Genomic DNA, 115,343 nt, shown 5'->3' on the forward strand with positions numbered 1-115,343 from the left:
CATTTAAGCGCACCATGGATAAGAACCAGGCCTTCTTTCGTCAATTCCCACAAGCGCAAGCGATGTGCCAGACGATTGCCAATCATTTGCTCGATCATGACGAGTACCTGCCCAATGGACAGTGTTTTACCGTAGAACAATTCCAACTAATTGGCATTAACTTTGGCATGAGCGACAGTTTCATTGCCACTTATTACCAGCTCGAAAATGCCTTTGTCGAAATCAATGGCCAACCACAACTGCGCTACGAATTTCTTAATGCCATGCTCACAGAACAAGGCTTTCAAACCAATCCCATCTACGCCATTTTGCATGAATCGATCTACTGCCAAGGTGAAGCGTCAAATTGGAGTGCCCAGCGCGTACGTAGTGAATTGAGCCAATTTAATTACCAAAAAGGCCAACCGTTCTACTTTACTGGTGAAATGGTATTCCCATGGATGTTTGAGCAATACGCCAATCTCAAACCACTGCAACACGCGGCAGAATTATTAGCCGTAAAAAATGATTGGCCTGCGCTGTATGACGCTAAACAACTGGCAAACAATACCGTGCCAGTGAGCTGCGCGGTGTACGCGGATGATATGTTTGTTGAAATGGACTATAGCCGTGAAACCTTAGCCCTTCTGGGTAATGCTAGTGCATGGATCACCAATGAATATGAACACAATGGCCTGCGAGCCGATGGTGAACGAATTCTTGATAAACTGATTGCTATGGGTGATCAAACCGCCGCTATGCTACAGTAACCGCTAATGAATTAAAGATTCGCACTTAATATCCATACCACCACGCCGCCATCTCGCGGCGGAGAATTATGTTAACAATATCCAACACTGTCACACTACAAGCTTGGGAAATACAAATGACCGCCATCCGTGCCCAAGGTGCGGGTGGTCAAAACGTCAATAAAGTATCTTCTGCCATTCACTTACAGTTTGATATCAACCACTCTTCTTTACCTGCTTTCTATAAAGAGCGCTTGCTGGCACTTAAGGATTCACGCATTTCTAAAGATGGCGTGATCACTATTAAGGCTCAGCAATTTCGCACCCAAGAGCAAAATAAAGAAGATGCGCTTAACCGATTAGCAGAATTGATCCGCGCAGCGACGGTGGTGCAAAAGCATCGTCGAGCCACCAAACCAACTCGAGGCTCAAAAGAGCGTCGTCTCAAAGCTAAAGGCATTAAAAGCCAAACCAAATCACTCCGAGGTCGCTTACGCGATTAAGGCGACCGGCAATAAGCCTAAGCTCACACAATGAGCTTTAGCCATTTATTTTCAATGACATAGTTAAGATCTCGTTTTATGCTAAACATCTATATGCATTTGCCGTAAGTATGCTTAACTATGTCTGTCTCTAACACTTCTGAACTTGAAACTCCAACAGCAATCACCGTCTCCCCTTTCAAGGTAACTTTTAACCCTCAATCGATTGATTCACTGCGAGCAGGCCTCACCGTCTACCGCCATTTTCTCGAACAGGAAGAGGCCTTTGACGATTTTTATTGTCGTATTCGTTTTTGCTTAGAAACAGGCAGTAGCGATGTATTAGGTGAGCTATTCGATAAACCGCTAGTCACGTTATTGATGCGCTATGCTGGTCATGACGATAAAGATATTCAACCTGAGCTATCACTAGCTCGAAGCTACTTACCGATGGAGAGTGTTTTTTTCCTCTTCGCTTGCCAACATCCTCAACTTGAGGCAGATATTGAGGCGACAGCTAAAGTGATGTGTCAAACTTCACGTCGCATCAATAACTCCTCCAATATGTGGATTTCAGATGCGGACGTCTTCGGCCTTCAAGCTCTGTTGATGATTGCGATGCATTACCCTCGACTCACGTATTTATTAGCAGGTTACATCGTACCTAACTGGGACACAGAGCATGCTCCATACGGAGAAGAAGTACTTGGTGTTGTCGCAAGCCATTTAGGCTACAACGAGCATACACTCAAAGCGTTTTGCTACTGTGATAATGCCAACGCTCAAGCCCAAATGTTCAACTTGAAATACACTGCATATGATGAGCAAAAACACGCACTAGGTGAACATTCTGCCTCGTTGCTGCAAATATTCCGCGAAGACCCACTAGAATTTGAACGCTTTAGAGCCGCATTAAAAGAGCGCTTTGTCGAACAAGACTTTTTACAGACCAATAATAATGAACGCGAATATTGCGAAAAACCGATCGAACGGATCATGCTATCTATCGTTTCCCCCATCTCTTGGCATCGCGACAGCGATAATAATTTAGAAACACTAAGCCAAACCTTTATTGATAGTCCGACGGATGATGTTGCAGCCGATCTTACCCTAGAGATCGAGCAATACTTAGGCCGCCCAATCGTCGCACCAAAAGTGATTGAAGAAGAACCACTCGGAGACCTATATTACACTTGGGGAACCGGTGAAGAAGAGTGGAAAGCCTTCGTATGTGAAGGCGTCGATAACGGTAAAGCGCTATGGCATTACATCGTTAGTGGGGAAAACCCACAAGTGCTCGATACCATTACACCATGTGATATAGAAACGGTAGCTAAAACGGGCAACTTTAAAATTAATCACCACATTCAGTATTTCACTGGTCCTTATGAATGCCTAGCCAGCCAATTAGAACATATTCTATATAACCTGATCGCTGATTGGACGATGCGAAATCAAAGTGGTGAACCAAACGAAGCTGAAGGCCGATTCAAGCTATTTCGCATGTTAGATGTCATTCATCGTTGGAATGACAAACACCCCTTTCACCCTGACTTTGTTTCTAAGATGGTGGAAGAATATCAGTTCTTTACCGATGCTGATTTCATCGCTCGTTTTAATGGTGATTGGCGCATTCTTTTTAACCGCTATGTGGAAAGTTTTTCCAGCTACAGCGGCAGTGTCGACCATAGTGACGCGATCGCTGTTTATCGTTTAATTGCTGATCATCGTGAGCAAGTATTTGAACTTATCATGCAGGCGGATTTTGCTGATCATTATCATCTTGAAGTGCAGTTGACCGCTTGTGCTGTCATCCTCAATTTCGATCTAGAACAAGGTCTCTGTGATCAGCTTACTGGTAAAGTATCAGAGTTTTTATCCGCCCACTTGCCTGCCGCCGCTCTTGCTGCCATTGATCATTATAGTCATTACGATAAGCACCCGGGATACGACGATGAGTTAACCGATGAGCAGAAAGCGAGCAGTCAGCAACAACGTACTGCCATCGTTAGCTACCTTGATGGCACACATCAGGATCAACAACTTGCCACCACCAGTCTTGCCGCTTATCAGCGATGCGACAGTTTCAAATATCAAGTCAACCCTGTGCAGCCCTACTACTTATTTATCTCCCATTTCCACAAAAGTGGGCAGAAATTACTGGTCTGTGCCGATGTTTATGCGCGATATTTAACGGCAACAACCCCAAATTCAACCAATGTATTCAGTCGTAGATTCCTCGATCTTTGGTTGCTCATCGCGCCACTAAAAACCGCTTACCTGTTGTCCAAATTCTATGTCGACGAAGCATTAGAAACTCAAGTTCAATATGAGCAGTTAGCCTCTCGCCTTGAGGTTCTATCACCTGTCACTCAGCAAGCTATCATAATAGAAAGACGCATCGACGACCTTTCATACTGGGAGGATAAGCAAGCGCTGCTCGCTTCACTCTTTGATGCCTATATTGCCCAATCTGAAGAACAAAATGGCGCCATTGAGCAAGCTTTAGCTCTGATACTGCCACGTCATAAACAAACCTTTATGCTCGAGCTGAAAAAATATGCTCCGCAGCTCACCCTCCATTATTTTGACCAAGAAATCATCACGGTGATTTTGGCGCAATTTAAACGCTACATCACGCGTCATAATTCACAAGCTCACGAACTCACTCTAGAACAACAGCAACATTTTGAGTTGTTCAACCACTATCTACGCTTAGATCGCCTAGCCGATGAAACCGAAATTTCTCAGTTGACCTCCGTTTTGCAAACTGAACACGTATCCACTTTAAAAGGTGAGTATGGTGAGGCTCAATTAGCGACTCTATTCTGGTTTATCCAACCGGAGCGCCAAGCCAATATTATGAGTTTATTCGCTCATACTCCTCAACTGGCGCTTAGCGAACTCTACAACGAACGAGAGGATGATAATCAAGAGAGCAAAGCACTGTGGTTATGTCAGCAAGCATTGCAGTTGGGCGCTAAGCAGAGTCATCTGTTAACCCTAATGGTCAAAAATAAATGGTTGATAACTCTTAAACACTTCGCCCAACAAGACGATATAATTGAACATCTAAATCAGCTCACGCTGGAAGATTTAGAAGCAACGTTAATCAAGTTAGCACAACAGGGCAAATTTGAACCGATCATCAACCACTATCACGATCATCGTTCACGCCATATTCGCGATCTCATTGCAGAGATTCAACTCGGCCGTTATGCACCTAAACCCAATCCTGGCATTGAAATTATGGATTACGGTATTTATGTTGACGGTCATGAAGGTGATGAGGTGGAAGGCACTCAACAAGAGGAAATTGAGCAGAGCGAATTCAAGACAATAGCGCAACTTGAGCATCGTCAGCAAAGTCACTTAGTTGAAATTGAGCTCAACCGAACCTTTGGTGTTCGTTTAGAATATTTTTCGAATGACGATAATGACGATGGTGAAGAGGAGTCCCCACAACAAGTCGCATTAACAATCCACCTACACCATCCTTATATTGCTCAGCAGCAAGGCTATGTCTCGGAATGGCAAAGCACTATTGAAGTCGATTGCAGTGCCTTTATTGGCTGGAGCATGTCGCATAAAAGTTTATGTATCCCGGGGGTTTATCGTTTTGATATCTTTGATGATGCCGAAAATCTTATTGTGACAAAAACATTTCACGTAATGGAAAGCCGCCCAATACGTGTTAAACCGATCATTGATCTTTACCAATCCAACCAATTAGATAAGCAATCAATCGGTAGTGTAAATCTCAATAGAGAAAGCTTGGCGATTGTCGCACCGTGTCACGTTAACAGTGCCTTAAACTTAAGTAATCGACTTACGACCAATATTGCTCAAGTCTATTGCTATCAACAAAATAAAAGATTGGCCTTATGCGAGATTGAACTTAGCCATGATGCGGCTCAACATTGGTACCCGGCTGCGAACCAACTCGTCCCATCCATTGAGACACGTTTAAAGGGCAAACATTTATTACTAGGAACCACGGCTGCCGTTGAGAAAGCACTCGCTCAACCCAAATTATGGAAAAAGCTGCTAAGCAAGGCGACGCCAGCTGCGGTGTTCCAACCGGATCCTTTGCAGGCCGAGAATGTGATTGGTTTACATCTCAATCAAAAAGGCGTGCAGGTGCTGTTTGGCTACTCAACCGAAGGGGAACTATGCCGCGTTCTTATCGTACATTGCAAACATGGCTTATTACGCCGATTCTATCTGCATATGATGGAAAAACTCGCGATGAAAACCCTCACTGAGGTAGGACCAAATCCGATGATATAAACGAAAAAAGCCGCTTAACGATTAATTTAAGCGGCTTTTTAAATTCAATTTCTACGATGTTTATTGATTAGAAACGATGGTCGATCGAGAGGAAGGCACTTTTACGATCGCCTAAACCCACTTCACCCAGTAAGTACCAACTGTCTGTCACTTGATATTGCATCCCAAGCAGCGGATTCCACTTGGTGACTAAGCTTTGTTCTACACGGAAGCTAGCATCATCAGGCACAAGGCCGTCTGGGATTCCTATATCAATATCTTTAACTTTACCTTCTAGCACCTGTTCAACATCTTGGTACATCGCGCCGGCCCATAATCGAAGAGGAACACCATGTTTTGTAAAATCATAGCCGATACGAGGAGATACCACGATAGCGTCAATTTCTCCTTCGATGACCGTAAGACGAGTTTGAGTGTAACTCAGATCCACGAGAGCAAATGCATTCCCATAACCACCCGCGATGACCGTACCGATACCGTACATATAGCCATCTAAAGCGAGTTCGAAATTCGGGATATCACCTTTGTGCTTAATTGGGCCCAAAAACGGTATATCAAGCGTGACATTATATTCGACACTCGCGCGCGAGTAGCCCTCAAGCATTCCGGCAATGGCATAGACATTAAGAAAAGGAAATAGCCATGCATCAGCACGAATGCTCATCACATCCGTTTTTTGCATACCACCATTAGCCTTCATGTCTAACCCAATTCGATCTGGCAAATTTAGACCACTTAGGGCAATCGAATTAACGTTGATATCTTGCTCTAACGTCATATAACTCAGACTAACACCCACTGCTTTTGGCAGTTCATAACCCAACGCTTCTGCCTTATCCTTCCAAATAGGCAGCGAAAAAGATTCAGCCTGCGCAGAAAAGGAAAACAGCGAGGTCAATAAAGTGGTCAGTAAGCTACGTTTAATCAAAGTTATGGCACATCAGCAAAATAATTAGCGCGCATCATACTATTACCGCACAAAAAGTAAACCTTGTGGTTTACTTAATTATCACCTTAATAAGTCACTCTGATTGACCACGATAACTACACCGCCGCAACCATTTTTTGTAATAGAGCGATCATTTGCTGTTGCTCTTTATCATTTAAACTACTCAACATCGTCTGATTTACCACCACTGGAATCGGCAATAATTGTTCTTTCAAAGACCGGCCTTGTTCTGTTAAGTAGATACGATATGAGCGGCGGCTATGTGGATCGGCTCGACGCTCAACCAAACCGAGATTTTCTAGCTTATCGAGTGTACGAGTGGTGGTGGAGTTTTCCACTTTGGATTTCGCAGCGATGTCTCGCTGAGTCACCCCTTCCTCTTCCCACAGACACATCATGGTTGGCCATAGTGCGACACTTAAACCATGTTTTTTTAGCTCCGCATCAAACATTTTTTCCGCTTTGCCAGCCACCACGTTGATCATCCAACCAAAGCTCGACTGTCTATCAAAATTATCACTCATTGTTCAGACCGTTGTTTAAATCATTGATAAAGCAATTATTGCCATGGTAACCAATGTCGCGACAACTAGCATCAAAAATGCATAACCTTGCGAGACAAAAGCCACTGGCTGAACAGCTTCAACATGGCTTTGTACTCCGGTAATCATCGCCTTTACTAATCCTTTGCCACGCAATTTATAGATTAAAATCGCCGCAAGATGCACACCGACCAGTACGGGTAAAATATCCGCTAGCATCACATGTGCCTGCGCCAATAACTCAAAAATAGTATCCGTTAACCATAGGTGAGCCAGTGGAAGCCCATCCAATAAACCCGCAAGGGCTAAACCAGAGAGACATTGAATTAATAAGGCTGAGAGTAGGCTAAGTACCATCCATGCACCGAGTGGATTATGCCCCACTTTCGCGGTAACTCGGCCAGCGGCGTATTTTAAACTGGTGATCGGCGAAGAGACAAAGTAGCGGAAACGGCTGGTTTCACTGCCGACAAAACCCCAAATCAATCGCCATAAAATTAGCGTTAACAGTGCAAGCCCCAACTGTACATGCGGACCATTGCCAGAGTTACCACTCACGAGTAAAGCGATAAACAGCAGTGCTTGTAACCAGTGATATAGGCGTGTTGCTAAATCCCAAACTTTCATATTAAACCTCAATTACTCTTCTATTCAGATACTTAGTTGCCCGCTCAATTTGCACCCAAGCTGCAATGGCATTTAATTTACACAACAATAGTTGCAAGCGCAACTATTGTTGTGTAAATTAAATGCCTCCCTGTTAACAACTTCACTGAATCACGAGAATGAGATCATGAAAATCCAACTAATACTCATCGCACTAATGACCCCTTGTATTGCTCTAGCAAGTAACAATTCCCAACTGATAAAAGATCGTCAAGAAGCGTTTACTCATATCGAACAACAGCTTAAAGAAGCGTCTGAACATTTAGATAGCCTTGAAACGGACTGGCTAACGGTTGAGATTAGCGCAATACAACTACAAGAAATGAGTGAGAGCTTGCAGCACAGCTTTCCCCAAGGGAGCCAAGAAGGTAGTAAAGCGAGTGACAAGATTTGGCAACAACCAAACGAATTTAATCAATTGATGCAGCAAATGGATCAAGGCTTTGAAACGCTCTACAGAGCAACAAAAGAGCACAATGTGGATCTTGCTGAGCAAGGTATTGAAGCTGCGCAACAGACATGTAGAGCTTGTCATCGCACCTATCGCTCTCGTTGGTAAATGCAAACGCAGAATCACATTACACTCATAGTACTACGCCAATAACGCAACACCATCTAACAAGATGAGAGGACCTATCGATGAAACAATCATTGGTTACACTACACAAAACCTGCGCAGTTTTAGCCTTTATTATGATCGCCAGTTTTTTCAGCAGTTCTTTAATTAGCGAACTTTTTGCCGATCATGCTACCGTGGCGAGCGTCAAATATTACATTTCTTGGGCGGTCTGGGGGTTGATCCCACTAATGGCTATGACAGGGATCACTGGATCGAAAATGGCACAAAAGGTTGAAAGTGGTGTCGGCCCAATTGGTCGTAAAAAGAAGCGCATGCCGATTATTGCCGTTAATGGCTTGCTCATCTTGCTACCGTGCGCAATTTACCTCAACGTATTGGCGAGCCAAGGACTATTTAATCAACATTTTTACCTTATACAGGGAATAGAATTGATTGCTGGTTCGATAAATTTAACCTTAATGGCACTCAATATTCGTGACGGGTTAACGATCAAAAAAACTAAGATCAGAAAATAAAACAGAACATCAATAAGCTTATCGATGTCCAGCAGCGCTACTCATCCGGTTTTTCCGCAAGCAGGTATACCGCTTTCACTCGTTTGCCTAATAAGTCCGTGATGACATTTTGGAAGCCAGCAGTCGCCGCAAGTTCATGAGCCAGAACAGGGGTCATCACAGTATTATTCGCTGACTTGATGCCATATTTACGTAAATATCGATATTTCAGTGCCCATTTATTGCAAAAGGTCATGCCGTGCAGAGTAAAACTTATGAGGATAATTCTGCCACCAGGTTTGAGTACCCGCATACACTCTTGCAGCGCATGCACTGGATTGGGGATAACATGAAGTAAGTTGGCCATAAAGACGGTATCAAAGGATTGATCTTTATAGCGCAGCGCAAAGCAATCAGCTTGCTCGACAATCACTTTAGCTTGGTGCTCAAAGCGAATTTTACTCACTTCAAGCATTGGCAAAGATAAGTCAGTGGCAACGATGCTATCACTGGCGTCGATAAGACTTTCAGTATAGGTTCCATTACCACAGCCGAGCTCTAATACCGCGCCTAAATCATGGTGCTGACGCAAGCGTGTTTTGATCGTTTGGATCTCTTTTAGGCCAACCACGTAGTTGTTGCTCGCCTCAAAATTTCTGGCAAATTCTTCCCATTTGTTTTCCACTCTTTCACTCCTTGGAATCGCAAATTACAAAATGCCACATTGCTTAAAAAATATTCTAATTTTTATTTTTTCACCACAATACAAATAGATAACGTTCGAATCAGCGAGTAAGTTAAAAAATGAGACCAAGCCCCAAATTTGTAGCACCGGAATGACGATTTACAGATGAGCAGCCTAGAGGTGCACTTAACAAGGTAGGTAAAAGAAAGGTATAAAAATTACTTAGGATTGAAATAGCTGGCAAGTAATGAATGAGCTAATAAGTCTTATCTCCAGCCACATAGCGGGGTATAAGACTTATATTCATGACCACACTTTATTGATTGCTTCTAGGGTTATTTTTGTGCTCGCTGCCATTGCACCAACCACTTATCGAGTTGGTTGGCAAACTGCTGACGATCCGCTTGGCTCATTGGCGCTGGACCGCCACTTTGAATACCACTACTGCGCATGGTTTCCATAAAATCACGTATATTTAAACGCGACTTAATGTTGTCTTTTGTAAACAGCTCACCACGAGAACTGAGGGCATGCCCTCCTTTAGTAATCACTTCATCAGCCAACGGAATATCACCGGTAATGATTAAATCCCCTGCTTCTGTGCGTTTCACAATTTCGTTATCCGCGACATCGAAGCCTGCCTCTACTTGCAAGCTGGTGATGTTTGCTGCCGCTGGCGTACGAATATACTGATTCGCTACAAAAGTGATTTCAACTCCGGTACGTTGCGCAGCACGAAACAATACCTCTTTAATCACGACCGGACACGCGTCGGCATCAACCCAGATTTTCATAGTCATTCCACTTTTTTTATTTGGCTAAATTGTAACGGTTCGATAGCGATTTGTCTCACGGTTGTTGGCTCCAATCAGTGCCCATTCAGCTCTGCATAGGACGATAGTATTCATTGGCAATAAAGCTGTAACAAGGGAGTAATTTCATAAACTTAGCAAGGTTACGTTACTTTTTCTGGCATTTAACGGCGCATTTTTACTTTTTGGTGAACAATTTTTGCTACTTTAAAGTTTAATTTGATAGTTTTGTATTTATAAATCGATCGATTTTTGTTAATTATCACACTTTTATAGTGATAAAGATCACATCTGCAACCCTAAACCAACCTTTTTGCTTTTTAATTTACCAACTCCACTGCTAACCTCCCGCACCTCCCCATTGGAGGGGAAATAACGATAAGGAGTGTTCTAAATGAATACCAAGAAACCGATGTCCCTAACCGGCCGCGTGATTCTAGGCATGGTTGCGGGTATCTTGACGGGCTTCGCCATTCGCGCCCTATTTGCTGATAATGGATTTATCGACGAGTACATCGTAAACGGATTATTTGAAGTCGGCGGACAAATTTTTGTCGCCAGTTTGAAAATGCTCGTGGTCCCGCTGGTGTTTGTATCGCTTGTTTGCGGTACCAGTTCTCTTAAAGATCTTTCGACTCTTGGCCGCATGGGTGGCAAAACCCTCGCTTTCTACATCGCCACTACCGCGATAGCCATTACGCTTGCCTTGACGATGGGTTCGCTATTCCAACCGGGTGCTGGTGCAGACCTGACCGCCGTTGGTACGTTTAAGTCTGCCGATGCGCCATCGCTTGGTCAGGTTATCATCGATATGTTCCCTACCAATCCAATCAGTGCCATGGCAGAAGGCAAAACCCTACAAGTCATCGTCTTTGCCGTATTATTTGGTATTGCGATTAGCGCTGCAGGTAAACCCGGTGAGCGTATTGCCGCATTCTTTAATGATCTCAACGAAGTGATCATGAAGCTGGTTGCGATCTTGATGAACCTTGCACCCTTTGGTGTGTTCTTCCTCATGGCCAAGCTCTTTACCGATATCGGTCTCAGCGCCATTGTTAACCTCGCTGAGTACTTCCTAGTACTGGCAGGCACCCTACTGCTACATGGTTTGGTCACTTACAGTGTGATGCTAAAGAGCTTTACCGGCCTTAGTCCGATCACCTTCCTACGTAAAATGGAAGATGCCATCATGTTTGCCTTCTCAACGGCATCATCGAACGCAACTATTCCGGTGACAATGGAAACCGCGAAACATCGCATGGGTGTGGATAACCGCGTATCGTCGTTTACCATTCCACTCGGCGCCACCGTCAACATGGATGGCACGGCAATCATGCAAGGTGTCGCAACCGCATTTATCGCCCAAGCGTTTAATATCGATCTGACCATGACCGATTACCTAATGGTGATTCTAACGGCGACATTGGCATCGGTGGGCACCGCAGGTGTTCCGGGGGTCGGTCTGGTGATGCTGGCGATGGTATTGAACCAAGTAGGTCTGCCTCTGGAGGGTATTGCACTGATTATGGGTGTTGACCGTCTGCTGGATATGATCCGTACCGCCGTGAATATTACCGGAGATAGCGCAGTAACCATCATCGTCGCAAAATCGGAAGGTGCATTGAACGAAGAACGTTTTAATGACCCGTTAGCGGGTGCTTCAGAAGAAGAAGTCCACCTCGCCAAACGAGAAGCGTAAAACAACCACGCGCTAAAGAGCGGTGCGTTAAAAACGACTCGTCACAGAACATGGTTATCGCACATGGCGATGCCCCAACAAAAAAATCCACCTTACTCTAAGGTGGATTTTCATTTTAACGCCGCACTATTCAGCTTTGACTGACGGTTCATGCAACGAATGCCACTTATCACGCGCCGCTTGTTCATGTTGGTCAGTAATCGCCGTACCCACTGAGTTGGCTGCCAGTGTCATTGCGGCCATATCATCCGTAAAACCAACACCAGCCAGTACATCAGGCACCATATCCGTCGGCAAGACAAAGTAAGCCAGAGCGCCGCCGAGTATCGCCTTATGGCGTACCGAAGTTTGAGAATCCGTCATTGCTAGCCATGATTTAATCCCTGTCACCGCAATCTCTTCTCCCAACTTTTTTGCCGATCCTTTCACTTTACGCCAAAACGTTCGTTCATCAGGAGTCGCCTGCCGAGCGTTGGGCTTTGCCTGTACCGATTCTTTATTGATGTTTATCTGTGTACCGATACCGTCATTGAGTGGCTCTATGGTGGAGTTCATTGTTACCTCCTACTAAATAACAATCATTATAACATTGGCCATATTAGCCACAGTGTACCTGCTGTTAGATGAACGCCAGATTAATGATAAAAAAAATCCCTCAACCGAAGTTGAGGGATTGAATTAAAGGGAACGGCTATGACTAAATTATTTTGCTAACTTCTCAAGTACACGCATCAACATGCGGATACGAGGCTCGATAGATTCCAACAACAAGTATTCTTGATCGCTGTGGAAGCCTGCGCCTACAGGGCCGAAGCCATCTAGCGTTGGAACACCAAGGATCGCAGTGTTGTTGGCATCTGAACCGCCGCCAACTTCTTTCCAGTTGATTGCAATTGCAAGCTCGTCTGCAGATTCTTCTACCAATGCCATTAGCGCTTCAGTTAGTGGGCTTGCCACCATTGATGGCTTGTAAGACTCACGTTCCATTGTGATAGAGACACCATCTACATATGGCGTATCTAGCATTGCACGTAGCTTAGTATCAACGTCGTCGTACTCTTCGTTACTCCAGAAACGAACATCAATCACGGCTTGGGCATGCTCAGGAACGATGTTCGCGCCAGCACCACCCGATACCACACCAACGTTTAACGTTGTGCCTGACTCAAAGTTAGTCATCGCATTGATAGCAAGAATCCAGTTTGCCATCTCAGTGATTGCACTACGGCCATTTTCAGGTTCGTTACCCGCATGCGCTGCAACACCTTTAAAGGTGATCTTGTAACCTGCCATGCCTTTACGCGCTTTTACCAAACCACCATCCGCACGTGCCGCTTCCGCAACCAGTACGTTTTTCGCATCTTTAGCAACAGATTGAATCCACTCAACTGAATCCAGTGAGCCGGTCTCTTCATCTGGGTTCATACAGATGCAGATAGACAGTTTGTCTAATACCGCTTGGTCTAGATTGCGCATTGCATAAACGATGTTTAGCAGGCCAGATTTCATATCTGAAACGCCAGGGCCGTACGCTTTTTCAGCATCGTTCGTCATTGGGCGAGCCGCCGCTGTACCTACAGGGAAAACCGTATCCATGTGACCAATCATCATCACATCGATAACGTCTGCTTCCGGCTTGTTGCGGATTTCTAGACCAAGGCCAGCTTTACCACAATCAACACGTTTTACGCTCCAACCCGTCATTTCAGCAAATTTTGCTTCAAACTGAGTAGCAATAAATTCGATGCCTTCAACAGTATAAGTACCACAGTCCACATCAATTAGCGGGCGAAGCTCTTCTAGGTATTCATTCAGAGAAAAATTCATAATCAATCCTTACACAAAAAGATTCATTACTAGCATTGCGCCAAATGCGTTTAGCACAGAGATAGCAATCATAACTGGGATGTAACGACCTTCTGTACCGATAGGACCCATGATGCGGCCCATGTACTGAACTTGTGAACCCATTAGGTAGATAGCCGGAGCTAGAATCGCAATGTGTGCACCGTTTAGGATACCTTGGTCAAATAGAGTGATTACTACGCCCACAGCGCCGCCCATCGACATCCACGCACCAATTAGAACAGCAGCTGCTTCACCAGGAAGACCAAAGATCGCCATGATCGGAGAGAAAACCGTACCCATTAGATCCAAAGCACCGGTAATTTGTAGCGCTTTAATGATAACGAAAGCCATCAACACGTTTGGTACAGTAGAAGTGGTTGCAATAACCCAACCTTTCTTAGCACCTTCAACAAAAATATCGGTAACCATTGGTTTTTTAGCTTTAACTTCGCTCATTATGCTTTCTCCTCTTGTAGACGTGCTTCTTCGTTCTTATCTTCTTTGCCTTCTGTGATGTTTAGGTAAATGCGGAACAAGTTAGCGCCCACAAACTTGAATACAAACATCACAGCAACAGCAAGACCAATTGAAGATGTTACTGCCATAGAGCCATCTGCTAGAGTGAGCGTGAATAACACAGCACCTGATGAGAAGAAGTTAACGATCGCCGCACCTGCGGTGAACTGGAACATAGTAAATACGTCAGTTTCACGCTTAGTTAAACGACCTTCGTCTTTTAGTTGACGTGTCATTGCCGCACCCGCATCAGTACTTTGTAGTGATGCAATTAGCGCTAGGCCCGAACTACCAGGAATGCCCATAAGAGGACGAAGTAGAGGAGTAAGCAGTTTACGAGCTGCATCTAGTGCACCGTAATGCTCAAGTACATTGATGACACCTAATGCAAACATAACCGTTGGGATTAGCGTTAATGCGAAGATGAAACCATCACGAGCACCGCTGCCGCCTTTACCACGAAATGATGTCATGGTCGCTTGCACGCCATCAGCCGTTTCTTGCACGCCGTATGCCACGCTACCGAATGCGCCGTTCAGCGTAGTAAAGTCGAAAACACCGTACCATTCGTTTGACTGCATAGCACCTGAGAAAAATACAACAGCGAAAGCTAGTGCGACATAGCATCCCCATGTCACCTTGCGATCTATATTGGGAGTGGACATTTTTACACCTCAAAAATTTTTAGGAACAGACCTCGCGATTTTGGGGTAATTGCTGTGCTAGAAATCTGATCCGTATCAATGCCTCATTCGTTCTGTTTACAAACTGCAATTTAGTGTCATATTTTGTGATATCACGCATAAATAGGGTATTTGCGTGACGATGAATCATAACAATGCATATCATTTATATTCATAAAATTGCTGCTATCTATTAAATATTTTACTGCCAATGGCCTTATCCCACCTATCTCACAGACAATGTCTGTAAAATTTTCTAGTATAAGGTGTTGTTTATTTTCGCGCCGAGGCCGCTAAATCGCCCCTCTATAATGATTCAAATAACGTAATAACTATGTAACTGACAGAACGATAAGTGCTTACCTTTGGCCATACTTTTTTCATTTCACCATTGCCAACGGATAACACTGATTCTGTACATCTATAGATATTGCTTATGCAGCAAGCAGTGAGACTGCATCAATAATCTTTGATTCGAGCGCAAGGAAGTGTCTACCTATCGAATTCTCAAGGAGTTGAGTAATGAAAAGCTTGTGGCTTATCTTTATCCCCTTACTGCTCGTATCGAGCCGTGTTTTTGCCTCCGGCAGCGATGCCGAACCCCTCGCCCTAACTCAGTCAGGTATTGGCTATATTGCCCTGCTCATTTTTACCATTGCCTACGCTTTGGTAATGCTCGAAGAGTATCTACAACTGCGCAAATCCAAACCCGTCTTGTTGGCTGCAGGTTTGATTTGGGCGATGTTAGGTTATGTTTATTCACAGCACGACCAAATCGAGGTCGCTAAAGCCGCACTTGAACATAACTTGCTTGAGTATGCTGAATTGCTGCTGTTCTTACTGGTGGCGATGACCTACATCAATGCAATGGAAGAGCGCAAACTGTTTGACGCGTTGCAAGCTTGGATGGTCGGTAAAGGATTTGATTTTCGTACGCTATTTTGGCTGACCGGTATTTTGGCCTTTTTCATTTCCCCCATCGCCGACAACCTAACCACTGCATTACTGATGTGTGCAGTGGTGATGAAAGTCGGCGGTGATAACACACGCTTTATCAATTTAGCCTGCATTAACATTGTTGTGGCCGCGAACGCTGGCGGTGCATTCAGTCCTTTTGGTGACATTACCACCTTAATGGTCTGGCAAGCCGGCCACGTCTCTTTTTCCGAATTTATGCCACTCTTTGTCCCATCCGTAGTGAGCTATCTTATCCCCGCCCTGATCATGTCGCGTTTCATTCCGCAAACCAAACCGGATGTGGCTCATGTGCATGTAGAGTTAAAACGTGGCGCTCGCCGAATTGTTGGCTTGTTCATTTTAACCATTGCCACCGCTGTTGCTTTCCATGCTGTGCTGCACTTCCCACCTGTCATCGGCATGATGATGGGGTTAGCATATTTGCAGTTCTTTGGATTTTTCTTACGCCGCACCCTCGCTCGTTCATTGAAACGCAAAGCCTTAATGGCGATTGCCAATCGAGATGATTACGCCTTAAAACGCTTAGGGTCGGTAGTACCCTTTGATGTATTTCGCCGAGTCTCCCATGCAGAGTGGGACACACTGCTGTTTTTCTATGGGGTGGTGATGTGCGTGGGTGGTTTGAGTTTAATCGGCTATCTCAACTTAGTCTCTGAAGTGATGTACCTCGAATGGAACCCAATTTGGGCCAATGTGATGGTGGGAATCCTGTCGGCTATCGTCGATAACATTCCGGTCATGTTTGCGGTGCTCACCATGGAGCCGGCAATGTCGATGGGGAACTGGTTATTGGTCACTTTGACCGCAGGTGTCGGTGGTAGTTTGCTTTCCATCGGTTCAGCTGCGGGCGTGGCATTAATGGGGGCAGCACATGGTAAATATACCTTCTTTGGTCATCTCAAATGGATGCCCGTTATCGCCCTTGGCTACGCCGCAAGTATCATGACCCACTTGTGGATGAACAGCACACTATTCTAAGCCGCTGCCTTGCAAAACCTCAGTTCGAACTCACCTTAGTAAAGCTCAATAAAATTAGCCAGTTAGTACTAACTAACTGGCTAACTTCTACTATTCTTCCGCTAACAAGGGAAAAACCGCCAATTTAGACAATACTCAATAAGAGATTTTTGAATCTACTTCACTTAACAACCATCGACATATTTCAACACGAAGAGGCCTGCTATGACTCATACTCCTACGCTCGTTGCTCTTATTACTGCGCTATTTTTCACTCCCACGACTCTAGCTTCTCACCATGGTGAGACTAGCGACATGAGCCTTGAAGCATCCAAACAACAAATGAAGGACAAAGGTGATAAAGCCATGTCCGATACAATGAGCAAACATGAAGGCAAGATGAAAGAGAAAGCTGCAAACATGGAGAAAGAAATAAGGTGTTCAGACGACAAGGCACATGATAAGTGCGATGAAATGCAAAAGAAAATCGACGAACACAAGCACGATAAAGACAAAGCAATGAAAGAGATAAAATCCAACGAGAATATGTTTTGAGTAAGCTCGGCACTCACTACGCTTAAACTTCGATCGACTGTTACGTCATATATCTCGTAACATCTCGTGAAGCTTCATGCTAAACTCGGCCCGTTAATAAGGGGCACAAGCCCCTTTCCACCTTTTTGATGCAGAGTTCAATCATGCCATTCTCAAAACTTGGTTTAAGCCAACCAATCACAGACGCACTAACGAAGCTTGGCTATAACAAGCCAACATCGATTCAAATCAAAGCGATTCCTGAGATTTTAAAAGGCCAAGACCTACTTGCCGCAGCGCAAACCGGTACCGGTAAAACAGCCGGCTTCGTATTGCCTATCTTGGAAAAACTGAGCAAAGGCGAAACTCAGCGTAAAAAACGCATCCGCGCACTGATTCTAACACCAACTCGTGAGCTTGCTTGCCAAGTGGAAGAGAAAGTCCGTGATTACGGCCAAAACCTTCCACTTACCTCGCTGGCAATGTACGGTGGCGTGGATGAAAAATTACAAAAACAAGCGTTGATCGAAGGGGTCGATGTTCTGGTTGCGACACCAGGTCGCCTACTTGATCTCTATGGTCAACACGCGGTCCATTTTGATGAAGTTGAGGTTTTGGTTCTTGATGAAGCAGACCGTATGTTAGACATGGGCTTTATCGAAGACATCAACAAGATCCTTGACCGTTTACCGACCGACATTCAGCACCTACTGTTCTCGGCAACCTTGTCAAACAAAGTTCGTGAACTCGCCAAGACCGCCGTTTACAACCCGTTTGAAATTTCAATCGCCGCTAACCAAGCGTCAAAGAAAAGCATTGAGCAATGGTTGATTGCAGTTGATAAAGACAAAAAATCAGCGCTACTTAGCCACCTAATTAAAGAGAATGATTGGGATCAAACGCTGATCTTCATCGAAACTAAACACGGGGCGGCTAAATTAGCGCAGCAACTGGAAAAGCGCGGTATCGAAGCGGAAGCATTCCACAGTGGTCGCAGCCAAGCGGTACGTTCACAGCTACTGCAAGATTTCAAAGCAGGCAAAATTAAGTACATGATCGCAACAGGTGTCGGTGCTCGTGGTATCGATATTGAAGGCTTAACGCGAGTCATCAACTACGACTTGCCATTCCCTGCAGATGAATACGTGCACCGTATTGGCCGTACTGGCCGTGCGGATGCGAGTGGTGAAGCGATCTCATTTGTATCACGCGATAATTTTAAAAACCTATGTATGATTGAAAGCCGTTTAGGCCATCTGCTTGAACGTCGTGAAATTGAAGGCTTTGTGCCAAATAAACCGCTACCAATTTCGATTCTAAACTACGTGCCTAAACACAAACGCGAAGCCAAAGAGAATAAATAGTCGGTTGATTTCATCGAAAATAGTCACTGAGATCAAAGGCTAGAACTCGTACTGGTTTTACACTGTCTGCACTTAAATTTATCTCGATTGAAAGGAATCAATCATGTTTAAATGCGGACAGTGTCGCCAATTCACCCGAACTCGCGACAACCGAAAAGATCTGTGTGGCGCATGGGAACAACCCACACTAGCAACACGTCAGGCTTGCGACTATTTTAGCCCTAAAAAGCCACTGTTCGATCCTGCCAATTATCCGATACCACCCACTCACCCAAAATCATAACCAGCCAATTTCACTGGACTACTAGCCCTGCTCCAACTTGAGCAGTGCCGCTTTTCGCTCAACACCGCCTGCATAGCCGGTCAACTTCCCGTTTTTACCAATCACACGATGACATGGCACAATCACCGAAATCGGATTTTTACCATTAGCGAGCCCCACTGCACGTACGGCTTTTGGATTGCCAATCGCATTTGCCAAATCCTGATAGCTCCAAGTTTCACCAAATGGGATCGTGGTTAGCGCCTGCCAAATTTGCATTTGAAACGGAGTGCCAACCGCAGCCAGTGGCAAATCAAATTGATTTCGAATACCAAGAAAATACTCATCCAATTGTGTTTTCGCAGTCAACAATAGTGCATCACTATCATCACGCTCACCCAACTCGCTCGGTAAGGTGGTGTTCACTTCAAACCACACTCCGGTTAAGCCAAGCTGATTCGACTGAAGTGTTATTTTCCCTAATGGGCTATCGATTATGGTGTAGCGTTTCATCCTGCATGACTCCATAAATGAAAAGTTGCGTAACTACCAAATGGGGCAACGGCAGTCGCATTGATGGAGGGAAATTGTTGTAGTGATTTTTTCACCACTAAATCCCCATCAAGAAAACAGTCCGGTTGAGATAACCCTCTCAGCGCAGCGTAGTTCACCGTCCAAGGCCCAATCCCTTTCACCGCCAACCATTGAGAAAAGTCAGCGTCGGGAGCAACCACCATTAACTCGGCGAAACGTTTCAACGTCTCTTTACGGCTTTGCGGCATACGCAAAAAGCTCAAATCGGCCTCAGCGATCTCTTTAGCATTGGGGAAATGAGTGACCCCTTGTGGCTGTATGGTTCGCACCAATAGATTGAGTTGATTGATTGCCGCTTTGATCGAGACTTGCTGACCAAGAATGGCTCGAACACCGGCTTCCCAGGCACTCCATACTCCTGGAATACGTAGCCCCGAATAACGAACAAGATGAGGATCTAAAGCGTGAAAGTGTTGTTCAATCGCATTGGTGTCTGCATCCAAATCCAGCATACGGCGAACTTGATTGACCAAAGCTTTTAGCTGGCTGATATCCGATAATTCAAACTCTAACTGCACCGTATTGGCTTTGCGAGCAAAATGAGCAGTCAACATTCCCGATGCTTCACCAAGTTGGAAGCGGCGCTGGTAGTCACTTTCCCCGACCCACTCCAAACCTTCTATGGCACGTAGGCGGTAAAAATTCAGCGCATATTGCCAATCAAAAGCGCCACGATAACTGAGTTCAATAGTGTGCGTTTCAACGGGCAAATGCGAAGCTCGACGCAGTGCACTTGGCGTTAGGTTGAGCGCCTTACGAAAAGCATCATTAAAGCGGCGCGTACTATTAAAACCACTGGCAAAACCGATATCTGTGATACTCATATTGCTGTTGTGGAGTAGTTGCTTAGCGAACATCAATTGATGATACAAAGCGTATTCTTTCGGTGACATACCCAACCGCTGCTGGAACAATTGCCTTAAATATCGGTCGGTAATGCCAAGCCTCTCAGCCAGTTTATCCAAAGTGGTGTGTTGTAACTCCCCCAACTCAATCAGCTTTAATGCGCGTTCAAATGATGTTGCTGTTCCTTGCCAAGCCCACGAATTAGGCGCACTGTCAGGGCGACAACGTAAACAAGGTCGATAACCCGCATGTAATGCCTGAGCTGCGTCATCAAAATACTCAACGTTTTCTTCTTTGGGTAAATTAGCCGGACAAATGGGACGGCAAAATATTTTGGTGGTTTTCACGGCAACAAAAAACCGACCATCAAAACGAGCATCTCGCGCTTGTCGTGCCCGCTGATATTGGCGATGCAGTTGGCCTTGCGAATGGGTCATTGAATCAATATCTGGCATGGTTATTTACCCTCTGGCTACACCGTTTCTATCCATTAGTTTACCCCTAACCACCGATTTTTATAGCCACATTCGGAACTCAATAGTCCATAATCAAGGGCTTAACTGATAATTTAAACATCTAGTTGCCTATCTCACATTCCTTAACTAACTTTAGTGAAGGAACTTGTTTCAAGAGCCGTAACGAGACAAGCGTTGCAAGGATAAGCAATAGGAAGTTGGCTATGAACTTACACTCATGCACCATCGTGCTTCGCGATCACTCAAAACATATCTGTAAAACTGTCGAACAATCACTCGGAGTCATCGACTCTCATGGTGTGACGAATATTGATGCAATCGAAATCCAAACGTTAGAAGGTCCGACGATTCACTATTATCAAACTCTCTCAATTGAAGAATCGATTGAAAGTTTGATGAATCTTTGATTTGGAATTATTTAAACAGACTTTCTGATCTAAAGAATAGATTCGCTAAAACAAAAAAACCTCGTTCAATGACGAGGTTTTTTTAAAGGTTAACGCTCTCAGCTCTCAGCTCTCAGCTCTCAGCTCTCAGCAGCGTTTTGCAAACTGTAGGCAGTGATTGGGTCGATGTTTTTTACTAACTCTTCGACTTGCTTAATCGCATCAACCGATGAGCTGGCTTTACGATAGCTCAAATAGATTGGGCGACACCACTCTTCTACCCCTTCCACTTTATGCAGTTGACCACTCGCTAAGAAAGGCTCTACCAATGAAGCGGGTAGATATGCGCTACCACCTTTTTCCAAAATAAAATCTAAGGCAATACGAGCAGTCGAGGTTCTCAAATATGGCGCAGGTACTTTTGCATGACGCTCAGCGTGTTCAGAGGCAAATTTAGTGCCCCAATCGACGTAAACGTATTTATCACTAAATACCGTATTGAATGCATGAGAGTCGGTGGAAACCAAAAGAAGAACAACGTCAGCGACTTTCTTGCAATTCAATTCATCTGCTTTGATTTGATCAAAAGCAAAGGCCATATCGAGCGTGCGTTCTTGTAAGCTACGAACCAGCGATTCGCGCCCCATCACTTCCGCCATAAATCCATACCCATCAAACGCTTCGGTGGTCGCACTCAAGCAGTTTTGTAGGTAAGCATCCCAAACATTGGGTGTTCCACCCATGGTAAGTTGCAATTTTTTGCCACTTTCTAGAGACAGCTCTAACTTTGCTTGTTGCAAGGTTGTCACCATCACCTCGGCATAGCTAACCAAACGTTCCCCTGCAGATGTTAGCTTAATGTTATTACGGTCACGAATAAAAAGCTGAGTATCAAAATAACCTTCGAGCTGTTTAATACGTGCACTTACGGCAGCTTGTGTAATGTATAAGTTTTCAGCAGCACGTCCAAAATGACGTACTTTTGCCAACTCTAAAAATGTTCTAAAGACTTTTACGTCCATTGTTATACCTCAGAAAATGACGCAGCAAGATTAACAGGGAAATCCTAAATTAATAAAGCAAGAAAGTGTAAAGTGTTACATGTATTTAACGATATAAATTAATGGATATGATAAAAATATTTTGTTTTTCTTTTGCTTACTTTACGCCTAATTTTCGCCATATACCAATGCTGATTAGGCCGCACTGATATCAAGGCTCAATGGCACTGGTCTTTAGTCCATTCCATACCATTTGAGGTTTATCGAAATGTCTGACACTGAATTTCGTCATGGCAAGAAACGTTTTTACGACAACACGAAATTTCCACGTGGTTTTGCCAAATCCGGTGATTTTACACTTGCCGAAGAAGAAATCCTAACGCTCTACGGCGACACCATGTTTGGCTTAGAAACGGGGGAGCTCTCTCCGCAGAATGCAGAAGAGAAGCACTTTGTTAAAGTCATTGAGAACCCAGGTAAAGCGAAAACGAAACTTGAGCGTATTTGGCTGAAGTACATTCAACTTGCCCGAGGTCGTAAACGCTTCCACACCTTAAATGGTCGCACTAAACCAGATGCATCTGAAGACTACTCAGAAGATAGCAGCCTAGTTGAAGAAGATTAATAAAGTAACGCTCCAATTGATGGGGCGTTTTTTTATTGCTAAACAAGTTGAATTTAGAGCATTTTAGACATATTTTTTACTCAACACTCCGTTGTCGAATCGATAATTTTAATTTGTTTTACTCCGTCTGCCATTTATCCGTTAATGCGCGCGACACGTAAGCCCTACAACGCCGTGTCAGGTGTGATATCAGCGTAATCTGATTCATGTTCTTCTCTCTATTTTCGTGAGAATAGATGTGGAAAAAACATCCCAATTAGACCGCGTGCGCGCGGATTACAACGTACATTACTGGAGCCAAGGTTTCTATGGCATTGATAACCAAGGTGAAGTGTACGTATCTCCTACCACCGACAAAGCGCACCAAATTCCATTAAGTAAGATTGTTACTCAATTAGAGCAAAAGCAGCTTAATTTACCTGTGTTGGTTCGCTTCCCACAAATTCTGCACCAACGAGTGCATGGTATTTGTCAGGCTTTCAACCAAGCGATTGAAGAGTATCAATACCCGAACAACTATCTTTTGGTTTACCCAATTAAGGTCAACCAACAAAAAGAAGTGGTTGATGAAATACTTGCCAGCCAAGCGAGCTTGGAAACCAAACAATTGGGTCTCGAAGCGGGCAGTAAGCCTGAGCTTCTTGCCGTGTTAGGTTTGGCGCAAAAAGCCAGCTCTGTGATTGTGTGTAACGGCTATAAAGACCGTGAATACATTCGTCTTGCCCTGATAGGCGAGAAGCTAGGTCACAAAGTTTTCATCGTACTTGAGAAATTGTCAGAACTTGATCTAGTGCTAACTGAAGCGAAAAGCTTAGGCGTTAAACCACGCTTAGGTATCCGCATTCGCCTTGCCTCACAAGGAGCAGGTAAATGGCAGGCCAGTGGTGGTGAGAAATCGAAATTCGGTTTGTCTGCCTCTCAAGTATTGACGGTTATCGAGCGTCTAAAGAAAGAAGATCAACTTGATGCGATGCAACTGGTTCACTTCCACCTTGGCTCACAAATGGCCAACATTCGCGATATTCGCAATGGGGTGAATGAATCTGCACGCTTCTACTGTGAACTGCGTGAAATGGGCGCAAAAATCGATTTCTTTGATATCGGTGGCGGCCTCGCAGTGGATTACGATGGTACACGCAGCCAATCTTCAAGCTCAATGAACTATGGGCTGATTGAGTACGCTCGCAATATCGTCTCAACCGTTGGTGATGTATGTCAAGATTACGGTCAGCCAATGCCAGTAATTATTTCTGAATCTGGCCGTTCATTGACTGCACACCACGCTGTTTTGATCACCAACGTAATCGGCACTGAAACGTATCAGCCTGAGCATATCGAAGCCCCGCAAGATGACGCCCCTACGCTACTGCAAAATATGTGGCGTAATTTGCAAGCATTGCAAGAAGGCAGCGACGCTCGTGCATTGATTGAAATTTACAACGACACACAAAGTGACTTATCTGAAGTGCACTCACAATTTGCGATGGGTCTACTCAATCTGCCGCAACGCGCTTGGTCTGAACAAGTTTCGCTGCGTATCTACTTTGAACTAACACGTGCATTGAGCACCAAGAACCGCTTCCATCGCCCTATTCTCGATGAGCTTCATGAGCGCTTAGCGGATAAGTTCTTTGTTAACTTCTCGTTGTTCCAATCATTGCCAGATGCATGGGGTATCGACCAAGTCTTCCCTGTGCTTCCTCTGTCAGGTTTGGAAGAGTTAGAAGACCGCCGTGCCGTAATGCTAGATATCACCTGTGACTCCGATGGCGCCATCGAACAGTATGTTGAAGGGCAAGGTATTGAGACAACGTTACCAGTACCAGCATGGAGCACAGACAAGCCTTATTTGATGGGGTTCTTCCTCGTCGGCGCTTACCAAGAAATTTTAGGTGACATGCATAACTTGTTTGGTGACACTCACAGCGCAGTGGTTACCGTCAACGATCATGGTGAAGCAATCATTGAACGAATCGATGAAGGTGACACCGTTGAAGACATGCTTCGTTACGTTCACATTGACGTAGAGGACATTCGCGAGCATTATCGCGAGCTCGTTAACCAGCGAGTTAACCAACAAGAACAACAACAGGTACTGCAAGAGCTAGAACAAGGCCTATGTGGTTACACCTATTTAGAGGATTTTTAAATGAATGATTTGTTTAGCAAAACCGATTATTCACTCTACTCGAATTCGATGAGCTTTATGCGCCGTCCTTACCTACGTAACCCTATCGGCAGCGATGCAGATTTGGTGGTGCTAGGTGTGCCTCTGGATATGGCAACATCGGGTCGTCCTGGAGCACGTATGGGCCCAGACGCAATTCGTAGAGCATCAGTAAATCTTGCATGGGAAGGTAAAAAATTCCCTTGGGATTTCAATGTATTTGATCGCGCTAAAGTTATTGATGCTGGTGATCTAGTATTCGATTGTGGCGATGCTGAAGACTTCACTTACCGCTTAGAAAAAGCAACCAGTGAAATTTTGAAAAATGGCAAAACCATGCTGGCGTTGGGTGGTGATCACTTCATCACACTACCAATTCTGCGTGCGTACGCGAAGCACCACGGTGAGATGGCATTGATTCACTTCGATGCCCACACTGACACCTATGCAAATGGCAGCGCTTACGACCACGGCACCATGTTCTACCATGCGCCGAAAGAAGGTCTGATCTCGCCTAAGCACTCTGTGCAAATCGGTATTCGTACTGAGTATGAACAGCAAGATCACGCTTTCAATGTGATTAACGCGATGCAAGCGAATGACATGACGGCAACAGAAATCGTTGAGAAAGTACGTGGCATCGTTGGCGACAAGCCAGTTTACGTTACCTTCGATATCGATTGTCTTGATCCTGCTTTTGCTCCAGGTACAGGTACGCCAGTGTGTGGTGGCTTGAACTCAGACAAAGTGCTGAAAATTCTACGTGGCTTTGCTGGTATGAATATCGTCGGTATGGATGTGGTTGAAGTATCACCGCCATACGACCACAGCGATGTAACGGCACTTGCAGGCGCAACTGTCGCGCTTGAGTTAATGTACGCTTGGGCATCAAACAAGAAAGCGGCTGAGTAATCACGCCAAATTCAACGCTTGATCAAAAAGAGCCTGTCATTCGACAGGCTCTTTTTTTATATTCGCTTCAATTCGGTTGAAACAACGTCCAACCACTCTCTTTTTTCACAAAGGTGATCGTGTTGGTCATTTTCTTCACGTCACCCTGTTTAAAATCCCCAAACTCAGTGCGGATCTGCATCAAATAAACAGGAGCAAAAAAGCCAGCACTTTCGTTGATATAGTGGCTAAATTGGTCGAAATCCATCAAAAACCTAATTTCATGGCTCATGTCAGCAATATAGAGCGTTTCCGATTGCTCATAGCCATCAAGCTTCTTATGCTTACTCGCTTCATACAATGCCGGCATATCATGATTAAACTGGGTATAGTCGACATACTGTTGCAGCATTTGCTTTTCTGATGGACCACCACAGCCTACTAAGAACAGCGCGAGCGCATAACGTAAAATGTGCTTTTTCATATCCCTGCATAAACGATAAAAATAACCCAATGCAAAAAACTTTAGCAATAAATGCCATGGATGAATCGTATTGCGCATCGATTTTGGGGCAATCCTCCGCAACAATGATTCGGATTTGTGATGAACTCGTGTTATTCACTCGATTGCGTTTATCATTTATCAAACTTACGTTTTCTGACCATTTTTTTGCACATAAAAAACGCCAAGCAAGCTTAGCGTTTTTACTCTTGATGGTTCGAGTGGTACGTAGCGTTACGACCAGAACAGCATCGCTATCACTGTCAGGGCCACGATACAGACGATATTAAGCACGATCCCCACCCTCATCATCTCGCTTTGCTGTATATGACCTGAACCAAACACAATCGCATTAGGCGGTGTGGCTACGGGCAGCATAAAGGCACACGAGGCAGAAACAGCAATTAACACCGACAAGATAACTGGCGATAAACCGAACGCTTCCGCAACACTGGCAAAAACAGGGATCAGCAAGGCCGCACTGGCAGTATTACTAGCAAATTCAGTCAAGAACACCACAAAAGCGGCAATAACGACGACGATAACAAACAATCCAAGATGAGAGATCATTTCGCTCAAGCCATTAGCTAAGAATACACTAGCCCCTGTTGCTTTTAAGACGTTACTCAAACAGATACCACCACCAAACAGCAGTAATACGCCCCAATCGGCGGTCTTTTCGATATCTTTCCAATGCACCACTCGCGCAAAGTTGACCGCGACAATCGCACTCAGAGCCACAATGGTGTCAAATTTAGCGTAACCACCAATCATGGCATTAATTGGTTTACTAAAAATCCAGAAGAAAACGGTCGCAGCAAAAATCGCCAAGGTAACAACCTTGCCTTTATCCCAATTCACTGGTTCGTGGTTCAGTTCAAACTCACCATTTAATTCCGGTTTTAAAGTGCTATACAACACCGCAATGGCGACAGGTAACAGTACCGCCGCCGTTGGTAAGCCAAAAGCCATCCATTCGGTAAAGGTTAAACCAACTTCAGCGGCAGCAATCGCATTCGGAGGGCTGCCGACGATGGTCGCTATACCACCAATACTGGCACTGTATGCAATACCCAATAACACAAATACGTAGGTTTTATGGCCGCTCTCTTCATTCACCTTACTCAACACGCCCAACACCAAAGGCAGCATCATTGCGGTCGTAGCGGTATTACTGATCCACATGGAGAGTAAAGCGGTAGCACCGAACAACATGAAAACTGCAGTACTCATCTTACCTTTGGCAATAATCAATACTTTATCGGCAATCACTTTATCTAAACCTTGACGGTGCATCGCTGCAGCTAAGGCAAAGCCGCCTAAGAATAGGAAAATAATCGAGTTAGCAAAGTTGTTCAGTGCCGTCTGAGTATTAAATACGCCGAATAGCACCGCCATGATGGGAACGAGAATTGCGGTAACCGTGACATGAAGCGCTTCGGTTAACCAAAGAATCGCAACAAAGATCAACATGCTTAGGCCAAGTACTACATCTGGCTCAAATGGTAGATTGAAGTAGAGCACAGCAAACAAAGCAATATCAGCCAAAATAATCAGACTATTGCGGTTGATTAACCATTCTCGGGTATTACTCGGTAGAGGGACACTATCATTTTTATTCATTATTATTTTCCTTGTGAGGGCCAGTAGGCATTTAAAATGATCCCACATAACCCTCTAAGGAAATATTTTGCTTTGCGAATTTGTTAACCACATCAAGAATATGGTTATAAATGTTAAGGTTTTGATTTTAAATTAAGTTATCAAAGCTCTCCATCACCTGTTTGCACATCATCACGCGACCATGCCCTTGTCCTTGTGTCGCCACCAGCACAACATTGCTCATCTCATTTGCGGCACGCTGTGACACCGAGAACTTAGTAAACTTATCGCCTTCATCATGCACAATAATGGTGGATGATTGGCGCTGAGCCAACTTTTGGTAAGGATCAATTGATTGGATTGGATAACGATATTGCGCTTCAACTTCTTGCACGACATCATTAAATAAGCGCATTGAGTAGCCTGACCGCGCCACGCTACCAAACAGGTTATCAAGATAATCCAACACTGGAGCAATAAGTAACAGCGGCTTATCAACCAACTTAGCATGATGGCACTCTATCGCAGAAGCGGTACCCATACTGTGACCGACAAGGCCCGCCACATCATGGACGCTATCAAGTACTGCCTCCAACCCAGCGACAAACGCCGGGATATGGCCATACACGCCTTCACTTTCACCGTGCCCCGGATGATCATACGCCAATGCGGTATAGCCGCGGCTAGCAATATGTTCCATCAAAGGGAAATACTGGCTTGCGGTGCCAGACCAACCATGCGTGAGTACCCAAACAGGGCCACTGCCCAATGAATATGTGCTTAGTACGCCCTCTTTTGACGTGACTTGCCCTTTCACCAACCCTTGCGGCGCGCTGTTCTTTGGTTTGGTACGCAGCGGTGTTAGCAACAGTTTTCGCGCGGTATTACGCGCATGATGTGGCGCCAAACGATGATGCAAGCGAGTGGATACGTTGACTAAGCTGCGCTTAACACTGAACTTATTGGACGTATTGAAGTAGATTTTTTCACTCATTGTCGTGATTCCCTAAATAATTTGTTCCGTTGCAACTCATCGCTCCTCAACATCGATAAACACAAAAGCGAACGACCGTGCTATTTATCAGCACAGCTTTGCTGTGCTTGCATCTCTTAGTCTGGTGAACGGCTAATTTTGCTCAGATAAGCTTCATACTCGCCAATGATTGATGAGACGCTCAATACCTTGCCAAAAATGAGTTTGGCTCTCCTCTTCCCCACGAATGGAATAGAACAAATGAGCGCTCAAATAAAGCCCATACAGCTCAAAGGTGGCTTGTTTAGCATCCAAGTCTGAGCGAAATTGTCCTTGTTCAACCCCTTTGGCAACCTGAATTTCAAGGTAACCAATCCACATAGCAACGGTCTTTTTTAACACCACTTGCAATGGCGTACTGGCGCTTGAATTCTCTTTCCAAGCATCTAAAAACATACAACTGCCCTGAAAGGAATGATTCCAGCCTAGCCAATTATCCAGCAAGGCTTTGAGCTTATCGGTGATATCGTGATCACCAAGCGTGCGAGCTGGCGCAATGACGCGTTGAATAAACACTTGATTGGCGTGCTCTATCACCGCTATTTGTAAATTCTCTTTCGAATTGAAATGGGCAAACAAACCGCTCTTAGACATCGAACACTGCTTTGCCAGCTCACCTATGGTTAAGCTTTCCAATCCGTTCTTACTTGCCAGCTCAAAAGCCGTCGCCAAAATGGCTTCGCGGGTTAATCGACCTTTACTCATCACTTGACCATATTACCTTGATATCTCTATTTTTAGCACGACCGTACTTATTTGCAAGCTTGATCGCCAAGTTTAAAGGCCTACACAAACTTGATTTGCATCTCGAAATAGGAATTTTTAATCCAAAATTACGATTGAAACTGATTGATATCCATTGCACGCAAGCGTTTTCCTGATAGCGTTAGCGCGTTTTCAATGAACCAGAAAAGAACTATGGAATCCAAAAAAATCACCAGTATCGAGCTTGGTCGCTTAATTGCGATCTTCGTCGTTGTGGCTATGCATTGTCAGATGTTTCTGAGCTACTTTCTCTATCAAGACACACCGTGGTTCGGTTACATTTTTAACCAATCCACCCGATTTGCCGTACCGCTGTTTTTCTTGATTTCAGGCTATCTGATCCAACCAAAACTCACCGCAACCCCAATCGATACAGCAAAACGCTACTGCGCTCCGCTGCTACGTGTCTTCATCGTTTGGAGTGTGATTTGTCTTGCGATGCCATTTAACCTATACAAGTTCATGACCGAAGGCTACATCGCTGAACGCAGCGGTTACTGGGGCTTTCTTGCACAATCTCCGCTAAATACCCTATTGGAAGGCGGCTTGGTGCACCTATGGTTTATTCCCGCACTGATGATTGCTGCGCTTATCACTGCCCTATTTGCAAAAGCCGACAAGCTCAACTGGCTGATTCCGTTCGCCGCGGTATTGTACATTTATGGCGTACTGGCCGGCAGTTACCAGAACATTACCGAATTATGGACACCATTTTTCACCCGTAATGGCCCATTCTTTAGTACCTTAATGTTTGCGATTGGCTTTGTGATCCGACAAAAGGATATTCAAGTAACAGCCCCAAAAGCGATGGTGCTTGCATTGGTGGGAATGGCGATTCACTTCGCCGAAGCGTATTGGCTCGTCGCTTACCAACAGCCATTCAATGGCAATGACTTCCTCTTTGGCACCATGTTGTGGGGAACAGGAATCTTTTTATTCCTATTAGCAAAGCCAAATTTGGGTAACACTCCATGGGTGCTTAACTTGTCGAAATCGGTACTGCCGATTTACGTCGCCCACTTGCCTGTGATCATCTTTATGATGAATGTAAGTGGCTTACTGGAAGTCACTGGACCTGCAAAAGACGCATTGGTCTTCTCAGGCACAATCGTGATTACATTGGCATTAGTGAAAGGTATTGAGCGCACACCACTCAGTAAGTGGTTATTTCGCTAGAATCGAGAGCCTTACAACGTCATCTAACCGCAGCCTCGGCTGCGGTTTTTTATTTACGCGCTAAATCACGGGCAAGGATCAGCGCCAAACCAAACACTTGAAGAAACAAACTGATGTTACGATACCAAGCAATACGCTCTTGCAGTTGAGCCATTTGCTCACTTAGCGTGATATTGTTTAAGTAGAAGCCATCAATTTGATCGCGATACTCCCGCTGTGCATCATCAATTAATTCCATCAGTTGCATCACATTGTGCTTAACTAACGGTGGAATAGGCGTATTTAACCAATCATTCAGATCCATTCTTATTGCATGCGCCACCTCCGCTATAGGCTGAGGCTGCGCCATATAAAGCAATAAAGACTCACGTTTACGCTCTAAGGTTTCAACACTATTCCACGCTAATTGAATTGAATACAGATGATCTTGTTTTTGTTGCGATAAGTGCGCCACCTCTCCACCAAGATCTTCGAGGACAATACTCGACATTAAAATCGCCAAGATATTTAACACCAACCCCACCAGCACCAATAACCATGCTGGAGGCAAAGACAATTTCATAGGTTATCCTATTCACAATCAGTATCAGTGACACACTTTGCTCGGCGCAGTCGCAATACGACTACCACAGCTTATCAAATGGCAGATAGACCACATTGAGTATCACCAAGGTAAACATGGTTGCGAATGTCAGTTTCATTCCCATGATTCGGCCTTTAAGATCTTGAGCTAATATCGCCCGTGCGTGCACAATCCGCGCAACGAGAAACAAAATCCCTATACCGTGAATCAGTAATACATTCGCGCCGTTCATCTCTAGTAATGCCAGCAAAATAACCGTAATCGGAATCGAATCGACCGCATTCCCCTGCGCACTGCGCGCGATTTGCAGTCCTTCAATACTGCCATCTGCATACGCCACTTTATTTTTACGACGCTGCTTAATCACTTGTACCGCCAACCACATCATTAACAATGCCAGCAAAGCGGCATAAAGCGCTGTAATCATACAATTTCTCCTTTTATACCAATCAGTGTAGGAGATATTCATCAGCTTGCTAATGGAAGCCTCAGACGAAAAAGCCCCTCATCAGAGGGGCTTGTCATCGGTTAGCTTGTCGTGACTAAATCAACTTATAAAACAGCGTCGATAACGGTGGTAGGCTAATCAATAACGATTGCGCTTGGCCTTCACTCTCAATCGCTTCCGTTTTGATTGTTGTATGTACTGTATAACCACTACCGTCATACTCTTTTGCATCGGTATTGAGTAGCAATTGATAATCACCTGCCAGAGGTACGCCCAAGCGGAACTCATCGTGTGGCACTGGCGTAAAGTTGGTCACAACCAATACTCGTTCACCCTGCTCGCTGATACGTTCATGAGCCAAGATGCTGGCATCTTCGGCATCTTGTAAGCGCCACTCAAAACCCTTCGGCTCACAATCTAACTCAAACAACGCTGGTTGCTGACGATAAAGCAGGTTCAAATCACGAGTCAGATTTTGCACCCCTTGGTGACGCTCAAACTGCAACAGGAACCATTGCAGTTGGCCATCATGATTCCATTCGCCCGTTTGACCAAACTCAGCCCCCATGAAGTTAAGCTTCTTACCCGGTTGGCCATACATGTATCCCATGTAAGCGCGCAGGTTAGCCGTTTGCTGCCATTCATCACCTGGCATCTTGTTATGGATCGACCCTTTGCCGTACACGACTTCGTCATGCGAAAGCGACAATACATAATTCTCACTGTGCGCGTAGATCAACGGGAAAGTAATCGTGTTGTGGTGATATTTACGATGGACGGGATCTTGTTGGATATACGATAAACTGTCGTGCATCCAACCCATGTTCCATTTAAAACCAAAACCTAAGCCACCCATAAACGTAGGGGCAGAAACGCCCGGAAACGCCGTCGATTCTTCGGCAATGGTCATCGCATTCGGGAAGTGTTTATACACTTCTTCATTCATCCATTTTAGAGTCGCAATGGCATCGTAGTTTTCGTTACCACCATCAATATTCGGTAGCCATTGATCATGACTGCGCGAGTAATCTAGATAAAGCATCGAAGCCACGGCATCAACTCGAATACCATCAATATGGAATTGTTCAAACCAGTACAGAGCATTGGACACTAAGAAACGACGAACATTCTCTCGGCCCATATCATAGATAAATGAATTCCAATCCTGGTGCCAACCGCGACGCGGATCGGGATCGTGATAAAGCGGTGTACCATCAAAATTAGCTAAGCCATGATCATCGGATGGGAAGTGTGCTGGCACCCAATCGAGTATCACGCCTAATCCCGCTTGGTGGCAGGCATCAACAAAGAACTTAAAATCATCTGGCGAGCCAAAACGGCTGGTTGGTGCAAATAATCCAACCGGTTGATAACCCCACGAACCATAAAATGGATGCTCAGAAACCGGCATCAGTTCCACATGGGTATACCCCATATCAACCAAATACGGTACGAGTTGCTCGGCTAATTGGCGGTAGTTGAGGAACTGATTGTTTTCATCTCGGCGCCATGAGCCCGGGTGCAACTCGTAAAATGACAACGCTTGCTTGCGCTTTTCCGTCACCGGACGTTGCTGCCACTGGCTATCTTGCCATTGGTAACGAGAGTGATCGTAGGTCACCGATGAAAACGACGGATGTTGCTCTGCAAAGAATCCCCATGGATCAGCCTTATGCGGCAACCCTTCTCCCTGCGGTCCTTTCATCTCAAATTTGTAACGCGTCCCTTCCGGTAAGTTAGGAATAAAGATCCCCCAAATACCGTAATCTAAACGTTGTAGTGGGGTTCGACGGCCATCCCAATGGTTAAAATCGGCCACCACGCTACATGCACTGGCATGCGGTGCATACACTAAAAATCGCGTACCACTAATCGCTTTTCCATCACGCTCCAGCGTAACAAACTGCGCACCCATATGGTGATACATCGCTTTAGGTGTGTGTAAATCATCATATTCCGCGTAGATGCCATGATATTGGTAAGGGTCATCTATAATTTGTTCTGCACCATTCCAATCGACAGCCAATTGGTAGTGGGTAAAACGCAGATCGCGAGACTGAGTGAGTACAAAACCCGAATCATCTTCACGGATTAAATCAACGCGAGGTTCACCGTCAATCAGCAGAGCAACGTTATTAGCTCCCGGCATCCAGACTCGAAGTGAGCCCTCACTTAACGGTAGGTAAGGCCCCAAAAAAGCAAAAGGGTCGGCCATTGAGGCCTGTGAAAGTTGCTGATAAGCCTGTGTTATTTTGTCCACGGTCTTGGTGTTCAAGTTATTCTCTCCCTAGCGTAACTTTCGGCTTAGCAGTGACTAACAATTTGGTTTAGCCACTAAACAAGCAAAAGCCTGCTTAACATCAATAATCCCGTTAAGCAGGCGAATCAACCTAATCAATTAGGTGTAATATTTCATATAATGTCGCTCTATAGTACCCAAAACTGGGTTGCAATGGAGTGACCCATGCAGAAGTTTCGAGTGCAACTATACACATCAATAACTTAAGTGCGGCTTACCTTGGCACGCGCCTGTGTGAGCTGTTCAGCTACTCGATTAACCCGAGGATCAGAAAACAGATCATCAAGGTTCATCGATAGTTTACGACGCCAGTTAGGGTATTCGTCGACCGTACCGGGAATATTGACTGGATTGTCCATTTGTAGCCAATCTTCAAGTTGAACGCTAAACAGAGTCGATGAGCCATATCCAAGGTGCATTTGCAACGCTTCCGCCAAATATTCATCCATCGGAACAAACTGAGCATCACGCCCCACTCCTTCCGGTAAAAGGCCGTGCCACGCCACTGAATCTAAAATACCCTGTTTACTTTTCAAACGCTGCTCAAACAAGATATCCAGCTGCTGTTGATCTGGGTACAAACCCAACTCTTGACCCATTTTGAGATCATCACAATGCCAGAACCCTCGCAGAGTGGGCATGTCATGAGTACACAATGCCGACATAGATTGCGGCGCATAATGCTCAGGTGAAAGGTAGCCGCCATCTTGTTTAGAGGTTTCAAAAAAGAACACTTTATAAGAGTGCACACCAGCATCACGTAAAATATCCACGATCTCTTCTGGCACAGTACCTAAATCTTCACCAATCACACTGCATTGATGACGATGAGATTCAAGAGCCAAAATAGCCAACATCTCTTCCACTGGATAATAGACATAGGCCCCTTTCGTCGCATTCTCCCCTTTTGGTATCCACTACAAACGCAGCAATCCTAATACGTGATCAATACGCAAAGCACCACAGTGCTGCATATTAGCCCGTAACAATTGGATATAGGCCTCGTATCCACTTGCTTGCAACGCCTGCGGATTCAACGGTGGAAGCCCCCAATTTTGTCCCAATGGCCCCAAGATATCTGGCGGAGCACCGATGCTGGCATCTAAGGCTAGAATGCCGTTATCTGCCCAAGTTTCAGCCCCAGAGTCCGCCACACCGACTGCCAAATCTCGATAGATCCCAACCGCCATCCCTTTTTGCTCAGCCAACGTTTGAGCTTCGTTTACTTGGCTATCTGCCACCCACTGTAGATACATATACAGATGAACGAGATCTTGTTGCTCACGAACAAATTGTTGTACCGCTTTACTCTCAAAACGGCGATACTTTTCAGGAAAAACAGGCCAGCCCCAAACACTATTGTCTTGCGCGTGCAATACGCTGTGCAAAGCATCAAACGTCGCTTGATGACGTAAGCTTTCACCTCCTAATTCGACAAAATCGAGGAACGCTGAAGCGCGCTCGCTATTCGTATCAAGGTGACGCTTTTTGAATTCAGCAAACAACAACGGCAGTACCGCCAATTTTAGGCTCGCCACTTCACTGTAATTGACCCAGTGCGCATCACGTGCATTTTGTAGACGCTGTTGAAACTCTGCGCTGCCAACCAGTTGTTGAGCTTCTGAACACAAAGAAAACTCTGCCACAGAGCTGACATCGATATAGAGAATATTCAACCAACGACGCGATGAAGGGCTATAAGGACTTGCACCTTCAGGGTTGGCAGGAAACAGCGAGTGAATAGGATTAAGACCAACAAAGTCGCCTCCTCGCTGGGCAATTTCTCCCACCAGTTGCTTCAAATCGCCAAAATCACCCATTCCCCAGTTGTGGGAGGTACGTAATGTGTAGAGTTGAACACTTGGCCCCCACATCTTTTTGCCATTCTCCATCTCAGCTTGTTTATAACAAGTATCAGGAGTGCGGATTAACGTCATGGTATAGGGGGATTTTCTACGCTTACGTTCCAGCGTTAACTGGTGATATCCCCAAGGCAGATCATTCGGCAGTGAAAAAACTAGCGGCCCACCCTCTGCCCGTTCATCACGTACAATTTGTGATTGTAAGTAACCACCATAGACTTCACCGGCTTCGGTGACTAAACGCCAACTAAAGTCACTTTCACGTGCGCTCACTCCAAGATGCAATGGAATCTCTACCGCTTGTTGATCACGAAAGACCATCGCAGATTGAAGTAGCTCTGGTTTATGCTTTTTCTTGGCTGAACTGAGTAGCTGCGCATCACTACTGGTGTCATAACCTAATGCCGCTAATAGACGTTCAATGGTTTGTGCTTCCACGAGAGTATCTTCCCCCCATGCACTGACGTAATGATCGGCGATTCTCGCCATCTCAGCGACTTGCTTTAAGGTATTCGAATTTATCATCGCTTTCTCCAAAGGAACTTGATTTAAGCGTATGCCCACCGGTTCCCTCATACTCCTTTTAATCGCAAGAGCCTCCCGCATGACACGGCATTTAGGAGACTCTTAAACGAGTAATTATTAACAATTTACCAATTACAAAAGCGATTAACGTTGCACGCTTTGCAGCTGCCAAATGTTATTCACGTAGTCACGAATACTTCGATCTGAGCTAAATTTCCCCACCAGCGCAGTGTTGAGGATCGCTTTTTTCGCCCAACCCGCTTGGTCACGATATTGCTTATCCATATCTTCATGCGCTTGAATATAAGAAGCAAAATCTGCCAATACCAAATACGGGTCGCCACCATCCAATAAGCTATCGAACGTCGCGCGTAATTTACCTGGCTCACCCGGCGTAAATTCCTCACCCACCAGCAAATCTAAAGACGCTTTCAATAATGGATCGGCGTTGTAATAGTCGTACGGGTTGTAACCACCATTACGTACCTGTTCAACCTCATCAATATCAAGACCAAAAATGTAGATATTGTCGTCACCCACTTCTTCGCGAATTTCAACGTTCGCCCCATCCATGGTGCCGATGGTTAACGCGCCATTCAGCGCCATTTTCATGTTACCCGTACCTGAGGCTTCTTTACCTGCGGTCGAAATTTGCTCCGAAACGTCCGCCGCTGGAATAATGATCTCTGCTAAGCTCACGCGATAGTCGGGCATGAACACCACTTTGAGCTTATTGCCGATACGTGGGTCGTTATTGATTTTTTCGGCAATCATATTCAAGGCATAGATGATCTGTTTCGCGAGGTGATAACCTGGCGCCGCTTTAGCCGCGAAGATCACCACTCGTGGTGCCATATCAAAATCCGCATCATTAAGCAGACGATGATAAAGCGACAGAATATGCAGCATATTGAGATGTTGACGCTTATATTCATGTAAGCGTTTTATCTGAACATCAAAAATGGCATTGGTATCCAGTTCGATATCCATATTGCGTTTCACCCAATCAGCCAAACGTTGCTTGTTAGCCTTTTTCACTGCCATAAACTGCTGTTGGAACTCCGCATCATTGGCATATTGAGAAATCGCTTCTAACTGATCCAACTTGGCCGGCCATTCATCACCAATTTTCTCGCTGATCAATTGGCTCAAGCCCGGATTACAGAACTTCAACCAACGACGTGGCGTAATGCCATTGGTGACATTTTGTAAACGCCCCGGATAAAGCTCATTAAACTCAGGGAATAAGTCGCGCTTGACCAATTGTGAGTGCAATGCCGCCACGCCATTAACGGCATAAGCACCGACCACACACAAGTTAGCCATGCGTACCATACGATGGAAACCTTCTTGAATAATCGATAGTTTCTGCTGCTTAGCCACATCACCCGGCCACTTAGCACGCACTTCTTGTAAGAACAGGTGATTGATTTGATAAATGATTTCCATATGGCGCGGCAATAAGCGTTGAATCAAAGATTCGCTCCACGTTTCGAGCGCTTCAGGCAGTAGCGTGTGGTTGGTATAAGCAAAGGTCTTAGAGCAAATCGCCCATGCATCCGCCCATTCCAAGCCCTTCTCATCCATAAAGATACGCATCAATTCAGGAATGGCGATGGTTGGGTGGGTATCATTCAATTGAATGGTTTCGTATTGAGGCAGAGAAGCTAGATCATGCCCTGCCTCTTCATGGCGGCGCAAAATATCACGAACCGAGGCAGCACTATGGAAATACTGCTGCATCAAGCGTAGCGTTTTGCCTTTTTCATGGTTGTCATTTGGATAGAGAACTTTGGTGATATTACCAGCATCAATCAAGGCATGTTGCGCTTCAAAGTAGTTACCATTATTGAAGCTCTCCAAAGAGAATGGTGCAATAGCGCGACATTCCCACAAACGCAGTGGGTAAACGGTTTCACTTTGATAGCCGACAATCGGAATATCCCAAGGCATCGCTTTCACTGACATGCCTGGCACCCAACGGCGACGCTCACGTCCTTGATCTTGGTACACTTCTACATGACCATAGAAACCAATTTCCTGAGCTAATTCAGGACGAGCAATTTCCCATGGATATCCCTCAACCCCACACCATGCATCAGGAGCTTCTTGTTGGTGCCCTTCAACAAAAGACTGTTTAAACAGACCATATTCATAATGCAGACCATAGCCCACTGTTGGGTATTCTTGCGCGGCCAATGAATCCATATAGCAAGCCGCAAGGCGACCTAAACCACCATTGCCTAATGACGGGTCTCGCTCTTCTTCAAGCAAATCGGTCAGGTTTTGTCCTAACTCATTCATGGCTTCCGTTATCTGTTCGTATAGGCCCATGCTGATCAGGTTGTTACCGGTTAGACGACCAATCAAAAATTCCAACGACAAATAGTTCACGCTCTTGGCATTGCGAATGCGCTCATCTTGCTCTGTTTCTAGCAGATCGAACGTCGTCAGCTCTGCTAGTGCACGTCCCATAGCCAAATACCAAGCACGGCTTGAAGCTTGTTCGATAGTTGTCGCGTAAGTCGCACTGAGGTGCTTTTTTACACTATTTTGAAATGACGTTTTATCAAATTGAGTCTGTTGTAATGGTTTCATTGGCGAAATCCTTGCTGTTTTACTACCACTATCGTGCATGGCGGTACTCAGCAAAACATCCTCCTCCCCCTGCGAGTAATGAGGAGGAGTAGTGAGGGCGTAGATGAAATGAAGAAGAGGAGATACTCATATCCAGTGGTGAAGATCACAGAAATAGCCTGTATAGGCTCATTTAAGCGTTCCATGTCACACTATCTCGCAAATGAAACTCGTATCACTAACTAACAAGCTAGGTGAATCCTAATAAGCGATTGCACAAAGTGTTAATTTGATCACGTATTTTAAGTTCATCACATTCATTGACTGTATGAAAATCAAACACCACTGCGGCATTTATCGTGGTAAAAACAGCCTCTCAGCAGTAAGAAATTGATCAAGTTCACAAATGTAGGGCGTAGACGCTCACAAAAGGTGAATTCAGCATAACTCTGACTCGTCGGCTACTCGCGTTGAAATAATTGTTCGGTACTATTAGTCAATAAATGCGATCGCCAGAGAGAAATGGCGATAACGATTGGTAACCCAAAGGAAAGGGTGCCCAACCGCTAACATGACAAGGATAGAAATCAGATGTGGATTCCTTCAAAGCTAACCAGTCCAGGGCGATTACATAACGCTATTTTACGACCTCGCGTGCTGGAATTGCTGCAAAATGCCACAGAGTACAAACTGATTTTATTTCGCTCTCCCGCAGGTTATGGCAAAACCACCATGGCCGCTCAATGGCTAGCAAAACAGCAACATGTTGGTTGGTACAATATTGATGAAAGCGATAACGATGCCTTTCGCTTTATCAACTATTTGCTGCAAGCACTGAATAGAGCCAGTGATAATGCTTGCCTTAATGCACTCAAATTAGCAGAGAAACGGCAATATGCCTCGTTAGAAAACCTGATCGGTGACGCGTTCACTGAAATAGACACGCTAGATAAACCCTGCTTTGTTGTGTTGGATGACTACCATTTGATTGAGGATGAATCGATCCATCAAGCAATGCGCTTTTTCATCAAACATATGCCCGATAAAATAACGCTGATCGTCACCAGCCGCACCACGCCATCTTTTGGTATTGCCAACCTGCGCGTCCGCGATCTGATGATAGAAATCGACAGCCACTTGCTGGCCTTTGACCGCGAAGAAACCAGTCGATTTTTCCAACAGCGTATAAACCATGAGCTCGATAGCACAACGACAGACTACCTGTGTGAATACGTCGAGGGTTGGGCTTCGGCACTGCAATTAATTGCGCTACAAACAACACAGCAAAGCCAGTCATTACTGCATTCAGCGCACACTCTTTCACACTCTTTGCCACAAGCACTCTCGCCAATAACAGATGGCAAAGATCACGTTCGATTCAATCAAGCACATCTGTGGGATTATTTAGTCGAAGAAGTGTTTGACCAACTTGATAACGCGACACAACAATTCATGTTGCACTGCTCAGTACTAGACCATTTTAATGACGCGATCGCCGCACAAGTCACCCAACAAGAAGATGCGCTCAGCCGCATTGAGGCTCTCAGCCGGTATGGCTTGTTTATTCATCGCCTTGATGAAAACAATTGGTATCGCTTTCATAACTTGTTTGCCGACTTTCTCCGCCATGAACGTCATGCTCGGATTCCACAGCAAGAAGCTCAACTGCAAAGTGCCGCGGCCCACGCTTGGCTTAAACAAGCGATGCCACAGCAAGCACTGCTTCATGCAAAAAAATCCTCGAATAGTGAGCTAATTGCAGACATATTGCAGCAATATGGATGGAATATGTTTAATAATGGCGAGTTAGAAGCACTCGAATCAGCGATTATTAGCCTACCTAATGAGGTACTCTACCAGCGCCCCATCTTGCCTATGCTGCAAGCATGGTTGGCTCAAAGCCAGCATCGCTATCACGATGTCGAGCGCTTACTTGACCAAGCAGACCAAGAGATGCAGCGCCTTAACATCACGTTAAGTGCCACTGACCAAGGGGAATTCAACGCACTACGAGCGCAAATTGCCATCAATCAGAACGAGCCTGAGCGAGCGCTGGCCTTGGCAGAACTGGCGCTGAGCCAGATCGACAATACGGTGTATCACAGCCGTATCGTTGCTACCTCGGTAATTGGAGAAGTAAACCATGTGCTTGGCCATCTTGATCGTGCGCTCCCCATGATGCAACAAACCGAAAAGCTCGCTCGTCAATATCAAGTACACCATCATGCACTTTGGGCGATGTTACAACAGAGCGAAATTTTGATCGCCCAAGGCTATGCTCAAGCCGCGTATGATGTTCAAGAAAACGCCTTTAAGCTGATTGAAGATCAACAACTACAACAGCTACCACTGCACGAATTTTTATTGCGTATTCGTTCGCAATTACTTTGGAGTTGGCACCGCCTGGATGAGGCTGAATTTTGCGCTTATGAGGGCTTACGAGTATTAGAAAATCAGCCCGCTAAAGATCACCTTCATTGCTATTCCATGCTCGCACGAATTGCGATTGGACGTGGAGAACTGGACAAAGCTGCTAAGTCTATCGACCAGATCGATCATCTACTCAAGCTTTCAACTTACCACGTAGATTGGACCGCCAATGCTTCGTTATCGCAGATTCTTTATTGGCAATCTCGTGGCGATCAAAGTGCGATGCAGCAATGGCTAGAGAATACTCAACGACCTGAGACCGCGGCCAATCATTTTACTCAATTACAATGGCGTAATATCGCACGTGTGCAAATCCACCTAGGGCAATTCAAGCATGCCAAGCAAACCCTGTTATTTCTGCAACAACAAGCAGATTGTCATCACTTGGTGACCGATACCAATCGCAATATGATCCTTGAAGCCGTTTTAACAATCCACCTTGGCGATGAAACTCAAGCTAAACAAGTTCTGAAAAATGCCCTGATACTGACCAATCAAACCGGTATTGTTGGGCAGTACATCATTGAAGGAAAAATGCTCGCCCCCCTTTTGCATAAACTCAATCATAAATCCGAGCTGGACGACCTTGAACGCCATCGTGCCCAGCACCTACTCAAGGCTATCTCAACAACACAGCGTTGCCGTTCAATCCACTTTGATGAAGAGTTTGTCACCAAGCTGGTCAACCATCCAGAAATCCCTCAGGTAGTGCGAACCAGTCCACTGACCCTACGTGAATGGCAGGTGCTGGGGTTGATTTATTCTGGCTTTAGTAATGAACAAATCGCCCATGAATTGGACGTTGCTGCCACCACGATTAAAACTCATATTCGCAACCTTTATCAGAAACTCAATATCAGTAATCGCAAAGAAGCCGTCACGACCGCGGAGAAATTACTCAACTTGATAGGCGACTAATTCACTGCGGATTCACAACTAAGAGGCAATGAATTGACCACATTGCCTCTGGTTAATTTGCCAGAAAAATCACTATCTAAAAGGGCTATGCAGAGATAGATAACGGGATTATCAATTATTTTTTGATAATGTTTTAATGATGAGAAGGTTTTTCTTTATCTTCGCTCACTCTAGAATGCATTCCAACAACACGGCAATCGGCCAAGACATTTAGATTAGTAGGGTACGAATATGACTCATCCAATTATCGCTGACTTAGAATCTCGCTACACAGCTAAAGCTTATGACCCATCAAAACGTATCTCTGCGGCGGATCTTGAGGTGATCTACCAAGCGATTCGTTTGTCAGCTTCTTCTATCAACTCACAGCCTTGGAAATTCATTGTGATTGAAAGCGATGAAGCCAAGCAACGTCTGCATGACACTTTTGCCAACAAACATCAGTTCAACCAGCCACATGCTAAGAGTGCATCGCACACCATCTTGTTCGCTTACAACCCGAACTACACTAAAGATCTGTACAAAAAAGTAGTTGATGCGGAAGTGACCTCAGGCCACCTACCCGCGGATATGTACGACACCATGCTAAATGGCGCTTACGGTTTTGCAGAAGCAAACACCGATGAGAATGGCTTTAATGGCAACTGGACTCGTTCACAAACTTACCTTGCCCTTGGTAACACATTGCATGTCCTTGCCCGTCTTGGTATTGATTCAACCACGATGGAAGGTATTGATTCTGAGTTGATCGGCGAGCTGTTCAAAGAAGAATTGGATGGCTACGTTTGTGAAGTGGCACTGTCTATGGGTTACCATCAAGATGGCGCTGACTACAACTTTGGCAAGCCAAAAGCTCGTCTACCTATGGTCGATATCTTGCAAGTCGTATAACAATTTAAATAAGGCTCAAATTTCACTGCCTGTTAAAGCCTCGCGATAGCGGGGCTTTTTTATCAAACCAGCATACCTATAAAGCACGTTATTCAATCGATGCTGTGTCCTCTTATAACTGAGCAACCCAAGCAATATTGCCGCTTATGAGTAACGCTTTCATTGCTAATCAATTTTGCGTTGAGGCTTGTCGATCTGCTACTGTGAAAAAGAACACTATACTCAAACTGCTTAAAACTTTGCTTGAGCCGCCAATTGTTGCTCAAGATCTGCACTCTAAGTAGACAGAAAACAAAACTTATATTTACAGTAAGGAAGCCACATGCGCCAAATTACTTCGTTGTTATTACTTGTCCTTGCGACAGTTGCCTTGCCTGCACACAGTGAAGAGAAATACTCAGAATCCGACCTTCTTGATCGCCCATTGATGGAGCGATATATCCTTGATGAAATAAAATCTCTGCGCCAATCGCAGCAAGATTTAGAGCGCCGTATGGTGATTGAAATCACCGACCGAGAACTCGCGGTCGCCGATAAATCCTTAAACTATGCCAACGTCACCGTCACCTACTTTTTCTACATTATCGCGGGTGTTGCATCGATGATTGCCTTTATTGGTTGGCAATCCTTACGTGAATTCAAACACAACACCAAAGAGATGGCAGAAAGCCGTTTGGACTCGATCGCACAAGACTATGAGAAAAAATTCAGTGCACTAGAGCGGGATCTAAAACGTAAGACCCGTATTATCAGTGAAAACAATAAAGAAATTGAGATAATCAACGAAGTTCACAACTTATGGCTTCGCGCACAGAGCATGCAAACTCCAGAGCAAAAAATTGAAGTCTACGATGAGATTCTTCACATACGCCCAGGAGACTTAGAAGCACTGACTTACAAAGCCGATGCCGCAATGGAAATCAACGAATATAACTGGGCACTGAGTATGTGTAACCGAGTGCTCGAAGTTGATGATACCAACGGCCCAGCGCTCTATCAACGTGCTTGCGCCTTTGCTCGATTAGGCATTGAAGACCAAGCGATTGAAGATTTGCAACGAGCCATCGACGCCAGCCCTTCGATTAAAGATCTCATCGCCAGCGAAAGTGATTTTGAATCTCTGCAAGGAAACCAGCGCTTCGAAGCCATGCTAGAACAGTATGCTGACGAAGCCTCAGGCACTGAGATTACGCGCTAGAAGCGAGAAGATTTTGGTCACTATTTGCAATTCTGTCCAGTATCCTCATAAAAAAAGCACCACAATTGTGGTGCTTTGTCTTAGATCAGCTGTTTGGGGTTACAGCTTCGTCCAAGCTTCTTTCCAGTAAAGGCTATCCGCTGGCGCGTAAGAAGCGCTCGCACACCATGCCGTTGTCGGCCAAGGCTTACACTCATATACCGCGTTATCAGCGCCTAACACACGATCACCCGCTTGGTAATTTGTGCCCGCTTGGTATGGCGGAATATCACTCGGTGGCGGAGTCACAGTGCCTTCTTCTTTGACTAAGAATGACTGGCTAAAGACCACCATTTCACCATCTGCTGCCGAACCTGTTACCTCAAGCGTATATTGGCCTACTTGCGCGTCATAGATTTCTAATGTGATCGCTTTCGTGTCCACTAAGTTAACTTGAGCTTGAGTCACCACAGTATTGCTGCTGTCTAGTGCCATAACGGTCACATCCAGCGCTTCATTCGCTGCCAGTGATAGCGATAAGTTCACACTGCCATTCGCGGCAACATACTCTGACGCAAGTCCCGTCACCGTCATTTCCAAATCCGTCTCTGGATCTGGCGTTTCACCGCCACAAGAGCTGTCAGAAACTTTCTTCCAAACGCCCCACTCACCAGTGGTACCTGGCTCATCACCGCGAGTCCACCAGCCCGCTTCCCAAGTGGCACCATCGTGCGATACTTGGTCACCTTCAACGTAAGTGGTTGCCGCATCCCATGCATTGGCACAACTGCTACCATCATTCACAACGACGTTGCGCTCAACACGTACCGTTTGATTTGCGCTGTCAGTCACCGCATATTCAAGCGCATAAGTACCCGCAACAGCCGTATCTACTTGTCCTGAAACGCGAATTTGCTCCGTTAGCTCACCATCTTCCGCATCCGTTGCCGTCACACCCGTAAGTGGGTTAAATGCACTGCCAACCAGTACTGTCGTATCAGACACACCACTAAATACTGGCTTCTGGCTATAAACTTCAACACTACGTGCTTTTACCGTTTCATTGTTGTCACTATCTTGCACGCGATAAGTCAGTACGTAAGTGCCAATCTGGTTTGTATCAACAATACCTTCAACCACGATCGTATTAGTCAGTTCGCCATCTTCTTTATCCGACGCCGTCACGCCTGCTAGCTCATTAAACGCACTACCATGCAGTACACGTGTGTTCTCAACCCCTTTAAGAACAGGTACGCCTGCTGGCGGTGGTGGGGGAGGTGTTTGTCCGTGTACAAATGGGCCGTAATCTTTAATGAACTGTTCGTTATATGCTTGGCCTGCTGCATTAGTCCCCATGTCCCAGTTAACTGACCAAGTCATCACTCCACGCAGTGGCTGACCTTGTGCGCTTAGGCGCGCAAATGCATCGTAAAGATCTTGTGGATTTTGAACGTAACCCGTTGCTGCCGCATCAATGCTCGATGGAATACCAAACACTAATTTGCTGCTTGGGATCTGATGGAAACCACGAGTGCCATTGACCAACGAGTCAGAAATGTAGTAGATAAATTCTTCTTTCAGCGCATCGTTATTTTGAGCAATCCAGCCGACACCATCAATCCAAATGCCGTCGCCACCTTGGTTGTAGAACTGTGGGTTAATCCAATCGTAATAACCTTCTAGGTTCTCAATGTATGGCACGTATTTACCATGTTGAACTAGATAAGGAAATTCAGGAGCCATGGTAATAAGGAAGTTCTTACCTTGTGCTTGGTAGTGATCTTTCACCATACGTAGCGCAGCAGGAATAACCGTTTGGTTATCAGCCGCGGTTACCGCTGCTTGCTCTAGATCGATGTCTAGGCCATCAAAGCCATAACGATCCGTGACACGAATAATTTCATCAGCAAAAGCACGCTCGTCGCCCGCTTTCAATTCAACATGGGCATCAGCACCACCCAACGCAATCAGAACAGAGCGGCCTTGCTTGTTTAACTCACCAATTTGGTCAATAAATTGCTGCTCAGAAAGGCCAATAGCTGGGTCTAAACGAAAGGTGGGAATACGGCCTTCAGCAACATCAAACACTTTCATAAATGAAACGTTGACGACGTTATACATTGGATCAACTTCTTCCAGTGTCACACACGGTGCATTGCCCCCTTTATAACCAGCACCATCACACCAGTTATGCCAGTAACCGACAACAACACCCGCTTCTGGGTTGACCATTTTTGAGCTGTCAGCGTACGCCGCGCCAGATGCAGCTGCGATACCGACCGATATTGCTAATTGAAGTGCATTAACTTTTAACATGTCCTACTTCCACAAAAATCGCTGTGGTTATCACAGCTTTGAAAACTAATTTTAGTCGGCAAATTTTGTTTTCAGATATGGCTATTTGCAGAAAAACAACACGTTTTAGTCAAATCGAGATCTTCTGTCACGATATGAAAAACAAAAGCACGTTTTTATTGACTCACAAAAGGTTAAATGCAGTCAAGTCACTGAAAGATTTGGAACTAATATTACAAAAAAGCCCCACCAGTGTGGGGCTTTTCCTACAAGCTAACAAACCGAATGGCTATTGCTTAATCAATCAGTGATTAATTTGTAAAAAACGACGCAACACTTCACCGACCACTTCTGGGTACTCGTTATGTGCTTCATGTTCGGTAAATGGGACATTGAAAAACTCGCAATCTGGTACGCGACTGATTAACGTTATCGCTTCAGAAAGAGAGAATAAGTCATCTCTGTCGCCACGAATAATCAACGTCGAGCAATTGATGTCATCCACTTGCTCATTAGGGTATCCATTCTCAGATGTGTCTAGCCAGAGTTCTTTCACCTCTTCAACAAGCAAATTAAAATCAGCTTGAGGGTTAATCTCATTATAGCGAGCCACTTGCTCTTCAAACTCTGCTTGCCAGTCTTCAGCCGTCAAATCTTGCAAAAGCTCGATTGAAGGATCATCAGGGTGTAAACGCCATTGAGAGCCCAGCGTCGTTAAACTTAATAGACGGTGATCATAGAGTGCAGCCAAGCGATAGCCAACAATGCCGCCATCACTAAAGCCAAATAGATGAAATTTATAAATTTGCAGATGATCCAGTATCGCTTCAACGTCTTGTTGGTAGCGAGCGTAGCTCAAAGGCAACTCACCCAACGTTGAACGACCATGACCACGTAAGTCAATTCGGATGATTTTAAACACATCCGGTACGTAACCTAACAGCCCATCAAAATCTTCACTACTCCCCAAACCGCCATGCAACATCACTAGCGGTTGACCATCAGGATTGCCCGACTCTTGGTAGTAAATTTCAGCGCCATCAATTAATAAATGCTGACCAAAACCAGACATAATCCTTCCTTATCATGTTGTAAATCAGGTTCATTCTAGTGCGTGCAAATATTTAACAACGTCCATTTCTTCACAGAATGAGTCGCAAAGCCGTGCCTTAGTCTCATTATTCAATCAAACTTTCTTCTCAAGAAGATTCTTCCAACTGACGAAATGAAAAAGCCCCGCAATTTCTTGCAGGGCTTAGATCTGAGTAACACAGCACTTAGAACGTCAGAGCATCACCTTGAGCTGGGAATAAGAAGTTCACACCCAGCGTGTTCGCCGTATCCAGTTGGCGTTTAATCACAACTTGTGGGTCTTCCCCTTTCTTCAAGCTGTATTTAATATGGCTAACCACAACATCGAGACCTTTCAAGCTACCTTTACCAGCCATCGACTCTAACGCGGTTAGCTCCTTCATCAGCCAATTAGGTGTTAGATGACCAAATAGGGCTTTATCTGGCGTTTCATTGGTAAATGACACTTCAATCACAATGCCCTTTAGCTGCCCTTGCTTAACAAATGGCGTTAGCGCTGACCACACTTTATTAAGCGCATCGCTCTTTTCTACTGCATCTGGCCCCGTATCACCAAAGTAGGCAAATACGTCACCTTGGGTATCTTTCAGCAAAAAGGCTGTCGATTCTCCACCAGAATGCGATAGCGGCATGGCCATAACTTGCATCGTCGTGCCTTTGACTGCCTGCCACTGGTATTGGGTTAAATCGGTATAGGTGTATTTGCTAAGCTTAAAGCCATTACCTTCGTTACCAAAGTTAGGCCATGCCGACCAGTTGAAGTAGTTATTCATCAACCCTTCGTTCGTCGATGCCAAACCGTAAATAGGTTTATGGCTGTCATCCGGTGAACTTATGATCATGCCTGCCACATGATCTAAGTGAGCGTGACTAATTAAATAGCCTTTGATCTTTTCTTTAAGTAGATAGCCGACTTTGGTGTACTTGGATTCTTCCGGCACTTTCACATCCGCAAACGCACCTTTTTGCTCAGACACAATCAAGCCGTTCACTACCGAACCAGCATCCAATAGCACGTAGTTATCATCAAGCTCGCTCTTGAGCATAAATGCCGTAAGATTGCCGTCTTGAATGCCCCCTTTACTGCCCAGTGTGACGGTTTCAAATCCCGCTGCACTCGCATTAATTACGACACCAAGTGACAAACAACCCACTAGCACTGCCAATTTCGTTTTTAGCATATCCATTCTTATCCTTATTAGTGGAGCGCGCAGAAATCGTTACCGACCTCATTCAGAGCAGCGCTATTTAATCGCAGCAAAGCGTCTCATTATGAGAGTAAAAGAATTTTATTACAGATAGTTAACTCAATTAGCTGAACTTTGAATCGATCATTTTATCGAAATCATTAAGTGCTCTAATCAAGCGGTTAGAGAAATAATTGCCGATCTTGTAGCGGTCGTTAGATAAGCGATCAGAATACCGTTGCCGAATCTAGCTCACTGTTTGACGATCTGCATCTGGCGTCTTGTTTGCGACGGCGCATAATCTCATCTAAATAGAATAACCATGAGCTAAAACGATGTTTGCTGCATTACGCAAAATTTTTACGGCTTTAACCCGCGTGAATCCTAACCTTGAACAAGAAGCCGATATCATTATCGAAGCGCTTGGAGGGATAGCCAACATAAAAGAAATCGGCGCATGTGCGACAAGATTAAGGCCAGAGCTTTACGACATGTCACGTTTGAATGAAAAAGCCCTAAAAGATAACGGCGCGATAGGCATCGTTCACGTGGATTCGCATCATGTGCAAATCATCTATGGTTTAAAAGCCAATAGCTACGCGCAATACATCGAGCAAAAGCTCAATTAAATTTCCTCAACTTTCGCTTTCATAAAACGGGGACACCTCATGACAACCAATACTCAGTTTCCACACGATTTTCTTTGGGGCGGCGCAATCGCAGCTAACCAAGTTGAAGGATCATACCTTACCGATGGTAAGGGCCTATCCACATCAGACATGCTACCTAACGGTATTTTAAGCCCTCACCAAACCCGTGCAGAGCGCACCGCAGGCATTAAAGATCTCGCCATCGATTTTTATCATCGATACCCAGAAGATATCGCATTATTCAAAGAGATGGGCTTTACTTGTCTGCGTCTCTCAATTGCTTGGACTCGGATCTACCCCAATGGTGATGAACTTGAACCAAACCAAGCTGGCTTAGAATACTATGACAAGATTTTTGCTGAATTAGCTGCTCATAACATTATACCATTCGTGACGTTGTCACATTACGAAATGCCTTATGCGTTAGTAGAAAACTATAACGGTTGGGGCAACCGAAAACTCATCGAGTTTTTCACTCGTTATGCTCGCACTGTTTTTGAACGCTATAAAGACAGTGTCAAACTGTGGTTGACCTTTAACGAAATCAATATGTCATTGCATGCACCGTTCACCGGTGTCGGCCTACAAGAAGATGCGTCTGAGCAAGCTATTTTCCAAGCCATTCACCACCAGCTTGTTGCCAGTGCCCAAACCGTGCAGCTATGCCATGAAATCATCCCTGATGCGAAAATTGGCAACATGTTACTCGGGGCTCTTGCCTACCCACACACGTGTAATCCTGACGATGTAATTGCTGCCATGCATGAGAATAATCAATGGTTGTTCTTTGGCGATGTACAAACCCGCGGTCGTTATCCTGGCTACATGCTGCGCTATTTCCGTGACAACAATATCAGTATCGAAATGGAGCAAGGGGATATTGAAACACTTGCTGCCGCCAGCGTCGATTTTATCTCGTTCAGTTACTACGCATCAGGTTGTGCCAGCGCTCGAGAACAAGAAAAAGAAGTCGGTAATATCATTGCTGGCGTACCTAACCCCTACCTTGAAAAGAGCCAATGGGGTTGGCTAATTGATCCAAAAGGCTTACGCATTTTGCTCAATTTCTTGCATGATCGTTACCAAAAGCCGCTATTTATCGTTGAAAATGGCCTAGGGGCACGTGATGAAATCACCGCTGACGGGGAAATTATTGATGACTACCGCATTGCTTACTTAAACGATCACCTCGTGCAAGCCCGTGAAGCGATCGAAGATGGCGTTGAATTAATGGGTTACACCACGTGGGGGCCGATTGACCTCGTTGCCAACTCGACAGCAGAAATGAGCAAACGCTACGGTTTCATTCATGTTGATCGTGATAATGAAGGCAATGGCGATCTCACTCGACTGCGCAAAAAGAGCTTTTATTGGTATCAGGAAGTGATCAGAACTCAAGGTGGCTCTTTAACCGTAACAAGTGCTGACTAAGCAAAGTGATCATTGATTAAAGTGACCATTGATAATCCCTGCATCGCAGGGATTATTTTCTCTCTAGTAAAAAGAGGCTCGTGATTTTCCTAACTAACTCGGACTCTTTCATACCATTGGTCAAACTGATCTATTACTCTATTGTGATAGAACGTCTTATTGATACTATTCGGATTATCAGGGTCTAGTCGCCGAACTTTACAGTATCTCTCCCCTTCTGCTTTTAATATCCTCATCTGGTCATGAAATATCTTATTTTGCTTGAAGTTAGTGAAACGAGCTTTAAGAATACTGAGTAACTCATGATAGTCATGAGGATAATTTCTTAACGCGTCTTCTTCTGATAATACTATTTCTGGAGCATCTGGGTCGTTCGTTAAACGTACTTGTAAAGCTTCATCGTTCGTAGTTTTAACGAGCTTCGTATGCAGTTTCAGCGAAATTGCATAGTTTGCATCTCTATCATGCTCATGATCTTTCTCAATATCTTTCAAATACTTTAATAAATTGGCCTTTACCTCATTGTCGACACTAAAACTGGCCACATCTGAAAGATGAAAAAATGACACTGGCATTAAATAAAAATTATAACGGCTAAAATCATAGTTAAACCAAGTCATCGCTAACGTCATAAAATTTTTCAGAGATGCTGTTCCAATTTCTTGGATACGCGTACTTAGCTCTAAATCACCGCAGACAAAATGGACCGAATCATCACGAATATTCATTAATAACTTAATGTTGTCTCCTACGACTGGTGGAATTGCTCCAGTCGCTAATAGGCGGTTCAACGCAGTCCCCAACGAAATTGTTTTCGGGTTTCCACTCGGCGATATTTGAACTTCCCCTTTATTCAAAATATGAATCGATTTAGGTAAATCTGAGCCATCCTTAACAAGCTTAGATTTAAGAAGAAGCTCCCATGCATTTGTCATTAAGATAGAAAAAGTTTCTTCTCTATGCTGAAAATTAGGTTTGTTATAAATTTCAATTGCTGAAATACACGCTGACATAGCCTTTTCCAACATAATCTGGTGTAAAAACTTATCAACATCATCTTTTTGGCTTTGATGCTGCCGAAACGTTGTTGGGTTGAAAGTAGTTATGACCTCTGTAACTTTAAAACCATTATTACTTCGCTCTAACAATGATACCCACTTTTTCTTTAAATAAGTTTTTACGGTAGAAATACTCCAACCAGTTTTCTCTGCAAGCTCCTCTAATGAGAACTCACTTCCTGTCTTATAATTTTCTACAAAATATGTGTAAGCTTTGTCTACTTGTAACCATTTTTTATTTGACATATTAACCCTAACCACTGACATCTATATATTGTTAGATAAGCTTAAATAGCCAGCCTTTTATATTAGAATAATTCGGTTTTTCAGCGTGATATTCAACAATCATTCATACACATAGAGATCTCCACCAAAAACGGTGCATTCAAATTGTAGTAAAAGAAAAGTTTTCGTTTTCAAACCAATAAGCAACGTATTGATTTATCACTATACTTCTAAATCAGTCAGTTAAAGACAAGGAAAGCAAATGGCTTTGATCGAACGAATTGGTAAAGCGCTTGAACCACTGATGCTGGTCATGGGGTTGATCAGTCCACTCGCCACCATGCCTCAACTCTATAAACTCTACGTCTCTCACAGTGAGCATGCATTAGGTTTGTCACTCACCACTTGGCTACTCTATTCATTTATCGCGCTGCTTTGGACTATCTATGGGATATATCATAAAAACCCGACGATCTGGGTCGGCAACTGTTTAGGTTTTTTGATGTATGTCGCCATGGTTGTCGGCATCATTGCTCATACTGGTGGCACGTATTAGCAACAAGCTATTGTGCTTCGTTCACCAGAGTTTTACGCAGACCAATGCGGCTATGACCAGTGGGAAAATTGTCAAAACGGGTAAACTCTTCAAAGCCTAAACTTTGGTAAAACATCGGCGCTTGCCAGCTTTGTGTCCACAGCCACAAACCAGATAACTGCTGCTCTCTTGCGTGCTCTTCCGCTTGCGCCATCAACTGTTTTCCCATACCTGTGCCACGGCAACTATCATCAACCCAAAGTTCATCAATGTAGAGCCACTCCCACAGTAAACTCGCCGTAAGCGCGGCAATCAGATTGCCTTCTTCATCTTGCACCGTCCAGTTGAGGCTCTGTTTGAGATAGGCTGGTGCATCTTGAGTTTGACTATGAGATTCAAACCCTGCACTCAATTGGCGCTGCTGCTCAGCGTTAAGCTCACCCGTCGTAAATTCAATTTTAGTCATTTTCTATCTCAGTTATTGTCCTTATTCTTACTGACTATTTTATCGTACTCCACCGGTTCATCCGTAGATTTTTCTCTCAGATTGACAAGCTATTTTCACTTAATTACAAGTAAAGCTGGATGGTTTTGATGCAGCTTCTTCAAACAGGTCTATTATTAATCAGTAAATCCAAGTTGTTTAAATTTATCACTTTTACTGTAAAAACACGTATGTCATCCGGCGCTAAATAGCATAGTAAAGGAAGACTGATTTCGAGAGGAAGCAAATGAAAAAGGTCGCAATAGCATTAACAAGTGCCGTCATCATTCTAGTCGGCTGTGAAGATAGCAATACTAATCCGAGTGCGGAAGTACCAGCCACCTCTGCTGCAGTATCAACCGCTGACACCAGCATGAATGCCGAAACAAAGGCGAATCAAACCGCTAAAGAGGCCTTGGATTGGCAAGGCGTTTACAAAGGTGACCTTCCGTGTGATGAATGCGCTAACATTAAGGTCACGCTGACGTTAATGCCAGATGGCAAATACACACTCATTCAAATCTATGATGACGCCGATAACACCGAAACGACATCACAAGGGGAAATTACTTGGGATGATACCGGTAGCATCATTACTCTAGTTAATGCACCGGAGCCCAACCAATACGTTGTAGGCGAAAACATGCTGACAAAACTCAAATTTGATGGTGAAAAGGTGGATGGCGAAATGGCAACGTTCACGATTTTGACCAAACAAGAGTGATAGCACCGAACAAGTTCAAATATTAGAAAAGGCCTCAATTGAGGCCTTTTTACACTTCTAAATTATCATGACTAAACTTGCCATGACTCAGCCATCGAGACTCAACCCTTGCGATACTACCTATACAGCTTTTACGAAGACGCCCTAATAGGCTCACTGCATGGTGGGGTATCGCCTGAAACATAAGCATTTAAAACTGGCAAAAGTACAACATCAACGGTTCTGTTATTCGTTTAGATCAAAACAGGGATTTACCTAAGCTGTGTGAATACTAAAAGACCAGCAAAGGAATTGTCGTACCTTCCAATTGGTTGCAAGAATCAGAGAAGGCAACCGCAATATAATGAACCAATATCAATAAAAGATGCTGGATAAATACATATTGATAAAATCCATCATAGCCTGATTGAGTTAGCCATTAAGGAGTAAGGCGATGCGAAAGAGTGTAACGTTATTATTCATACTATTCAGTATACTCGCCAGTTCAGTGAGTTACGCCAAGCCATCACGAACTCAATATTTGAACATTCCTGCGCCAGCACTAGAGGCCAGTAAACTCAATACCGCAACAGAACAATCTATTTACGTCTACTTACCACCCAGCTATTTTGTCTCTGATAAAAAATACCCTGTGGTTTACTATTTACACGGTTTCCAAGCTGGGCCCTTTGAGGCTCGTGCTATTTCAGGAAACACGTTAGACAATTACTCGGCAGAAAATCAAATCCAAGAAATGATCATTGTTGGCGTTACTGGATCGAATAGCTTTTATACCAATTCCCCAATTACCGGGAATTGGGAAGACTTTGTAACCACCGACGTACTAAACTATGTTGACAATAATTTCAGAACCTTAGCTGCAGCCTCTAACCGCGGTATTGTTGGTTTTTCCATGGGCGGATTTGCTGCCATCAACATTGCATTTCGTCATCCAGATAAATTTAAGCATGTTTTCTCATTAAGCCCTGGGTTGTTTGCCCCCACAGGCCTTGCAAAGGCCGTCAATCAATGGCAACAACAAGGTTGGACACCAGTGCTTGATGCCTACGCTGCCGCCTTCGCCCCCAACCCTAACAGTAAAGATGGCAAATTGTGGCATGAGTGGGATGCAAGCGATCCAGCAGTTGTTAAAATGTGGCAATCTGGCTACGGCGATATCGACCAAAAAATCGAAGCTTATCTGCTAAAACCAGACAAGCTGACCTCTATCTATGTCGAATACGGCAGTGAAGATAGCTTCCAATGGATCCCCGAAGGAAGCCGATACCTCGTCCAAGCACTCAGCTCAAAAGGTGTTAATGTAGGGGAATATGATCATGGAAGTGGCCATGTGATTACTTACTTACAAGCGGAACATATTATCGACTTTTTTGGCCACGCTTTTTCCAGAGAAAAATAACTTTAACCTCACGTGTCAGAGGCTCTATCTAAACTTTGTCATTCCTGTTTGCTAAATGCCCGACAGCGCGGTGATGATAAATACAGCCAATAAACCGAACAAAGACCTAGTTTGATGTTTTTGTTCGGTTTCTAAATTATTTGCAGGCAGACAAAATCATTCGAAATGGCTACATGAAAAATAGATTATTCCGCGATTCGTTAATGGCAAATTAACGTGGCACTACCCTTGCGGTACTACCATCAACATTCACCTGAACAGCTTGGCCCGGTTGGAAAATCATATTGGGGTTGGCTTCTTGCACAATCGCGATTGTCTGGCCATCTTCAAGACGGATGGTTAGATTTACCCCATTACGCTTACCTGCCGCACCAGCTGCTTCACTACCGGCGTAGCCGCCCAGTAACCCGCCACCAATGGCTGCGATATCGGAACCTGATCCACCACCGACTTTGGAGCCGAGAATCCCACCAATCGCGGCCCCTGCAATGGTACCGATCACGTTGGTTGAATCTGAAGCATCAATGGTTACTGGCTCAGCTTTGACCACGGTGCCGTAATACACCTGCTGTACGGTGCGAGTATCCCCAGAACCATAAGCATCACCATACGGATTCGGTGATGAGCAACCGCCTAAAATGACAAATGAAGACATAACAAGCATGCCTGTACTGATACTTTTGAACATCTGAACTCTCCCCAAGGGCCACTACTGACAAAAGTATAGATGCAGCATTTGTTTTATGCCGTGAAAACACGACAGTTTAAAAGACAAAAAAAACCACCAAACAGCGTTGGTGGCTTTCATTGATCATATCGGTTTAATCGTTAGCTCACGCAGTGATTAAAACTCTTTCATCAAGCGTTTATATTCCACATCATCTTGATACATCTTATGGAAGATTTGGTACTTCGCATCATAGAAATGTTTAATCTTCTCAGTCTGAGGCATCACACTCTTACTGATGCGACTCATGGCATTCATCGCATCAGGAATATCGCTATAAAAATCTGCCGCGACGGAGCCCAACATTGCAGAACCCAGCAGTACCGCTTCACTCTCTTCAGGTAAGAGAATCATACAACCTGTCGCGTTAGCATGTTCTTGTAAGAAAACGCTGTTCTTAGTGCCACCACCGCACGCCATGATGGTATCAATCTCATAGCCAGAATCGTTCATCACTTCAATAATATGACGGGTACCTAAAGCAATACCTTGTAGTGTGGCCAAGTATTGCAGTGCCATATCATCAATGGTTTTCGACATTTTAAGCCCAGTAATCGTACCGGTTAGATGGGCGTTAGCACGTGGCGAGCGGTTACCATGGAAGTAAGGCAGTACATGGATATCACGAGTTAAAAAGGCAATATCCTCTTTGCTACCCGCCAATTCTAACAAGCGATCATTGAGCAATTGGTAGATAGTTTGACCTGATTTATCGGCCTGCTCTTTGGCAGTGTTATACAGGGGATGCGAGGTAATAATATGATCAATCAATGCACCTGTGGCTGATTGACCACCTTCGTTAAGCCAATACCCTGGGATCATTGCACCGTAATACGCGCCCCAAACTCCATCAATAAAGCGCGCGGTTTTTGAGGCCGCCATGTGGCACGAAGACGTACCACCAATCAAGGCGAGACGCTTATTGAAATCGGCTTTTTCTCCCGTCATGCCAGCTGCGCCCAACACGCCAATACCACCGGCGTGCGCATCGATGATTGAAGTACCAACGGCCGTTCCCGGAGTAAGTCCTAAATCATCAGCGGCGTGATTGGTTAAACCATAACCTACCGGTTGGCCCATAGGTAGGATACGATCCCCTATCGATTTTGCATTATCTTCAAGCAGGTCTTCTAGGCCAATCAGTTCAAAAAAGCTCTTGTCCCACTTACTTTCATGGCCAAGATACGTCCACTTACATACGGTCGAGCATAAAGAACGACTGTCATCGTAAGTTGCTTTCCACGTTAAGAAATCCGGCAAATCAAAGAAGTAGCCGGCTTTTGACCATGTATTAGGCATATTCTGTTTTAGCCACAATAATTTTGGCGTTTGCATTTCTGGTGAGATACGGTTGCCGACATACGCCAAAACAGGGTGCTCGGTTTTATTGATGCGGTCCGCCTGTGCGATAGCGCGGTGATCCATCCACATAACAATATTTTGTTCACTGCGACCAGTCGGACTGACCGTCAAAGGTTGTCCTTTTTTATCCAAAACCACCAGCGAACATGTCGCATCAAAACCGATACCCTTGACTTGAATTGGGTCAATATTGGCTTGTGAAACCGCATCTTTAACCGCCAAACACACACATTGCCAAATATTGTCAGAAGATTGCTCAACGAAGTCTGCTTGTGGCTTAAACATTTGAGTATCGCGTTTTGCTTCACCCACTTTACGCCCTTGAGCATCGAATACGCCTGCTCGTGCGCTGCCACTGCCTACGTCAACACCGATAAAATAAATACTCATATTCTTCCCCGTTAAGCCTTATTTTTTTGTAAGAAGATAAATAGGATCAAGATGCCGCCCCACAGCGCCATAGTGAGATAGCTGCTCACTCCCAGCAAATTAAGACCACTTTCCAGTGTTTGCAGCACAATCAGTGCTAAACCGATACCAATGATGCGGCCAAATCCACCGTCTGGGTTAATACCGCCCAATACTGAAGCTAAAATCGCAATCAGTAGATAAGACTCGCCGTAACCCGCTTTGGCTGAGTTGAATTTTGCCATCATCACAATCGCTGCCGCCCAGCACAGCAGTGAAGAAATCACATACACATAGAGAGTGGCTTTTTGCGTGTTGATGCCTGAAAAGCGGGTCGCTTTTTCGTTCGAGCCCATCAAGTAAATGGTGCGACCAAGGCTGGTATGCTCAAGCAAAGCCCAAAGACCAATCGCAAAACCAACAAACAAGATCAGTGGCATTGGAATACCCATTAATGAGCCGTTTCCCAATACCAATAACGCTTCAGGAAAGCCCGAAATGACGCTACCGCCTGAAATAAGCACATTAAGGCCATTAATGAGCGTCATCATACCTAGAGTGGCAAGAATAGGAGAAACACCAACGTAAGCGATTAACGCGCCGTTAAGCAGGCCAATCACGACCGCCGTCACTAAACCACCTGCAAGAGCTAAGACCAACATAGTCGAACTCTCTGGGGCTTGAGTAATGATGCTCGCCATCACTAGGCCACAAGCGTTCGTCGTTGCGATGATCGAAAGGTTAATACCACCAGTCAGCATACACACGGCCATCGCCAGTGCGAGCAGACCCAATAGCGGCATCTGCGATGACATCGATTGTAAGTTACCGATTGAGAAAAATGCTTGGCCGCTGGTAAAGCCCATCACCGCCAAGATACCGACTAAAATCACCAACAAATATCGAATGTTTTTATCCGTTGGCAGTTTTAAACTATTTAGAACCTGTTCCATTATGCCCCCTGCGCCGCTTGTTTTTTCTCGTTAATTGCGGTCATGCTGATACTGCAAACAATGATTAACCCCGTGACAACCGTGTGCCAGTAAGAAGGTACGCCTAATAGGGTTAGGCCGTTTTTCACCACGGCTAATAAAATCACACCAAGAATCACGCCAAATAGAGTCCCTTTACCACCCGTCATGCTGGTACCACCAAGCACCACAGCCGCAAGTACCGTTAACTCAAATCCCATTAATGAGTTCGGTGCTACCGATTGAGTAATTTGCGTTTGTACGACGGAAGCAATACCCGCCAAGGCGCCCATATAGCCATAAACAAACAGATTGATACCGAAGAGGTTAATACCGATACGGCTCGCCGCATCTGCGTTACCGCCAACGGCATAGATCTGGCGACCCAAGCGTGTTTTTGACATTAAGAATGAAGTCAGCGCAATCATGGCAATCAAAGTCAAGATTGGTAACGACAGCCCATAGTCATAACCATCACTGCCCGTGAAACTAAACAGCTCTACACCATTCATAAACCAATCTGGGAAACCGTATAACCATTCGCCATTACTAAAGTAAATCAGCAGACCGAAAAACAAATTCAACGTCGAGATGGTAATGATGATCGCTGGCACTTTGAGCTTGTAAACGAGAGTGGCGTTAATCATTCCCAATAGCATCCCGACCAACGCTGCAATACCAAAGGCAATCATAAAGTTACCGCCAATACTGAGGATGTAGCTGGCTGCCACATACTGAGCAATCGCCGCCGTCGCCGGGAATGAGATATCAATTCCGCCCGCAATAAGCACCACAAACAGACCACAAGCCATGATGCCAAGTAGCGCCGAGCTGACCGACATATCGAAGATGTTACCTAGGGTAAAGAAATCTTCCGAAGTTGCCGTTAACACCGCCACAATCAAAACGATCATCACAGAAAGATAAAACTCGTGACGCTTGCTAAAGGAAGCCAACGAACTTTTGGATTGATTAAGCATTGACGGCCTCCATAATTTCTTGCTCTGAGCAGTGAGTTGGTTGGAAGTCATGAGTAAAACGTCCTTCTTTCATCACAATCACACGATGACTGTTGTAAAACACTTCTGGGATTTCATCACTCACCATGATGATCGCCATACCGTTCGCGGCGAGATCTTTGGCAATGTTGTAAATCGCCTCTTTGTTGGCCACATCAACACCAACGGTTGGTGAATCAAGGATCAGCACTTCTGGCTCAACGGCTATCCACTTGGCAATTGAGATACGCTGTGCATTACCACCTGACAGACTTGTTACAGGCAGTTTGGGGTCAGCCACTTTAATCGCCAGTGAAGAGATAAGCTTTGCGACTAATTTATTGGCTTTCAAATGATCCAGTACGCCCGATGGCTTTTGTAAACGTTTTAGAACCGAAGCAGTAATGTTGTCTTGAATCGACTGCTCCATCACCAGCCCCGTCGACATACGGTCTTCTGAGACGTAGCCAATACCTTGAGCAATCGCATCACGATTGGAGTTAAATGAGGTGGCCTTACCATTGATCAGAATGTCACCACTGTCGGGCTGACTCATGCCAAACAGCGCCATACAAAGTTCAGTACGACCTGCACCAAGTAGCCCCGTAATCGACACAATTTCCCCGGCTCGAACTGACAATGATACGTCGTTAAATTGCCCTTTTTTGGTCAGGTTTTTAACCTCCAGCTTCACATCACCTTGCTGCTGATAGGGTGCTAAAGGCGAGAATTCAAAGCGCTGGCCTGTCATTAAAAAGGCCAACTCATCGCTGTCCACTTCGTCCGCTTGATACGTGCCAATGGTGCGGCCATCACGGATAACGGTAATGCGATCGGAGATCTCCATGACTTCATCCAGTTTGTGGCTCACAAATACCACCGTCACACCTTTCGATTTCAAATCGGCAACCACTTCGATTAGGTGGTTAACTTCGGTACGCGTTAATGAGGCGGTTGGCTCATCCATGATCATTAACTTGGCATCCGATGCCATGGCACGACAAATGGCCACTAATTGACATTCGGCAATAGAAAGCTGCTCAACACGCTTATCTAGCGGTAGTTTTACGCCGACTTTTGCCATCGCTTTTATGGCAATTTCTTCAATGCGTTTTTGCTGAACCAGACCCTTTGTCCACTCAACGTGATCTTGAATCGCAATGTTTTCCGCCACTGTGAGGTTAGGGAATAGCGACAGATCCTGATAAATAACCTGAATACCATGTTCAATCGATTGCTGCGGATTTAAGCGTGGGTAGCTTTTACCACCCAACCAAATTTCAGCACCTTTTTCTGGCGCATGAACACCTGAGATAACTTTAAACAGCGTACTCTTACCACAGCCATTCTTGCCTGCTAGACAGTGCACTTCGCCTTGGTTAAAAGTGAGATTGATGCCATCCAACGCTTTAACCGAGCCAAAGTGTTTTGATACATGCTTGAGGGTAATAAAAGGAGTATCAGACATAATAACTTCCAGAAATCAGGGGGCAGCGTTGCACTGCCCCATAGTTATGTATTGCTTTCGCCAGTCAGACTGAACGAATAGATCGAACGTAAGCGTTTAGAAACCAAGTTGACGCGCGTTGGTTTTATCGACTTCAAGGATCTTATTGAATTTTACTACGCGTTTTTCTGTATCGATTTCAGCATCGCCCAAACCTTCCACAGTGACGCCATCGGTAACCGCTTGGCCATCAAGCATCTGCTTCGCGACCGCAACCATTGCATAACCTGCATCTGCTGGGTTCCATAGGTAACCTTTATCGATTTCACCACGCATTAGGTAAGGGGCAGCTTGGCTTGGCATTAAAATACCAACCACGCTGATCTTATCTTTTGCACGTTTTTTCTTAATCGCTTCACCGGCACCAATGCCACCTAGAGAACCGTAAGAGACAATCCCCGCCATATCAGGGTGCGCTTTCATCAAATCGTTAGTGGCAGCATAGGATTGGTCAATACTCTCAGCCACTGGCATACGGCTAGTCACTTCGTACATGTCTGGGTAAGTTTGCTTCTGGTAATCAATCGCTAAGTTCGCCCAGTTATTGTGTAGCGGAACCGTCAATGAACCCACATAAACTGCGTAGCCGCCTTTTTCGCCCATATTTTTCGCCAGTTCATCCATGGTTGCTTTCGCGTATGCTTGGTTATCGATGGTTTCGATATCCCAATCCGCGCCATGACCATCTGGCGATTCGTGAGTCAGAACGATGATGCCTTTCTCTCGTGCTTTTTTAAACACGGGTTCAAGTACAGTTACATCATTTGGTACAACAGTGATCGCATCGACTCCTTTTGCGATTAAGTCTTCGATGATCTTTACTTGCTGTGCTGGATCGGGTGTAGAAGGACCAAGCTGGCGAGCATCAACGCCGAAATCAGTCGCCGCCTGTTCAATCCCTTTGTTCATTTGGTTAAACCAAGGAATGCCAGACACTTTGACAACGTTTACGATTTCATAATCTTTGGCATGAACACCTGCGGCAGCAAGTGCAAGCGTTAAAGCAGCTGCTTTTAATAAGACCTTTGTCATCTTCATCAATCCTTTTATGTTTATTACGTATGCGTAATTAGTTATGTGTAGGGTTAAGGTGAATCGATGACATGATGGTAAGACGCGATTGGGCTTAAGCTCGTTAAATGAGCAGAAAACTGTGATGAACACACGTTAATGATAAAATACATAACAACTAACGTTAACCAGTCGTTAACGCAAAAGTGCGACGTAATTTTTCGATCAGTTAACACTGAATTATCGCCACATAAACCAACAAAACTAGATCATTTTAATAACACCAAAATATGCCAGTTTGGCACTTAATAATTTTGAGCACCCAATCTGTACATAAAACCGGCTATGAGTTAGTCATAATCCGATTTTGATCACGAAAACATATTATTTGAATACAATACTAAGCCCAATTAAGCGCATAAGATGAGACACCGTGGATGACAAAATGTCATTTCCACTCGCCAATCTGTAGTTAAACTACAAAACACTTAATAAGCTCTATCTGGCGACGATTTACACAGCTTTACATCGCTTGACGTCACGTTACATTGCAACCACTAAGGTATAAGTTCACTAGGAGCTTATGCGATGAACAAACTCTATTTAACAGTGCTTGGGCTAGTTGCCACTGGCATGCTTATTTGGCTACAAGCCGAACCGACTATCTTTAGCAATACCAATTTTATGCAATGGCGAAGTAGCCTAATACAAGGCACTGGTATCATTGCCCTATTGCTGCTCACGCTGACGATGTTATTAGCACTGCGCTTACCTTGGATTGAAAAGCTAACCGCAGGGTTAGATAAATCCTACCGTCTACACAAGTGGGTGGCTATTTGGGGTGCCATTCTTGGCGCTGCGCACTGGCTGCTCGCAATAGTGCCGAAAAAACTCGTGCAACTTGGCCTGTTGGAACGAGGTAACCATGCTCGACCTGAACTCGATCCCGACTCTTTGCAAGCCACTGTCGCGGGCCTACGAGGGGGCGCAGAATCAATTGGAGAGATCGCCCTTTATGGTTTTATTCTATTGACGCTCATCGCCCTGATTGCACCGATAAAATACAAGCACTTTAAACTCACACATAAAGCAATGGCGGTGGCATTTATTATGATCGCCTATCACTCAGTTGTACTGCTCAAACCGAGTTACTGGGATAATCTCATCACGCCGATGGTGATAACCTTCGCTCTCATCGGTACTGCATGCGCTGTCGTTTGCTTGCTAGGACTGATTGGTAAAGGTCGAACTCATCAAGGCGCGATCAGTGCCTTCACCTATAACCCAGAGAACCAAACCACGAAAGTCGCGATTGCCTTACCGACTTGGTCAGGCCATCACGCTGGTCAGTTTGCTTTTCTCAAAGTTGCAGGTGAAGAGCCGCACCCTTTCACCATTAGTTCAAGCGCCGATGCGCCACAATTGGAGTTCACCATCAAAGCGCTGGGAGATTTCACTGCCACTTTGCACCAACGCTTAAAGGTGGGCGAGAAAGTCGCGGTTGAAGGACCCTATGGTAAATTTCAGTTTGATGATAATAGAGCCCAAATTTGGGTTGCGGGCGGGATTGGGATTGCGGCATTTAAAGCTCGCTTGGCCGAACGACAAAAAGATCAAAATACCACGCCAGTGACCTTGTACTATTGCACGCAAGCGCCATCTTCCATTTTTATTCATGAAATTGAAACGCTGGCAAGAAAGGCCAATATTGAGTTTCACGTGATCGACAATCGCATAAGGCAACACCTTACTATCGCTGATATCACGCAACAACAAGGGCCTTTAGATAACCACAGTGTTTGGTTTTGTGGCCCACTCGGGTTTGGGGAAGCGTTAAAATCACAACTCTCCAACGAAGAATTTGATTTAAAACACTTCCATACGGAGCTGTTTAACTTTCGCTAATCCGCATAAAAAAGGCGCTCAATCGAGCGCCTTTGACGACCATCTACTTAGATATTTGGCCGTGCGGTTTCTGCTGTAGAAGGTGGTAAATGAGGTAATGTTACTTCCGGTTGCTCGCCAGTAAGCGAGCGCAAGAACTCAGTGATCTTCTCCGCCTCTTGTTCATTAACACCCATCCCAAGCTGAATGTCAGCCATCAACATAACGGCCTCTTTCAAATCCCATACAGAGCCATCATGAAAGTACGGATAAGTCAGTTCAATATTACGTAATGTTGGAACTTTGAAGACAAACTTATCAAAATCATTACCCGTGATGGCTTTACGACCCACATCCGGGTTATCCGTAACAAAAGGCTTCACTAACCCCATTTTTTGGTACATTTGACCACCAGCTAACGGGCCTGAATGACATGTAGTACAGCCTTTCGCTTTGAACAGGTTGTACCCTTCAAGTTGAACCTCTGTCAGAGCTAAATCATCGCCTTGTAACCATTTATCAAACGGAGCGTTAGGGGTGCGAAGTGTTTTTTCAAAGGTTGCAATGGCATCCGTAACTTCGACGATAGTGATGTCATCAACGCCATATGCCTCTTTAAACCAAGTTCGATATTGAGGAATAGAGCGTAGCGTATCAATCGCTAATTCATGAGTCAGCGCCATTTCTAACGGGTTGGCAATAGGGCCTGCCGCTTGTTCTTGTAAGTCTTTTGCGCGCCCATTCCAAAATTGAACAAAGTTCAAATCGGAGTTGAACACCGTTGGCGAGTTAATTGGACCAATAGCCCATTTATGGCCTATCGATGTGGGTAGGTTGTCGACACCGCCTCGCGCAACATTATGACAAGAGTTACATGAGATGGTATTAGATGCCGACAGACGCGGTTCAAACCATAAGGTTTTACCTAGATCGACTTTCTTCTCATCCAAACCAGCCATGGGTTCGATTATTTTGATTGGTTCTAATGCTTGGCGATCAGCCAATGCACCAAATGAGACCACCGACAGTACAGAGATTGCTATTATAGTTTTCATTGAGACTTCCTCTCTCAGAGATTTGATAAACCTCACTATATTGGCGTTCTTCTTCACTGGAACGCTCTGGCAGCTAAACTAAAGCAATCACTAAATTTGATGAAATGTAAAAAAACGATTGAGGTAATGGCAATAATCGATTGTTAAAATGAACAAAATTCAAACAACTTGATTTGTCGACGATTTTTCTTTACTGGTAACTTATTCGCAACAACATTACTTAAAATACAACCGAACAACTTGTTGATTTTGGTCAATTATCACTCAACAAATAAAACCGCCAATAAAGAAAAAGGCTAGGTTGATAACCTAGCCCAAGTCATTGTTTTTATCGTACACATGCGTGACTGCAATAGCGCTTTACGTCATTACCAGTATTTTTGATCGTTTAATGCTGGAGCACATAACGTTTCGCTATCAATGGCACCCAATTCGCTTCCATCTAATTTTTGTCCCAACCAACCATGAGGATAACTCAGCACCAATGGTGCTTTAATCTGCTCTTCAGTAATTTGCACAAAACCGGTTTTAGCGTAGAAACTTGGATCACCGTAAGTTACGACCACTTCAACACCTTGCTGTTTTAGTGTATCCAAACCAAATTGAATCAGTTTTTGCCCCACTCCTTTCCCTTGTGTTGCCGTCGCAACTGCCGCCGGTGACAGTAAATAAGCATTAGTGGTGTTGGATTTAAAATGGAACTTGGTGAAGATCACACAGCCAAGCAGTGTTTCACCTTCGCTGGCACCGACGATAACCATCTCTTCGCTGTCAGTCGTAGCAACAATTTGATTGGCCAACTCACCAATCACCGCACCTTCATCAACACCTTCAGAGTCGCTAAACGTGTTTTGAAATAACGCTTGAATGTCGTCTTGGTGGGTTAAATCTAAAATTGAATATTTCATTGTTTTTGTCGTTTCTCTATTCGTTTTTAATACATCAGAAAGTTAACAACCAACCACGGCTTAAGCTTTCATTAAAATAAACATTTGGTAGTCAAACTGACCATCTCTTTGGCGGTATGCACTCAACTCTCGCTCAATATCTTTAATTGCTTGTGAGTTTGTCAGCTCATCTTTTAGCGCCGCAACTTGTTGAGACAGCGGTTGGTAATAAGCTTCCCACGCCGCATCACTAATTGGGAAAGTATCGACCACTTGATAGCCAGCAGCTTTGGCCTGCTTAATTCGGGTCTCGACCGTGGTCATATCTGGGTATTCACTACCCCAAAATGCTTTCGCCGTCTCATTGGCATCATCGGTTGACCAAACAAGATCGCTCAGCACCAAAACACCACATTGATTGAGTAGTGGTCGCCACTGTTTGAAGGCATTTTCAACCCCCATGATATAGGCGCTACCTTCTGACCAAATCAAATCGAACGAGCGCTCGGCGTAAGGCAAATCCGTCATGCTGGCACATTCAAAACGTATCTGTTCAGCATGCTCTTGATTGCTCGCCTGAAGCGCTTTGATCGCCTCTTCATCGTTATCAATTGCGGTAATCTGAGCATCACACTGCTGAGCCAGTAAGCGAGTTGCAATACCTTGCCCGCAACCAACTTCTAATATTTGGCCTGGTTTCATCGGCACTTTACGCAGCGCTGCCAAGGTATCAGATTCGCTGCCTGGACCTCTTCGCTCCAATGGATCAAAGATGCGATAAAAGTCTGCCATGTAGCTTTCATGTGTATTCATGTCTTTGGATAACCACCGTAATCGTTGGGCGTCTGTCTCACTAAATCCTTGCTTAATAAGCCAGTCAATATGAGCATCAGGCGCCAATTTATCTAAAGTTTCGTGCCATTGGTTCAGAGAGGTTTCACCCAATAGCGCAGCCAATAAGTCGCGTGATTGCTGCTTTTGGGCTATTTCTTGATCAAGATGCTCTAGCCGCTCGAGTAACACAGCTCGCTCCACTTTCGCTTCAAGACAAGCCTTACATTCTTTCAGCGTAAGCCCACCACTATGTAGTTGTTGAATTAAGCGTAATCGCTGCAGATCCATATCACTGTAAGTGCGATAACCGTTGCTTAACCGCTGACCACAAATTAGCCCCAACTTCTCGTAATAGAGCAAGGTGGTACGTGACAAGCCGAGCATTTGCGCCAACTCTGATATTCGATACATACCGATCTCCTTTAAGTGCCAACATCACCGCCAGCGAATCTTGAATATGTTTGCATCCTAAACTGTAAAGCTATAGACAGGTCAATGATTATTTCAGTTATTATTTTGATGAACTATTGAGATGGATGACAACACACATAGTGCCAAGGCGTGATGAAATGAAAGGTACAAAAAAGCCTCAGAAGTCTTCTGAGGCTTAGTAAGCTAGCATGACGCTAAGCAACGACTACTCTAAATAACGCTATTCGAAATGAATAACGCCTTTAAGAAGATCTTTATTGTTAACCACAGCTTCTTCGTAGTTGTGGCCAATCGTGTCAAATTCAAAAGAGTGCGTCAGCATCATATTTGAAGTCAGGATGCCTTTTTCCATTAACTGCTGCACTTTACTAAAGTCTTCCATGGTCGCATTGCGGCTGCCCATCAAGGTCGTTTCTTTTTTATGGAAATCAGGGTCACTGATCTCTAAGTTACCTTTAAACAAGCCCACAAAAACAATTTTCCCACCATGTCGAATATGATTCACAGCCCCATTCATGGCATGTGGATTACCAGTCGCGTCAATCACAGTTTGCGCCAATGAACCGGCAAAAATTTGTTTCAGATCTTCATGGAAATTTTCATCCATCGGGTTCAATGTTGGCAGGTTCAATTCACTTTCAACATGAGCACGACGCTCAGCTTGTGTATCCGCGACGACGACCGTTGCACCATCGGCAGCGGCAATTGCTGCTGCGCCTAAACCAATTGGTCCAGCTCCCACAACTAACACCGCCTCACCCGATTTAACTCCGGCACGGCGTACCGAGTGCGCACTGATGGCAAATGGCTCAATCAATGCCGCCGTCGCGTTATCAACGCCATTCACTTTTAGTACATTATTTTGAGGAACTGTAAGGTATTCACAGAACCCTCCATCTTGGTGAACACCAATCACCGAAATGTTTTCACAGCAGTTGGTTTTTCCATTTAAACATGATGGGCACTCAAAACAAGAGACGTATGGGATCAACGCTACTTTATCGCCAACAACGAAAGCCGGCTCTACATCGCTGCCCAATTCACATACCACACCACACAATTCATGACCAAGAATACGCGGATAGCTAAAAAACGGTTGGTTGCCGGTATAAGCATGAATATCTGTACCACAAATGCCGACTGCAGACACTTTTACTAATAGCTCGGTAGGTTTAACTACTGGCATGGCTTGTTCAACGTAATTCAATTGGTAAGGCTTTTCACAAATTAATGATTTCATCTGCTTATCTCTCAGAAATGTAAACTTGTCCCTATTGTATTGAAGCTGTTTTTTATTTAATAAAATCCACAGAAATTTGTGTTAGCTATCAATTTAAACTGTTTTTTAATGGTATTTTATTTCTTAGGAGGACCATTATGGCCAGAAATAAAAACCTGAGAGAAACCACAACGAATCAATTACTCGATGCAATCAGACTGGGCCATATAGAGACCCCGTTGCCATCGCAATCGGCATTAGCTGACCTTTTTAGTGTCAGCCGTACAACGATGCGTCATGTGATGAATGACCTATGTGAAAAAGGTGTGCTCGAAGTTGAAAGTGACACTTGGTTTATTTGCCGAACGCCAATTGAAGACGATGGCTATATAACGCCGATGTCAGAGAATGACATTCAGATTGCCGAATTCGAAACCTTCTTCAACGATGCAATCAAAAACAAACGCATCATGCCTGGGCAAGAGTTCACCGAACTAGAGCTGTCAAAGCAATCTAAATGCTCCACAACCGTCGTGCGCGAACACCTTATTCGTTTTTCTCGTTTTAGCTTGATTGAAAATATCAATCGCGGCAGATGGCGTATGGTGCGCTTTGAGAAAAGCTATGCCACAAGCTTGTTTGAACTGCGTGAGATGCTCGAATGCCATGCACTCAATCGCTTTATGAATCTTCCTCGCAGCGATGAGCGTTGGCAGCAAGCTCAATATCTACTGCATGAACATCGTGCCTTACGTGAAACCATGGTCAATGAATATCAAGCCTTCTCAGAACTGGATTATCGTTTCCATAGATTGTTACTTTCCGCCTCAAACAATCCTTTTATGGACCAGTTCTATGACATTATTTCGGTGATATTCCATTTCCACTACCAATGGGATAATAGTGACCTGCGCAAGCGTAATATGGTCGCGATCGAGGAGCATATGGCCGTACTGAGCAAAATTCTCAGTGGGGATGATATTGGTGCGATGGGGGAATTACGCCATCACTTACAAACGGCAAAGCGCACCATGGAAAATAGCCTAATAATGGATAAGCCAGCATAACGCTGGCTTTATTTTATTACGCAATTCCCAAAAGTATTTTTTTGGGGGGGATGAGAAAAATTATGAGTTAACCAACGCGACTGCATCACGTGTTAATTGGGCGATCGTCTCCCACTCACCATTATTAATTAGAGATTTCTCAACCATCCAAGAACCACCACAACAAACAACTCGAGGGATGGCTAAATAATCATTGATGTTTTGAGTGTTGATGCCGCCAGTTGGCATGATCTGAATACCACCGTAAGGTGCTAACAGAGATTTCAGCATTGCGATACCACCAGAGGCTTCCGCAGGAAAGAATTTCAATGTCGTTAAGCCCATTTCCAGCGCAGCTTCTACCGTACTTGGATTATTGACTCCAGGCACAATGGGAATATCTAACTCCTGACACGCTCTAACCGTATTCGGATTGAAACCAGGGCTCACAATAAAAGACGCACCGGCTTCTTTGGCAGCAATAACCTGTTGGCGATTTAGCACTGTTCCGGCACCAATTAACATCTCTGGCTGCGCTTGTTTTAATAAACGGATAGCTTCAACCGCGGCTGTGGAACGGAAAGTAATTTCCGCCACTGGTAAGCCATTGTCAGCTAGAACTTTACCTAAAGGGATAATATCTTGTGCATTATCGATAGCGATAACAGGGATAACCTTAAGTGCCGCTAATTGTTGAGTAATGTCGCTCATTTAAATTCCTTAATTAGTTCGCAAATTGGATCGGTTACCACTGTCGGGATAATCGCTCCGCGGTGTTGAATTACATGACTGGCTAATAAATTCCCCGCCTGACAACAGGCTGATAGCGCTTTACCATTTACATATTGCGCTAAGAACGCGCCATTAAATGAATCCCCCGCAGAGGTGGTATCCAAAACGGTATCAACCCAATAAGCCGCTGTGTGTGTTGGCTTATTCTCTTGAGCAAAGACTTGGCTTAAACACCCTTTTTCACCCAACTTTACGATTGCTTTACTCACTCCTTGAGCTTGTAAACGATTCAGCGTCTGATGAGCATCCTCGTCCTGCCACACACATTGCTCGTCATCAAAAGTAACCAAGGCGATATCACTAATCGCGAACAACTCTCCATACGCTTGTTGGGCACATTCCACGCTTGGCCATAGCGCCGGACGATGATTACTATCAAACGCAATCTCTACACCGTTAGATCGGCATTGCTTCAGTAATGTAACCAAAGCCTTGCGGTCTTGCTGTGACAAAATGGCCAGCGTAATGCCGCTGAGGAAGATCACATCAACATGAAGTAATTGCTCGGCGACTGAGGCAAACTCCGCATGTTGCAATAAATACTTCGCCGCAGACTGGCTTCGCCAGTACTGAAAACTGCGTTCGCCAAATTGGTCAACACTGATCATGTATAAGCCGGTGCCACGCTGTGTATCACGCAGCACCCAATCGGTATTTATCTGTTCTGCTTGCCAGTGCTTACGCATCGTTTCACTGAGCTTATCATCACCTAACACAGAGACGTAGCAGGCTTCCACCTGCTCGTCTGACATGCGTTTTAGATAAACCGCAGCATTCAGTGAATCACCGCCAAAACTCTGTTTCATCTCGCCAAATGGAGTACCACTTAGCTCAATCATGCATTCACCAATAATCGCGACTTTCTTGTTACTCATCTAGAACAACCTTAACCAAAGACCATATTTGGCAAGCCAATTGAAATAACTGGAATGTAGGTAATCATAAGTAGAGCGACAATCAGCAATAACCAAAATGGCATCACTTCTTTGACAAAGTCTTCTATCGTGACCTTAGTGATAGAACAGGTGGTAAACATCACCGTCCCGAGTGGAGGAGTAATGGTGCCGATAGCGCTATTAAAGATAAAGATGATACCGAAATGCACCGGATCAATACCGTATGAATGTGCAACAGGTGCTAGTAACGGTGCCAATACGATCATCACCGCGTTGCCCTCAAGGAACATACCAATGATCAATAGGAACAGGTTGACTAACAATAAGAACGTAAATGGACTCTCTACAGCGCCAGTTAACCATGTTGCAAGCTCTTGTGGCACGCGCTCCCATGTAAGAAATTTAGAGAAACCAACAGCGACACAGATAATAAGAAGTACGTTAGCAGATGCGAGAACAGATTCTTTGGTCGCACTCCAAAGCAGTTTGCTGTTCATCTGCTTGTAAACGAACATACCCAAAATCAATGCATAGATAACCGCGGCTGCACCGGCTTCTGTTGGAGTAAATACGCCAAAACGAATACCGCCGATAATGATCACTGGCAATAGTAGTGCTAGGAATGCATCTTTTGCTGACAGTGCAATTTCACCAATTGAAGCGCGCTTTTCTCGAATTGGAGCGTAATTACGTTTTTTCGAAATAACCGCAACCAGTCCCATCATCATGGCACACAGCATGACACCCGGAACAACACCTGCAAGGAACAATTTACCGATTGAAACATTGTTCACGTAGCCGTAAATGATTAACGCAATACCCGGCGGGATAATAGGTGTAATCAATGACGACGCCGCAGTCACAGCTGAAGAGAATGATGCGCTATAGCCACGCGCAACCATCTGTGGAACAAGAAGTTTTGAGCTCATCGCGGCATCTGCGATGTTAGAGCCTGAAAGGCCGCCCATCAACGTACTAAGTACGACGTTAACTTGAGCCAAGCCACCATTCATATGGCCAGTAAGCACTTCAGAGAATTTCAATAGTCGTTGGCTGATACCTGAGTGGTTCATGAAGACGCCAGCCATTACAAAAAATGGAATCGCTAGTAGAGTCACTGACTCCAATCCACCAGCAAGACGCTGCACCAGCATCATCATTGGCAGATGATCATTCATCAAAAAGTACGAAAGTGTCGCAAGAAAAATACAAAACGCAACTGGGATGCCCAGTGTGAATAACACTAATAATGCTGAAATAGGCAAAATAACGGACATGATTAGGCTTCCTTATTGCACGGAACAAAGAACGAGTAAAGATGCTTAAGTTGGTGGTAAAGCATGAACATGCCACTCACCGGAACCGCTGCGTAAATGTAGACATAAGGAAGTTTCAATGCCGGCGTAAAACGAACCTGAGAAAAAGGCAACAGTTTCCAGCCCCAATAAACCATGAATGCCAATGCAAAAATGACGAGTAGAGGACGGCATAAATTGTCTAATACGTTAGCGGCTTTGGCTGGAATTTTGTGGACTAAAAAGTCGATACGAACCACTTCGTCCGTGCGCATAAGTGCGCTAGAACCCATGAATGTCATCCAGACAAACAGTGCTAAACAAACTTCTTCTACCCATGAACTTGGCGAATTAAAAACATAACGTGTAACCACGCCATAACTCATTAACAAGACGATGATCGCCAAGAAAGAGGCGGCAATAAAAGTATCAAGTTCACTGATACGATCGAGCGTCGCAATGATCTTATTCTTAGGCTTATCTTCAAGTTGATTTAATGAAACTTGAGTTTCCATGTGTTGTGCTCCCACAAGCTGAAATTAGGGGGCTAAAAGCAAAGCCCCCTGAAAAGCATTACAGTTCAGCTAACTTAGCTTGCGTGTCTTGGTACAGGTTTGGTGTCCACTCAGGGAACTCGCTTTGCACAACTTTACGTGCCGCTTCTTCGAATGACTGAATGTTCACTTCATTCACCGTCACACCTTCTGCTTTTAGTTGCTCAATCGCAGCAAGCTCACTTTCAGCAATCAAGTTCGCACCGTAGTCCACCATGTCACGGCTAGTATCAAGAATGATTTTTTGCTCTTCAGCAGACAAACCATTCCAGAACATGGTGCCAGCAACAAATGGTGATAGGTGCTTAGTATGAGCCGTTAAATTAAGGTGCTTAACCACTTCATGGAATTTACCGCCATGCAGAACAACCGCCGGGTTTTCCACCCCTTCGATCACACCCTGAGATAGGCCCGGATATACATCCGCTAAAGACATTGGTGTTGGTACACCACCCATTGCTTTTACCGTTGCCACAAATAGGCGAGAATGTTGAACACGCACTTTCACACCATCAAGGTCCGCAGGGGTTTCGACTTCGCCTTTAGACAAAAGGTGACGAGTTCCGTAAACCACATCAGGTACGATGATATTCAAACCTTTTTCTGACAACTGAGCGTTAAGTCCATCAAACCATTCTGTGTGTAATAGCTTTGATTTTTTCTCAAAGGATTGCGATAAATACGGCGCGTTAATCACACCAAGATCCGGCACGGTATCCATCAGGTAGCCGTAAGAGCTAATCGTGATGATGTTCGCACCAAATTTAGCTTGTTCCATAACTTCAGTTTCGCCACCCAATTGGCTAGATGGGAAAAGACGAAAAACAATTTCACCGTCAGATTTTTCTTTTACCTGTTCAGCCCAGTAATGCATTGCTTGATCGATCGGCTCACCTGGTTGGTTACCGTAGGCAATCATTACTTCTGTGGCGGCATTGGCGCCAAAACTGAACGCCATCGCTAGACCAATTGCTGCGGATACTTTTTTAATTTTTGAATGTAGAGTGTTCATTGAGGATCCTTTCATATAATTGTTATATTTTGCTGCTTACAGCTGCTTCATTGCTTCTTTCATACCTAATGCTTGGATAGCGTTTACATATTTTGCGACCAGGACAGGCAACTCTGGTAGCAGGGTTAAATCCATATCCCAATGATTTTCCATCGCTAAGAATTGACGGACATTTTCACTGTGGTCATCAGAGGTCTGACGCCAAGCTTCAAAGGGTTCCAAAAGGTGTTGGTCATCGCTCAAAGGAATCGCTTCATCACCGCGTTTCCCTAAATAAAAGCAGTAAAGTGCCGCTAAGCTAAAACTTAGATGCTTAGGTGCCGTGCCATGATCATGGGAGTAAGTGATCAACTGAGGAAGTAGACGAGTTTTAAACTTAGTAAGTGAATTCAACGCAATTGAAATTAGATAATGCTTGATATACGGATTTCGGAATCGATCTAAAACGCTGTCTTTAAACGATTGCAGTTCCTGTTCATCCATGTCCAATGATGGGATAACTTCACGATCAAGCAAGGCATCAAGGAATGCGCTCACTTCACCATCTTGCATCGCTTCACTAACCGTATCGATACCCGCTAGGTATGCCACAGGAACCATCGCCGTGTGGGCACCATTTAAAATACCGACTTTACGCTCTTTGTATGGCTTGATGTCATCAACGATTTTTATATTTAAAGGACATTGGTCAAGGTTCAATTTTTCCTTTAACCAACTCGGTCCCTGAATAACAAAAAGATAGAAGTATTCTGCAGCAACTAGGAAGTTATCTTGATAACCAAATTCTGCTTCAATTGACTTAATTTCATCCTTTGGGTAACCAGTGACGATTCTATCAACTAATGTTGAGCAAAATGTGTTTACAGTCTCAATCCAATTTAAAAATTCTGCATCTAGCTGCCATAATTGCGCATATTTGATCACGGTCTCTTTTAATTTTTCGCCGTTCGAATCAATCAATTCACACGGCAAAAGAATTAAACCACTCTCATTGCTACCATTGAAGTGCAGGTAACGGCGATAAAGAAACTGAGTCAATTTAGCTGGAAAGGTAATTGGTGGCATAGCGTCAGGCTGATCACACTCATCAAAACAAATGCCCGCCTCTGTTGTATTTGAGACGACCCATTCCAAATCTGGATTTTCCGCAACGCGCAGCACTTCTTCATACTCGCCATACGCAAGTAATTCGCGATTAACACTCGTAATGATACGTGGTTCAGCGACACTTTCGCCCGCTTCGTTAATACCGCGGATTAATGCTGTATAGATGCCCCCTTGAGCGTCCAGTTTAGGGTGGCCAGCGTCAATAGGTCGTACAATGGTGATGCCCGCATCAAAATCTGTATGTTGATTAAGTAAATCGATCTGCCAATCAATAAAGGCACGCAAGAAATTACCTTCGCCAAATTGAATGACTTTTTCAGGTCGGCAAGGTTGTGATGTGAAATCTCTAAATAGTGGTGTCATTTTTATATCCCTAAATGATATCGCTCGATATCTAAACGGCAGATAAGTTCTGTATGTCGGACAGGTGTTATCGAATATGTAGCGAGTCTAAAGTGGGAATGAAAAGAATGAATAATCAATCTACGCAAACGTGTAAGCGATCATCTTTAGGTGTTTTTTATCGGTATTTTATTATTAGGAAAATTGTTTAATTTGCGTAAAAAAGCCATACAAGCTGATAATATTGCTCTATATATTAAATATTGGTGAAAATTATCGTTTTTTATTTGATTAAAAGACAGGCACCAATATAAGATAGCCACGTCGGACGGGATCACTTAATTGGGATACCCATGAAACAGTTCATAAAAATCAATGCCAAAGACAATGTCTTGGTATGTCTTCACTCTCTTGTTGCTGGACACACACTGGATGTTGATGGCCAACGCATCACCCTGACGCAAGACGTTGACCGTGGTAGTAAGGTCGCCTTAAGCCAAATTACCGCCGGTGAAGATATCGTCAAATATGGCGGCTCTATTGGTTACGCCACCGAGGACATTAGCGTCGGCGAATGGGTGCACACCCATAATATCAAAACCAAATTGTCAGAGACGGATAGTTACCAATATCTACCTAATTTCCACTCTATGAAACCCTCTCACCTAGCTGAGCGCTTTTTTGATGGCTATCAAAGATCCAATGGAGATGTAGCCATCCGTAATGAAATTTGGGTAATTCCAACCGTTGGCTGCGTCAATGGCATCGCCCAACAAGCCGTTAATCGTTTTAAACAGCGCTATCCTGATCTTGAGTGTGATGGTATCTACTTATTTCCCCATAACTATGGCTGCTCGCAACTGGGCGATGATCACGACAACACCAAAACCATCCTCGCCAATATGGTTAACCATCCTAATGCCGGTGGCGCACTGGTAATTGGCCTTGGCTGTGAAAACAATCAGATAGGCCCGTTTAAAGAGCATGTCGGAGAAGTCGATGAGCAACGAATTCGCTTTATGATTGCACAGAACGAGCAAGATGAAGTGGAAGTGGCCATGACCCATCTAGAAGCGATCTATCAAAGTGTAAAGCAAGATAAACGCACTAATATCAGTATCGGTAAACTGCGCGTTGGACTTGAGTGTGGTGGCTCTGACGGCTTATCAGGCATTACCGCTAACCCACTATTGGGAGAGTTCTCGGATTACTTAATTGAACTTGGAGGGACATCCGTACTAACCGAAGTTCCCGAGATGTTCGGTGCAGAACATCTGCTTTTTGAGCGTTGTATCGATAGACCGACATTCGACAAAGCGGTCAGTATGGTCAACGACTTCAAACAATATTTTATCGACCACAACCAGCCTATCTATGAAAACCCATCACCGGGCAACAAGAAAGGTGGTATTTCAACCTTAGAAGATAAGTCTATGGGTTGTACTCAAAAAGCGGGCATGAGCCCTGTTATTGGTGTCCTAAATTATGGTGAACGCTTAACCAAACCGGGTTTAAACCTGCTTAGCGCACCGGGTAATGATGCCGTGGCCACTTCAGCTCTGGCCGCTAGTGGTTGTCACATCGTATTGTTTACCACTGGCCGAGGCACCCCCTACGGTGGTTTTGTCCCGACGATCAAACTCGCGACCAACTCTGAGCTGGCAACCAATAAACCACATTGGATCGACTTCAATGCAGGCTCGTTAGTGGAAGGCGTAGAAATGGCAACATTGCTTGAGCAATTTGTCGACTATGTGACAGCTATCGCCAGTGGAACACCAACCAATAATGAACGTAACGATATACGCGAATTAGCAATCTTTAAATCAGGGGTCACGCTTTAGTCGTTCGATTATTAGAGCTTCACTTGTCGCTTCGATACACTGGCTACCGAAGCGACTCCTCTTTAATCGACACCATTTCACTCCTCAAACCACTGACTAATCTCACTGCGATGCTCTCTAGGCCTTGTCCTGATTAGGGTTGCTCTTACATCGATAAAAACGATTAATTTTGCAGCAAAAACTCATTTCCTCACCATACTTATTGGGTGCTATTTATAGCTCCGAACCACAGCAAGATGGTGATGTCACTGCGACATTGTGGTTGATTGAGCATCAAGCTCGATACTTTCAAAAAGGAAAATAATAATGAAATACAAACTATTACTTGCTGCTTTATGTGTGACTTCTACTGGTGTATTAGCGGAAGAACTTAGCGTTGAAATGATTGACTTAAATAGCGGCAATTCTGCTGGTACGGTTGTCATCACAGAAAGTGAATACGGCACCGTATTTACACCACAACTAACAGGCTTAACGGCTGGATTACATGGCTTCCATGTCCACTCCAACCCATCCTGTGACAGCTCGGAGAAAAATGGCAAAACCATCATTGGTGGTGCCGCGGGTGGGCACTATGATCCTGCGAATACTGGTAAACATGGTAAACCTTGGACAACGGATAACCATCTAGGTGATTTACCCGCGCTTTACGTTGATATGGATGGCAATGCCAATCAACCGGTATTGGCACCTCGAATTAAACTGGCCGATCTCGATGGCCGCGCTTTAATGATTCACGCTGGCGGTGATAACCATGCCGATCACCCAGCGCCACTCGGCGGAGGCGGTGCTCGCATGGTGTGTGGTGTGATTAAATAAAACCGCTAGTCCACCAAATTAATGAGGCCCTCTGAACCGACGTGTCCCCCTACTCGATAGGTTCTAAGGGCTTTTTTTACCTTCAACTAGCGAGTCACTGCCAGCTTTGTCGCTTGCAATGCCGCAATGAAACTCTCCAAAACGGGGCCTGATGAGTGGCTGCGAGACACTAAGCAACCAGCCGTGGTTAGCCAACCATCTTGTTCGTGAGTCACCGGCAACGCAAGGAGCTTACCTTGTTCAACCAAAGGAGTGGCAATTAACTCCGGGATCACTGCCCAGCCGATACCTTGGCAGGCTAACTTGGCTAACATTTGGTGGGTATTGGCGTACCAAAAGTTAGAGCTAATGCCATAGCTAAACCACAGCTCTTTTTGAGATGCACTGCGGTGAACGATTTGGCGATGCGCTTTCAAGTCTGAATCTCGCACGCGCGTTAAGTTCGCTAACGCATGTTCTGGCGATGCCACGGTTAAAAAACGCATTTGGCCTAGGGTGAAAAAATCCATATCTTCACGTAATTCACCATCAGCAAAGATAATACCCACATGGGCTTTATTGCTGCGCACCGCCTCTTCCACATCGAAGGTCGCACTGATCGTGAGATCAAAATTAGTGATCGGAAATTGTTCCGCTAATTGGGTCAATATTGCTAGCAATTCATCAGTAACCAAACATTCATCAATCGCTATAAATAACTCATTTTCAATCGATTTATCCAACGACTCTACTTTTTGGTCGAAGTACTGCTGCTGGCTCAAAATCGATTTCGCGATAGGCAACAGAGCATGGCCCGTCGTGGTTAATTTGGGAATGTTCTTATCACGGGTGAACAGATCTTGGTTGATGGCAAGCTCTAGATTCGCCACTGATTGACTCACCCCAGATTGGGCTCGTTTGAGTTTACGAGCTGCGGCAGAAAACGAGCCGCACTCACACACGGTGACGAAAATTTTAAGTTGCTCGAAGCTGTACATGATATGACCTATTCAAAGTGCGATATTGAGTGTGTGATAGTGTAATGCCAGCCAAGCTATCACGAAGTGTGATGGATGTTAACTTTCTTTCTATTAAGGAATCCGCATAATCGCCGCCTCTAAAGTCGAGACATTATTTTATTGGGGGAGTTTATGAGTCGATTAGAGCGTCTATTTCACGCCATTACATTTGAGGTACTAGCGGTATCATTGTCGATTATTGGCCTAGCGATATTTACCGATCATAACGTGAGCCACTTATCAGGAACCATGATAGTTGTCGCCACTATTGCCATGATTTGGAACGTCATATTTAACTGGATCTTTGATAAGTTTGTTCCGGGAAAAAAAGAGAAACGTTCACTGAAAACCCGAATTGTGCACGTATTGCTGTTTGAAGCTGGCTTGCTGTTCGCCACGGTGCCTGTGATGGCTTACTTATTGAAGGTCAGCCTTGTTGAAGCACTCATGATGGATATTGGCGTAACCCTCTTTATCACCCTCTACGCCTTTGTTTTCAACCTCGCTTATGATCATATTCGCGCTTACATCGTCGCGAGAAAAACACCGGCACTCGCATAGACAGAGTAAAGCAAAACCCGAGTTAACGATTAAGCTGAACTCGGGTTGTCATCTCTCTTTTCTACTTAGCGTTGTTCTATCATGGCCCGCTAGTCAATCAGCGCCAACGAATCCAATATGCCTTGACCGCTATGAATGCCGCCTTCGTTTTCACTCGCAGGTTTACTGCGGATCAAGTACCCCGCATAACCATCAAAGTCCGTCACGGGCTGGCCTTGATAGTGCGCGGTAAACAAACCAATTTCGCTAACCAGATCCGTCACTAATGTTGCTTTACTATCACGAACTGCAACCGTTGGCGTTTCTCTTTCATGAGGATATAAGCGTTGCATCAACGCCCATGCATCATATTCTTCCACTTTAAGAGTGGCCAATTTCGCACTAATCTCAGCGGCAAAGATACAGTGTCCACCACCCTCTCCTTGGTTTTTAAGCACCCACTCTTGCTGGTTGGCGTGCGTGTTAAACCACGCAATGCTTTCTGTGGTGATCGGTTTCATTTCCGCCAACACACTTTTCACCAAGCGTGCTTCTTCAAGGCTAAAACCCCAGCGCGTGTATTGTTCCGCGCTCATCATCGTCAACAACATCTGCATCGATTTACTGGTCGCCAATTGCTGACTTACCGTGGCATTCACCGCAACATAATGCTGTTCTATAAACACGCGAGTTTGGCTAAGGGTATAACAGCACTCTTGTTCTTTCAGTTCTGGAGCGCAGTAGTCTTGATATTGGTAGCCTGCCCGCAAATAGACTGAATCAATCGCGCCAACCCCTTCTAGCATGAGTCGCGGCTTATTGGCACCATTCGGTGTATCATCACTGTTTATCTGAGTACTTAACTGGCCACTTAGCTGGGCAAAGGTCCGTCTGACAGTGCGGACACCTAAGTTTTGCAGTGCCACTTCCAACAAGTGTTGATCATAAACATTATCTTCATCTGGCTGTACTACCATCAAAAATGTCGGCTTATTTGACTCAGCGGCATCATCGCCCAAGAAGTTATCTCTTACTTCACGCGCTGCTGTTGCAATCGCTAGTGCAAGTTGTTCCATCCCTACGTTATCGGCGGGTATTGCCTTAGGATCCACCACCCATGACTGGATCGCTTCTCCCCATTGCTCCGCAATAAATTGATGTAATTGCGTCGCACGTTGGCCAAATGGTGCCATGCCTGCCGCAATACCGTTGAACTCAATCACTTTTGCGCCTTGATGACGATCATCCATAAAATCGGTACGCATCAGCAGTAGAGGCTGACGCGGGGCGAAAAGCGCACCATCACTCACCTTTGGATGATGTTGTTCTTGGTGATGCTTATACAAATGCCCGTGTAACTGAATATGCAATTTCATCAACAGACCAAAAAAGGGATCCGCTTGCGCCATCGTCGCTAAGCTCTGTTGTAAAAACACATGATCTTCAGACACATTGGATATCAACTTTGCAATCAATGGCGTGACATGACGAAGGTGTTGATAGGTGGAACGCTGCATGGTGGTTGGCGCAATACTAAACGGACAATGCCTTGCGGTATTGTCTGCTTGTTTAAATGCGACACCATGCATTATTGCCCATTCACAAGCCTCATCTATCACTTGTTTCGGTATCAGTGCCGTAATGAGTGGCTTAATTGAATCCATCGTCAAAGGAGTTTGTTTCATCTTTGTCATTCACAAAATAAGGTAATCATCTCTAAGACGAGCACCAACCAAAAAAGACGGCGCGAGTGTAAGAATTTTTTAGGCGACTGCAAATAGAAATCATCACAAGGAACACAAATAGCCACAAACAGCAAAGAAGCTGACAAAGAGATATAGCCAAGCAAAATGCGATGACGTGCAATCATTAAGTCACAGAATTGCAATCTGTTTTTTTAACTCATTGCTACGGATTAAAGATGCCGATCGACTCGAATAAGTATAAAATTCACTCGTCGCTATATTGTCATTATAGCGCGTAACATCGCCATCAAAGGAAGCATGAGGGGTGACCTGAGATCAGATGCGGTGAATATGCGAGAAACGATGGATGTTAAACATTCATCAAGGCTCATGTATTCAGTTCAAGCCATTCGGTATTTACTATTATTCGCTGTAAAAAGCGAGTTTGCCGTAACTACCCTGAATTTCCCGAGGTAACTATGGAAATCGTGATTGATACTCACACACATACGCTGGCAAGTGGCCATGCGTACAGCACGCTGCTCGAAAATGCCGCAGCCGCCCATCGTAAAGGATTAAAAATTCTCTGCACTACCGATCACGCCCCTGAAATGCCGGGCGCGCCCCACTACTGGTTTTTTAATAACCAACGAATTATTCCGCGCTTTTTAAATGAAGTGGGTATTATTCGTGGCGTCGAAGCCAACACTTTGAACACCAATGGTGATATCGATTTGCACGCAACGACCGATCAACATTTAGATTGGATAATGGCCAGCTTCCATGAGCCTGTCTTCCCACCAGCCAGTGAAGCAGAACATACTGAAGCGTTAATCAATGTGATTAAAAGTGGTCGTATTGATGCCCTTGGTCACCTTGGGAATCCTAACTTCCCGTTTGATATTGAAGCGGTCCTAACTTGCGCTAAAGAGCACAACGTCGCGATTGAAATCAACAATTCTTCACTGCTCGGCCACAGCCGCATCGGCAGTGTTGAACGTTGCGATAACATCGCCCGTATCGGTAAAGAAATTGGCGTTTACTTTACCACCGGATCTGATGCGCATTTCTGTGAAGATATCGCCAATCTTGATTTGGCGATCGCACTGCTTGAAAAATACCAAGTAGATGAAGAGAAAGTCATCACATCAAGCACTAGCCGCTTCTTAAATTTCCTCGTGTTACGAGGCCGCAAGCCAATCGCTGAGTTTGCCGACCTTTACTAATTTAATTGCCTTAAACGTTTAAACGAAAACGCCCCTCTATCTTTCGATAAGGGGCGTTTTTAAATCGTTAAAAGCGCTAACTAAGGGCGAACATTTTGATCCGCTTGCTGAGCAAAATCTGCCAAACGTTGGAATTGTTCAGGACGCCAAATCGCTTGTTGATTGATTGTATTTGGGAGAGCAGAAAATGCGTTGTCTTGATCATCGGAATGAAGCTCTAAACTCACCCACTCTTCAATTCGCTGCTGATCAGCAAAACGATCCTCAAGCGATAACGCGTGTACAGAGCCTGAGAAGTTTGGCATCAGATTAAGCGCTAAATGATAATCACGAAACAACACCACCCACTTATCTGGCAAGCGCTTATCGCTGTCCCACCAAACGCCATCCAATTGCTGTAACTTACTTCTTGTGACCGATTTAGGCTGCGCTTTTAACTTAATCAGTTGATTGGCAAACGCGATATCCATCGCCTGTGAAAACTGGGAAGCCGTCAGATTCGGCTGCGCCACCAGTATCTCTTGCGCCAATCTCGCACCAAGCATATTGGAATAGAGATCTTCAGAAGAAAAGGCTGAGGCGTACTCTTTAAACCCCGTCACTGAGACCATACCAAACCACTGTGCAATTTCATGCCACTGCGCCAAACGAAACGCAATTAACGCCGCAGCTTGCGCACTGCGTTCAACACGTTCAAATTCAGAGAGAGGTCTCTCTTGTTTATGCCATTGAATGCGACGACTCTTTAGCTCTGATGGCAACGTCAAGTAGCCATTGTGTCCTAGCATCTGACGATTGAGTTGAAACAAATAGTAGCTATAGTCTGCTGTGTCGCGCACGTGGGCAGTATCAATAAACCCACCCAGTTCAGTAAAAGTGATCCCATTACGTTCATCATTAAACCCCAGCAAACTGCCAGAGACGGACTCGCTACCATCATTGTAACGGTGAGAACCAATGTCCGTTGGATCAAGGACATTTTCTAATGAAAAGAATGGTACAGGAACACTGCCTAACTGCGCTTTTAGATCAACCCCAAAGGCACAACAAGGGCGCACACCAACAGGCGCTTTTAACGCTGAGAGCGCCTCTTGATCGATCGAATCTTGTGATAGGTTTAAGCTTTGTAAAGTAATTTCATGTGCACTGAGGGTTTGATAGGCCAATAAGCCGCCGCAAAAACTGAGCAATAACAGTCCGACTTTTTTCATCTCACACCTCAGAATGCTTCATTTATCTGAAAATAAAACCCACGGCTCTCTTTACCGACACCTAAATCAATTCGCACGTTGATGCGCGCCTTAAAGGCAAAGCGATAGCCCAACCCCACACTTGGCAACCAATCACTTTCAAACAGTTGCGAATAGCTTGGAGCAACATTACCACCACCAAGCCATGCAACCACACCGTGGCGCCCTGACACCGTATGGCGGAGTTCAATTTGAGTCGAAATCTGATGTTTATCGCGGTATTGGCCTTGATAGTAGCCCCGCATGCGTTGATCATCGCCAAGCTGCGCATAATCAAACCATGGCGCATCACCAATAATCGATTGTGAATAGACTTCCATCGCAATGATGGTTGCCGTAGACCAAGGCTGGTAATGGCGAATATTGGCAACAATGTTGTCATAGCCATTATCGCTACCGAAGCTATCGCGGTTTGCAATCCATTCAATATCAATAAGCTGACCTCGTGTTGGGTTAGGCTCGAAGTCTCGCGAATCATATTCCAATCCCACGAGAGCACCACTACTGACTATGGCTGAACTTGATAGCATCTCTACTGGCAAGCGATCGCCATCAACCCCTTTTACATTGCGATAAGATTGGTACTGCCAACCCAATTTAGCGTAAGTATCGGGGAAGATCTCCACGGCAATCTTGGGACTAAATTGAACGCGCTGGCCTTGATATTGTATTTTCTGATCGTCATTTTCCGCCGCGTGTCGGCCAATCCCCCAGTAGTAACCTGGAGTATGACTGATCCAGGCTTCGCCTAGTAAACGCAGAGTATCATGACGTAGATAAGTACGGTTATTAACACCTAAGCCATAAGAGCCTGATGTCGAAGCGTAAGAAGTGAGTGTGAGAGTAGAATAAGGATCATCTTGCTGCCAATCATAAGGGGTATACAAGCCAACCGCTGCAACACCGATACCAAAGCCTTGTTCTGGGTTAACAAATGGCCCTGGTAACACTCCCCAGTCAATTAATTTGGATTCATCAACCGTTTCGCTAGACCCTAAGTCAGTCAGCAAGTTATCAAACCAGCTATCCTCACTCGGCTCTGCGATGAGTATAGGAGAGTAGAACAAGGCAGAACTAAACATCGCAGCATAAGCAGCTTTTGGCAATGACATCAACCCCATCCTTCCCTGTAAAACAAATGAGTGGGCAAAGGTGGCATTGATAACCGATAACGCACTCTAACTAAACCAATATTATCGCTTAGAATTAAATAAGTAAACTCATAAGTTTACTTTGGTTGTATCGCTAACGTCCAACATAATAAAGGCTCAGTTCTTGCGAACTGAGCCTTGGGAGATAAGTCTTTTAAAATATGAGTAACGAATGACTAATTTTGCGCTGCTTGAATACGCTCTGCTTCTTCTTTAATCATTTGTTCTAAAATGTGTGCGTTTTCCATCACTCGCTTCTGGCCAATTTCCGCCCCTTGCGCTGTTAGCATTGGCGAAAGCTTCAAAGATTTCTGACCTGTAGGAGACTGTAAAAATGCAGCCAGTTCATTGAGTTCTTGCTCGGTATAAGCGCTTTGATATAGCTGAGCAAAATCGTCTCGCAAACTATCTCCACTCATATAGGTGTTAAAAAACTCTTTCATCGTACCTTGAAATGGTTGTAGTTGAGGCTGCGCTTGTAATTGTACCGCCAACATGGAATCGATAGTTTCCGACATCAATTGATTGAGGTTCATCGCATCAATCAAATCATAAGCGGCTTCTTTATGTGAATTTGCCCATGTATTCGCGGAGAGAAAGACACATAAAACAACTAATCCTTTCTTGACGTATCGCATCGTATATCCTTATTTCATTATGACTCAATAACACTCCAAGCGAGTACAAAAAGTACGATAAGCCATTGTGTTATATATATTTAATAGCCAGTAAAAATAGCACGAATTGATCTCAATGTTAAATTGGCAGCGTGTTTTTCAATCTAAATCACTCTTCGCAACTAGTTACCGTCCATTAACCAAGCGACCGCTTCGTCATACTCTTCAAAAGAACGAATCTCACCATGAATAAACCAACTCCCCACCTTAGCAGCCCATTCTTGCCAACCATGTGAACCGTACAAGGCCACGCGTTCAAATTCCGAACCATGACTCATACCAAGTTTAAAATCATCCCAAGCCGCTCTCACCTCCCAGCCTTGAAACTCAGTCGCATCAAAAAACACATTCACTTTCGGTTGTTCAATTTTCGCCAATGCGGCATCCAACATGGGAACGAGTCTTTGATAATCATCGTGAGTTAGCTTTCCGACTGCTTTAATCGATAAAAAAACATCATCATCGACTCTATCAAGGCCGATAGAAATTCCATGTTTATTCATAATTCACCTCTGTGCTAGACCTTGTTCTAATTTAGTACAAAATTGCGCAAATAGAGGAAAATGAAAAGCCATATTTCGGTAAACAAAGTATGTAAATCTCAGCCATAGCCGTGCGACCCAATAACAAAAAACATTGATAATCTTATGCTAACTCTTATCTCAGAAAAAATCTAAACCATTGAAAATAAAGCCATAACAATTGAATGTTAACGATAAATCCAATACGATAGGCGACAATTATGGGGCTCAAGCCCAACACAAATAAGAGAATCCAACTTGACTGTTAGTAAGATAAATAGAAAAACAAAATTACTGATTGGAATCAGCGCTTGTATCATAGTGGGTGGCGGGATCACTTACACTCTCACCAAACCCTACTTCAAAGAAAGAGCCCGCATAGCGCTCTTGGCGGAACAACTGGATAGACAAGACAGTGCGAAAGAGTGGCACTATACCTACAGATTTGAATTTCCTAATAATCTGAAAGTAGCCGATTGGAATACGGAAAACCTAGAAGTGCCACAAATTTTATTTACCGTTGCAAATAGTGAAGATAAAACCAAACTCAGCTATTGGGCACTCAACGTCAATGGCGGAGAACCACAACTGCTTATCCCTGAAGGTCAATTACCGCCACCGCCTGCTCTAGGAAAGGGCGCCCGCGACAGCGCCAGTTATATGAGCCGCTCTCCTAATGGACGCTATATGGTTCTTCCACTCTCTATCGGCGTCGTGCTTTATGATTTAGCGACTCAAGAAATCACAAAACTCAATGACGAAGAGTTCACGTGGAATGCTGAGTACCTTTGGGCAGCCGATAGCAGCCAGGTCATCGTAAAAAATAGTGACTTACTTGTGTTGGTGAAGTTGCCTAGTAAAGAGATTCTTGATTTTTTTGAGGTCAATGATCCTGAAATTGAGGAGATATACTACTCTCCTCGCGATTACAACATTGTCTTCAACCGAGCAGAAAACCGCATCTATCTTCAAGAAAGCGGACATGGCTTAACGTGTATTGTTGACGCTACAACCTTCAAAGTGATTGAGCGTAAACAGTACCTTCCAACTCGATATCAATGCAATGTTGAAGCAAGTAAGTTCGGTGATAGTTACATGTGTGATGGCCATGGCGATGGCCGTGTCTTTAGCTCACAAGCCCCAAATAACAAGATAGCGACCTATTCGCCAGCTGAGCATATTGTCTCTCTAAACGGAGGGGATGTGTGGTATACCAATCAATACTATCATCGCCTCATTCGCAGACTCGCCCAAGCCACCCCAGAAAGCCCAACCCTAAAAATGAGTTATAGTTACCTAGGCTACCAGAATGGGGAGCTTGTCTATATCTCACCGAAGAGCTTTGCTTTTAGCCGTTATGTCATCGAACATGCTGATAGCGAAAAATGGCGTGATTTTCTATACCCACTGCCCAGCCATGAAGACCTAAAGAAAGCCTTCGATACACTTTATGACTGATCAATTCGACCGAGCTAAGTCATAGCGAGCTAAGCCACACTAAAAGATTGAGTGGCTTAGCTCTTAATCGCATCTAGGGCTCGAAGTAATACGTAAATAAGAGACTATTTACGTCCCATAATGCGTAGAATACGTAGGAACAAGTTGATGATGTCCATGTAAAGCGCCGCAGCACTATCGACAGCATTATCTAAGGTTTTTGGGATCTGATTTGCGCGCCCCCAGTCATAACCGATGTAACCACAGAAAATTACCGCAACAGCCCAATCTATCCACGCTTGATGAATGCCCAAAACGAAGATTTGAAACAGCTCAACCACAATCACGGCGAGCAGCGCGATGGTCAATGCACCAGCAATCTTAGCGAAGAAGTTCGGGAATAGAGTGCCAAGTATCATCATCACCCCAGTAACAAGCCCGGTCACTTGAATTGCCGATAACACCAAGGCGGGATCGTATTGGGATACCACCATATTAATGATTAGGCCAAAAGGCACCACCACGAAGTTATAGCCTAGAAAGCTGACTAACGGATTCGATGACGACCGAAAGAGATAAATACCGATAAAACAGCTAGCAAAATAGCCGATGAAAAAGACCCAAGGATTGATCGATGCAATCACCTCGACGGGAATGGCTGAAACCATTAACCAGTTGATCCAAAACCCCCAACACAATACAGCGCCAATCGCCAAATTATAAAGGCGTGCACTAATTTCTGGCTCACCAGTAAAGCCACGTTCAAATACGTTATCTTCCATTATTACCTCACTTCCTTACTCTTGATTTATATCGTCGCTACTCTTTAACTATATTTCTATACTCATAGATAACAGAAAATAGTGACCAACATTCACTACGCTTTTTTGACAAACTTCGCAGTCACCATCATTTCACCAGCGCCATCTACTTTGCAATCCAGTTGATGATCTTTACCTTCAACAATGCGTTTAATCACCGCTTTGGTGCCAATTTTAAGCACCAGCGAGCTACCTTTCACTTTGAGGTCTTTCGCAAGTGTGACTTTGTCACCTTCAACCAACAAGGTACCGTTAACATCTTTGATATTTAGACCTTCTTCGACCTCATCCGGATTCCACTCATGCGCACATTCCGGACACACAAGATTGTTTTGATCTTGATAAACAAACTCAGACTGACAATTTGGACAAGCAGGAAAAGACATAACACACCTTCAATCAATAAACTTATTGCACATGGTAATGGCTCTGATACGTCTTAGCGAGGGGATTGTGTGCATCGAACATTTCAATCGTATTTTGCGAGTTCTCAATTACAAAACTTCACTAAATTTTAGTTCTCTTCTCCCACCACTATCAATACAATCGCAACGGTTAAAATCATTGAAACTCATAGGGAAATCACATGGCGTATCAAGTGCTGGATGTCAGCCAATGGGCGCGTGCCGAACACTTCAAGTTCTATCAAGGCTTTAGTCATCCTTGGTATAACATCTGCTCGAATATCGATGTTTCTGCGCTATACCAATATTGTAAGCAACATAATCATCGCTTCTTTCACGCCTATCTCTATCTAACCCAGCAAGCGTTGAATCAATGTGAGCCGATGGCTTATCGATTGGTCGGTGAAGAAGTGCGTATCTACTCACCAATGCAAGTCAGTGTCGCTTTACTCGCCACCGATGACACAGTGAGATTTTGTGATTTAGACTACCACGCCGATTTTGCTCACTTTACAACGAGTGCGACCGACGCGGAAACTCGCATTAAGAATACGCCATTTATCTTAGAGCAATTCATTGGCCAGGAGATGAAGCAAAACACCATTCACCTCACCGTATTGCCATGGATTGATTTCACCAGCATGAGTCACGCGAGAGATGTTAACTTCCCTGATAGTGTGCCGAAGATGGCGTTTGGTAAGTTGGTGCAGCAAGGCGAACAATGGCGCATGCCATTATCGGTTGAAGTGCACCACGGCTTAATGGATGGCTTGCACGTAGGGCAATTTCTCCAAACACTACAGCAACTCTTTAATGAGCCAAGACTGCTTGATATGAATTAATTCAGTTTGCTTTATTTTTTGGGCGAGTGACTCAACTCGCCCAACTCACCACTATGTCAGTCAATCGATAATATCCGAACATCGGTATGCGAACCTGACCATCATCACTCCTTTGACTAACCCAATGAGCGCGTGAGAATTTTCTGACATTCAACCGCACAAATATGCAGCGCTCACTAGTTAACTAATTCAATCGCAACCCATAAAATACGGCGCTTCAGTTACTGGATTGATTCTATGAAGAAATATTGTTTTTCCCCACTGCTTGTTTGCGCATTGCCCGCGTTTGCTTCGCCTTATATTGGTTTGGAAGTGGGCCGTGCGACGCCCCATCACGACATCACTGTGTATGACCTGGCTAGCGAGCAAAAACTCAGCCCTGATTCAACCGACGGCTTTATCACATTATTGGCTGGCTACCACTTTGATAATAATTTCGCACTTGAAATGGGCTATCAAAAAAATTATCACTACCATGAATCTGATAGCAGCAATCTGTGGGATGTGTCATTAGAAGCTAAGCAATTTTCGTTAATGCCCGTCTATGCCCTATCGCTGACTAATAGCCGCGATTGGAGCTTAAAGATGAAAGCAGGGGCGACCTATACGCAATATCAGCTTTCTGCCACCAAAGCAGGTGCAGATCCCCTCCATGCCTCCAAACAGAGCAATGAGCTGGGTATGGTTGGTGTGGTTGGCATTGAATATCACCTAACCGACAATGTATCGATAAGTGCTAACTTCAAGTACCAAGCCGACAGCTTCTCAAACATGAGCATGATGGCATTGGGTGGTCAGTACGACTTCTAATCTACCCGTTGGCTTGGCTTCATCTCTCCAGGTTTTTGTGCTCTTCACTATGACACAAAAAAAGGGTCGACTTAGTCGACCCTTTCTATTTTTGCTATCAACAGATATCGCGGTTATTACGCTTCGTTTGTCTCTGGTGTTAGCTTGCGCTTACGACGCTCTTCGCGCTCACGAGGGCTAAAGATACGCTCTACCACAACAAAGAAAAGCGGTACAAAGAAGATACCTAGGAAGGTTGACCCCACCATACCACCTAGTACACCTGTACCGATTGCGTTTTGCGCACCAGAACCTACGCCCGAACTGATCGCAAGCGGTACAACACCCAAACCAAAGGCTAGTGACGTCATCAAGATAGGACGCAGACGTACACGTACAGCGTGCAATGTTGCTTCCGTTAGGCTTGCACCTTTTTCGTAGTACTCTTTAGCAAACTCAACGATTAGGATCGCGTTCTTGGTTGCAAGACCAACGGTTGTCAGTAGACCAACTTGGAAGAATACGTCGTTTGGTAAACCGCGTAGGTTCATCGCCACAATCGCACCAATCACACCAAGTGGTACAACCAGTACCACCGCAAACGGTACAGACCAACTCTCATAAAGAGCCGCCAATACTAGGAATACCACGAGAATAGACAGGGCATACAACGCTGGCGCTTGGTTACCAGATAGACGCTCTTCATAAGACAGACCGTTCCATTCAATACCAAAGCCCGGCGGTAATTGCGCGGCAAGATCTTCGATGATATCCATCGCAGCACCGGTACTAAAACCTTGCACTGCCGCACCTTGAATGTTCACCGACGGTAGGCCGTTGAAACGCTCTAGACGTGGAGGACCAAACTCCCAAGTACCAGTTGCGAATGCTGAGAAAGGTACCATTTCGCCTTTGCTGTTACGTACGAACCATTTGTCTAAATCTTCAGGTTGCATACGGTATTGATCTTCACCTTGAACCATTACCTTTTTAATACGGCCACGGTCGATAAAGTCATTCACGTAAGAACCACCCCATGCAGAAGCTAATACCGAGTTAACTTCAGCAATGTTCAGGCTTAGAGCGCGCAGTTTGGCATGATCAATATGCACTTGGTAAATTGGCGCGTTTTCCTGACCATTAGGACGTACACCAACAAGATTAGGGTTTTGTCCTGCCATACCCAATAGTTGGTTACGGGCCGCAATCAATGCTTCATGACCTTGGCCACTACGGTCTTGTAGGTAGAAGTCGAAACCACCCGCAGTACCTAGCTCCATTACAGCTGGCGGAACGAAGGCAAATACCATCGCTTCTTTGATCTGCATGAAAGCGCCCATTGCACGGTTAGCAACAGATTGTACGTCAGTACCTGGTTCAGTACGCTCATCCCATGGTTTTAGGTTGATGAACGCCATACCCATGTTTTGACCCATACCCGCAAAACTAAAGCCTGCTACCGAGAACACAGATTGAATCGAATCTGACTCTTGTGTGTTTAGGTATTGCTCAACTTGTTCCAACACTTTAATCGTGCTTTCTTGAGACGAGTTAGCAGGCAAAATAGCTTGTGCAAACATAACACCTTGATCTTCATCTGGAAGGAAGGCGGTTGGCATGCGAACAAATAGGTAGGCAGTACCGATAGTGATCGCGAGGAACACCATGAAAGTGCGGCCAGTACGCTTAATGATGCTTGCTACACCTGATTCATAACGGTCGGTGTTACGGTCAAACCAGCGGTTAAATGCACCAAAAAAGCCTTTATCCGTGTAGGCATGACCTTTCTCAACTTGCTTCAGCATCGTGGCACAAAGTGCCGGCGTAAGAATCATTGCCACCAACACTGACAAGGCCATTGCTGATACGATGGTAATCGAGAACTGACGGTAAATTACACCAGTAGAGCCTGACATAAATGCCATTGGTACGAATACCGCAGACAGTGTTAGACCGATACCAATCAATGCGCCAGTGATCTGGTCCATCGATTTACGTGTCGCTTCCAAAGGCGTACAGCCTTCTTCCGACATAATACGCTCTACGTTCTCTACTACGACGATCGCATCGTCCACCAGCAAGCCGATGGCCAGTACCATTGCGAACATCGTCAGCGTGTTTACCGAGAAACCTGCAACAGCCAAAATACCAAACGTACCCAATAGTACCACTGGTACCGCAATCATCGGGATCAGGGTCGCGCGGAAGTTCTGCAAGAACAGGTACATGATAATAAATACCAGTACAATTGCTTCTAGCAGAGTTTTCACAACGCCTTCAATCGAGCTGCTTACGAACGGTGTAGTATCAAATGGCACAACCATTTCTAACCCAGCAGGGAAGAAAGGTTCTAGTTCAGACATACGGTCTAAAACAGCTTCTTTGGTTGCCAATGCGTTCGCACCAGCGGTTAGCTGAATTGCCACACCAGAAGCCACTTTGCCGTTGTAGAAACCACGCGCCATGTAACTTTCTGCGCCAATTTCAACTTTCGCAACATCACTCAATAGAACTTGTGCACCGGTTGAGTCCGATTTCAATACGATATTGCGGAACTCTTGTGGTGTTTTCAGTAGCGACTGAGAAGAGATCGTCGCGTTAAGCTCCTGTCCCTGCACTGACGGCGTACCACCTAACTGACCTGCTGATACCTGAGCATTTTGCTCACGGATCGCGCCGATAATATCGTTGGTAGTCAAGTTGTACTGGTTAAGTTTTAATGGGTCTAGCCAAATACGCATAGCGTATTGAGCGCCAAACATTTGAATGTCGCCCACACCCGCAACGCGGCTTAGCGGTTCTTGAATGTTCGCCGCCACATAGTCGCCTATGTCAGCTTCGTCCATCGAACCATCTTCTGATACAAAACCCAGAACCATCAGGAAGCCACTACCCGCTTTGTTTACGCTTACACCTTGGGCTTGCACCACTTGAGGTAGCATAGGCATCGCTAATTGCAGCTTGTTCTGTACTTGAACCTGCGCAATATCGATGTCTGCTTCAGCATTAAACGTTAGCTTGATTTGCGCATTACCAAAACTGTCACTCTCAGCAGTGATGTAGCGTAAGTGGTCAAGACCTGTCATACGCTGCTCAATTACCTGTGTAATTGAGTCTTCCACCGTTTTTGCCGATGCGCCAGGGTAGTTCGCGCTGATCACCACCGTTGGCGGCGCAATACTTGGATACTGCGATACCGGCAAGCTAGTGATAGCAAACACACCAGCCAGCATGATGATAATCGAGATTACCCAAGCAAAGATCGGGCGATCAATGAAATAACGAGCCATCTTCAGTCCCTATGAGCTTGCTTTTGTATCGTCAAGCACGCTTGCGTTAACAGACGCGCCCGGACGGATCTTCTGCAGACCTTCGATAATGACTTTATCGCCATCTTTTAAGCCAGAAGAGATCAGCCATTGGTTGTTGATCACTTCTTCCGTCGTCACAACCCGTGATTCAACTTTGTTTTCAGCGTTCACAACCATTGCGATACCTTCACCGCGCGGGTTACGAGTCACTGCTTTTTGTGGCACAAGAATCGCAGTTGGATCAGTACCAACCGTGACGATAGTTCGCACGAACATACCCGGTAGCAAAATGCCTTCAGGGTTTGGGAACTCCGCGCGTAATGTCACAGCGCCGGTGTTTTCATTTACCGTTACTTCAGCAAACTTCATCGAACCGGTGTGTGGGTAAACCTGACCATCTGCTAGCACAAGGCGCACTTCTGCCGTTTCTGGCTGGCTTAGTTGACCACTGGCAATACGCTGTTTCAAACGCAGCATTTGTGTGCTTGATTGCGCAATATCGATATTGATTGGATCAAGTTGTGAGATTTTCGCTAGAGCTTGTGGCTGGTTAGCTGTCACAAGAGCACCAGGCGTCACGCTTGATTTACTGATTTGACCCGCAATTGGCGCTTCTACCTTGGTGTACTCAAGATTGATCTCAGCATTATTGATTGCGGCTTTTGCCACCGCCACGCTCGCTTGCGCTTCTAGGTAAGCAGCTTGAGCTTGGTCAAAATCTTGTTGGCTGATCGCTTTGGTTTTTAAAAGCTCTTTAAAACGTTTTGCCGTCGCGCCAGTTGATGCCAACGCTGCTTCTGCACGTTTTAGCTCAGCTTTAGTGCTGATCAAGGCCGCTTTGTAAGTCGCATCATCAATTTGATATAACGATTGGCCTTGTTCAACGTAACCACCTTCGGTAAAGCTACGCGCAAGCACGATACCATTAACTTGCGGGCGAACTTCAGCTTCCATATAGGCACGGCTTCGACCTGGCAATTCCATAGTAATCGCTTGAGGTTGGCTCTTAAGTTCGATGATGCTTACTGGAACCGCTTGCGCACCTTCTTGTGGTGCGGCGTGTGATGACATATCACAACCAGAAATCCACAGGGCAGCAGCAATCGCCGAAGCAATCCTAAGTTTGTTGTTCATTTAATCTCCAATATAAACACATTACGACTCAAGCAAAAATTGATGCACCAAACCAAATTATCGTCAGGAACACCTGAACTTCACAATTCAATCCAAAACACCATTAGGAATTAGAATAAACGCTTGAGTGCAATTTTCTTTACTATCCAAGTGGTAAGCAAGAGCGCTAAATATGCCACAAATACAAAAATCAATGTAGATAAAAATACCCAGAATAAGCATAAATTAATCAAATTATTCACTTCACATAAATTTAAACAAATAAAATTAATAATCTCGATTAAATATACTTATCGCCGTATTTTTCCCTTGCATCAAGAAGATAAGTGTGAGCAGACCAAGTGGCCATGAATCTCTATCAAACTGACACAGCGCAAATCCCATCCAATTGATTTATATAGATAAATAAAAAACCAATCACTGATATAGCTTTATTATCAAAAGTAATTCTGATAATTTAAAAATAGTTACAGATATTCCATTGACGCTAAAGAAATCATTTGGACTAACAAACATTACGACAATTTTTAGTGGACATTAGATTTAAACTGTGAACAAAGCCACATAATAAAATCCAAAAACTCCGCCTTAAATAGCATAACAATGCATGTTTAAATCACATTTAAAGTCAAAACAAAATATTGCTATAACGTGACGGTTTTAAGCATCATATTTACGTAAATTTACGCAATGACAGAAAGTAAGCTCTATGAGATAGGAAAGTCGTTACGAAAAGAAACCAAGTGAGAAGCAAGAAGCGAGAAGTAGAGAGAACAGCACTTAGTTCACAAGAGCATAAGGCAAATCGTGGGGGATATAGCCAGCCGGATCTCCAAAAGTAAACATTTGGCGCTAGGCTCTCGCCAAAGTGAGAGCCTAGTACCTCAAACCGTTAGCTGAAAGTATCAATATACAGAGCTTCAACTTTGTCGCGAGCCCATTGGGTTTTACGCAAAAACTTCAAAGAAGACTTAATTGAAGGATCACTATTGAAGCAATTGATACGAATTCTTTGGTCCAGCCCATTCCAACCGTAGTGTTCAACTAAGCGAGTCAGAATTTTTTCAAGACTTAAGCCATGTAATGGATTGTTTGGTTGTTGGCTCATTGAGCAGTTTCCTAAATCAAGATTGAGATCATCGTTATCACAACGAGGCAGCGCTACGCTCAGTAGCAGCTTGGATTAGGTGATTTTAACAGATAACCCATCATTCCCTATCGAAATTAATTCAGCAAATCCTTCTATACCCGTATAGAGCGCATAAAGCAGCACATAGCCAAAAAGATTTAGTGTGTTCAATCTCAACGATCACTGTATAGTTTTCAATAAAAACAACACTTTGCTTACTCTTCAACACACTATATGATCACGTAAATTTATATAACCGTCAGTCCTTGTGTACGTTACGGTTCAACCATACAGGTCTAATAAAAAGAGCATGAAAGGTTTTATTCTAGCTATGACATTGCTGATTAATCCCATTTTGGGATGTACTCATTACGCGATAGAGCACCAAACAGGTAAAGAAACTTATGACCTTGGTGTTCAATACTATTTTGGCAATGGCGCATCAATAAATAAAGAGAAAGCCTTCGAACTATTCAGCCAAGCCGCCACAGATGGGCACAGTGAAGCTCAATATTACCTTAGCCATATGTATTACTTTGGTGAAACAACACCAGTAGACAAAGCACAAGCAACACGGTGGATGGAACAAGCGGCAGAGCAAGGCAACGGGCGTGCCCAATACCATCTCGCGACGATGTATTATCACGGTGATGGTATTAGTGAAAATCGATCTATGGCGTTTCACTGGTATTTAAAGGCGGCGGAACAAGGCCATGCCAAAGCACAGCTTAACGTCGGTAGAATGTTGGAGTTTGCTCAAGGAGTAGAAGAGAATCTCCAGCAAGCACTGGAGTGGTACCACAAAGCGGCTGAGCAAGGTAACGCTGAAGCACAATATAACATGGCGACAATGCTTGCTTATGGCATCGGTACCGATGAAGATCTAGGAGCAGCGTTATATTGGTATTATCAAGCTGCCGAGCAAAACCATCTTGAAGCTCAATACAGCGTAGCGTTAATGCTGGAGCTTGGTAAAGGCGTCGAAAAAAATAAGTCCGAAGCAATAAAATGGTATCTGATCGCCGCACAACAAGGTCATGCTGAGGCTCAGTTTAATTTAGCTATGATGCTCTATTTCGGCGCTGATATAGAGGAAAACAAACCCGACGCTTTCACGTGGTTCCTTAGGGCAGCAGAGCAAGGTCATGTGGAAGCACAGTATAATGTTGGCATGATGTACGATTTTGGTCTAGGCACAGAGCCAAATAAGACTAAGGCTTTCATTTGGTACCACCATGCCGCTGAGAATGGCCATGCCGACGCCCAATTTAGCTTAGCGTCGTTGTACGAACTCGGCGTAGGCACTCCCGTTAACAAAAAAGAAGCGTATTTCTGGTACGTCAAAGCGGCGAAACAGGGATCGGTAGCGGCGCAATATAATCTCGGTGTGATGCTAGAAGCAGGCAAAGGCATTGAGCAAGATATGAATGAAGCGATCGCGTGGTATACCATGGCGGCAGAACAAGGTGATGCTGAATCCCAGTACATTCTCGGTACGCTATATCACTCAAACCTCGAAGATTTTGAAAGCAAGCAGTTAGCAATGATGTGGTATCAAAAAGCCGCCAAACAAGGCCATGAAAAAGCACAGCAAGCCCTACTGGCGAAAGAGTTTGAAATGGCAGCATCTAAGGTTCATTAACGCATTGTCATTTGTTAAACACGTCTTTGACTTTGCCTATACTGAACAATCCGCATCGAGATTGGACAAGTGACTCGTCGCAATGAGGGGGATCGCCCCTCATTGCCCCTCACTCTTAGCTTTATGCCGCCCCAAAGACAACGTAATAACAACCCTGTGGCATCTCACTAAACTGGGTAAACCTTCTCAAAGCGCTCTAACACCAGTTCTGATTCTTCAGTAAAACCAACGCCGATTTCTTGAGCGTATTGGTTAAAGAAATCGATATGTGCTTTGCGCCACCAAGCATAGGTGCCATCCCCCTCGCCTTCTGACTGGGCAAACGCCTCGGTCACTTGATTGAATGGACAAATTTCGACGCTAGTCAGTTTAACAATGCAAATAGGCGTTGCATTCCAATCCAACACTACCGTTAAACGCCCAACCACAGGCAAAGGCTCATCATCAATATCGTAGCCAGCTTTCAAACTGCATGAGGCGGTTTTGATCCCCAGATCGATTAAACGTGCACACTCATTCGCGTTGTATTCATCGGCACAAAAATACTCAGCAAAAAACTGCGGAATGTTGTTGCGCTCTGCTTCCGAGAGCTGAGTAAGGTATTGGTCAAGAAACGCTTGTTGATTCGGAGTCATACTCTTCCTTGATATGCTATTGAAAATTCGAGCAATACTACCATGCAGCCGTTAAAGCGATAAGTCATATAAAGATAAAAAGAGCGTGGAATATCGCCGTCAATGCGATAAATGCGAATGTATCGTCCTTAAATAAAGCGACTCACTGAGATTATCTAAGCGTTATGAGAAAATGGAATCGAACGGAACTCGCACCATCCCTTCCATTAGGACTCGCGCACTGCGGCTCATAGTGACTTTCTCTATCTGCCACTCATTGTCCGTTTGACTCGCTTGCGCCCCCACCTTTAGGATTCCAGATGGGTGACCAAAGGTCACCGCCGAGCGCACACCGCCGCCCGCCGCAACGTTCACCAGTGTTCCGGGGACACACGCTGCAGATGCAATCGCCACCGCTGCCGTACCCATCATGGCGTGGTGCAGTTTGCCCATCGACAAGGCGCGTACCAGCAAATTCACCTCATCGCGGGCAATGACATTATCATTGGAAGAAAGGCTCTCTTTCGCTTCAGAAACAAAAGCGATCTTTGGCGTATGTTGACGGCTTTTGGCTTGTTCAATATCACTGATCAAGCCCATTTTGAGCGCGCCATAGGCTCGAATTTTTTCAAACTTAGCCAGCGCTTGCTCATCAACATTAATCGCATCTTGCAGCTCAGTACCTTGATAACCAAGCGAGTGAGCATCAATAAAAATCGTCGGAATACCAGCGCTGATTAAGGTCGCGTTAAACGTACCCACGCCTGGCACCTCAAGATCATCAACCAAGTTTCCGGTCGGGAAAAGCAGTCCAGAGCCATCCGCTGGGTCAACAAAATCAACTTGGATTTCAGCGGCAGGAAAAGTGACCCCATCTAGCATAAAGTCGCCGCACTCTTGTACTTGCCCATTGAACATCGGCACATGTACCACGATGGTTTTGCTGATATTGGCCTGCCAGATACGCACCTCTGCAATGCCGTTACGCGGCAGACGCTTGGCATCGACTAGCCCAGCGTGGATCGCGAACGGGCCGACAGCGGCAGAAAGATTACCGCAGTTACCACTCCAATCGACGAACGGTTGATCAATCGAAACCTGACCAAATAAGTAATCAACATCATGATCAGCACGCGCACTTTGGCTGACAATCACCACTTTACTGGTGCTGGACGTTGCTCCGCCCATACCATCAATCTGCTTACCATAAGCATCAGGGCTGCCAATCACGCGCAGCAATAATTGGTCACGCGCCTCACCCGCGACCTGCGCCGCAGGCGGCAGATCATTGAGGCGAAAGAACACCCCTTTGCTGGTGCCGCCCCGCATGTAAGTCGCAGGTACTTTCATTTGCATTGCGGTGGAATATTCACACTGGCGCGCTTCGTTGTAGCTTGCTGCCGAATACCCTTCTTGTTTTGAGCATGGGGTTTGTTTTAAGAAACGAATTTTGTTCATGATCTTCTCTCCCTCACTCAGCCAAAAAATCTTGAGCAAAGCGCTGTAACACGCCACCCGCTTGATAAACATGCAATTCATCGGCGGTATCTAGGCGACACGTCACGGCGACATCGAGCTTGTCGCCATTGGTTCGAGTGATCACTAAAGCCAAATCGACACCTGCTGAAATCTCACCGACTACGTCGTAAAGCTCTGAACCATCCAGCGCTAAAGTATGGCGATTCGTTCCCGCTTTAAACTGCAACGGCAGCACTCCCATCCCCACAAGGTTGGTGCGGTGAATGCGCTCAAAGCCTTCAGCCACAATCACCTCAACCCCAGCCAAGCGCACCCCTTTCGCCGCCCAATCGCGTGATGAGCCTTGGCCATAATCGGCACCGGCAATCACAATCAAAGGCTGCTTGCGCTGCATATAAGTTTCAATCGCTTCCCACATGCGCATCACTTGGCCTTCCGGTTCCACGCGAGCTAGTGAACCTTGTACCACTTCGCCATTGTCCTTAACCATTTCATTGAACAGCTTTGGATTGGCAAATGTTGCGCGTTGCGCAGTGAGGTGATCGCCACGGTGCGTGGCATAGGAATTAAAGTCTTCTTCCGGTAGTCCCATTTGGGCTAAGTACTCCCCCGCTGCGCTCGTCGGTAAGATCGCATTGGAGGGTGAAAGGTGATCAGTGGTGATGTTGTCGCCCAATATCGCCAAAGGCCTCATCGCCGATAATGTTCGCTCTCCAGCAAGCGCGCCTTGCCAATAGGGAGGGCGACGAATATACGTGCTCATTTCACGCCAGTCATAGAGCGGCTTTGTCGTTTGCCGATCATTATCGAGTTTGAACATCTGAATATAGACTTGCTTAAACTGCTCAGGCTTGACGCTGGTCTTGACTACCGCATCAATCTCTTGATCGCTTGGCCATAAATCACTAAGATAAATCGATTCACCTTGGCTATTGATGCCTAACGCATCGCGCTCAATATCAAAGCGCATCGTGCCTGCCAATGCATAGGCAACCACTAACGGAGGCGACGCGAGAAAGGCTTGTTTGGCATAAGGATGAATACGACCATCAAAATTGCGATTACCAGAGAGAACGGCAGTGGTGTAGAGATCGCGCTCAATAATTTCTTGCTGAATGGCCGGTTCTAATGCACCGCTCATACCATTACAAGTAGTACAAGCATAACCAACAATGCCAAAACCCAATTGCTCCAGCTCAGTGAGCAAGCCCGCCTCCTCTAAATAGAGCTTGGCGACTTTCGATCCCGGCGCGAAGGAGGTTTTGACCCACGGCTTACGGGTTAACCCTAATTGATTGGCCTTTTTAGCCACCAATGCCGCGGCCACTACATTGCGCGGGTTACTGGTGTTAGTACAGGAGGTAATGGCGGCGATGATCACCGCCCCATCCGGTAGATTTTGATCTGCGCCAAGCTTGTCAGCATTGAGTTTTGCACCATCAGCAATGCCACGGGCAGCAAGCTCTGAAGTGGGGAGACGAGAATGCGGATTAGAAGGCCCGGCCATATTGCGTGTTACGCTGGAAAGATCAAACTCCAACACGCGCTCATACTCAGCGTTTTGCAGATCATCAGCCCACAATCCCGTCTGTTTAGCGTAGTTTTCGACTAATGCAATCTGCTCGTCATCGCGACCAGTCAGCTTGAGATAGTGAATAGTTTGCTCGTCGATGTAGAACATGCCGGCGGTGGCACCGTATTCTGGCGTCATATTAGAAATCGTTGCACGATCGCCAATGGTTAGCGCTCGCGCGCCTTCGCCAAAAAACTCCAAATAGCACGATACAACGCGCTCATTGCGCAAAAACTCGGTCATTGCCAACACAATATCAGTGGCCGTAATACCTGCTTGACGCTGCCCTGTAATGTTCACGCCAACAATATCCGGCAAGCGCATCATTGATGGTCGGCCCAACATTACAGTTTCTGCTTCAAGGCCACCCACGCCAATCGCAATCACACCTAGTGCATCCACATGTGGTGTATGACTGTCTGTCCCGACACAGGTATCAGGGTAAGCAACCCCTTGTTTAACTTGCACCACTGGCGACATCTTCTCGAGATTGATCTGGTGCATGATGCCGTTACCCGCCGGGATCACACTGACGTTTTCAAACGCCGTTTTACACCACTCAATAAAATCAAAACGATCTTGATTACGACGATCTTCTATCGCACGATTTTTATCAAACGCCTCGCGATCAAAGCCAGCATGCTCAACCGCCAACGAGTGATCAACGATCAACTGGGTTTCCACCACCGGATTCACCTTGGCCGGATCACCCCCTTGCTCAGCAATCGCATCGCGTAGACCGGCCAAATCAACCAAAGCCGTTTGGCCGAGAATGTCATGGCACACCACCCGTGCTGGATACCATGGAAAATCCAAATCACGCTTACGCTCAATCAATTGTTTTAAGCTTGCATCTAGCATGGCAGGATCGCAGCGGCGCACTAACTGCTCCGCGAAAACACGAGAAGTGTAAGGCAGCGATTGATACGCATTTTCTGCGATGGCATCGACTGCTGCTCGTGCATCAAAATACTCTAACTCTGTTCCTATCAGCGGCTTACGATATTGGCTGTTTATGCTCATAACCGAGTTCCTATTTGATTCTCTTTGGCCTTAATCACCGCCTGCTAACATCAACGTTAGCAGGCCATCTGCTGTATTGATTGCCCTGAAATTTATCGCTCAGCGATGGGTACCCAAGCTTGATACTCAGGGCCGGTGTAGTCGGCGCTAGGACGGATAATGCGGTTATTCTCGCGCTGTTCATAAATGTGTGCTGCCCAACCAGTTAAACGGCTCATCACAAAGATAGGGGTAAATAATTTGGTCGGAATATCCATAAAGTGATACGCCGAAGCATGGAAAAAATCAGCGTTACAGAACAGGTCTTTTTCTCGCTTCATCACTGCTTCTACGCGTTCTGAGACCGCATATAAATGGGTATCACCGACTGCGCGTGATAACTCTTTAGCCCAACGTTTAATCAGCGCATTGCGCGGATCGCTTTGACGATAAATGGCATGACCAAAACCCATGATCTTGTCTTTGTTTACCAACATTCGTAGGATGTTTTTTTCTGCTTCGTCTGGGGTTTGCCAGTTTTCAATCATTGCCATCGCCGCTTCATTCGCACCACCATGCAAAGGCCCGCGCAAGGTGCCGATGGCTGCCGTCACGCATGAATGAATATCGGATAGAGTTGAAGCACAAACGCGAGCCGCAAAGGTTGAGGCATTAAATTCATGCTCAGCGTATAAGATAAGCGAGCAATGCATTACCTGCTTTTGCATCGCACTCGGCGCTTTATCGGTGAGTATTTGTAAAAAGTAGCCGCCAAGCGAGTCTTGGCTTTGATCTTCAGTATCGATTCGCACCCCGTCGTGACTAAAGCGATACCAGTAACAAATAATCGCAGGGAAAAGCGCCAACATGCGCTCTGTTGCGGGCAATTGCTGCGAAAACTCCATTTCTTGCTCTAAATTACCCAGTATTGAGCAACCTGTTCGCATCACATCCATCGGATGAGCATCCGCTGGAACCAGCTCTAACGCCTGCTTAAGCTGTATAGGTAAGCCACGCAACGCAATCAAGTGGGTTTTGTAGTTGTCCAGCTCTTGTTGATTCGGCAGATGACCGCGCAGCAGCAAATGCGCCACTTCTTCAAACTGAGCATTGTTGGCTAGATCGGTAATATCATAGCCACGATAAGTCAGGCCTGTGCCTGATTTTCCCACCGTACATAGCGCTGTGCTTCCTGCGCTTTGACCGCGCAGACCTGCGCCACTTACCGTTGCATCAATTGCTTGTGTAGAAGGCATGTTGAACTCCTTTTCTGTCTAGCAAGTTATCCTCTATTGGGATGCGTTATCGTCACTAGACGGTTTCTCGTTATTGGTTATTTGCTGACTTATTTGTTGAGTAACTATTTATTGATTAGCCTGATTTATATTGGGACAGACGGTGTTAAGTAAGTGGTTACTTCGCCTCTGAAGTAATCTCATCCTCTAACAAAAACAGACTGTCGAGCTTATCTTCATAGGCGTGATAATCGAGGTGGGCGTAGAGCTCTTTACGCGTTTGCATCGAGCCCAATAGCGCTTCTTGATTGCCCACTTCAAGCAGGTGGCTGTAAACCCTTTCCGCCGCCTTGTTCATGGCACGGAATGCACTTAACGGGTAGAGCACCATATCCACCTTGGCTTCAGCTAGTTTTTCACCGCCATATAGTGGCGTTTGACCAAACTCGGTAATGTTGGCCAAGATAGGCACATGCTTACCGCACGCTTTGGCCAGCGCAGTAGAAAACTGCACATATTGACCCAGCTCATTGACCGCCTCAGGGAAAATCATTTCAGCGCCAGCCTCAACGTAGGCTATCGCTCGTTGAATCGCACTTTCCATTCCCTCTACGGCCAACGCATCAGTGCGCGCCATGATGACAAAGCTAGTATCACTGCGTGCATCGACAGCGGCTTTGATCCGATCAACCATTTCTTGCTGGCTGACAATGGCTTTATTAGGTCGATGGCCACAACGCTTCTGCGCGACTTGATCTTCCATGTGCACCGCAGCAACACCGGCTTTTTCCATCGCTTTAATAGTACGGGCAATATTGAACGCACCACCAAAGCCAGTATCGATATCGACTAATAACGGTAAATCACAGGCATTGGTGATACGTTCAACGTCCACCAACACATCGTTTAAGGTGGTAATACCGAGATCAGGCAAACCATATGAGGCATTGGCAATGCCGCCACCAGAAAGATAGATCGCTTGGTGGCCGATATTTTTCGCCATCATGGCGCAATAGGGATTGATGGTGCCGACAATTTGTAAAGGATGGTTATTTTCTACTGCGAGTCGAAACTTCGCACCGGGGGATAAGTTCATGGTGATATCCTTATTTGGCCTATGCTGGCAAATGACAGCTTAGCGATTTTCAGCAAGAGAGATTTGTTGTTCGATTAGTTTGCGACTGCCGGAGATATGACGACGCATCAGCATTTCGGCCAACTCTTCATCGCGATCTCGGATTGCCTGCAAAATGAATTTGTGTTCCTTAAGGGCCTCTTTCGGTCGGGATTGTGAACGTGGAGATTGGAAGCGATACATACGCAGTTGGTGATAAAGCTCGTTACACAACAAACCAATCAGTTTTTGATTGCGGCTGGCTTTAATAATGCGGTAATGAAAATCAAAGTCGCCGTGTTGATGAAAGTAAGAGGCGCCTTCGACTTCATCAATATGATTAGAATGCTTCAACAACAGCAACTCCAAGGCTAGGATCTCTTGTTGCTGAATATGGCGCGCAGCTAAGCGGGCCGCCATCCCTTCTAAGGCCTCACGCACCGCGTACAACTCAACCAATTTTTCCGGACTTAGCGTAATCACCCTAGCCCCAACATGAGCAGCTCGTTCAATCAATCCCAGCCCTTCAAGACGCATGATTGCTTCACGCAACGGCCCACGGCTGACTTGATAGTATTTCGCCAGTTCAGGCTCGGAGATCTTGCTACCTGCGGGAATTTGACCACTGACAATCGCTTCCACCAGTGACGTAACCAATGATGCAGTGAGCGTGATTGACTTATTACTCTCTTTGTCCGTGTTTAAATAGGACGGATTGGCTTCAACATTCATATTCAATACTCAAGTGACGCATGTTGATTAAGCAACAAACCAATAAATCAACAAAGTGTCTACAATTATTTAACTTGAATACAAAATAGACTATCCAAATGGCCGCAATCAAGAAGATTGTCGACAATTTAGACTAAGGTATAACACTTTGTCGCGTGGTTATAAGCGGTAGGATTCAGTACAAAATAAAGATTTACAGTGTGAATTGGCTATTAATTTGAAACGGTAGATAAGCAGATATTTGAAATGAGCAAGCTAAAAAAAGAGAGCAAAAATGCTCTCTTTGTTAAACAAATGACTCAGTTAGACAATTACGATACTAAGTAACACTCCGTCATTGCCTCACCTTGCGCAGATTCACCACCGACAACTACCATACCTTGTTGGGTCGTTACAGCGACGCCATAAGCACAGCCTTGCGGTAAATCAGCAACGTGTTGCCATTGTGCGCCATCGAAGCACCAAACCTTACTATCGAAGGTTTTGCTTAGCCCTTGATGACTATACCACTGCCCTTGCTGGTATTTGTGTTGGCTACCAATGAAAAATGCCCCACCAGCCACTATCCATTGACCATTCAGTTCGCCACAATACGCCCCAGCCAACCCTTCATGACTTGGGTGCAGATCATGAATCGATGGTAGATACATCGACTCCACCACCTTGCCATCTTTAAACTGCAGTTGCTTACTGTGTAAGCTGCGCAGACCCGGCTTCACTTCCCCTTCAACTAAGGTTAAGCGATCACCATCGCGGAAAACGCCTGCACCACAGTTTGCTTGGAAAGGATTGTTCGCAATCACATGCCACTGCTGGGTACTCAGTTGATAACCATAAACTTTGTCGTTCCATTGATAATCATCAATCGATTGGGACATAAACTGCACTAAACACGCTTGTTTCGCATCAGCATCATTGGCGGTTAACGGCTCGCTAAGCTGCGCCATCAAACCATCAAAAACACGCTTGTTATAGCCACCCACAAACGCCAAATTATCACTATCGAGAGCGAAACCTACACCGCCGAGCAATCCAACCGGAGTCGTCACTGCCACTTGCTGCCAGCTGTCTTGCTGACAATCGTAGTAATAACCATCCTCCAGCACGGTTGTGTAATCACCACCTTCTGCCACACCGGCACCAGAGAAAACAAAACAACCGCTCTCTACTGGAATGCACACGGCGTCATTACGCGCCACACCGGGAAACGGCGCTTTGTCTTGCCAATCCGAGCCACCATCCATATCAAACGATAGCCACTGCTGCCCTAAGCTACCAAGTCCTGCATAAATAACCTCGGTGCTATTATCAGAGCTTGCGATGTGGCTAAATCCCACACCGTTTTTCAATCCAGCAGGCAACGCCGCTAACTGTGTGAACTGAATCTTCATTGATTAATCCTGTTGTTCTACATGCTGACCATTCCAAGTTAACTTAGTCACCTTGGTACTGGCCGAACTATCTGGTTTCTCACCGCCAACCAGCAACACGCCATCGTTCACGGTAAAGGACAAGCCATAGGCAAGCGGTTCTGTCAGGTTTTTGTCTTGCTTCCACGCACCTTGATTAAACACGTATGTCTCTGCATTAAAGGCTTTCGCTAGGCCGTTATGAGCAAACATATTACCCTTATCAAAGGCCAATTTAGCGCCATGGAAGTTCGCGCCACCCGCGACGAGCACTACGCCGTTACTGGTGCCAGCGAAGGCTCCTGCGACCCCTTCTTGTTGCAACTGAGACTCTGGAGTCGGTAGTGGATGCTCACTTATCCATGGCTGGCTTTCACCAAATTGATACGATTTTACTTCTGCTGTACGCAGTCCAGGTTTAATTTCTCCGCTAATGATCAACGCATTTTGATCTTCGACCACTAAGGCTGCCCCACAGTTCGGCAAATATGGCGAAGAACCAAGATCCTGCCACTGATTCGAACTTGGGTTGTAACTCAGTACTTGTCGATTCCATTGGTAATCAACCGGCTTCATGCCCATAAAATCGTCGACGATCTTCTGCCATTGTTCTGGCGTGGCCTTTTTATCGGTGGTGATCACGTCATGCAGGTATTGATCAAACAATCCCTTGTTGTAACCACCAAAGAAAACGATCTGTTGATTGTCTGGTGAGTAGGACGCAGCGCCGAGTAGCCCAACTGGCGTCTTAGTATTCACTTGCGACCACGTATTAGCATCGGTATCAAATCGATAAACCGTTTCAAAAATAATCGGCGACGCAGCCTTGCTGTCTGCTTTACCTGAACCACCAAAAATATAGATATCATCGTTAATCACGCTTGCGGTCGCACCATCACGTGCAGGGCCAGAAAAGTCCGCTTGTGGCTGCCAACCTTTATCCAGCTGCTGCAGATCAAGCATATAAAATTGTTTGCCCATTGAACCAAGCCCAACATAGATCTTTGAATCTATTTGCGCACCAACACCATTTTTCACGCCGTTGGGTAAATCAGGCCAAGTTTGATTGGCATAAGAAGCTGCAGAGAAAGCAGCAAGCAAAGGTAGTGTAAGTAGTACAGGGGTTAATGGTTTCATGTTATTGATTTCCTTATTATGAGCTGATTGCCCTCTCGATCATGTCAAGCTCGGCATTCGCATTAACAAAAATATTTTCCACAACCACACGTTAAGAAGAATTTTTTCTCCATTAAAAAAGCAAAATAAAGCCCACTCTTTGGCAGGCTAAAATAATTTGACGGTTACTTGAGTAACGGTACAACCACTTCCGCGGTTTCAAGTACCGATTCAGAATACTCTGGGTGCTCTTCTAACAAGCTATTGACCAGCACATCCACCAGTAGCAATGCACCCACTTTCGAGGCAAATGCACCACCCGTTAGTGGGCCTTCAGGTCTTGCTGCCACCAACATCTCTGAGCATATCGCACTCAGAGGGCTATGGCTGATATTCGTCAACGCCACCACTGGCACATTACGCGTATGAGCTTGTGTTGCCGCGTGAATCACTTCTCGCGTCGAGCCTGAGCTTGATACGGCAAACCACAAATCCCCCGATTGGCTTCTTACCGCATTCATCGCTGCTAAGTGCGTATCTTCATACATGGTCACTTTCTTGCCGATTCGTAATAAACGGAACGCAAGATAACGGCCCACAATGCTCGAAGCGCCAACGCCGACACAACTAATAAAGCTCGCGTTATGCACCAAATCACAAATACGTTTAAGCGCTTTGCGATCGATCAGTTGTGCAGTATCAAGCAAACTCGCTGATGCACTTTGTGCTGACACTTCACAAATATCACCATCAGACTCTTGTGGCTGACGCTCTTGGCTTTGCGATAAACCCACCGCCAATGCCATACGAAAATCAGAATAGCCTTTGTAGCCCATATCTCGACACAAGCGCACAACGGTAGCTTCACTTGTTTCAGTATTACGTGCCAAGTCAGTGATCGTTTGGTATTGAACGTCATTGGCATTTTCTAGGATATAGTCCGCAACTTGGCGTAATTTCTTACTCAGCGGCTCTATATTTGAACGCAATCGAACCAACAAATTTTTAGGCGTATTCACAGGTGCCTCTTCTATGCTTGTTTTGACCGCTAAAAGTAACAAAGTGATGGTCACTTTGACACATCCACTACGAATTAATTGCTCCGATTTGCTCTAAAAGGCAGCATGCAAGTCGATTTTTCTTACATGCTGCGACGCAGTTAGAGATTTACTCGGCGATTCGCGTAACGCTATGAGTTGTATGCCTTACAGGTTCATGAAACCCGCATCGCGCATTTTCGCCAAAACATCGGCCTTTTGCGCGTCAGTCAATGAGCGGATTGGCGTACGTGGGTTACCCGCATCAATGCCATGCAGTTGCATTGCGACTTTACCCGCCGCCACACCGCCGTATTCAACCAAGACACGAATAATCGCGATCACTTTATCCATCAGCGCTGCCACTTTTGCTTGGTCGCCACGGTTAAATGCTTCAATAATTTCTAAGTACAGTGGTGCTGCGTAGTTATATGTACTACCCACAGCACCTACAGCCCCCACCGCTAGGCCAGCAGGTAAGAACTCATCCACACCAAAAGGAATATCGTATTTACCATTAGCAACACGAACGCAACGTTGGTATTCGTACAGGTCAACATTGTTGAACTTCGCGCCCGATAGGTTTTCAATGCGCTCGCCACCTTTGATCAAAAACTGCTCTAGATCGAGGTTCACCCCTGACATACCAGAGTGGTAGTAGTAGAAGCCTTTTGACGGCGCGGCCGCTGCGATTTGCGCGCAGTATTCCACCAAATCATCCACTGAACCTGGCTTAAAGAAACAAGGACCAATGGCTGAAGTCGCTAAAATATCCAATGTTTCTGCATGTTCTGTAAGTTCAATCGCATCAGTAATACTCAGTGCACCAGTATGTAAAATCAGATCCAGTTTGCCATCCGCCGCTTTTACCCAACGCTCAGCAATCGCTTTACGTTCTTCCACTGAACAGTGGATACCTTCACCAGTAGTGCCACACACGTAAGCACCTTTTACGCCTTGTGCAATCAAGACTTCAGCAATTTGATCAATCGCGCCAAAGTTCACTTTGTTGTTGATATCAAATGGAGTATGCGGAGCAGCAATAAGACCAGTTAGTTTTTTCATTTTTATATCCTAGAGAGTTAGAGCCGGAGCACCCGGCTCATCACCATACAAGTAGAGTAATTGTTATTGACCGTAGCCGAGGAAGATCTCAGGTAACAGCAGAGTAAATTGAGGGAATACCGCCACTAGCGCCAACACGATAAACAGCGGCACAAGCAGTGGCATCACACCACGAGTAAGCACGTGGAATGGAATATCACCAACACGCGACACCACATACAACGCCATACCCATCGGTGGAGTTAAGATGCCGATCATCAGGTTCAAGATAGCCATTACACCAAAGTGAACAGGGTCAATACCGACTGAAACCGCCACAGGCACAAGGAATGGAACCAACAGTAGCAACAGTGCAAGTGACTCGATAAACGTACCCAAGAACAACAGCAGTAAGTTGATCAGTAGCAACAGCACTAGCGGGTTGTCACTAATCGTTAAGAAGAATTCAGCCAGCATTTGCGGTAGCTGTTCACGCGCTACAATCCAACCAAATACTGTTACGCCCATCACCATCAGAGCCACAACTGCCGTGTTATTTACCGTCTCTTTCAGGATTTCGATAAAGTTCTCAAGCGTTAGCTGCTTGTAAACCACAGTACCCAAGAATAGAGCGTAAAGAGATGAAACCGCAGCCGCTTCTGTTGGGGTAAATTTTCCTGAAAAGATACCGCCGATAATGATGATTGGCGTCAATAGCGATAGGAACGCTTCTTTGAAAGCAATCAAACGCTCACGACCCGTTGCACGAGGCAATACCATGTAGCCGCGTTTTTTACAGATGTAGTAGCTCATCACCATCAAAGCCGCGCAGCACATCAAGCCCGGAATCGCACCCGCTAAGAACAGAGCACCAATTGACGTACCCGAGACCACACCGTAGATAACTAAAGGGATTGAAGGTGGTACGAGTGGGCCTATAATGCATGATGCAGCCGTTAAACCGCCGGCGAAATCATCATCGTATTTCGCATCACGCATCGATTTAATCTCTAGCTGACCTAAGCCGCCAGCATCAGCAAGTGCCGAGCCTGACATACCAGAGAACAGTAAACTCGCCATGATGTTCACGTGACCAAGACTGCCCGTGATATGACCCATCATTGATTTAGCGAAATTAAAAATACGTTCTGTAATCCCAGCACTGTTCATCAGGTGACCGGTGAGAACGAAAAACGGTACAGAAAGTAGCGTAAAGTTATCAACACCAGTGATCATTTGCTGAGCCGCAAAGTTGATACCTGGACTGCCTGTCACCAATAAGAAAATCAGTGCGACAAAAATAAGCGAGAATCCTACTGGCATCCCTGCAAATAGCAGACCTAACCAGCCAAAAATTGAAGTTGCCATGATCGATTACCTCTCAGCCATCTGTGAGTCAGATGCCGCTGCATCATTACTACTGGTAGAAAACTGCTTCGCAATGCCTACCATCTTTTGTACTTGTCTAAACACCATAAACAACCCGCCAATAGGCAGAGCATAGGTTTGCCAACTGCTTGATACACCTAACGTGATTAGCTCAAAAAAGGCAGTGCGCTGTACATGTTGATAGCCGAGATAAACAATGGCGAAAATAGAAAGAAGAACGGCAAATTCCAATGACAACACTAAAGCTAAACGGGTTTTCTCAGGCAACTTATCAGAGAAAAAAGTGATGTTTACATGCGAGCCGCGTTTCAGCGCCATCGCACAACCAATCATGCACATGTACATGAAAAGAACCCTTGCAAGCTCTTCACTCCACAACGAAGGATCGTTCAGTAGCCAACGGCTACCAATCTGCCAAGTCAATACCACTAACAATGCTGCCATGAGCGGCACGGTGATGATTTCTTCAATATTGTCGATTATCTTGCGTAACATTTTGAACTCCACGGCTGGCCAGTCTCGACCAGCCTAGAAATTGACACTTAACTTAAGATCAAACTTGAGTGCGATGCTTACATTGCCGCAAGCTGCTTCACTACCGGTTGACCAACTTGCTCTTCAAACTCGGTGTAGAGAGGCTGCATCGCTTCACGGAATGGTGAAAGCTCTGGATAAGTCACGGTTACACCTTCCGCTTCAAAGTAAGAAATCAGCTCAGCTTCTTGTTTCTCAACGAAGGCGGTATGTGCTTCACCCGCTTTTGCCACTGCTTTAGTGACAATGTCACGCTGCGCTTCATTCAAGCCTTGCCACGTCGTTTCAGAGATGATCACCATTTGGTCGTTTACGATGTGATTGGTCATCGCAAGGTTGGCCTGAACTTCATAGAACTTCATAGTTTTGATCGCTGGCAATGGGTTTTCTTGGCCATCAACCGCGTTGGTTTGTAGTGCTAGATACACTTCAGAGAACGCCATTGGTGTTGGTGATGCGCCTGATAGTTTGGCGAAGTTCAAATTAGCTTTAGCATTTGGAACGCGCAGCTTCAGACCTTTAAAGTCTTCAATGCTGTTAAGTGGACGGTTAGAAGAGGTTTCGCGTGTGCCGTTGTACCAAGTATCCAATGCGCGCCAGTTAAATTTGGTTAACATTTCGCCACGGATGTCTTGGCCAAAATCTGAATTAAAAATACGTTGTAGGTGTGAGAAATCACGCACTACGTAAGGCAGCATTACCGCCTCAGCACGTGGTATCCATAGGCCCATACGACCAAACTCAGCGTAAGTGATATCCAAATCACCCATCGAAAGCTGTTGCAGCATCGCACGGTCATCACCGAGTTGTGCGCTTGGGTAAAGTGCCACTTTCATTTCGCCGTTACTAAGCTCTTCGATCGTGTCTGCCAGCATTTTTGCCGACGTGTATTCCACTGACCCTACAGAAGGTTGCATACCCATTTTAAGTGTTGTCGCCGCTTGAGCAGAGACAGCACAACCTAGAGCAAGCATAGCGAGAGTAATCTTGTTAATGGCTTTCATAGTGTTCCCTTTTTGTTTTTTTAGCCTCGATTTTTCTAAACCAAAGCTTTTATTGACCAAGTTTCACGTATTTGAAAAAAGTTTTTATTTTGTTTGAAAAAAATCTTCGTTATGGATTATTATTGCGATGAAGATTATTTTCAAACCAACTTTTATTGAAATGTGATCGCGGACAAAAATTCGTCAGAGATATGATTCCTACACCCTAGCTCGACGAACGTGATGGATTTTTAGTCACTATAAATCCGCTGTGAAATGTCTTATTGAGAGGCCAAACGTGAGAACAAAAAATATAAATATCAACCAGTTAAAAGAGCAACTCCAAGGTCAAACTGTCGTTTCGATTCAACCAGTGCCAGATAGCCCATTAGAAAAAACCGAATTCATCGTCGCAATGGCACAAGCGGCAGAACAAGCAGGAGCAAAAGCGCTGCGCATCGAGGGTGTTGCCAATGTAGCTGCCGTTTCGCGTGCCGTTAATCTACCAATTATTGCGATTGTGAAACGTGATTTAACGGACAGTCCTGTACGCATTACTCCTTACCTTTGTGATGTTGCTTCACTGGCTGAAGCAGGCGCGACCATCATCGCTTTTGACGCGACCAATCGTGAACGCCCAGAAAGTCGTGATGTGATTGCTAAAGCGATCCAAGAAAGCGGCTGTTTTGCTATGGCGGACTGCTCAAACTTTGAAGATGGTCTTTGGGCCAACGAAGTTGGGGTTGATATTATTGGCTCTACTTTGTCGGGTTATGTTGGTGGTGAAGAGCCAACCGAACCAGATTTACAATTGGTGAAACAATTTTCCCAAGCGGGATTCTTTACCATGGCCGAAGGTCGTTACAACACCCCGGAACTGGCCGCTCAAGCGATCGCTCATGGCGCTGTAGCAGTAACCGTCGGTTCAGCACTGACTCGTTTAGAAGTGATGATTGACTGGTTTAATTCAGCCACTCAAGCAGCAGGAGAGCGTTAATGTCGACACTGGCGAAAAACACACTGGCAATTGATATCGGCGGCACAAAGATCGCAATTGGTTTGGTACACGGCGATGCCATTGTTGAACGTCGTCAGTTCCCAACTCCAACAGTAAAAGAAGCGAGCCAATTTGCAGCGATGATCCTTGAACAAGCGGCAGATTGGCTTGATCGTGCAACGCGAATTGGCATTTCGACCACAGGCCTCGTTACCGAGCAGGGTATCTCGGCCATTAACCCCGAGACCCTCGCCTTCCCAGCGCCTTTTCCATTGGCCGCCGCGCTCGAAAGCCTAACCAACAAACCGGTTGCCATGCTCAATGATGCTCAAGCCGCGGCTTGGTATGAGTATGTCAAACTACCTCAAGCTGCGCGTAACATGGCGTTTATTACCGTTTCTACAGGGGTCGGCGGCGGTATCATTATTGATGGTAAGTTACACAGTGGTGCTACTGGCCTTGCAGGTCATGTGGGTCATTTCTCGATTGATCCTAACGGCCCGCAGTGTGGTTGTGGTCAGGTAGGCTGTGTGGAAGCCATCGCGTCAGGTACCGCAATTCAGCGTCGTAGTCACGAAACGTTTAACCCACCAATCAGCAATG

The 115,343-nt window shown here is 45.1% G+C and carries 100 protein-coding genes and 1 pseudogene (2 of these 101 cut by a window edge); 35 read left to right on the forward strand and 66 right to left on the reverse strand.

Annotated features, from left to right (window positions below; all coding sequences use genetic code 11):
* The 3 genes from RH86_RS08755 to RH86_RS08765 all read left to right on the forward strand — a co-directional run.
* Positions 1-749, forward strand: partial view of an alpha/beta fold hydrolase gene (locus RH86_RS08755; protein WP_009385989.1) — the 3' portion only. 550 nt of this gene lie to the left of the window's left edge; only the last 749 of its 1,299 coding nucleotides appear in the window; its start codon lies off the left edge, out of view; it ends in the stop codon at positions 747-749.
* 68 nt (positions 750-817) lie between these two features.
* Positions 818-1,231: an alternative ribosome rescue aminoacyl-tRNA hydrolase ArfB gene (arfB, locus tag RH86_RS08760; protein ID WP_005593419.1), complete on the forward strand. Its 414-nt coding sequence runs from the start codon at positions 818-820 to the stop codon at positions 1,229-1,231.
* Positions 1,232-1,351: 120 nt separating this feature from the next.
* On the forward strand, positions 1,352-5,500 hold the full coding sequence (locus RH86_RS08765) for a hypothetical protein (RefSeq protein ID WP_009733685.1): 4,149 nt from the start codon (positions 1,352-1,354) through the stop codon (positions 5,498-5,500).
* Between the two features lie 67 nt (positions 5,501-5,567).
* On the opposite strand, the gene RH86_RS08770 is transcribed toward RH86_RS08765, so the two are convergent.
* From RH86_RS08770 to RH86_RS08780, 3 genes are all read right to left on the reverse strand, one after another.
* On the reverse strand, positions 5,568-6,428 hold the full coding sequence (locus tag RH86_RS08770; RefSeq protein ID WP_009733686.1) for a hypothetical protein: 861 nt from the start codon (positions 6,426-6,428) through the stop codon (positions 5,568-5,570).
* A gap of 116 nt (positions 6,429-6,544) precedes the next feature.
* On the reverse strand, positions 6,545-6,973 hold the full coding sequence (locus tag RH86_RS08775) for a MarR family winged helix-turn-helix transcriptional regulator (protein WP_009733687.1): 429 nt from the start codon (positions 6,971-6,973) through the stop codon (positions 6,545-6,547).
* 15 nt (positions 6,974-6,988) lie between these two features.
* On the reverse strand, positions 6,989-7,618 hold the full coding sequence (locus RH86_RS08780) for a cytochrome b/b6 domain-containing protein (protein WP_009733688.1): 630 nt from the start codon (positions 7,616-7,618) through the stop codon (positions 6,989-6,991).
* Positions 7,619-7,784: 166 nt separating this feature from the next.
* Here RH86_RS08780 and RH86_RS08785 point away from each other — a divergent pair, with 166 nt between their 5' ends.
* On the forward strand, positions 7,785-8,216 hold the full coding sequence (locus tag RH86_RS08785) for a c-type cytochrome (protein WP_009733689.1): 432 nt from the start codon (positions 7,785-7,787) through the stop codon (positions 8,214-8,216).
* Between the two features lie 80 nt (positions 8,217-8,296).
* Positions 8,297-8,752, forward strand: coding sequence for a hypothetical protein (locus RH86_RS08790; RefSeq protein ID WP_009733690.1), 456 nt, complete (start codon positions 8,297-8,299; stop codon positions 8,750-8,752).
* Between the two features lie 37 nt (positions 8,753-8,789).
* On the opposite strand, the gene RH86_RS08795 is transcribed toward RH86_RS08790, so the two are convergent.
* Together RH86_RS08795 and RH86_RS08800 are read right to left on the reverse strand one after the other, a co-directional pair.
* Complete coding sequence (locus RH86_RS08795) at positions 8,790-9,416, reverse strand: class I SAM-dependent methyltransferase (protein WP_005593410.1); 627 nt, start codon at positions 9,414-9,416, stop codon at positions 8,790-8,792.
* 335 nt (positions 9,417-9,751) lie between these two features.
* Complete coding sequence (locus tag RH86_RS08800) at positions 9,752-10,210, reverse strand: YaiI/YqxD family protein (protein WP_009733691.1); 459 nt, start codon at positions 10,208-10,210, stop codon at positions 9,752-9,754.
* Between the two features lie 412 nt (positions 10,211-10,622).
* On the opposite strand from RH86_RS08800, the gene RH86_RS08805 reads away from it, so the two are divergent.
* A complete protein-coding gene (locus RH86_RS08805; protein WP_009733692.1) occupies positions 10,623-11,927 on the forward strand; it encodes a dicarboxylate/amino acid:cation symporter in 1,305 nt (434 codons plus the stop codon).
* Positions 11,928-12,053: 126 nt separating this feature from the next.
* On the opposite strand, the gene RH86_RS08810 is transcribed toward RH86_RS08805, so the two are convergent.
* The 4 genes from RH86_RS08810 to RH86_RS08825 all read right to left on the reverse strand — a co-directional run bounded on the left by RH86_RS08810 (position 12,054) and on the right by RH86_RS08825 (position 14,956).
* A complete protein-coding gene (locus RH86_RS08810) occupies positions 12,054-12,482 on the reverse strand; it encodes a YkvA family protein (RefSeq protein ID WP_009733693.1) in 429 nt (142 codons plus the stop codon).
* A gap of 147 nt (positions 12,483-12,629) precedes the next feature.
* Complete coding sequence (locus RH86_RS08815) at positions 12,630-13,754, reverse strand: M20 family metallopeptidase (protein WP_009733694.1); 1,125 nt, start codon at positions 13,752-13,754, stop codon at positions 12,630-12,632.
* A 9-nt stretch (positions 13,755-13,763) separates the two neighbouring features.
* Positions 13,764-14,231, reverse strand: a complete 468-nt coding sequence (locus RH86_RS08820) for a YjiG family protein (RefSeq protein ID WP_005593404.1) — start codon at positions 14,229-14,231, stop codon at positions 13,764-13,766.
* The gene (locus RH86_RS08825) at positions 14,231-14,956 is read right to left on the reverse strand and encodes a nucleoside recognition domain-containing protein (RefSeq protein WP_038219472.1); all 726 of its coding nucleotides are present in this window, start codon (positions 14,954-14,956) and stop codon (positions 14,231-14,233) included. The genes RH86_RS08820 and RH86_RS08825 overlap by 1 nt, the downstream gene beginning before the upstream one ends.
* A 540-nt stretch (positions 14,957-15,496) precedes the next feature.
* Between RH86_RS08825 and nhaD the strand changes: the two genes are divergently transcribed.
* The 4 genes from nhaD to RH86_RS20130 all read left to right on the forward strand — a co-directional run bounded on the left by nhaD (position 15,497) and on the right by RH86_RS20130 (position 19,090).
* Complete coding sequence (gene nhaD, locus RH86_RS08830) at positions 15,497-16,930, forward strand: sodium:proton antiporter NhaD (RefSeq protein ID WP_009733696.1); 1,434 nt, start codon at positions 15,497-15,499, stop codon at positions 16,928-16,930.
* A gap of 204 nt (positions 16,931-17,134) precedes the next feature.
* Entirely contained in the window at positions 17,135-17,464 is a 330-nt protein-coding gene (locus tag RH86_RS08835; protein WP_009733697.1) for a hypothetical protein, read from the forward strand.
* Positions 17,465-17,607: 143 nt separating this feature from the next.
* A complete protein-coding gene (locus tag RH86_RS08840) occupies positions 17,608-18,807 on the forward strand; it encodes a DEAD/DEAH box helicase (RefSeq protein ID WP_009733698.1) in 1,200 nt (399 codons plus the stop codon).
* Between the two features lie 103 nt (positions 18,808-18,910).
* A complete protein-coding gene (locus RH86_RS20130) occupies positions 18,911-19,090 on the forward strand; it encodes a hypothetical protein (RefSeq protein ID WP_083181436.1) in 180 nt (59 codons plus the stop codon).
* Between the two features lie 21 nt (positions 19,091-19,111).
* Here the strand turns inward: RH86_RS20130 and RH86_RS08845 are convergent, their stop codons facing one another.
* The gene (locus RH86_RS08845; RefSeq protein WP_009733699.1) at positions 19,112-19,582 is read right to left on the reverse strand and encodes a methylated-DNA--[protein]-cysteine S-methyltransferase; all 471 of its coding nucleotides are present in this window, start codon (positions 19,580-19,582) and stop codon (positions 19,112-19,114) included.
* Entirely contained in the window at positions 19,579-20,964 is a 1,386-nt protein-coding gene (locus RH86_RS08850; protein ID WP_009733700.1) for a DNA-3-methyladenine glycosylase 2 family protein, read from the reverse strand. Before RH86_RS08850 ends, RH86_RS08845 begins: the two co-directional genes overlap by 4 nt.
* Before the next feature lie 224 nt (positions 20,965-21,188).
* Here RH86_RS08850 and RH86_RS08855 point away from each other — a divergent pair, with 224 nt between their 5' ends.
* Positions 21,189-21,392, forward strand: coding sequence for a hypothetical protein (locus RH86_RS08855; protein WP_009733702.1), 204 nt, complete (start codon positions 21,189-21,191; stop codon positions 21,390-21,392).
* A 119-nt stretch (positions 21,393-21,511) separates the two neighbouring features.
* Here the strand turns inward: RH86_RS08855 and RH86_RS08860 are convergent, their stop codons facing one another.
* The gene (locus RH86_RS08860) at positions 21,512-22,393 is read right to left on the reverse strand and encodes a LysR family transcriptional regulator (RefSeq protein ID WP_009733703.1); all 882 of its coding nucleotides are present in this window, start codon (positions 22,391-22,393) and stop codon (positions 21,512-21,514) included.
* Positions 22,394-22,640: 247 nt separating this feature from the next.
* On the opposite strand from RH86_RS08860, the gene RH86_RS08865 reads away from it, so the two are divergent.
* The 3 genes from RH86_RS08865 to speB all read left to right on the forward strand — a co-directional run bounded on the left by RH86_RS08865 (position 22,641) and on the right by speB (position 26,076).
* Complete coding sequence (locus RH86_RS08865; RefSeq protein ID WP_005593390.1) at positions 22,641-22,997, forward strand: DUF413 domain-containing protein; 357 nt, start codon at positions 22,641-22,643, stop codon at positions 22,995-22,997.
* A 238-nt stretch (positions 22,998-23,235) separates the two neighbouring features.
* Entirely contained in the window at positions 23,236-25,146 is a 1,911-nt protein-coding gene (gene speA / locus RH86_RS08870) for an arginine decarboxylase (protein ID WP_038219474.1), read from the forward strand.
* Positions 25,147-26,076 (forward strand): agmatinase, encoded by a 930-nt coding sequence (speB, locus tag RH86_RS08875; protein ID WP_005593388.1) that lies wholly within the window; start codon positions 25,147-25,149, stop codon positions 26,074-26,076.
* 67 nt (positions 26,077-26,143) lie between these two features.
* Here the strand turns inward: speB and RH86_RS08880 are convergent, their stop codons facing one another.
* From RH86_RS08880 to RH86_RS08895, 4 genes are all read right to left on the reverse strand, one after another.
* Positions 26,144-26,539 carry a hypothetical protein gene (locus RH86_RS08880; protein ID WP_038219476.1) on the reverse strand — a complete coding sequence of 132 codons (396 nt, stop codon included), beginning with the start codon at positions 26,537-26,539 and terminating at the stop codon, positions 26,144-26,146.
* 252 nt (positions 26,540-26,791) lie between these two features.
* Entirely contained in the window at positions 26,792-28,180 is a 1,389-nt protein-coding gene (locus tag RH86_RS08885; protein WP_009733706.1) for an SLC13 family permease, read from the reverse strand.
* 127 nt (positions 28,181-28,307) lie between these two features.
* Complete coding sequence (locus RH86_RS08890; protein WP_009733707.1) at positions 28,308-29,153, reverse strand: alpha/beta hydrolase; 846 nt, start codon at positions 29,151-29,153, stop codon at positions 28,308-28,310.
* A gap of 153 nt (positions 29,154-29,306) precedes the next feature.
* Entirely contained in the window at positions 29,307-29,897 is a 591-nt protein-coding gene (locus RH86_RS08895) for a TetR/AcrR family transcriptional regulator (RefSeq protein WP_009733708.1), read from the reverse strand.
* 213 nt (positions 29,898-30,110) lie between these two features.
* Between RH86_RS08895 and RH86_RS08900 the strand changes: the two genes are divergently transcribed.
* Positions 30,111-31,133 (forward strand): acyltransferase, encoded by a 1,023-nt coding sequence (locus RH86_RS08900; protein WP_009733709.1) that lies wholly within the window; start codon positions 30,111-30,113, stop codon positions 31,131-31,133.
* 49 nt (positions 31,134-31,182) lie between these two features.
* Here the strand turns inward: RH86_RS08900 and RH86_RS08905 are convergent, their stop codons facing one another.
* From RH86_RS08905 to RH86_RS08925, 5 genes and pseudogenes are all read right to left on the reverse strand, one after another.
* Positions 31,183-31,695, reverse strand: coding sequence for a hypothetical protein (locus RH86_RS08905; RefSeq protein WP_009733710.1), 513 nt, complete (start codon positions 31,693-31,695; stop codon positions 31,183-31,185).
* Between the two features lie 61 nt (positions 31,696-31,756).
* Positions 31,757-32,143, reverse strand: a complete 387-nt coding sequence (locus tag RH86_RS08910) for an MAPEG family protein (protein WP_009733711.1) — start codon at positions 32,141-32,143, stop codon at positions 31,757-31,759.
* A 115-nt stretch (positions 32,144-32,258) separates the two neighbouring features.
* Positions 32,259-34,439: a 1,4-alpha-glucan branching protein GlgB gene (gene glgB, locus RH86_RS08915; RefSeq protein ID WP_009733712.1), complete on the reverse strand. Its 2,181-nt coding sequence runs from the start codon at positions 34,437-34,439 to the stop codon at positions 32,259-32,261.
* A gap of 227 nt (positions 34,440-34,666) precedes the next feature.
* Positions 34,667-36,850: pseudogene (gene malQ, locus RH86_RS08920) on the reverse strand (4-alpha-glucanotransferase).
* A gap of 144 nt (positions 36,851-36,994) precedes the next feature.
* Complete coding sequence (locus RH86_RS08925) at positions 36,995-39,448, reverse strand: glycogen/starch/alpha-glucan phosphorylase (protein WP_009733715.1); 2,454 nt, start codon at positions 39,446-39,448, stop codon at positions 36,995-36,997.
* 570 nt (positions 39,449-40,018) lie between these two features.
* Between RH86_RS08925 and malT the strand changes: the two genes are divergently transcribed.
* The 3 genes from malT (at position 40,019) to RH86_RS08940 (ending at position 44,864) form a co-directional block, all read left to right on the forward strand.
* A complete protein-coding gene (malT, locus tag RH86_RS08930) occupies positions 40,019-42,775 on the forward strand; it encodes an HTH-type transcriptional regulator MalT (protein WP_009733716.1) in 2,757 nt (918 codons plus the stop codon).
* 231 nt (positions 42,776-43,006) lie between these two features.
* On the forward strand, positions 43,007-43,666 hold the full coding sequence (locus RH86_RS08935) for an NAD(P)H-dependent oxidoreductase (protein ID WP_009733717.1): 660 nt from the start codon (positions 43,007-43,009) through the stop codon (positions 43,664-43,666).
* 322 nt (positions 43,667-43,988) lie between these two features.
* A complete protein-coding gene (locus RH86_RS08940; RefSeq protein WP_009733718.1) occupies positions 43,989-44,864 on the forward strand; it encodes a tetratricopeptide repeat protein in 876 nt (291 codons plus the stop codon).
* Between the two features lie 99 nt (positions 44,865-44,963).
* On the opposite strand, the gene RH86_RS08945 is transcribed toward RH86_RS08940, so the two are convergent.
* The 3 genes from RH86_RS08945 to RH86_RS08955 all read right to left on the reverse strand — a co-directional run bounded on the left by RH86_RS08945 (position 44,964) and on the right by RH86_RS08955 (position 49,411).
* A complete protein-coding gene (locus tag RH86_RS08945; protein ID WP_009733719.1) occupies positions 44,964-47,159 on the reverse strand; it encodes an immunoglobulin-like domain-containing protein in 2,196 nt (731 codons plus the stop codon).
* Positions 47,160-47,442: 283 nt separating this feature from the next.
* Positions 47,443-48,210 (reverse strand): alpha/beta fold hydrolase, encoded by a 768-nt coding sequence (locus tag RH86_RS08950; RefSeq protein ID WP_005596492.1) that lies wholly within the window; start codon positions 48,208-48,210, stop codon positions 47,443-47,445.
* A 205-nt stretch (positions 48,211-48,415) separates the two neighbouring features.
* Positions 48,416-49,411 (reverse strand): MBL fold metallo-hydrolase, encoded by a 996-nt coding sequence (locus RH86_RS08955; protein WP_038219498.1) that lies wholly within the window; start codon positions 49,409-49,411, stop codon positions 48,416-48,418.
* A gap of 341 nt (positions 49,412-49,752) precedes the next feature.
* Here RH86_RS08955 and RH86_RS08960 point away from each other — a divergent pair, with 341 nt between their 5' ends.
* Together RH86_RS08960 and RH86_RS08965 are read left to right on the forward strand one after the other, a co-directional pair.
* Entirely contained in the window at positions 49,753-50,046 is a 294-nt protein-coding gene (locus RH86_RS08960; RefSeq protein ID WP_009733721.1) for a glucose PTS transporter subunit EIIB, read from the forward strand.
* Positions 50,047-50,085: 39 nt separating this feature from the next.
* Positions 50,086-51,498 (forward strand): glycoside hydrolase family 1 protein, encoded by a 1,413-nt coding sequence (locus RH86_RS08965; RefSeq protein WP_009733722.1) that lies wholly within the window; start codon positions 50,086-50,088, stop codon positions 51,496-51,498.
* An 89-nt stretch (positions 51,499-51,587) separates the two neighbouring features.
* Here RH86_RS08965 and RH86_RS08970 read toward each other — a convergent pair whose 3' ends face one another.
* The gene (locus tag RH86_RS08970) at positions 51,588-52,802 is read right to left on the reverse strand and encodes a DUF3644 domain-containing protein (RefSeq protein WP_009733723.1); all 1,215 of its coding nucleotides are present in this window, start codon (positions 52,800-52,802) and stop codon (positions 51,588-51,590) included.
* A gap of 241 nt (positions 52,803-53,043) precedes the next feature.
* Here RH86_RS08970 and RH86_RS08975 point away from each other — a divergent pair, with 241 nt between their 5' ends.
* Complete coding sequence (locus tag RH86_RS08975) at positions 53,044-53,337, forward strand: SemiSWEET transporter (RefSeq protein ID WP_009733724.1); 294 nt, start codon at positions 53,044-53,046, stop codon at positions 53,335-53,337.
* 7 nt (positions 53,338-53,344) lie between these two features.
* Here the strand turns inward: RH86_RS08975 and RH86_RS08980 are convergent, their stop codons facing one another.
* Positions 53,345-53,782: a GNAT family N-acetyltransferase gene (locus tag RH86_RS08980; protein WP_009733725.1), complete on the reverse strand. Its 438-nt coding sequence runs from the start codon at positions 53,780-53,782 to the stop codon at positions 53,345-53,347.
* Positions 53,783-54,047: 265 nt separating this feature from the next.
* On the opposite strand from RH86_RS08980, the gene RH86_RS08985 reads away from it, so the two are divergent.
* Positions 54,048-54,524 carry a copper resistance protein NlpE gene (locus tag RH86_RS08985; RefSeq protein WP_009733726.1) on the forward strand — a complete coding sequence of 159 codons (477 nt, stop codon included), beginning with the start codon at positions 54,048-54,050 and terminating at the stop codon, positions 54,522-54,524.
* 433 nt (positions 54,525-54,957) lie between these two features.
* Entirely contained in the window at positions 54,958-55,923 is a 966-nt protein-coding gene (locus RH86_RS19980; RefSeq protein ID WP_009733727.1) for an alpha/beta hydrolase, read from the forward strand.
* A gap of 211 nt (positions 55,924-56,134) precedes the next feature.
* Here RH86_RS19980 and RH86_RS08995 read toward each other — a convergent pair whose 3' ends face one another.
* The 6 genes from RH86_RS08995 to RH86_RS09020 all read right to left on the reverse strand — a co-directional run bounded on the left by RH86_RS08995 (position 56,135) and on the right by RH86_RS09020 (position 62,928).
* Positions 56,135-56,611, reverse strand: a complete 477-nt coding sequence (locus tag RH86_RS08995) for a glycine zipper 2TM domain-containing protein (protein WP_005596476.1) — start codon at positions 56,609-56,611, stop codon at positions 56,135-56,137.
* A 156-nt stretch (positions 56,612-56,767) separates the two neighbouring features.
* Positions 56,768-58,402 carry an FGGY-family carbohydrate kinase gene (locus RH86_RS09000; RefSeq protein ID WP_009733728.1) on the reverse strand — a complete coding sequence of 545 codons (1,635 nt, stop codon included), beginning with the start codon at positions 58,400-58,402 and terminating at the stop codon, positions 56,768-56,770.
* 11 nt (positions 58,403-58,413) lie between these two features.
* Positions 58,414-59,373 carry an ABC transporter permease gene (locus tag RH86_RS09005; RefSeq protein WP_009733729.1) on the reverse strand — a complete coding sequence of 320 codons (960 nt, stop codon included), beginning with the start codon at positions 59,371-59,373 and terminating at the stop codon, positions 58,414-58,416.
* Positions 59,373-60,371 carry an ABC transporter permease gene (locus tag RH86_RS09010; protein ID WP_009733730.1) on the reverse strand — a complete coding sequence of 333 codons (999 nt, stop codon included), beginning with the start codon at positions 60,369-60,371 and terminating at the stop codon, positions 59,373-59,375. The genes RH86_RS09005 and RH86_RS09010 overlap by 1 nt, the downstream gene beginning before the upstream one ends.
* Positions 60,364-61,857, reverse strand: a complete 1,494-nt coding sequence (locus tag RH86_RS09015) for a sugar ABC transporter ATP-binding protein (protein WP_009733731.1) — start codon at positions 61,855-61,857, stop codon at positions 60,364-60,366. Before RH86_RS09015 ends, RH86_RS09010 begins: the two co-directional genes overlap by 8 nt.
* 96 nt (positions 61,858-61,953) lie before the next feature.
* On the reverse strand, positions 61,954-62,928 hold the full coding sequence (locus RH86_RS09020; protein ID WP_009733732.1) for an autoinducer 2 ABC transporter substrate-binding protein: 975 nt from the start codon (positions 62,926-62,928) through the stop codon (positions 61,954-61,956).
* A 567-nt stretch (positions 62,929-63,495) separates the two neighbouring features.
* Between RH86_RS09020 and RH86_RS09025 the strand changes: the two genes are divergently transcribed.
* Complete coding sequence (locus RH86_RS09025; protein ID WP_009733733.1) at positions 63,496-64,812, forward strand: ferric reductase-like transmembrane domain-containing protein; 1,317 nt, start codon at positions 63,496-63,498, stop codon at positions 64,810-64,812.
* Between the two features lie 47 nt (positions 64,813-64,859).
* Here RH86_RS09025 and RH86_RS09030 read toward each other — a convergent pair whose 3' ends face one another.
* From RH86_RS09030 to RH86_RS09045, 4 genes are all read right to left on the reverse strand, one after another.
* The gene (locus tag RH86_RS09030; RefSeq protein ID WP_009733734.1) at positions 64,860-65,846 is read right to left on the reverse strand and encodes a cytochrome-c peroxidase; all 987 of its coding nucleotides are present in this window, start codon (positions 65,844-65,846) and stop codon (positions 64,860-64,862) included.
* A 368-nt stretch (positions 65,847-66,214) separates the two neighbouring features.
* Positions 66,215-66,754, reverse strand: a complete 540-nt coding sequence (locus RH86_RS09035; protein ID WP_009733735.1) for a GNAT family N-acetyltransferase — start codon at positions 66,752-66,754, stop codon at positions 66,215-66,217.
* A gap of 60 nt (positions 66,755-66,814) precedes the next feature.
* Complete coding sequence (locus tag RH86_RS09040; protein WP_009733736.1) at positions 66,815-67,978, reverse strand: MerR family transcriptional regulator; 1,164 nt, start codon at positions 67,976-67,978, stop codon at positions 66,815-66,817.
* Between the two features lie 241 nt (positions 67,979-68,219).
* Positions 68,220-69,239 (reverse strand): zinc-binding alcohol dehydrogenase family protein, encoded by a 1,020-nt coding sequence (locus tag RH86_RS09045; RefSeq protein ID WP_009733737.1) that lies wholly within the window; start codon positions 69,237-69,239, stop codon positions 68,220-68,222.
* Positions 69,240-69,376: 137 nt separating this feature from the next.
* On the opposite strand from RH86_RS09045, the gene RH86_RS09050 reads away from it, so the two are divergent.
* The gene (locus tag RH86_RS09050; protein WP_009733738.1) at positions 69,377-70,285 is read left to right on the forward strand and encodes a GntR family transcriptional regulator; all 909 of its coding nucleotides are present in this window, start codon (positions 69,377-69,379) and stop codon (positions 70,283-70,285) included.
* Between the two features lie 60 nt (positions 70,286-70,345).
* On the opposite strand, the gene RH86_RS09055 is transcribed toward RH86_RS09050, so the two are convergent.
* The 6 genes from RH86_RS09055 to RH86_RS09080 are packed head-to-tail and all read right to left on the reverse strand — an operon-like array spanning position 70,346 to position 76,283.
* On the reverse strand, positions 70,346-70,975 hold the full coding sequence (locus tag RH86_RS09055) for a bifunctional 4-hydroxy-2-oxoglutarate aldolase/2-dehydro-3-deoxy-phosphogluconate aldolase (RefSeq protein WP_009733739.1): 630 nt from the start codon (positions 70,973-70,975) through the stop codon (positions 70,346-70,348).
* The gene (locus RH86_RS09060) at positions 70,972-71,931 is read right to left on the reverse strand and encodes a sugar kinase (protein ID WP_009733740.1); all 960 of its coding nucleotides are present in this window, start codon (positions 71,929-71,931) and stop codon (positions 70,972-70,974) included. Before RH86_RS09060 ends, RH86_RS09055 begins: the two co-directional genes overlap by 4 nt.
* An 11-nt stretch (positions 71,932-71,942) precedes the next feature.
* Positions 71,943-73,229 (reverse strand): TRAP transporter large permease, encoded by a 1,287-nt coding sequence (locus tag RH86_RS09065; protein ID WP_006714408.1) that lies wholly within the window; start codon positions 73,227-73,229, stop codon positions 71,943-71,945.
* 2 nt (positions 73,230-73,231) lie between these two features.
* Positions 73,232-73,762, reverse strand: coding sequence for a TRAP transporter small permease (locus RH86_RS09070; protein ID WP_006714407.1), 531 nt, complete (start codon positions 73,760-73,762; stop codon positions 73,232-73,234).
* Between the two features lie 58 nt (positions 73,763-73,820).
* On the reverse strand, positions 73,821-74,813 hold the full coding sequence (locus RH86_RS09075) for a C4-dicarboxylate TRAP transporter substrate-binding protein (RefSeq protein ID WP_009733741.1): 993 nt from the start codon (positions 74,811-74,813) through the stop codon (positions 73,821-73,823).
* Positions 74,814-74,849: 36 nt separating this feature from the next.
* On the reverse strand, positions 74,850-76,283 hold the full coding sequence (locus RH86_RS09080; RefSeq protein WP_009733742.1) for a tagaturonate reductase: 1,434 nt from the start codon (positions 76,281-76,283) through the stop codon (positions 74,850-74,852).
* A 332-nt stretch (positions 76,284-76,615) separates the two neighbouring features.
* Between RH86_RS09080 and RH86_RS09085 the strand changes: the two genes are divergently transcribed.
* Together RH86_RS09085 and sodC are read left to right on the forward strand one after the other, a co-directional pair.
* Complete coding sequence (locus RH86_RS09085; protein ID WP_009733743.1) at positions 76,616-78,106, forward strand: UxaA family hydrolase; 1,491 nt, start codon at positions 76,616-76,618, stop codon at positions 78,104-78,106.
* Between the two features lie 306 nt (positions 78,107-78,412).
* The gene (sodC, locus tag RH86_RS09090) at positions 78,413-78,925 is read left to right on the forward strand and encodes a superoxide dismutase family protein (RefSeq protein WP_009733744.1); all 513 of its coding nucleotides are present in this window, start codon (positions 78,413-78,415) and stop codon (positions 78,923-78,925) included.
* Positions 78,926-79,011: 86 nt separating this feature from the next.
* Here the strand turns inward: sodC and RH86_RS09095 are convergent, their stop codons facing one another.
* A complete protein-coding gene (locus RH86_RS09095; RefSeq protein ID WP_009733745.1) occupies positions 79,012-79,902 on the reverse strand; it encodes a LysR family transcriptional regulator in 891 nt (296 codons plus the stop codon).
* A 153-nt stretch (positions 79,903-80,055) separates the two neighbouring features.
* Here RH86_RS09095 and RH86_RS09100 point away from each other — a divergent pair, with 153 nt between their 5' ends.
* Positions 80,056-80,484 (forward strand): PACE efflux transporter, encoded by a 429-nt coding sequence (locus tag RH86_RS09100; RefSeq protein ID WP_009733746.1) that lies wholly within the window; start codon positions 80,056-80,058, stop codon positions 80,482-80,484.
* An 89-nt stretch (positions 80,485-80,573) separates the two neighbouring features.
* On the opposite strand, the gene RH86_RS09105 is transcribed toward RH86_RS09100, so the two are convergent.
* Positions 80,574-82,148, reverse strand: coding sequence for a glutathione synthase (locus RH86_RS09105; protein WP_223296334.1), 1,575 nt, complete (start codon positions 82,146-82,148; stop codon positions 80,574-80,576).
* A 479-nt stretch (positions 82,149-82,627) separates the two neighbouring features.
* Between RH86_RS09105 and RH86_RS09115 the strand changes: the two genes are divergently transcribed.
* Positions 82,628-83,374 (forward strand): phosphatase, encoded by a 747-nt coding sequence (locus tag RH86_RS09115; protein ID WP_005596456.1) that lies wholly within the window; start codon positions 82,628-82,630, stop codon positions 83,372-83,374.
* An 80-nt stretch (positions 83,375-83,454) separates the two neighbouring features.
* Here the strand turns inward: RH86_RS09115 and RH86_RS09120 are convergent, their stop codons facing one another.
* The 4 genes from RH86_RS09120 to RH86_RS09135 all read right to left on the reverse strand — a co-directional run bounded on the left by RH86_RS09120 (position 83,455) and on the right by RH86_RS09135 (position 86,955).
* Positions 83,455-84,585 (reverse strand): DUF4056 domain-containing protein, encoded by a 1,131-nt coding sequence (locus RH86_RS09120; RefSeq protein WP_009733749.1) that lies wholly within the window; start codon positions 84,583-84,585, stop codon positions 83,455-83,457.
* A gap of 8 nt (positions 84,586-84,593) precedes the next feature.
* On the reverse strand, positions 84,594-85,706 hold the full coding sequence (locus RH86_RS09125) for a BamA/TamA family outer membrane protein (protein ID WP_223296336.1): 1,113 nt from the start codon (positions 85,704-85,706) through the stop codon (positions 84,594-84,596).
* A gap of 245 nt (positions 85,707-85,951) precedes the next feature.
* On the reverse strand, positions 85,952-86,413 hold the full coding sequence (locus RH86_RS09130) for a DUF2059 domain-containing protein (RefSeq protein ID WP_005596452.1): 462 nt from the start codon (positions 86,411-86,413) through the stop codon (positions 85,952-85,954).
* Between the two features lie 161 nt (positions 86,414-86,574).
* Positions 86,575-86,955, reverse strand: a complete 381-nt coding sequence (locus RH86_RS09135) for an STAS/SEC14 domain-containing protein (RefSeq protein ID WP_009733751.1) — start codon at positions 86,953-86,955, stop codon at positions 86,575-86,577.
* 405 nt (positions 86,956-87,360) lie between these two features.
* Here RH86_RS09135 and RH86_RS09140 point away from each other — a divergent pair, with 405 nt between their 5' ends.
* Positions 87,361-88,431, forward strand: coding sequence for a hypothetical protein (locus RH86_RS09140; protein ID WP_223296335.1), 1,071 nt, complete (start codon positions 87,361-87,363; stop codon positions 88,429-88,431).
* A gap of 104 nt (positions 88,432-88,535) precedes the next feature.
* Here the strand turns inward: RH86_RS09140 and RH86_RS09145 are convergent, their stop codons facing one another.
* A complete protein-coding gene (locus RH86_RS09145; protein ID WP_174269652.1) occupies positions 88,536-89,195 on the reverse strand; it encodes a Bax inhibitor-1 family protein in 660 nt (219 codons plus the stop codon).
* A 92-nt stretch (positions 89,196-89,287) separates the two neighbouring features.
* Positions 89,288-89,617 carry a zinc ribbon domain-containing protein YjdM gene (locus RH86_RS09150; protein WP_009733753.1) on the reverse strand — a complete coding sequence of 110 codons (330 nt, stop codon included), beginning with the start codon at positions 89,615-89,617 and terminating at the stop codon, positions 89,288-89,290.
* 200 nt (positions 89,618-89,817) lie between these two features.
* Between RH86_RS09150 and RH86_RS09155 the strand changes: the two genes are divergently transcribed.
* Positions 89,818-90,477, forward strand: coding sequence for a CatA-like O-acetyltransferase (locus RH86_RS09155; RefSeq protein ID WP_009733754.1), 660 nt, complete (start codon positions 89,818-89,820; stop codon positions 90,475-90,477).
* 237 nt (positions 90,478-90,714) lie between these two features.
* Positions 90,715-91,287, forward strand: coding sequence for an AcfA family outer membrane beta-barrel protein (locus RH86_RS09160; protein ID WP_009733755.1), 573 nt, complete (start codon positions 90,715-90,717; stop codon positions 91,285-91,287).
* A gap of 116 nt (positions 91,288-91,403) precedes the next feature.
* On the opposite strand, the gene RH86_RS09165 is transcribed toward RH86_RS09160, so the two are convergent.
* From RH86_RS09165 to RH86_RS09180, 3 genes are all read right to left on the reverse strand, one after another.
* Positions 91,404-94,556 carry an efflux RND transporter permease subunit gene (locus tag RH86_RS09165; RefSeq protein WP_009733756.1) on the reverse strand — a complete coding sequence of 1,051 codons (3,153 nt, stop codon included), beginning with the start codon at positions 94,554-94,556 and terminating at the stop codon, positions 91,404-91,406.
* Positions 94,557-94,565: 9 nt separating this feature from the next.
* Complete coding sequence (locus tag RH86_RS09170; RefSeq protein WP_009733757.1) at positions 94,566-95,711, reverse strand: efflux RND transporter periplasmic adaptor subunit; 1,146 nt, start codon at positions 95,709-95,711, stop codon at positions 94,566-94,568.
* 892 nt (positions 95,712-96,603) lie between these two features.
* Positions 96,604-96,819 carry a VF530 family DNA-binding protein gene (locus RH86_RS09180; protein ID WP_005596436.1) on the reverse strand — a complete coding sequence of 72 codons (216 nt, stop codon included), beginning with the start codon at positions 96,817-96,819 and terminating at the stop codon, positions 96,604-96,606.
* 331 nt (positions 96,820-97,150) lie between these two features.
* On the opposite strand from RH86_RS09180, the gene RH86_RS09185 reads away from it, so the two are divergent.
* Positions 97,151-98,482 carry a tetratricopeptide repeat protein gene (locus RH86_RS09185; protein ID WP_009733759.1) on the forward strand — a complete coding sequence of 444 codons (1,332 nt, stop codon included), beginning with the start codon at positions 97,151-97,153 and terminating at the stop codon, positions 98,480-98,482.
* Between the two features lie 167 nt (positions 98,483-98,649).
* On the opposite strand, the gene RH86_RS09190 is transcribed toward RH86_RS09185, so the two are convergent.
* The 13 genes from RH86_RS09190 to RH86_RS09250 form a co-directional block, all read right to left on the reverse strand.
* Complete coding sequence (locus RH86_RS09190; RefSeq protein ID WP_009733760.1) at positions 98,650-99,117, reverse strand: ASCH domain-containing protein; 468 nt, start codon at positions 99,115-99,117, stop codon at positions 98,650-98,652.
* 162 nt (positions 99,118-99,279) lie between these two features.
* The gene (prpF, locus tag RH86_RS09195) at positions 99,280-100,452 is read right to left on the reverse strand and encodes a 2-methylaconitate cis-trans isomerase PrpF (protein WP_190275907.1); all 1,173 of its coding nucleotides are present in this window, start codon (positions 100,450-100,452) and stop codon (positions 99,280-99,282) included.
* Between the two features lie 115 nt (positions 100,453-100,567).
* Positions 100,568-103,171 carry a Fe/S-dependent 2-methylisocitrate dehydratase AcnD gene (acnD, locus tag RH86_RS09200; protein WP_009733762.1) on the reverse strand — a complete coding sequence of 868 codons (2,604 nt, stop codon included), beginning with the start codon at positions 103,169-103,171 and terminating at the stop codon, positions 100,568-100,570.
* A 92-nt stretch (positions 103,172-103,263) separates the two neighbouring features.
* Entirely contained in the window at positions 103,264-104,406 is a 1,143-nt protein-coding gene (gene prpC, locus RH86_RS09205) for a 2-methylcitrate synthase (RefSeq protein WP_009733763.1), read from the reverse strand.
* Positions 104,407-104,563: 157 nt separating this feature from the next.
* The gene (prpB, locus tag RH86_RS09210) at positions 104,564-105,481 is read right to left on the reverse strand and encodes a methylisocitrate lyase (RefSeq protein WP_009733764.1); all 918 of its coding nucleotides are present in this window, start codon (positions 105,479-105,481) and stop codon (positions 104,564-104,566) included.
* Between the two features lie 39 nt (positions 105,482-105,520).
* The gene (locus RH86_RS09215) at positions 105,521-106,231 is read right to left on the reverse strand and encodes a GntR family transcriptional regulator (RefSeq protein ID WP_009733765.1); all 711 of its coding nucleotides are present in this window, start codon (positions 106,229-106,231) and stop codon (positions 105,521-105,523) included.
* Between the two features lie 311 nt (positions 106,232-106,542).
* Positions 106,543-107,622 (reverse strand): YjhT family mutarotase, encoded by a 1,080-nt coding sequence (locus tag RH86_RS09220; RefSeq protein ID WP_009733766.1) that lies wholly within the window; start codon positions 107,620-107,622, stop codon positions 106,543-106,545.
* Between the two features lie 3 nt (positions 107,623-107,625).
* The gene (locus RH86_RS09225) at positions 107,626-108,777 is read right to left on the reverse strand and encodes an N-acetylneuraminate epimerase (protein WP_009733767.1); all 1,152 of its coding nucleotides are present in this window, start codon (positions 108,775-108,777) and stop codon (positions 107,626-107,628) included.
* Between the two features lie 164 nt (positions 108,778-108,941).
* A complete protein-coding gene (locus tag RH86_RS09230; protein WP_038219506.1) occupies positions 108,942-109,775 on the reverse strand; it encodes a MurR/RpiR family transcriptional regulator in 834 nt (277 codons plus the stop codon).
* 186 nt (positions 109,776-109,961) lie between these two features.
* Complete coding sequence (locus RH86_RS09235) at positions 109,962-110,858, reverse strand: dihydrodipicolinate synthase family protein (RefSeq protein ID WP_005596408.1); 897 nt, start codon at positions 110,856-110,858, stop codon at positions 109,962-109,964.
* Positions 110,859-110,921: 63 nt separating this feature from the next.
* Positions 110,922-112,205 carry a TRAP transporter large permease gene (locus RH86_RS09240; protein ID WP_005596406.1) on the reverse strand — a complete coding sequence of 428 codons (1,284 nt, stop codon included), beginning with the start codon at positions 112,203-112,205 and terminating at the stop codon, positions 110,922-110,924.
* 6 nt (positions 112,206-112,211) lie between these two features.
* The gene (locus tag RH86_RS09245; protein ID WP_174269650.1) at positions 112,212-112,733 is read right to left on the reverse strand and encodes a TRAP transporter small permease; all 522 of its coding nucleotides are present in this window, start codon (positions 112,731-112,733) and stop codon (positions 112,212-112,214) included.
* Between the two features lie 65 nt (positions 112,734-112,798).
* Positions 112,799-113,764 carry a sialic acid TRAP transporter substrate-binding protein SiaP gene (locus tag RH86_RS09250; protein WP_009733768.1) on the reverse strand — a complete coding sequence of 322 codons (966 nt, stop codon included), beginning with the start codon at positions 113,762-113,764 and terminating at the stop codon, positions 112,799-112,801.
* A gap of 292 nt (positions 113,765-114,056) precedes the next feature.
* Here RH86_RS09250 and RH86_RS09255 point away from each other — a divergent pair, with 292 nt between their 5' ends.
* Complete coding sequence (locus tag RH86_RS09255; protein WP_406853491.1) at positions 114,057-114,740, forward strand: putative N-acetylmannosamine-6-phosphate 2-epimerase; 684 nt, start codon at positions 114,057-114,059, stop codon at positions 114,738-114,740.
* Positions 114,740-115,343, forward strand: the 5' portion of a protein-coding gene (locus tag RH86_RS09260) for an N-acetylmannosamine kinase (RefSeq protein ID WP_009733769.1). Its footprint extends 278 nt past the window's final position; 604 of the gene's 882 nt are visible here — the first part of the coding sequence; its start codon is at positions 114,740-114,742; the stop codon falls past the right edge of the window. Before RH86_RS09255 ends, RH86_RS09260 begins: the two co-directional genes overlap by 1 nt.

The sequence above is a fragment of the Vibrio sp. N418 genome, from assembly GCF_000222565.1.
GTDB lineage: Bacteria > Pseudomonadota > Gammaproteobacteria > Enterobacterales > Vibrionaceae > Vibrio > Vibrio scophthalmi.

Coding starts and splice junctions, on each gene's coding strand:
- RH86_RS09025 (WP_009733733.1), top strand. CDS start 63,496: ATGAACAAACTCTATTTAACAGTGCTTGGGCTAGTTGCCACTGGCATG.
- RH86_RS08925 (WP_009733715.1), bottom strand. CDS start 39,448: ATGAAACCATTACAACAGACTCAATTTGATAAAACGTCATTTCAAAAT.
- RH86_RS08955 (WP_038219498.1), bottom strand. CDS start 49,411: ATGCTAAAAACGAAATTGGCAGTGCTAGTGGGTTGTTTGTCACTTGGT.
- RH86_RS09215 (WP_009733765.1), bottom strand. CDS start 106,231: ATGAATGTTGAAGCCAATCCGTCCTATTTAAACACGGACAAAGAGAGT.
- RH86_RS08825 (WP_038219472.1), bottom strand. CDS start 14,956: ATGTCCACTCCCAATATAGATCGCAAGGTGACATGGGGATGCTATGTC.
- RH86_RS09150 (WP_009733753.1), bottom strand. CDS start 89,617: ATGTCTTTTCCTGCTTGTCCAAATTGTCAGTCTGAGTTTGTTTATCAA.
- RH86_RS08960 (WP_009733721.1), top strand. CDS start 49,753: ATGTTTGCTGCATTACGCAAAATTTTTACGGCTTTAACCCGCGTGAAT.
- RH86_RS09125 (WP_223296336.1), bottom strand. CDS start 85,706: ATGTTTAGTTCTGCCTTGTTCTACTCTCCTATACTCATCGCAGAGCCG.
- RH86_RS09185 (WP_009733759.1), top strand. CDS start 97,151: ATGAAAGGTTTTATTCTAGCTATGACATTGCTGATTAATCCCATTTTG.
- RH86_RS08900 (WP_009733709.1), top strand. CDS start 30,111: ATGGAATCCAAAAAAATCACCAGTATCGAGCTTGGTCGCTTAATTGCG.
- RH86_RS09035 (WP_009733735.1), bottom strand. CDS start 66,754: ATGAAATATTCAATTTTAGATTTAACCCACCAAGACGACATTCAAGCG.
- RH86_RS08970 (WP_009733723.1), bottom strand. CDS start 52,802: ATGTCAAATAAAAAATGGTTACAAGTAGACAAAGCTTACACATATTTT.
- RH86_RS09095 (WP_009733745.1), bottom strand. CDS start 79,902: ATGTACAGCTTCGAGCAACTTAAAATTTTCGTCACCGTGTGTGAGTGC.
- RH86_RS09160 (WP_009733755.1), top strand. CDS start 90,715: ATGAAGAAATATTGTTTTTCCCCACTGCTTGTTTGCGCATTGCCCGCG.
- RH86_RS08890 (WP_009733707.1), bottom strand. CDS start 29,153: ATGAGTGAAAAAATCTACTTCAATACGTCCAATAAGTTCAGTGTTAAG.
- RH86_RS08995 (WP_005596476.1), bottom strand. CDS start 56,611: ATGTTCAAAAGTATCAGTACAGGCATGCTTGTTATGTCTTCATTTGTC.
- RH86_RS09080 (WP_009733742.1), bottom strand. CDS start 76,283: ATGACACCACTATTTAGAGATTTCACATCACAACCTTGCCGACCTGAA.
- RH86_RS09015 (WP_009733731.1), bottom strand. CDS start 61,857: ATGTCTGATACTCCTTTTATTACCCTCAAGCATGTATCAAAACACTTT.
- RH86_RS08775 (WP_009733687.1), bottom strand. CDS start 6,973: ATGAGTGATAATTTTGATAGACAGTCGAGCTTTGGTTGGATGATCAAC.
- prpB (WP_009733764.1), bottom strand. CDS start 105,481: ATGAACTTATCCCCCGGTGCGAAGTTTCGACTCGCAGTAGAAAATAAC.
- RH86_RS09250 (WP_009733768.1), bottom strand. CDS start 113,764: ATGAAAGCCATTAACAAGATTACTCTCGCTATGCTTGCTCTAGGTTGT.
- sodC (WP_009733744.1), top strand. CDS start 78,413: ATGAAATACAAACTATTACTTGCTGCTTTATGTGTGACTTCTACTGGT.
- RH86_RS08785 (WP_009733689.1), top strand. CDS start 7,785: ATGAAAATCCAACTAATACTCATCGCACTAATGACCCCTTGTATTGCT.
- RH86_RS08940 (WP_009733718.1), top strand. CDS start 43,989: ATGCGCCAAATTACTTCGTTGTTATTACTTGTCCTTGCGACAGTTGCC.
- RH86_RS08950 (WP_005596492.1), bottom strand. CDS start 48,210: ATGTCTGGTTTTGGTCAGCATTTATTAATTGATGGCGCTGAAATTTAC.
- RH86_RS09055 (WP_009733739.1), bottom strand. CDS start 70,975: ATGAGCGACATTACTCAACAATTAGCGGCACTTAAGGTTATCCCTGTT.
- RH86_RS08835 (WP_009733697.1), top strand. CDS start 17,135: ATGACTCATACTCCTACGCTCGTTGCTCTTATTACTGCGCTATTTTTC.
- RH86_RS09240 (WP_005596406.1), bottom strand. CDS start 112,205: ATGGCAACTTCAATTTTTGGCTGGTTAGGTCTGCTATTTGCAGGGATG.
- RH86_RS08945 (WP_009733719.1), bottom strand. CDS start 47,159: ATGTTAAAAGTTAATGCACTTCAATTAGCAATATCGGTCGGTATCGCA.
- RH86_RS08845 (WP_009733699.1), bottom strand. CDS start 19,582: ATGAAACGCTACACCATAATCGATAGCCCATTAGGGAAAATAACACTT.
- nhaD (WP_009733696.1), top strand. CDS start 15,497: ATGAAAAGCTTGTGGCTTATCTTTATCCCCTTACTGCTCGTATCGAGC.
- RH86_RS09130 (WP_005596452.1), bottom strand. CDS start 86,413: ATGCGATACGTCAAGAAAGGATTAGTTGTTTTATGTGTCTTTCTCTCC.
- acnD (WP_009733762.1), bottom strand. CDS start 103,171: ATGAGCATAAACAGCCAATATCGTAAGCCGCTGATAGGAACAGAGTTA.
- RH86_RS09030 (WP_009733734.1), bottom strand. CDS start 65,846: ATGAAAACTATAATAGCAATCTCTGTACTGTCGGTGGTCTCATTTGGT.
- RH86_RS08965 (WP_009733722.1), top strand. CDS start 50,086: ATGACAACCAATACTCAGTTTCCACACGATTTTCTTTGGGGCGGCGCA.
- RH86_RS08765 (WP_009733685.1), top strand. CDS start 1,352: ATGTCTGTCTCTAACACTTCTGAACTTGAAACTCCAACAGCAATCACC.
- RH86_RS09120 (WP_009733749.1), bottom strand. CDS start 84,585: ATGAAAAAAGTCGGACTGTTATTGCTCAGTTTTTGCGGCGGCTTATTG.
- RH86_RS08820 (WP_005593404.1), bottom strand. CDS start 14,231: ATGAGCGAAGTTAAAGCTAAAAAACCAATGGTTACCGATATTTTTGTT.
- RH86_RS08800 (WP_009733691.1), bottom strand. CDS start 10,210: ATGAAAATCTGGGTTGATGCCGACGCGTGTCCGGTCGTGATTAAAGAG.
- RH86_RS08980 (WP_009733725.1), bottom strand. CDS start 53,782: ATGACTAAAATTGAATTTACGACGGGTGAGCTTAACGCTGAGCAGCAG.
- RH86_RS09045 (WP_009733737.1), bottom strand. CDS start 69,239: ATGAAATCATTAATTTGTGAAAAGCCTTACCAATTGAATTACGTTGAA.
- RH86_RS09165 (WP_009733756.1), bottom strand. CDS start 94,556: ATGGCTCGTTATTTCATTGATCGCCCGATCTTTGCTTGGGTAATCTCG.
- RH86_RS20130 (WP_083181436.1), top strand. CDS start 18,911: ATGTTTAAATGCGGACAGTGTCGCCAATTCACCCGAACTCGCGACAAC.
- RH86_RS09190 (WP_009733760.1), bottom strand. CDS start 99,117: ATGACTCCGAATCAACAAGCGTTTCTTGACCAATACCTTACTCAGCTC.
- arfB (WP_005593419.1), top strand. CDS start 818: ATGTTAACAATATCCAACACTGTCACACTACAAGCTTGGGAAATACAA.
- RH86_RS09220 (WP_009733766.1), bottom strand. CDS start 107,622: ATGAAGATTCAGTTCACACAGTTAGCGGCGTTGCCTGCTGGATTGAAA.
- RH86_RS08810 (WP_009733693.1), bottom strand. CDS start 12,482: ATGAACTCCACCATAGAGCCACTCAATGACGGTATCGGTACACAGATA.
- RH86_RS08865 (WP_005593390.1), top strand. CDS start 22,641: ATGTCTGACACTGAATTTCGTCATGGCAAGAAACGTTTTTACGACAAC.
- RH86_RS09010 (WP_009733730.1), bottom strand. CDS start 60,371: ATGCTTAATCAATCCAAAAGTTCGTTGGCTTCCTTTAGCAAGCGTCAC.
- speB (WP_005593388.1), top strand. CDS start 25,147: ATGAATGATTTGTTTAGCAAAACCGATTATTCACTCTACTCGAATTCG.
- prpC (WP_009733763.1), bottom strand. CDS start 104,406: ATGCCTTCTACACAAGCAATTGATGCAACGGTAAGTGGCGCAGGTCTG.
- RH86_RS09060 (WP_009733740.1), bottom strand. CDS start 71,931: ATGAGTAACAAGAAAGTCGCGATTATTGGTGAATGCATGATTGAGCTA.
- RH86_RS09070 (WP_006714407.1), bottom strand. CDS start 73,762: ATGGAAACTCAAGTTTCATTAAATCAACTTGAAGATAAGCCTAAGAAT.
- RH86_RS08935 (WP_009733717.1), top strand. CDS start 43,007: ATGACTCATCCAATTATCGCTGACTTAGAATCTCGCTACACAGCTAAA.
- RH86_RS09005 (WP_009733729.1), bottom strand. CDS start 59,373: ATGGAACAGGTTCTAAATAGTTTAAAACTGCCAACGGATAAAAACATT.
- RH86_RS09180 (WP_005596436.1), bottom strand. CDS start 96,819: ATGAGCCAACAACCAAACAATCCATTACATGGCTTAAGTCTTGAAAAA.
- RH86_RS08815 (WP_009733694.1), bottom strand. CDS start 13,754: ATGAATTTTTCTCTGAATGAATACCTAGAAGAGCTTCGCCCGCTAATT.
- RH86_RS08805 (WP_009733692.1), top strand. CDS start 10,623: ATGAATACCAAGAAACCGATGTCCCTAACCGGCCGCGTGATTCTAGGC.
- RH86_RS08880 (WP_038219476.1), bottom strand. CDS start 26,539: ATGAAAAAGCACATTTTACGTTATGCGCTCGCGCTGTTCTTAGTAGGC.
- RH86_RS08855 (WP_009733702.1), top strand. CDS start 21,189: ATGAACTTACACTCATGCACCATCGTGCTTCGCGATCACTCAAAACAT.
- RH86_RS09085 (WP_009733743.1), top strand. CDS start 76,616: ATGAAACAGTTCATAAAAATCAATGCCAAAGACAATGTCTTGGTATGT.
- RH86_RS09135 (WP_009733751.1), bottom strand. CDS start 86,955: ATGAATAAACATGGAATTTCTATCGGCCTTGATAGAGTCGATGATGAT.
- RH86_RS08850 (WP_009733700.1), bottom strand. CDS start 20,964: ATGCCAGATATTGATTCAATGACCCATTCGCAAGGCCAACTGCATCGC.
- RH86_RS09100 (WP_009733746.1), top strand. CDS start 80,056: ATGAGTCGATTAGAGCGTCTATTTCACGCCATTACATTTGAGGTACTA.
- RH86_RS08905 (WP_009733710.1), bottom strand. CDS start 31,695: ATGAAATTGTCTTTGCCTCCAGCATGGTTATTGGTGCTGGTGGGGTTG.
- RH86_RS08910 (WP_009733711.1), bottom strand. CDS start 32,143: ATGATTACAGCGCTTTATGCCGCTTTGCTGGCATTGTTAATGATGTGG.
- RH86_RS09020 (WP_009733732.1), bottom strand. CDS start 62,928: ATGACAAAGGTCTTATTAAAAGCAGCTGCTTTAACGCTTGCACTTGCT.
- RH86_RS09000 (WP_009733728.1), bottom strand. CDS start 58,402: ATGAGTATTTATTTTATCGGTGTTGACGTAGGCAGTGGCAGCGCACGA.
- RH86_RS09065 (WP_006714408.1), bottom strand. CDS start 73,229: ATGTCCGTTATTTTGCCTATTTCAGCATTATTAGTGTTATTCACACTG.
- RH86_RS09050 (WP_009733738.1), top strand. CDS start 69,377: ATGGCCAGAAATAAAAACCTGAGAGAAACCACAACGAATCAATTACTC.
- RH86_RS09115 (WP_005596456.1), top strand. CDS start 82,628: ATGGAAATCGTGATTGATACTCACACACATACGCTGGCAAGTGGCCAT.
- RH86_RS08885 (WP_009733706.1), bottom strand. CDS start 28,180: ATGAATAAAAATGATAGTGTCCCTCTACCGAGTAATACCCGAGAATGG.
- RH86_RS08895 (WP_009733708.1), bottom strand. CDS start 29,897: ATGAGTAAAGGTCGATTAACCCGCGAAGCCATTTTGGCGACGGCTTTT.
- RH86_RS09170 (WP_009733757.1), bottom strand. CDS start 95,711: ATGAACAACAAACTTAGGATTGCTTCGGCGATTGCTGCTGCCCTGTGG.
- RH86_RS09105 (WP_223296334.1), bottom strand. CDS start 82,148: ATGAAACAAACTCCTTTGACGATGGATTCAATTAAGCCACTCATTACG.
- RH86_RS08975 (WP_009733724.1), top strand. CDS start 53,044: ATGGCTTTGATCGAACGAATTGGTAAAGCGCTTGAACCACTGATGCTG.
- RH86_RS09225 (WP_009733767.1), bottom strand. CDS start 108,777: ATGAAACCATTAACCCCTGTACTACTTACACTACCTTTGCTTGCTGCT.
- RH86_RS09235 (WP_005596408.1), bottom strand. CDS start 110,858: ATGAAAAAACTAACTGGTCTTATTGCTGCTCCGCATACTCCATTTGAT.
- malT (WP_009733716.1), top strand. CDS start 40,019: ATGTGGATTCCTTCAAAGCTAACCAGTCCAGGGCGATTACATAACGCT.
- RH86_RS08860 (WP_009733703.1), bottom strand. CDS start 22,393: ATGGACGTAAAAGTCTTTAGAACATTTTTAGAGTTGGCAAAAGTACGT.
- prpF (WP_190275907.1), bottom strand. CDS start 100,452: ATGCAAATGAAAGTACCTGCGACTTACATGCGGGGCGGCACCAGCAAA.
- RH86_RS09075 (WP_009733741.1), bottom strand. CDS start 74,813: ATGAACACTCTACATTCAAAAATTAAAAAAGTATCCGCAGCAATTGGT.
- RH86_RS09040 (WP_009733736.1), bottom strand. CDS start 67,978: ATGTATCGAATATCAGAGTTGGCGCAAATGCTCGGCTTGTCACGTACC.
- RH86_RS08790 (WP_009733690.1), top strand. CDS start 8,297: ATGAAACAATCATTGGTTACACTACACAAAACCTGCGCAGTTTTAGCC.
- RH86_RS08780 (WP_009733688.1), bottom strand. CDS start 7,618: ATGAAAGTTTGGGATTTAGCAACACGCCTATATCACTGGTTACAAGCA.
- RH86_RS09155 (WP_009733754.1), top strand. CDS start 89,818: ATGGCGTATCAAGTGCTGGATGTCAGCCAATGGGCGCGTGCCGAACAC.
- RH86_RS19980 (WP_009733727.1), top strand. CDS start 54,958: ATGCGAAAGAGTGTAACGTTATTATTCATACTATTCAGTATACTCGCC.
- RH86_RS08840 (WP_009733698.1), top strand. CDS start 17,608: ATGCCATTCTCAAAACTTGGTTTAAGCCAACCAATCACAGACGCACTA.
- RH86_RS08985 (WP_009733726.1), top strand. CDS start 54,048: ATGAAAAAGGTCGCAATAGCATTAACAAGTGCCGTCATCATTCTAGTC.